Source organism: Thiosocius teredinicola (genome assembly GCF_002009425.1).
GTDB classification, from domain to species: domain Bacteria; phylum Pseudomonadota; class Gammaproteobacteria; order Chromatiales; family Chromatiaceae; genus Thiosocius; species Thiosocius teredinicola.
The window spans coordinates 3,640,681-3,756,023 of the sequence record NZ_CP019936.1 but is presented as its reverse complement, the minus strand read 5'-3'; the positions used below and the strand labels follow the sequence as shown (position 1 = coordinate 3,756,023).

At 60.6% G+C, this 115,343-nt stretch carries 110 protein-coding genes, 3 tRNA genes and 1 pseudogene (1 of these 114 running past the window's edge); 79 read left to right on the top strand and 35 right to left on the bottom strand.

Annotated elements, in window-relative coordinates; genetic code table 11:
* Positions 1-804 carry the 5' portion of a type III PLP-dependent enzyme gene (locus B1781_RS17805; protein ID WP_174575415.1) on the bottom strand. It extends 360 nt beyond the left edge of the window, so the window shows 804 of its 1,164 coding nt (coding positions 1-804); it begins with the start codon at positions 802-804; the stop codon falls past the left edge of the window.
* A gap of 359 nt (positions 805-1,163) precedes the next feature.
* On the opposite strand from B1781_RS17805, the gene B1781_RS17800 reads away from it, so the two are divergent.
* The 6 genes from B1781_RS17800 to B1781_RS17775 all read left to right on the top strand — a co-directional run bounded on the left by B1781_RS17800 (position 1,164) and on the right by B1781_RS17775 (position 9,729).
* The gene (locus B1781_RS17800) at positions 1,164-1,541 is read left to right on the top strand and encodes a hypothetical protein (RefSeq protein ID WP_078120947.1); all 378 of its coding nucleotides are present in this window, start codon (positions 1,164-1,166) and stop codon (positions 1,539-1,541) included.
* 291 nt (positions 1,542-1,832) lie between these two features.
* On the top strand, positions 1,833-2,474 hold the full coding sequence (gene imuA / locus B1781_RS17795; RefSeq protein WP_078120946.1) for a translesion DNA synthesis-associated protein ImuA: 642 nt from the start codon (positions 1,833-1,835) through the stop codon (positions 2,472-2,474).
* Positions 2,475-2,529: 55 nt separating this feature from the next.
* Positions 2,530-3,966 carry a Y-family DNA polymerase gene (locus B1781_RS17790; RefSeq protein ID WP_078120945.1) on the top strand — a complete coding sequence of 479 codons (1,437 nt, stop codon included), beginning with the start codon at positions 2,530-2,532 and terminating at the stop codon, positions 3,964-3,966.
* 3 nt (positions 3,967-3,969) lie between these two features.
* Positions 3,970-7,050, top strand: a complete 3,081-nt coding sequence (locus tag B1781_RS17785) for an error-prone DNA polymerase (protein WP_125932157.1) — start codon at positions 3,970-3,972, stop codon at positions 7,048-7,050.
* Positions 7,051-7,178: 128 nt separating this feature from the next.
* Entirely contained in the window at positions 7,179-8,378 is a 1,200-nt protein-coding gene (locus tag B1781_RS17780; protein ID WP_078120944.1) for an FIST signal transduction protein, read from the top strand.
* A complete protein-coding gene (locus B1781_RS17775) occupies positions 8,368-9,729 on the top strand; it encodes a sensor histidine kinase (RefSeq protein WP_078120943.1) in 1,362 nt (453 codons plus the stop codon). Before B1781_RS17780 ends, B1781_RS17775 begins: the two co-directional genes overlap by 11 nt.
* Before the next feature lie 39 nt (positions 9,730-9,768).
* On the opposite strand, the gene B1781_RS17770 is transcribed toward B1781_RS17775, so the two are convergent.
* Positions 9,769-10,245: a DsrE family protein gene (locus B1781_RS17770; RefSeq protein ID WP_078120942.1), complete on the bottom strand. Its 477-nt coding sequence runs from the start codon at positions 10,243-10,245 to the stop codon at positions 9,769-9,771.
* Between the two features lie 185 nt (positions 10,246-10,430).
* Here B1781_RS17770 and B1781_RS17765 point away from each other — a divergent pair, with 185 nt between their 5' ends.
* Positions 10,431-11,351, top strand: a complete 921-nt coding sequence (locus B1781_RS17765; RefSeq protein WP_125932156.1) for a DUF6279 family lipoprotein — start codon at positions 10,431-10,433, stop codon at positions 11,349-11,351.
* A 27-nt stretch (positions 11,352-11,378) separates the two neighbouring features.
* Here B1781_RS17765 and B1781_RS17760 read toward each other — a convergent pair whose 3' ends face one another.
* From B1781_RS17760 to B1781_RS17745, 4 genes are all read right to left on the bottom strand, one after another.
* Positions 11,379-11,915 carry a TerB family tellurite resistance protein gene (locus tag B1781_RS17760; RefSeq protein ID WP_078120940.1) on the bottom strand — a complete coding sequence of 179 codons (537 nt, stop codon included), beginning with the start codon at positions 11,913-11,915 and terminating at the stop codon, positions 11,379-11,381.
* Positions 11,916-12,069: 154 nt separating this feature from the next.
* Entirely contained in the window at positions 12,070-12,711 is a 642-nt protein-coding gene (locus B1781_RS17755) for a lysophospholipid acyltransferase family protein (protein WP_078120939.1), read from the bottom strand.
* A gap of 5 nt (positions 12,712-12,716) precedes the next feature.
* Positions 12,717-13,652: a phosphatidate cytidylyltransferase gene (locus B1781_RS17750; RefSeq protein ID WP_078120938.1), complete on the bottom strand. Its 936-nt coding sequence runs from the start codon at positions 13,650-13,652 to the stop codon at positions 12,717-12,719.
* Positions 13,649-14,269, bottom strand: coding sequence for a CDP-alcohol phosphatidyltransferase family protein (locus B1781_RS17745; RefSeq protein ID WP_078120937.1), 621 nt, complete (start codon positions 14,267-14,269; stop codon positions 13,649-13,651). Before B1781_RS17745 ends, B1781_RS17750 begins: the two co-directional genes overlap by 4 nt.
* 343 nt (positions 14,270-14,612) lie before the next feature.
* Between B1781_RS17745 and B1781_RS17740 the strand changes: the two genes are divergently transcribed.
* The 7 genes from B1781_RS17740 (at position 14,613) to B1781_RS17710 (ending at position 24,100) form a co-directional block, all read left to right on the top strand.
* The gene (locus B1781_RS17740; protein ID WP_408646377.1) at positions 14,613-15,464 is read left to right on the top strand and encodes a formylglycine-generating enzyme family protein; all 852 of its coding nucleotides are present in this window, start codon (positions 14,613-14,615) and stop codon (positions 15,462-15,464) included.
* Positions 15,465-16,427: 963 nt separating this feature from the next.
* Entirely contained in the window at positions 16,428-17,786 is a 1,359-nt protein-coding gene (locus B1781_RS17735; protein WP_078122119.1) for a deoxyguanosinetriphosphate triphosphohydrolase, read from the top strand.
* Between the two features lie 46 nt (positions 17,787-17,832).
* Positions 17,833-18,510, top strand: coding sequence for an SOS response-associated peptidase (locus tag B1781_RS17730; protein ID WP_078120935.1), 678 nt, complete (start codon positions 17,833-17,835; stop codon positions 18,508-18,510).
* The gene (gene mazG / locus B1781_RS17725; protein ID WP_078120934.1) at positions 18,510-19,316 is read left to right on the top strand and encodes a nucleoside triphosphate pyrophosphohydrolase; all 807 of its coding nucleotides are present in this window, start codon (positions 18,510-18,512) and stop codon (positions 19,314-19,316) included. The genes B1781_RS17730 and mazG overlap by 1 nt, the downstream gene beginning before the upstream one ends.
* Before the next feature lie 49 nt (positions 19,317-19,365).
* Positions 19,366-20,922, top strand: a complete 1,557-nt coding sequence (locus B1781_RS17720) for a M48 family metalloprotease (RefSeq protein ID WP_334223770.1) — start codon at positions 19,366-19,368, stop codon at positions 20,920-20,922.
* 22 nt (positions 20,923-20,944) lie between these two features.
* On the top strand, positions 20,945-21,814 hold the full coding sequence (locus tag B1781_RS17715; RefSeq protein ID WP_078120933.1) for a DUF4743 domain-containing protein: 870 nt from the start codon (positions 20,945-20,947) through the stop codon (positions 21,812-21,814).
* A 216-nt stretch (positions 21,815-22,030) separates the two neighbouring features.
* Positions 22,031-24,100, top strand: a complete 2,070-nt coding sequence (locus B1781_RS17710; RefSeq protein WP_334223769.1) for a carboxy terminal-processing peptidase — start codon at positions 22,031-22,033, stop codon at positions 24,098-24,100.
* Positions 24,101-24,172: 72 nt separating this feature from the next.
* On the opposite strand, the gene pbpG is transcribed toward B1781_RS17710, so the two are convergent.
* Entirely contained in the window at positions 24,173-25,099 is a 927-nt protein-coding gene (gene pbpG, locus B1781_RS17705; protein WP_078120931.1) for a D-alanyl-D-alanine endopeptidase, read from the bottom strand.
* Positions 25,100-25,205: 106 nt separating this feature from the next.
* Here pbpG and gshA point away from each other — a divergent pair, with 106 nt between their 5' ends.
* The gene (gshA, locus tag B1781_RS17700) at positions 25,206-26,780 is read left to right on the top strand and encodes a glutamate--cysteine ligase (protein WP_078120930.1); all 1,575 of its coding nucleotides are present in this window, start codon (positions 25,206-25,208) and stop codon (positions 26,778-26,780) included.
* 8 nt (positions 26,781-26,788) lie between these two features.
* Here the strand turns inward: gshA and B1781_RS17695 are convergent, their stop codons facing one another.
* On the bottom strand, positions 26,789-27,643 hold the full coding sequence (locus B1781_RS17695) for an SDR family oxidoreductase (protein ID WP_078120929.1): 855 nt from the start codon (positions 27,641-27,643) through the stop codon (positions 26,789-26,791).
* A gap of 379 nt (positions 27,644-28,022) precedes the next feature.
* Between B1781_RS17695 and pomA the strand changes: the two genes are divergently transcribed.
* The 7 genes from pomA (at position 28,023) to nudB (ending at position 33,536) form a co-directional block, all read left to right on the top strand.
* Positions 28,023-28,778 (top strand): flagellar motor protein PomA, encoded by a 756-nt coding sequence (gene pomA / locus B1781_RS17690; protein ID WP_078120928.1) that lies wholly within the window; start codon positions 28,023-28,025, stop codon positions 28,776-28,778.
* An 11-nt stretch (positions 28,779-28,789) separates the two neighbouring features.
* A complete protein-coding gene (locus B1781_RS17685; protein WP_078120927.1) occupies positions 28,790-29,767 on the top strand; it encodes a MotB family protein in 978 nt (325 codons plus the stop codon).
* Positions 29,760-30,371: a PilZ domain-containing protein gene (locus B1781_RS17680; RefSeq protein WP_164513446.1), complete on the top strand. Its 612-nt coding sequence runs from the start codon at positions 29,760-29,762 to the stop codon at positions 30,369-30,371. The genes B1781_RS17685 and B1781_RS17680 overlap by 8 nt, the downstream gene beginning before the upstream one ends.
* A complete protein-coding gene (locus B1781_RS17675; protein WP_078120925.1) occupies positions 30,368-30,652 on the top strand; it encodes a hypothetical protein in 285 nt (94 codons plus the stop codon). Before B1781_RS17680 ends, B1781_RS17675 begins: the two co-directional genes overlap by 4 nt.
* A 180-nt stretch (positions 30,653-30,832) precedes the next feature.
* Positions 30,833-31,105, top strand: coding sequence for an FmdB family zinc ribbon protein (locus tag B1781_RS17670; RefSeq protein WP_078120924.1), 273 nt, complete (start codon positions 30,833-30,835; stop codon positions 31,103-31,105).
* 80 nt (positions 31,106-31,185) lie between these two features.
* Positions 31,186-32,979: an aspartate--tRNA ligase gene (gene aspS / locus B1781_RS17665; protein WP_078120923.1), complete on the top strand. Its 1,794-nt coding sequence runs from the start codon at positions 31,186-31,188 to the stop codon at positions 32,977-32,979.
* 95 nt (positions 32,980-33,074) lie between these two features.
* On the top strand, positions 33,075-33,536 hold the full coding sequence (nudB, locus tag B1781_RS17660; RefSeq protein WP_078120922.1) for a dihydroneopterin triphosphate diphosphatase: 462 nt from the start codon (positions 33,075-33,077) through the stop codon (positions 33,534-33,536).
* Positions 33,537-33,576: 40 nt separating this feature from the next.
* Here the strand turns inward: nudB and B1781_RS17655 are convergent, their stop codons facing one another.
* Positions 33,577-34,899, bottom strand: coding sequence for a reverse transcriptase family protein (locus B1781_RS17655; RefSeq protein ID WP_078120921.1), 1,323 nt, complete (start codon positions 34,897-34,899; stop codon positions 33,577-33,579).
* Positions 34,900-35,276: 377 nt separating this feature from the next.
* On the opposite strand from B1781_RS17655, the gene B1781_RS17650 reads away from it, so the two are divergent.
* On the top strand, positions 35,277-36,101 hold the full coding sequence (locus tag B1781_RS17650; protein WP_125932154.1) for a spondin domain-containing protein: 825 nt from the start codon (positions 35,277-35,279) through the stop codon (positions 36,099-36,101).
* Positions 36,102-36,149: 48 nt separating this feature from the next.
* On the opposite strand, the gene B1781_RS23640 is transcribed toward B1781_RS17650, so the two are convergent.
* Both B1781_RS23640 and B1781_RS17640 read right to left on the bottom strand, forming a co-directional pair.
* Complete coding sequence (locus B1781_RS23640; RefSeq protein ID WP_078120919.1) at positions 36,150-36,833, bottom strand: gamma-butyrobetaine hydroxylase-like domain-containing protein; 684 nt, start codon at positions 36,831-36,833, stop codon at positions 36,150-36,152.
* Between the two features lie 123 nt (positions 36,834-36,956).
* Positions 36,957-38,351 (bottom strand): HDOD domain-containing protein, encoded by a 1,395-nt coding sequence (locus B1781_RS17640; protein WP_078120918.1) that lies wholly within the window; start codon positions 38,349-38,351, stop codon positions 36,957-36,959.
* Between the two features lie 146 nt (positions 38,352-38,497).
* On the opposite strand from B1781_RS17640, the gene B1781_RS17635 reads away from it, so the two are divergent.
* The 27 genes from B1781_RS17635 to B1781_RS17505 all read left to right on the top strand — a co-directional run bounded on the left by B1781_RS17635 (position 38,498) and on the right by B1781_RS17505 (position 60,114).
* A complete protein-coding gene (locus B1781_RS17635; protein ID WP_078120917.1) occupies positions 38,498-39,247 on the top strand; it encodes a YebC/PmpR family DNA-binding transcriptional regulator in 750 nt (249 codons plus the stop codon).
* A gap of 6 nt (positions 39,248-39,253) precedes the next feature.
* Positions 39,254-39,748 carry a crossover junction endodeoxyribonuclease RuvC gene (ruvC, locus tag B1781_RS17630; RefSeq protein WP_078120916.1) on the top strand — a complete coding sequence of 165 codons (495 nt, stop codon included), beginning with the start codon at positions 39,254-39,256 and terminating at the stop codon, positions 39,746-39,748.
* Positions 39,745-40,350: a Holliday junction branch migration protein RuvA gene (gene ruvA / locus B1781_RS17625; RefSeq protein WP_078120915.1), complete on the top strand. Its 606-nt coding sequence runs from the start codon at positions 39,745-39,747 to the stop codon at positions 40,348-40,350. The genes ruvC and ruvA overlap by 4 nt, the downstream gene beginning before the upstream one ends.
* Positions 40,351-40,470: 120 nt before the next feature.
* Positions 40,471-41,382: an aldo/keto reductase gene (locus B1781_RS17620; RefSeq protein WP_078120914.1), complete on the top strand. Its 912-nt coding sequence runs from the start codon at positions 40,471-40,473 to the stop codon at positions 41,380-41,382.
* The gene (locus tag B1781_RS17615; RefSeq protein ID WP_078120913.1) at positions 41,382-42,056 is read left to right on the top strand and encodes a DUF6064 family protein; all 675 of its coding nucleotides are present in this window, start codon (positions 41,382-41,384) and stop codon (positions 42,054-42,056) included. The genes B1781_RS17620 and B1781_RS17615 overlap by 1 nt, the downstream gene beginning before the upstream one ends.
* A gap of 132 nt (positions 42,057-42,188) precedes the next feature.
* Positions 42,189-42,611 carry a hypothetical protein gene (locus tag B1781_RS17610; RefSeq protein WP_078120912.1) on the top strand — a complete coding sequence of 141 codons (423 nt, stop codon included), beginning with the start codon at positions 42,189-42,191 and terminating at the stop codon, positions 42,609-42,611.
* A 127-nt stretch (positions 42,612-42,738) separates the two neighbouring features.
* Positions 42,739-43,785 carry a Holliday junction branch migration DNA helicase RuvB gene (ruvB, locus tag B1781_RS17605; protein WP_078120911.1) on the top strand — a complete coding sequence of 349 codons (1,047 nt, stop codon included), beginning with the start codon at positions 42,739-42,741 and terminating at the stop codon, positions 43,783-43,785.
* Between the two features lie 170 nt (positions 43,786-43,955).
* Entirely contained in the window at positions 43,956-44,357 is a 402-nt protein-coding gene (gene ybgC / locus B1781_RS17600; RefSeq protein WP_334223768.1) for a tol-pal system-associated acyl-CoA thioesterase, read from the top strand.
* A complete protein-coding gene (gene tolQ / locus B1781_RS17595; protein WP_078120909.1) occupies positions 44,347-45,039 on the top strand; it encodes a protein TolQ in 693 nt (230 codons plus the stop codon). Before ybgC ends, tolQ begins: the two co-directional genes overlap by 11 nt.
* A 33-nt stretch (positions 45,040-45,072) precedes the next feature.
* Positions 45,073-45,483 carry a protein TolR gene (tolR, locus tag B1781_RS17590; RefSeq protein WP_334223767.1) on the top strand — a complete coding sequence of 137 codons (411 nt, stop codon included), beginning with the start codon at positions 45,073-45,075 and terminating at the stop codon, positions 45,481-45,483.
* An 8-nt stretch (positions 45,484-45,491) separates the two neighbouring features.
* A complete protein-coding gene (gene tolA, locus B1781_RS17585) occupies positions 45,492-46,520 on the top strand; it encodes a cell envelope integrity protein TolA (RefSeq protein WP_164513445.1) in 1,029 nt (342 codons plus the stop codon).
* A gap of 12 nt (positions 46,521-46,532) precedes the next feature.
* Positions 46,533-47,846, top strand: a complete 1,314-nt coding sequence (gene tolB / locus B1781_RS17580) for a Tol-Pal system beta propeller repeat protein TolB (protein ID WP_078120906.1) — start codon at positions 46,533-46,535, stop codon at positions 47,844-47,846.
* Between the two features lie 2 nt (positions 47,847-47,848).
* A complete protein-coding gene (pal, locus tag B1781_RS17575) occupies positions 47,849-48,358 on the top strand; it encodes a peptidoglycan-associated lipoprotein Pal (protein ID WP_078120905.1) in 510 nt (169 codons plus the stop codon).
* A 26-nt stretch (positions 48,359-48,384) separates the two neighbouring features.
* Complete coding sequence (gene ybgF, locus B1781_RS17570; RefSeq protein WP_078120904.1) at positions 48,385-49,164, top strand: tol-pal system protein YbgF; 780 nt, start codon at positions 48,385-48,387, stop codon at positions 49,162-49,164.
* Positions 49,165-49,191: 27 nt separating this feature from the next.
* The gene (gene queE / locus B1781_RS17565; protein WP_078120903.1) at positions 49,192-49,833 is read left to right on the top strand and encodes a 7-carboxy-7-deazaguanine synthase QueE; all 642 of its coding nucleotides are present in this window, start codon (positions 49,192-49,194) and stop codon (positions 49,831-49,833) included.
* The gene (queC, locus tag B1781_RS17560) at positions 49,830-50,513 is read left to right on the top strand and encodes a 7-cyano-7-deazaguanine synthase QueC (RefSeq protein WP_078120902.1); all 684 of its coding nucleotides are present in this window, start codon (positions 49,830-49,832) and stop codon (positions 50,511-50,513) included. The genes queE and queC overlap by 4 nt, the downstream gene beginning before the upstream one ends.
* 139 nt (positions 50,514-50,652) lie before the next feature.
* Entirely contained in the window at positions 50,653-51,918 is a 1,266-nt protein-coding gene (locus tag B1781_RS17555; RefSeq protein ID WP_078120901.1) for a YeeE/YedE family protein, read from the top strand.
* Positions 51,919-52,005: 87 nt separating this feature from the next.
* Positions 52,006-52,081, top strand: a tRNA-Lys gene (locus B1781_RS17550).
* Between the two features lie 948 nt (positions 52,082-53,029).
* On the top strand, positions 53,030-53,932 hold the full coding sequence (locus B1781_RS17545) for a helix-turn-helix transcriptional regulator (RefSeq protein WP_125932153.1): 903 nt from the start codon (positions 53,030-53,032) through the stop codon (positions 53,930-53,932).
* Between the two features lie 139 nt (positions 53,933-54,071).
* The gene (locus tag B1781_RS17540; RefSeq protein ID WP_078120899.1) at positions 54,072-54,491 is read left to right on the top strand and encodes a hypothetical protein; all 420 of its coding nucleotides are present in this window, start codon (positions 54,072-54,074) and stop codon (positions 54,489-54,491) included.
* A gap of 427 nt (positions 54,492-54,918) precedes the next feature.
* Positions 54,919-55,254, top strand: coding sequence for a hypothetical protein (locus B1781_RS17535; protein WP_125932152.1), 336 nt, complete (start codon positions 54,919-54,921; stop codon positions 55,252-55,254).
* Positions 55,255-55,351: 97 nt separating this feature from the next.
* Positions 55,352-55,756, top strand: a complete 405-nt coding sequence (locus B1781_RS17530; protein WP_078120897.1) for a hypothetical protein — start codon at positions 55,352-55,354, stop codon at positions 55,754-55,756.
* Between the two features lie 284 nt (positions 55,757-56,040).
* Positions 56,041-57,276: an EAL and HDOD domain-containing protein gene (locus B1781_RS17525; RefSeq protein ID WP_078120896.1), complete on the top strand. Its 1,236-nt coding sequence runs from the start codon at positions 56,041-56,043 to the stop codon at positions 57,274-57,276.
* A gap of 49 nt (positions 57,277-57,325) precedes the next feature.
* Positions 57,326-57,901 (top strand): hypothetical protein, encoded by a 576-nt coding sequence (locus B1781_RS17520; RefSeq protein ID WP_078120895.1) that lies wholly within the window; start codon positions 57,326-57,328, stop codon positions 57,899-57,901.
* 127 nt (positions 57,902-58,028) lie between these two features.
* Positions 58,029-58,484 (top strand): hypothetical protein, encoded by a 456-nt coding sequence (locus B1781_RS17515; protein ID WP_078120894.1) that lies wholly within the window; start codon positions 58,029-58,031, stop codon positions 58,482-58,484.
* A 356-nt stretch (positions 58,485-58,840) separates the two neighbouring features.
* Positions 58,841-59,161, top strand: coding sequence for a hypothetical protein (locus B1781_RS17510; RefSeq protein WP_078120893.1), 321 nt, complete (start codon positions 58,841-58,843; stop codon positions 59,159-59,161).
* Positions 59,162-59,259: 98 nt separating this feature from the next.
* Positions 59,260-60,114, top strand: a complete 855-nt coding sequence (locus B1781_RS17505; protein WP_164513444.1) for an alpha/beta hydrolase — start codon at positions 59,260-59,262, stop codon at positions 60,112-60,114.
* Between the two features lie 70 nt (positions 60,115-60,184).
* Here B1781_RS17505 and B1781_RS17500 read toward each other — a convergent pair whose 3' ends face one another.
* The gene (locus tag B1781_RS17500) at positions 60,185-60,844 is read right to left on the bottom strand and encodes a hypothetical protein (protein ID WP_078120891.1); all 660 of its coding nucleotides are present in this window, start codon (positions 60,842-60,844) and stop codon (positions 60,185-60,187) included.
* A 364-nt stretch (positions 60,845-61,208) separates the two neighbouring features.
* On the opposite strand from B1781_RS17500, the gene B1781_RS17495 reads away from it, so the two are divergent.
* The 5 genes from B1781_RS17495 to B1781_RS17475 all read left to right on the top strand — a co-directional run bounded on the left by B1781_RS17495 (position 61,209) and on the right by B1781_RS17475 (position 63,975).
* Positions 61,209-61,661: a glutaredoxin domain-containing protein gene (locus B1781_RS17495; RefSeq protein WP_078120890.1), complete on the top strand. Its 453-nt coding sequence runs from the start codon at positions 61,209-61,211 to the stop codon at positions 61,659-61,661.
* Between the two features lie 79 nt (positions 61,662-61,740).
* Entirely contained in the window at positions 61,741-62,316 is a 576-nt protein-coding gene (locus tag B1781_RS17490) for a hypothetical protein (RefSeq protein WP_078120889.1), read from the top strand.
* Positions 62,317-62,508: 192 nt separating this feature from the next.
* Positions 62,509-63,036: a peptidoglycan recognition protein family protein gene (locus tag B1781_RS17485; RefSeq protein WP_164513443.1), complete on the top strand. Its 528-nt coding sequence runs from the start codon at positions 62,509-62,511 to the stop codon at positions 63,034-63,036.
* A gap of 80 nt (positions 63,037-63,116) precedes the next feature.
* Complete coding sequence (locus B1781_RS17480; protein WP_078120887.1) at positions 63,117-63,545, top strand: hypothetical protein; 429 nt, start codon at positions 63,117-63,119, stop codon at positions 63,543-63,545.
* A 19-nt stretch (positions 63,546-63,564) separates the two neighbouring features.
* Positions 63,565-63,975, top strand: a complete 411-nt coding sequence (locus tag B1781_RS17475; protein ID WP_078120886.1) for a gamma-glutamylcyclotransferase family protein — start codon at positions 63,565-63,567, stop codon at positions 63,973-63,975.
* A gap of 54 nt (positions 63,976-64,029) precedes the next feature.
* Here the strand turns inward: B1781_RS17475 and B1781_RS17470 are convergent, their stop codons facing one another.
* From B1781_RS17470 to B1781_RS23485, 4 genes are all read right to left on the bottom strand, one after another.
* Positions 64,030-64,407, bottom strand: a complete 378-nt coding sequence (locus B1781_RS17470) for a hypothetical protein (protein WP_078120885.1) — start codon at positions 64,405-64,407, stop codon at positions 64,030-64,032.
* A gap of 104 nt (positions 64,408-64,511) precedes the next feature.
* Positions 64,512-65,279 carry an amidohydrolase family protein gene (locus tag B1781_RS17465; protein ID WP_078120884.1) on the bottom strand — a complete coding sequence of 256 codons (768 nt, stop codon included), beginning with the start codon at positions 65,277-65,279 and terminating at the stop codon, positions 64,512-64,514.
* 201 nt (positions 65,280-65,480) lie between these two features.
* Positions 65,481-65,999, bottom strand: a complete 519-nt coding sequence (locus tag B1781_RS23490) for a Rossmann-fold NAD(P)-binding domain-containing protein (RefSeq protein WP_334223766.1) — start codon at positions 65,997-65,999, stop codon at positions 65,481-65,483.
* 18 nt (positions 66,000-66,017) lie between these two features.
* Positions 66,018-66,440, bottom strand: a complete 423-nt coding sequence (locus B1781_RS23485; protein ID WP_334223765.1) for an SDR family oxidoreductase — start codon at positions 66,438-66,440, stop codon at positions 66,018-66,020.
* A gap of 453 nt (positions 66,441-66,893) precedes the next feature.
* On the opposite strand from B1781_RS23485, the gene B1781_RS17455 reads away from it, so the two are divergent.
* Complete coding sequence (locus B1781_RS17455) at positions 66,894-67,523, top strand: carbonic anhydrase (RefSeq protein WP_078120883.1); 630 nt, start codon at positions 66,894-66,896, stop codon at positions 67,521-67,523.
* A 13-nt stretch (positions 67,524-67,536) separates the two neighbouring features.
* On the opposite strand, the gene B1781_RS17450 is transcribed toward B1781_RS17455, so the two are convergent.
* The 5 genes and pseudogenes from B1781_RS17450 to B1781_RS17430 form a co-directional block, all read right to left on the bottom strand.
* Complete coding sequence (locus tag B1781_RS17450; RefSeq protein WP_078120882.1) at positions 67,537-69,501, bottom strand: alpha-amylase family glycosyl hydrolase; 1,965 nt, start codon at positions 69,499-69,501, stop codon at positions 67,537-67,539.
* 17 nt (positions 69,502-69,518) lie between these two features.
* Positions 69,519-70,379, bottom strand: coding sequence for a carbohydrate kinase family protein (locus tag B1781_RS17445; protein WP_078120881.1), 861 nt, complete (start codon positions 70,377-70,379; stop codon positions 69,519-69,521).
* Positions 70,376-71,239 (bottom strand): HAD-IIB family hydrolase, encoded by an 864-nt coding sequence (locus B1781_RS17440; RefSeq protein WP_078120880.1) that lies wholly within the window; start codon positions 71,237-71,239, stop codon positions 70,376-70,378. Before B1781_RS17440 ends, B1781_RS17445 begins: the two co-directional genes overlap by 4 nt.
* Positions 71,236-73,387: pseudogene (locus tag B1781_RS23635) on the bottom strand (HAD-IIB family hydrolase). Before B1781_RS23635 ends, B1781_RS17440 begins: the two are co-directional and overlap by 4 nt.
* A gap of 273 nt (positions 73,388-73,660) precedes the next feature.
* Positions 73,661-74,662, bottom strand: a complete 1,002-nt coding sequence (locus tag B1781_RS17430) for a WD40 repeat domain-containing protein (RefSeq protein ID WP_164513442.1) — start codon at positions 74,660-74,662, stop codon at positions 73,661-73,663.
* A gap of 128 nt (positions 74,663-74,790) precedes the next feature.
* Between B1781_RS17430 and B1781_RS17425 the strand changes: the two genes are divergently transcribed.
* The 7 genes from B1781_RS17425 to B1781_RS17395 all read left to right on the top strand — a co-directional run bounded on the left by B1781_RS17425 (position 74,791) and on the right by B1781_RS17395 (position 84,028).
* The gene (locus tag B1781_RS17425) at positions 74,791-75,228 is read left to right on the top strand and encodes a hypothetical protein (RefSeq protein WP_078120878.1); all 438 of its coding nucleotides are present in this window, start codon (positions 74,791-74,793) and stop codon (positions 75,226-75,228) included.
* A gap of 227 nt (positions 75,229-75,455) precedes the next feature.
* Positions 75,456-78,362: a sulfite dehydrogenase subunit SoeA gene (soeA, locus tag B1781_RS17420; protein WP_078120877.1), complete on the top strand. Its 2,907-nt coding sequence runs from the start codon at positions 75,456-75,458 to the stop codon at positions 78,360-78,362.
* Positions 78,363-78,380: 18 nt separating this feature from the next.
* Positions 78,381-79,103, top strand: a complete 723-nt coding sequence (gene soeB / locus B1781_RS17415; RefSeq protein WP_078120876.1) for a sulfite dehydrogenase subunit SoeB — start codon at positions 78,381-78,383, stop codon at positions 79,101-79,103.
* A 33-nt stretch (positions 79,104-79,136) separates the two neighbouring features.
* Positions 79,137-80,117, top strand: a complete 981-nt coding sequence (locus tag B1781_RS17410; RefSeq protein ID WP_078120875.1) for a dimethyl sulfoxide reductase anchor subunit family protein — start codon at positions 79,137-79,139, stop codon at positions 80,115-80,117.
* Between the two features lie 128 nt (positions 80,118-80,245).
* Positions 80,246-81,238 carry a TIGR00341 family protein gene (locus B1781_RS17405; protein ID WP_078120874.1) on the top strand — a complete coding sequence of 331 codons (993 nt, stop codon included), beginning with the start codon at positions 80,246-80,248 and terminating at the stop codon, positions 81,236-81,238.
* Between the two features lie 118 nt (positions 81,239-81,356).
* Complete coding sequence (trhP, locus tag B1781_RS17400; RefSeq protein WP_078120873.1) at positions 81,357-82,655, top strand: prephenate-dependent tRNA uridine(34) hydroxylase TrhP; 1,299 nt, start codon at positions 81,357-81,359, stop codon at positions 82,653-82,655.
* Positions 82,656-82,741: 86 nt separating this feature from the next.
* Positions 82,742-84,028 carry an OmpP1/FadL family transporter gene (locus B1781_RS17395; protein WP_078120872.1) on the top strand — a complete coding sequence of 429 codons (1,287 nt, stop codon included), beginning with the start codon at positions 82,742-82,744 and terminating at the stop codon, positions 84,026-84,028.
* Positions 84,029-84,147: 119 nt separating this feature from the next.
* Here the strand turns inward: B1781_RS17395 and B1781_RS17390 are convergent, their stop codons facing one another.
* The 3 genes from B1781_RS17390 to B1781_RS17380 all read right to left on the bottom strand — a co-directional run bounded on the left by B1781_RS17390 (position 84,148) and on the right by B1781_RS17380 (position 86,270).
* Positions 84,148-85,182, bottom strand: coding sequence for a DUF3549 family protein (locus B1781_RS17390; RefSeq protein ID WP_164513441.1), 1,035 nt, complete (start codon positions 85,180-85,182; stop codon positions 84,148-84,150).
* Between the two features lie 32 nt (positions 85,183-85,214).
* Entirely contained in the window at positions 85,215-85,658 is a 444-nt protein-coding gene (locus B1781_RS17385) for a YcgN family cysteine cluster protein (RefSeq protein WP_078120870.1), read from the bottom strand.
* A 276-nt stretch (positions 85,659-85,934) separates the two neighbouring features.
* Positions 85,935-86,270 (bottom strand): YqcC family protein, encoded by a 336-nt coding sequence (locus B1781_RS17380; RefSeq protein WP_078120869.1) that lies wholly within the window; start codon positions 86,268-86,270, stop codon positions 85,935-85,937.
* A gap of 112 nt (positions 86,271-86,382) precedes the next feature.
* On the opposite strand from B1781_RS17380, the gene xerD reads away from it, so the two are divergent.
* The 4 genes from xerD (at position 86,383) to B1781_RS17360 (ending at position 89,452) form a co-directional block, all read left to right on the top strand.
* Positions 86,383-87,306 carry a site-specific tyrosine recombinase XerD gene (xerD, locus tag B1781_RS17375; protein WP_334223760.1) on the top strand — a complete coding sequence of 308 codons (924 nt, stop codon included), beginning with the start codon at positions 86,383-86,385 and terminating at the stop codon, positions 87,304-87,306.
* 104 nt (positions 87,307-87,410) lie between these two features.
* Entirely contained in the window at positions 87,411-87,893 is a 483-nt protein-coding gene (locus B1781_RS17370) for a YajQ family cyclic di-GMP-binding protein (protein ID WP_078120868.1), read from the top strand.
* Between the two features lie 2 nt (positions 87,894-87,895).
* Positions 87,896-88,633, top strand: a complete 738-nt coding sequence (locus B1781_RS17365; protein ID WP_078120867.1) for a DsbC family protein — start codon at positions 87,896-87,898, stop codon at positions 88,631-88,633.
* A gap of 57 nt (positions 88,634-88,690) precedes the next feature.
* Positions 88,691-89,452 (top strand): Stp1/IreP family PP2C-type Ser/Thr phosphatase, encoded by a 762-nt coding sequence (locus B1781_RS17360; RefSeq protein ID WP_078120866.1) that lies wholly within the window; start codon positions 88,691-88,693, stop codon positions 89,450-89,452.
* A gap of 6 nt (positions 89,453-89,458) precedes the next feature.
* Here B1781_RS17360 and fdxA read toward each other — a convergent pair whose 3' ends face one another.
* Positions 89,459-89,782, bottom strand: a complete 324-nt coding sequence (gene fdxA / locus B1781_RS17355) for a ferredoxin FdxA (RefSeq protein WP_078120865.1) — start codon at positions 89,780-89,782, stop codon at positions 89,459-89,461.
* Between the two features lie 29 nt (positions 89,783-89,811).
* Complete coding sequence (mutS, locus tag B1781_RS17350) at positions 89,812-92,367, bottom strand: DNA mismatch repair protein MutS (RefSeq protein WP_078120864.1); 2,556 nt, start codon at positions 92,365-92,367, stop codon at positions 89,812-89,814.
* A 201-nt stretch (positions 92,368-92,568) separates the two neighbouring features.
* Between mutS and B1781_RS17345 the strand changes: the two genes are divergently transcribed.
* Positions 92,569-92,955, top strand: a complete 387-nt coding sequence (locus B1781_RS17345; protein WP_334223759.1) for a hypothetical protein — start codon at positions 92,569-92,571, stop codon at positions 92,953-92,955.
* A 286-nt stretch (positions 92,956-93,241) separates the two neighbouring features.
* On the top strand, positions 93,242-95,854 hold the full coding sequence (locus B1781_RS17340; protein ID WP_078120863.1) for a glycosyltransferase: 2,613 nt from the start codon (positions 93,242-93,244) through the stop codon (positions 95,852-95,854).
* A gap of 78 nt (positions 95,855-95,932) precedes the next feature.
* Here B1781_RS17340 and B1781_RS17335 read toward each other — a convergent pair whose 3' ends face one another.
* Positions 95,933-96,214 carry a cupin domain-containing protein gene (locus B1781_RS17335; protein WP_078122116.1) on the bottom strand — a complete coding sequence of 94 codons (282 nt, stop codon included), beginning with the start codon at positions 96,212-96,214 and terminating at the stop codon, positions 95,933-95,935.
* Between the two features lie 81 nt (positions 96,215-96,295).
* Here B1781_RS17335 and B1781_RS17330 point away from each other — a divergent pair, with 81 nt between their 5' ends.
* From B1781_RS17330 to B1781_RS17290, 9 genes are all read left to right on the top strand, one after another.
* Complete coding sequence (locus B1781_RS17330) at positions 96,296-96,772, top strand: CinA family protein (protein WP_078120862.1); 477 nt, start codon at positions 96,296-96,298, stop codon at positions 96,770-96,772.
* Positions 96,769-97,290 carry an RNA 2',3'-cyclic phosphodiesterase gene (thpR, locus tag B1781_RS17325; protein ID WP_078120861.1) on the top strand — a complete coding sequence of 174 codons (522 nt, stop codon included), beginning with the start codon at positions 96,769-96,771 and terminating at the stop codon, positions 97,288-97,290. The genes B1781_RS17330 and thpR overlap by 4 nt, the downstream gene beginning before the upstream one ends.
* A 90-nt stretch (positions 97,291-97,380) precedes the next feature.
* Positions 97,381-98,424, top strand: a complete 1,044-nt coding sequence (recA, locus tag B1781_RS17320) for a recombinase RecA (protein WP_078120860.1) — start codon at positions 97,381-97,383, stop codon at positions 98,422-98,424.
* Positions 98,421-98,891 carry a regulatory protein RecX gene (locus B1781_RS17315; RefSeq protein WP_078120859.1) on the top strand — a complete coding sequence of 157 codons (471 nt, stop codon included), beginning with the start codon at positions 98,421-98,423 and terminating at the stop codon, positions 98,889-98,891. The genes recA and B1781_RS17315 overlap by 4 nt, the downstream gene beginning before the upstream one ends.
* Positions 98,892-99,084: 193 nt before the next feature.
* Entirely contained in the window at positions 99,085-101,712 is a 2,628-nt protein-coding gene (alaS, locus tag B1781_RS17310) for an alanine--tRNA ligase (protein ID WP_078120858.1), read from the top strand.
* 89 nt (positions 101,713-101,801) lie between these two features.
* Positions 101,802-103,031, top strand: a complete 1,230-nt coding sequence (locus B1781_RS17305) for an aspartate kinase (RefSeq protein ID WP_078120857.1) — start codon at positions 101,802-101,804, stop codon at positions 103,029-103,031.
* Between the two features lie 155 nt (positions 103,032-103,186).
* Positions 103,187-103,369 carry a carbon storage regulator CsrA gene (gene csrA, locus B1781_RS17300; protein WP_078120856.1) on the top strand — a complete coding sequence of 61 codons (183 nt, stop codon included), beginning with the start codon at positions 103,187-103,189 and terminating at the stop codon, positions 103,367-103,369.
* A gap of 428 nt (positions 103,370-103,797) precedes the next feature.
* Positions 103,798-103,890: transfer RNA gene (locus B1781_RS17295), tRNA-Ser, on the top strand.
* A gap of 63 nt (positions 103,891-103,953) precedes the next feature.
* Positions 103,954-104,030 (top strand) — tRNA-Arg (locus tag B1781_RS17290).
* A 369-nt stretch (positions 104,031-104,399) separates the two neighbouring features.
* Here the strand turns inward: B1781_RS17290 and B1781_RS17285 are convergent.
* The 6 genes from B1781_RS17285 to B1781_RS17260 form a co-directional block, all read right to left on the bottom strand.
* Positions 104,400-105,794 carry an MBL fold metallo-hydrolase RNA specificity domain-containing protein gene (locus B1781_RS17285; RefSeq protein ID WP_078120855.1) on the bottom strand — a complete coding sequence of 465 codons (1,395 nt, stop codon included), beginning with the start codon at positions 105,792-105,794 and terminating at the stop codon, positions 104,400-104,402.
* 133 nt (positions 105,795-105,927) lie between these two features.
* Positions 105,928-106,413, bottom strand: coding sequence for a DUF192 domain-containing protein (locus tag B1781_RS17280; RefSeq protein ID WP_125932150.1), 486 nt, complete (start codon positions 106,411-106,413; stop codon positions 105,928-105,930).
* A 274-nt stretch (positions 106,414-106,687) separates the two neighbouring features.
* Complete coding sequence (locus tag B1781_RS17275) at positions 106,688-108,085, bottom strand: ankyrin repeat domain-containing protein (RefSeq protein ID WP_078120853.1); 1,398 nt, start codon at positions 108,083-108,085, stop codon at positions 106,688-106,690.
* A gap of 44 nt (positions 108,086-108,129) precedes the next feature.
* Complete coding sequence (locus tag B1781_RS17270) at positions 108,130-108,579, bottom strand: hypothetical protein (RefSeq protein WP_078120852.1); 450 nt, start codon at positions 108,577-108,579, stop codon at positions 108,130-108,132.
* A 138-nt stretch (positions 108,580-108,717) separates the two neighbouring features.
* Positions 108,718-110,946: a hypothetical protein gene (locus B1781_RS17265; RefSeq protein ID WP_078120851.1), complete on the bottom strand. Its 2,229-nt coding sequence runs from the start codon at positions 110,944-110,946 to the stop codon at positions 108,718-108,720.
* Positions 110,947-111,167: 221 nt separating this feature from the next.
* Entirely contained in the window at positions 111,168-111,935 is a 768-nt protein-coding gene (locus tag B1781_RS17260) for a hypothetical protein (protein ID WP_078120850.1), read from the bottom strand.
* 1,211 nt (positions 111,936-113,146) lie between these two features.
* Between B1781_RS17260 and B1781_RS17255 the strand changes: the two genes are divergently transcribed.
* On the top strand, positions 113,147-113,914 hold the full coding sequence (locus tag B1781_RS17255) for an alpha/beta hydrolase (protein WP_078120849.1): 768 nt from the start codon (positions 113,147-113,149) through the stop codon (positions 113,912-113,914).
* Between the two features lie 36 nt (positions 113,915-113,950).
* Here B1781_RS17255 and B1781_RS17250 read toward each other — a convergent pair whose 3' ends face one another.
* Positions 113,951-114,412, bottom strand: a complete 462-nt coding sequence (locus tag B1781_RS17250; protein ID WP_078120848.1) for a hypothetical protein — start codon at positions 114,410-114,412, stop codon at positions 113,951-113,953.
* A gap of 10 nt (positions 114,413-114,422) precedes the next feature.
* Positions 114,423-115,295 (bottom strand): sulfurtransferase, encoded by an 873-nt coding sequence (locus tag B1781_RS17245; protein ID WP_078120847.1) that lies wholly within the window; start codon positions 115,293-115,295, stop codon positions 114,423-114,425.
* Positions 115,296-115,343: the final 48 nt, after the last annotated feature.

Sequence of the window (115,343 nt, the reverse complement as noted above, 5' to 3'; positions counted from 1 at the left end):
CGATCGGCCCGGCTCGAGGATGATGCGGGGCATGTCGTCGCCGAAATCTTCCTGCAGGTAGCGTGTGATTTCTTCGGCATAAGTCGCCAGGTCGTTGGTCTTGGTGATGTAGTTGGCTGGAAAGCCGCCGCCCATGTTGATCATTTTGAGTTCGATGCCGTCTTCATCGCGCAGGCGTTCGAAGATCAGGCGCACCTTGCCGATCGCGGCATCCCAGGCGCCGATGTCGCGTTGCTGCGAGCCGACATGGAACGACACGCCGTATGGCTCGAGGCCGAGATCGCGCGCCATGATCAGCAGATCCATTGCCATGTCGGTCTGACAGCCGAACTTGCGCGACAGCGGCCAATCGGCGGTCTGAGTGCCTTCGGTAAGTATGCGGACGTAGACGCGTGACCCGGGCGCTGCCTTGGCGATGTGGCGCAGATCGCTTTCGGCATCGGTGGCGAACATGCGCACGCCGCGATCGTAGAAGTAGCGGATGTCGCGGCTCTTCTTGATCGTGTTGCCGTAGCTGATGCGTTCCGGCGCAACGCCGAGCGACAGGACCTTGTCGAGTTCGTAGATCGATGCGATATCGAAGTTCGAGCCCTTGTCGCGCAGCAGTGTCAGCACTTCGGGTGCGGGGTTGGCCTTGACCGCGTAGTAGACGTCGGCATAGGGGAAGGCGCCGACCAGTTCTTCGTACTGCTGGCTGATGGTCTGGGTGTCGACGACCAAAAAGGGTGTTTCCTTGGTGTCGGCGAAGGCCTTCAGGCGGTCGAAGGTGGCTGAAGTGTAGTAATCGGAGATGACGGGGATCACTGGTCTGTGGTTTCTCTGCGGGATGGAAATTGCCCCGGATATTAGGCCGGGAATGACCAACTGCATAGGATACGCGAAAATTTTTTGCGGCTGCGCGACGCGCTGGCGCACATTTTCCGAAGGCGCCGCTGGTCTTTTGTTGCAATGCTTCCGAGGATGGCGGATAGAATCCGGTAAGCGGGGGACCGTTTTTCCTATGACCTACTGCGCAGTACCGGGGAAAGCAGGTGTCGGGTCGGGCGATGTGATGGGGCTCAAATCGCCTTTTTGGGCGTGATCGTGCTGTGGGGGAGAATATGAGAAGGCTTCAAATTGCGCTTCTGCCTTTAACGTTCGGTTGTCTTTGTTCGCTGGCTGCGTTGGCGGAAGAAACGGAAAAGGGTCTGCCGTTCGATGTGCGGTCGATCCAGATCGACGTCATGGGCGGTTATTCCGGGGATACCGTCAAGGAAGAGAATGCAGCGGCGGATGAATCGGAGGAAAGCTGCAAGGATTTTCAGCTGACTGAAGGTGAGGTCTCGCAGTTCTTCGACAATGCCAGGCGCGCCTCACCCAGCGAGTATCTGCATGATCTGAAAGCATCGAACTGCTATGTCACCGGGAGCCTGGTGGCGAAAGATGGTTCGGAAGGCACCTGGAAAATCGATCGTTCGAAACGAGGGTTCGTCATGCTGGCCGGCGGCGAACCGGGCTTTTACGTCTGCGAAGGGTGTAAGGGTCAGAGTTTCTATGATTGATTCGGTGTCGTGCGGCAGCGGCATCTGTCGGTAGGCACGCCCTTTTCCTGATCCAGCGGCGGGCGTTGAGGTTCGCGTGCTGTCGGCAAACGCAGCTTGCCAGACTGGTCGATAATACTTTCTGTATCAAATGCTTGTGGCTGATTAGCAGCCGCTTGTCGGTATTCTGTCCAGCTTTTTCTCTGTTCCCAGCGCTCGTCTAGGCGTTGTCTTTGTTCTATATTTGTTCTCCATCTTCCGTATGAGTGGTGATGCCCGGGGTTAGTCGGGCAGGGCAGGGTGTGCGCTGCGATGCAGGTTGTGAATCTCGATGAACTGAAACGCGACGGGCGCCTGTGGCAGGGGCGGCGCAACACGCTGGCTGCCGATCATGTGCTGCCGAGCGGCTGGGCGGTGCTCGATGAGCTGCTCGGTGGCGGTTGGCCGCGTGCTGCGCTGATCGAGATCCTGAGCGACGGGCACCAGGGGTTGCCGTTGCTGTTGCCCCTGCTGGCCGACCGGCGGGTCGCGGCACGTTGGCTGGTGTGGATTGCGCCGCCGTATGTGCCGTATGCACCGGCACTGGCGGCACGCGGCATCCGCGTCGAACAGTTGTTGCTGGTCGAGGATGTGTCGGCCGAGCAGAGTCTGTGGGCCGGCGAGCAGGCACTCAAGTCCGGGGCCTGTGGTGCGGTGCTGTTGTGGCCGGGCCAGTTGCAGACGGCCCAGCTGCGTCGCCTGCAACTGGCTGCCGAGCAGGGCGATTGCCCGGGCATTCTGTTTCGTTCGCCGCGTGCGGCCTCACAGGGCTCGCCGGCGGCGTTGCGTCTGCGGGTACGGCCGGCACCGCTCGGCCTGGAGGTCGAGGTGCTCAAGCGACGCGGTGCCTGGGGCAATGCGCGTTGCGTGGTGCCGTTGCGCGCGTATGTGGGAGGCGGCGATGTGTTGCGCTGAGCGGCGTGATGGTCTCGTCGCCCCGTCCCGCAACGGTCTGGCATGAGGTGCCGACGTGTTGTGGCTGGCGCTCTATTTTCCGCAACTGCCGCTCGAGGTGTTCGTGCGCGGTCGCCAGCAGGCCGGTGCACTGGTGGTCGTCGAACAACAGGGCGGGCGCGAGCAGGTCAGTCGCTGTAACGCTGCCGCGCAGGCCTATGGCATTCGTCCGGGCCTGATGCTGCCGGCGGCGCTGGCTTTGTGTGCCGGGCTGTCGGTACAAGCGCGTGAACGCGCGCGTGAACAACAGGCGCTGCACGAGTTGGCCTTGTGGGCTTATCAATTCAGTGCGCGTATCAGTTTCGAGCCGTCGTTGTTGTTGCTCGAGGTCGGTGCCAGCCTGCGCCTGTTCGGTGGTCTGTCTGCCTTGATGGCGCCACTGCTGCGTGAGCTGGGGCAAATGGGTTACACGGCGCAGTATGCCGTGGCGCCGACGCCGACCGCGGCCGCTTTGCTGGCGCGTAACCGTCCTGTGACCGAGGTGTTGGATCGGCAGCAAATAGACGCTGCCGTGCACGATCTGCCGCTGGCCTGTCTGACCCGTGACCAACAGGTGCGCGACCTGATCCGGCATATCGGCCTGGGCAGCATCGGCGATGCCCTCGATCTGCCGCGCCCGGAGCTGACGCGGCGTACCACGCCAGCCCTGTCGATGCTGTTGGACCGCCTGCTCGGCAGAATGCCGGACCCGCGCGAGGCCTGGCAGCCACCGCAGCACTTTGCGCAGACGATCGAACTGCTCGGCGAGATCACACATACCACCGCCCTGGTGTTTCCGGCGCGGCGTTTGATGGTGTCGCTGTGCGGTTTTCTGCGCGGTCATGGTGGGGGTGCGCAGCGTCTGCAATGGCACCTGACGCACCGCGACCTGCCGGCGACCCATTTCGGTCTGGGTATGCTCGATCCGAGCCGCGATCCCGACCATATGCTCGAACTGTTCCGCGAACGCATCGAGCGTCTGCAACTGCCGGCACCGGTCATCGAGATCCGCTTGGCGGTCAGTGATTGGCAGGCCTTCGAAGAACGCAGCCTGACGCTGTTCGACGGTCAGGCCGATGTCGACCATGCCTTGCTCGAACGTCTGCGCAATCGTCTGGGTGAACAGCGTGTGCGTGGGCTGCGTTGCCTGGCCGATCATCGGCCCGAGCGCGCCTGGTGTCTGTGCGAGCCGGGCGAACTGCCCGATGTATCCGATCATTCGGCCGTTGCGCGGGCATCGCATCCGCCCTGGCTGTTGCCGCAACCGCGCCCGTTGCGTGAGCGGCAGGGCGTGCCGCAATACGGCGGTGAACTGCGCCTGGAACAATTGCCCGAGCGTATCGAGACCGGCTGGTGGGATGGCTACGACATCACACGCGATTATTTCATTGCGCACAGCCGGGCCGGTGAGCGCCTGTGGGTGTTTCGTGATCGGCGCGGTGGCGGTTGGTATCTGCACGGCCTGTTCATCTGAACCATGCATTACGCCGAACTGCACTGCCTGAGCAATTACAGCTTTCTGCAGGCTGCCTCGCAGCCTGAGGAACTGGTCGAGCGTGCGCATGCGCTGGGCTATCGCGCCTTGGCGATTACCGATGAGTGCTCGGTATCGGGTGTGGTGCGTGCGCACCAGCAGGCCAAGCAGCTCGGCCTGCAGCTGATCATCGGCACCGAGATCCGTTTAAGTGACGGGCCGACGATGGTGTTGCTGGCGACCAACCGAGCCGGTTATGCGCAGCTATGCCGGCTGATTACACATGGGCGGCGGCATGCCGGTAAAGGCAGCTATGTGTTGCAGCGTGCCGATCTCGAACAAGGCCTGTCGGATTGTCTCGCCCTGTTGCCGTTCGAGCACGCACTGACGGATGAGGCTTTTGCCTGGTTTGCTAAAAACTTCGAGGGGCGTGCTTGGCTGGCCGTCGAGTTGTTGCGCGATGGGCAGGACGATAGTCGCCTGCAACGCAGTGCCGACATCGCGGCACGCTATCAATTACCGCGCCTGGCCAGTGGCGGTGTGCGTATGCATGTACGCGGTCGGCGCGCCTTGCACGATGTGATCACGGCCATTCGTTTGAACACGCCGGTGGCGGCGTTGGGTTATGCACGCTTGTCGAACGGTGAACGCCACCTGCGCTCGATCGATGATCTCGCTGATTTATACCCAGCCGCCCTGTTGCAAGAGACATTGCGTGTCGTCGAGCGTTGTCGCTTCTCACTCGACGAGGTGCGTTATCAATACCCGGATGACGTCACGCCGACAGGTATCACACCACGCGCCTATCTGCGCCAACTGACCGAAGAGGGCGTGCAACGACGCTGGCCGGACGGCTGTTCATCAGCGGTGCGTAAACAGATCGAATACGAACTGGCATTGATCGCCGAGCTGGAATACGAACCGTACTTTCTGACGGTATGGGACATCGTGCGCTATGCGCGCGAGCAGCAGATTCTGTGTCAGGGGCGCGGTTCGGCAGCCAACTCGGCGGTGTGTTACTGCCTGGGTGTCACCGAGGTCGATCCGGCGCGCATGAACCTATTGTTCGAGCGCTTCATCTCGCGTGAGCGCAACGAGCCGCCGGATATCGATGTCGACTTCGAACACCAGCGTCGCGAAGAGGTGATCCAGTACATCTACAACAAATACGGTCGTGATCGCGCCGCGCTGGCCGCGACCGTGATCACCTATCGCACACGCAGTGCGGTGCGTGATGTCGGCAAGGCCTTGGGCCTGGGCACCGAACAGGTCGAGGCCTTGATCGCGAGTGTTGCTGCGTGGCGTCGGCATGCTGAGATCAAGCCGGAGCATCTGGCCGAGGCCGGTTTCGATCCGGCCAACCCGGTGTTGCAGCGCCTGCTCGTGCTGGTGAATACCCTGCGTGGTTTTCCGCGTCATCTGTCGCAGCATGTCGGTGGTTTCGTGATCGCTGCCGGCCGGCTCGATGAATTGGTACCGATTGAGAATGCCTCGATGGCCGAGCGCACCGTCATCCAATGGGAGAAGGACGATCTCGAGGCGCTCGGTCTGTTGAAGGTGGATGTGCTGGCGCTTGGTATGTTGTCGGCAATCCGGCGTGCGTTCGATCTGATCAATCGGTATCGAGGTAGTGTCGGCGAGCTCTTGTGCCTGGACAGCGTGCCGGCCGAAGACCCGAAGGTATACGCGATGATTCAACAGGCCGACACGATCGGCGTGTTCCAGATCGAGTCGCGTGCGCAGATGTCGATGCTGCCGCGTTTGAAGCCGAAGAACTATTACGATCTGGTGATCGAGGTCGCGATCGTGCGCCCGGGTCCGATCCAGGGCGACATGGTGCATCCCTATCTGCGGCGGCGGCAGAAACTCGAGGCGGTCGACTATCCGTCGGAGGAGGTGCGCTCGGTGCTCGAACGCACGCTCGGTGTGCCGATCTTTCAGGAGCAGGTGATCAAGCTGGCGATGGTCGCGGCCGGATTCACGCCGGGCGAGGCCGACCAGCTGCGGCGCGCGATGGCGGCATGGAAGCGGCGCGGTGGTCTCGAGCCGTATCAGAAAAAGTTGATGAGCGGCATGCAGGCACGCGGTTATCGACGTGAGTTTGCCGAACGGGTCTATCGCCAGATACTCGGTTTCGGTGATTACGGTTTTCCCGAATCGCACGCCGCCAGCTTTGCCTTGCTGGTGTATGTCTCGGCTTGGCTGAAGTGTTATCACCCGGCGGCCTTCTGTGCCTCGCTGATCAACAGCCAGCCGATGGGTTTTTATGCGCCGGCACAACTGGTGCGCGATGCGCGCGAGCATGGCGTCGAGGTGTTGCCGGTCGATGTCATGCGCAGCGATCGGGATTGCAGCCTGGAAAGGCCGGATGATGGTTATGGGCCGGCGTTGCGCCTGGGATTGTGCCTGGTGCGCGGGCTGTCGCAGGCAGGTGCCGAGCGTATCGAGGCGGTACGGCGTGAACAGGCGTTTGTCGACATTCAGGACCTGACCCGGCGCGCCGGCCTGAACCGTGCCGACCTGAAAGCACTGGCCGCAGCGGATGCCTTGCAAGGACTGACGGGGCATCGTCACCTGGCGGCCTGGGAGGTGGCCGGCATCGAAAATGCGCAGGCACTCGACGGGTTGGAGCGTTTTCGCGAAACCAAACCGCGACTGCGCAAACCGAATGCCGGGCAGGCGGTGCTGGCCGACTACGCACAGATGGGGCTGACACTGCGAGAGCATCCCTTGGCATTGATTCGCCCGCATCTGCGCGCACGCGGCCTGTTGTCGTCGGCCGAGGTTGCACAGCGTGCCCCGGGCGAGATCGTGCGCGCCGCCGGCCTGGTGCTGATCCGCCAGCGTCCGGGTAATGGCCGGGCGATTTTCGTCACGCTCGAAGATGAATGCGGCGGCATGAATTTGCTGATTTGGGCCGATCTGGCCGAGCGTCAACGCAAGGTGCTGCTGGGTTCGCAACTGCTTGGCGTGGTTGCCGAAATACAACGCGCCGACGGTGTGCAGCACCTGATGTGTCGACACCTTGAGAATCACAGCGATCTGCTTGGCGGATTGCCGGTGGTGTCACGCGATTTTCACTGAACGGTGCACGCAACGCCTGCTAACTTGATTTATATCAGCAGAACGAAACGGCACATGGGCTGCGGCGCTAAAGAAAACGCCCCTCAAGCCGCGATCAACAAGATACGGATTCTAAGGACAACCGTGATATGCGAATCGCTACCAGTTATAGCACTGCAGCGGATGAGCAGACGGCCGTTACGGAACTGACGGACGCTATTGAAGGCGCATCCCCCGATCTACTGATTGCATATGCATCGGTAGGTTATTCCGCTGAACAGATCCTGCCGCTGCTGCAGAACAGATATCCCGATACGCCGATGCTCGGCGGCACCTCCTGCCAGGGCGTGATGAGCGCACAGGGATTTCATTCGCGCGCTGGATCAGGGGTCGGCATGTTCGCTGTTTTCGATCCGAACGGCGCCTATGGTGCTGCGGCAGAGCCCAGCGGTGACGATGCACGTGCGGCGGCAAAGGCGGCGACCGAGCGCGCGCTCGAGGTGGCTGGTCGTGCCGGTGAAATGCCGACACTGATCTGGCTATCGGCCGCACCCGGCAGAGAGGAAGCGATACTCGCCGGCATCGCCGACGTCGTCGGACCGAATGTGCCGGTGGCCGGAGGCAGTACCGCTGACAACGACGTGTCGGGCAAGTGGCACCAGTTCTGCGACTGGCACAGTTTTACCGATGCCGTATCCGTGGCCGTGTTATTTCCCAGCACCTCGGTAGCCTGGTCGTTCCACAGCGGTTATCAACCCACGGAGCACAAAGGCCGGGTGACGCGCGCCGAAAACCGGACCATTCGCGAAATCGATGGCCAGCCGGCTGCCGATGTCTATGAAGCCTGGACGGCCGGCGCGCTGCAGGGGCATACGCGTGAACCCTGCAGCGTATTGTCCGGTACCTCGCTGTTTCCGCTGGGCAGACCGATAGGCGCCAATGAAGGTGTAGATTATTTCCGCTTGTCACATCCCGAGGCCGTGACCGAAAGCGGTGGGCTGCGTCTGTTCACCGACGTCGCCGAAGGTGACGAGATCGTCTTGATGACCGGCGACCGCGAGTCATTGTTGACCCGCGCCGGACGCGTTGCCGTGTCGGCGGCGCGCTCGGTCGATATGCAGACCGATGACATCGCCGGTGCGTTGGTGATCTATTGCGCTGGTTGCATGTTGACGGTACAGGACCAGATGCATCGTGTGCCTGCGGAAATATCGGCGGCCTTGGGTAGCGCGCCGTTTCTCGGTGCCTTCACCTTCGGCGAACAGGGCTGCATCAGCGAGGGGCGAAACTACCACGGCAATCTGATGATCTCAGTCGTGTTGTTCGGCAAGGTGCAGCATGAGTGGTAGCAGCGACAGCGCTGAGCTGTTGCGCGAGGCGCTGATCGATCTCGAACGCCTGCGTGATCGCGAGGCTCGTCTGCGCCAGACCAACGAGATGTTGCTACAGGGATTACACAGCCTCAGTTTCGCCGAAACGCCCAAGGCGATGTTCGATGAGCTCTCGACACTGATGCGTGAATCGATGGGTTGTCGCGACGTCTTTGTCCTGCGGATCGCTGAAGACGGCGTGATCGACGTGCCGTTTGCCAGCAATGCGCTGTTTGAAAACAGTCGCTGGTACCACGGAAACCTGTTTGATCGGGTTGTGAGCGGCGAGACCGTGGCCAGCTTCGATGTCTCGCAGATCTCAGAATGGCAGGTTCAGCCGGAAGGGGTTCACAAGATCGTCACCTCGGCGCTGCATGGGCCGCTGACCTACGGTGGACGGTCGGGGCTGCTGATCGCGACGAGCCCGGAGCGCGGGCATTTCTCGCGCAGCCACACGCAGATCATGCGACGCATGCTGCTGTTGATCGAACAGGCGCTGGTGCATATCGAGATTCACGAGTCGCAGCAGCGCGAACAGGCGTTGTTGATCGACCGCGAACAGCTCAAGGAAATGGTCGACGAACGCACCGCCGAGTTGGCCCATGCCATGCAGCTCGCGGTCGAGGCCAACGAATCCAAAAGTCAGCTGGTGGCGAGCATGGCGCACGAGCTACGCACGCCGTTGCACGCGATCATCGCCTTCTCCGACATGGCGCTGAGTCCGGATCACTCTACCGACCAGCAAAAGATGCTGCGTTATTTCAACCGCATCCAGAGCGCAGGAACGACACTGCTGAACCTGGTCGACGAACTGCTCGATCTTTCCAAGATGGAGTCGGGCAAACTCGAGTTTTCGTTTCAGCCGGCCGAGATGAGCGGCCTGGTGAATGCGGTGATCGGCGAATTCGAGTCCATGGCGCATGCGCGAAGCGTAAAGCTGTTCGCGGCGGTGGATCCGGTGGTGGGTGTGGTCGATGCCGATCGCATCAAGCAGGTTGTGCGCAACCTGATCAGCAATGCACTGAAGTTCTCGCCGTCCGGCTCAACGATGCATATCACCTTGACCGGCAATCAGTCGCAGTTGTTGTTATGCGTTGACGACCAGGGAGAAGGTATTGCCGATGCGGATAAGGAACGCATCTTCGACGACTTCGTGCAGACCGCAAACGGTGCGGCCAAAGTCGGCGGCAGCGGCCTTGGGCTGGCGATCTGCCGCGAGATCGTGCGCGCGCATCATGGCAGGATCTGGGTCGAGAACGCCTCCGGCGGCGGCGCCAGTTTTCGTGTCAGCCTCCCCGTAGGGGCGGGGCTGGCGCGCCACATCGCTTGATCGGCGGGGCCGCGCGTTCCGCCAACTTTCCCGGCAACTTCACCAACTGAAGTAGCTGAACCCCTGCTCCTGTAGCAGCATGATGTCTTCGACCCCGATCGGTACGACCTTGGCATATTCGACTAGGTTCTCTTCGGTCCAGCCGAGGGTGTCCATCGTATTTTTGCAGGCATGAAACGCGACGCCATAGGCTGCCAGCGACGATGCGCGCTCACGCGCTTCTTCGTCGACCGGGCGTTCCGGCGGATCGCCGAGCAGATGAATCCCGGGCCCGAAGCAGGCGACGATAATCTGCACATTGTCGCCGTGTTTACGAATCAACTCGCCCACCGAGAACATGATGTGCGACAGGTAATCGTTGTCGGCCTTGTTGCACTGATAGACGATCTGATGCTCGGATTTGTCTTCGAAGTGTGTGTCGGTGTGGTGCGCCTGTGCTTGCTTGAGCGCAAACAAGCCGCCCGCGGCGCTCATCCATTGAATCACGCGGCGTCGCGCTGTGTTGACTGATGGCATTGCTGTCCTCTGTCTGCGGTTACCAGGGGCTGCGACCTGCGCGCCCCTTGTTGTTGTGGTGGTTATTCATTAGACAGCGGATTCGTGGTTCTATTCCACTCGGGGAGCAACGGACGCGGTTCGGGACGAAACTTCGTCGCGTGTTCGCAGTCTAGAGCGGGAAGCCAGTAGGAATACCAGTCTCTGTGAAAAGGTTATTCGACATTCGCCAGGTGAGCGGCATCGTCCGTGCGGTCGTGCTGATGGCGCTCGCCACCGCATTGGTCGCCTGTAGCCGCACCGAAATGCTGTACGAGAACGCCGATTGGCTGATACTGCGGTGGACCGGCGAGCTGGTCGACGCCAGCGACGAACAGCGCGAGGCGTGGCGCGAACCGTTTGCCGGGGTGATGTCGGATCACCGTCGCCAGCTGCTTTCGCCGGTCGTCGAGTGGCTGAATTCCGCCGAGGTCCAGGTCGCCGGGCATGCGACCGCCAGCGACATTCAGTGCCTGATGGACAGCGCCGACCAGCTCTATCGACGTCACGCGGCGCTTGCCGTGCCGCTCGGCATGCAGGTCGTCGGCGAACTGTCCGCCGATCAGGTCGCTCACCTCGAAGACGAGTTGCGCGACCGCGATGAAGACTACCGTGACGACTATCTACAGGAAGATCCTGAGGAACGTCACGCAGACAGGGTCGAACGGTATGTTGAACGGTTGGAGCGCTGGAGTGGCGATCTGACCGCATCGCAGGTCGGCATGGTGGACGATGCCGTCAAACAGATGCCGGATATTGCGCAGGACTGGTTCGCGTACCGGCAGCAACAGCAGCAGACGCTTGTGCGCCTGTTGAAGCAAGGTGCATCCGAGGAAAGGCTACGTGACCACCTGCATGCCTGGTGGGTTGAGCGTGCGGATCAGTCGCCCAAGCTGCTACGCAGCAGCGACGAGTTTCGCCGGCAGTGGAGCAGTCTGACCGCCGATCTGTTCAACAGCATGGACGACGATCAGCGAACGACCCTGATCGGCAATCTGCGTGAGGTGCGCAACGACCTCGCACGGTTTGTCGATCAAAGCCAACCGACCGTGATGCTGGCCGACCTCGGTTCAAAGAACTGCCCGTGATGCCTGGCCATTGCCGGGCTTGAAAGCTCACCAAGTGGCTGCGGGCTGATTGCTCGAAACCTGAAGGCTTTTGCGTACGTCGGCCAGCAGTTCTACGGCGTTCGGATGGCGATCTTCTTCTTTGCCGGCCGCTGCGCTGATCAAGGCCATGGCCGAGTCGATCTGTTCCGGGGTGAACTTGTCGACGCTGGGCGCCAGAAACTTGCGTACATTGCTGCGAACCTCGGTGCCGTCACCGAGCAGGTGAGCGCTTGAGATCAAAAGGCCCGCGGCGTCCTTTTTCGACAGGCTGAAATCGTTCTCGAACTTGTCGAGCAGCAGGCTCTTGTCTTCTTTCGAGATGTCGCCATCGGCCTTGGCGGCGGCCACCATCAGGATGGCGGTCGCATCCATCGGGCTGGCGATCTTGAACACCGGGTTACCGTTGTATTGCTTCTTCCACTTGCGGCGACGGTGCCACAGAAACGGATTCAGGCCGCCCAGATCGAAGCCGGCTTCGGCGAGGCGGTTGAGCAGAATGAGAATGGTGACAGTTGTCCCTAAGATACCAAGCAGAATATGCATGTCCCGGTCCCTGGATTGTTATGTTGCTATGGCTAGTCGGCGGCTAGCATTTTTGCCGATTATGCCCGGCCTAGCGGCGGCTTGCCTACATTCCTGAGGCGTTTGGTGAAACTCGTTCCTTTACTTTGCCAAGCGACGAAGGTGGCGGCTTTCGTCATTCCCACTGCCGAAAGTTACCCTCGGCGACCAGTTCCTGCATGGTGACGCCAAGGGTTTCCATGAACCCGTTGCGGTCACCGCTCCATTGCAGATGCCGGCCGATGAACACATCGCAAAAGAACGGCACCAGGATGGCTTCACCCTTGGGTAGTGCCATGCCCAGACCGTGCAGGTAGACCGGCACGATGGGTACATCAGGACGGCGCTTGGCCAGATGCGCGACGCCGGTCTTGAATTTCCCCAGGCGCTCAGGCTCGCCGCGGCTGCCTTCCGGAAACAGGATCAGTATTTCGCCGCGGTCCAGCGCATCGACCATGTCGGACAGCGGATCTTTGTGACCTGCCTTGACCTGTCGTTGTAGTGGGATGATGCCGATGATGTTGAGGGCGAACCAGCGCGTGAACGGCTTGGTCATGAAGTAATCCATGGCCGCTACCGGACGGATCTTCGGCAGTAGCCGCAGCGGAAACAACGACATCAGCACCAGCGTATCGAGGTGGCTGTTGTGGTTTGCAACGACAACTGCCGGCCCCGCATTCGGCATCAGCTCGCGCCGTCGAACATGCAGGCCCAACACGATCAGCACCAACGGTCGAACGATCAGCGCGAAGAACAGGAACCGCAGCGGATGTGCCATGTCGTTCAGTAGTGCAGGTAGTAGACCAGGTGGAAGAACAACGGCGCGGTAAAGGTCAGGCTGTCGATGCGGTCCATGATGCCGCCATGCCCCGGTATCAGGCTGCCGCTGTCCTTGACGCCGATATCGCGTTTGACCGCTGAGATCACCACGTCGCCGATAAATCCGGCCAGCCCAATGAGTAGGCCGGTGGCGGCGGCAGTCCAGCCGTGTAACGGTGTGAGATAAGGGCCGATCAGCCAGGCCAGCAGCGTTGTCGTCAGCACACCGCCGGCGAGTCCTTCGACAGTCTTCTTCGGACTCACCTTGGGCACAACTTTGTGCTTGCCGAACAGTTTGCCCCAGGTGTACTGCGCGACATCGTTGAACTGGGTCAGGAAGATCAGGAACAGCATCAGGCCCGCCCCGCCGGCGACCGGGTTGCGTTCTTCCGGCAGGGCGAGCAGATAGGCGGCGTGACTGATGCTGAACACGGTCGTCATCAACGCCCAGTGCAGCGTGCCGGCTGCCTTGAGAAAGCCCTCGGTCTGCCCGGCCAGCACCATGCGCGCCGGGATCAACAGAAACAGGTACACTGGGATAAAGATGATGAACATGCCGTACCAGCCGATCCACACCCAATAGAACTGGAGCGGAATCGCCAGAAAACCCCAGAAGATCACGCGACGATCGGCCCGTCGCGTCGACATCATCGACAGGAATTCCTTGAACGCGAGGAACGAGACGAATCCCAGCAGCACGATCGAGAACGCCGGGTTGAACGCGATAGCCAGCGTGAAGATGCCGACCATGATCCACCAGGATTTGATACGCGCGGCAAGTTCGCTGTAGTCCTTGTCCGAGCGCAGTTGCAGCAGCCAGGTCAGTGCGCTGGCGAACGCCAGCAGGGCGAAGATGCCGCCCAAGGCGATGCCGACCGGCCCGATCTCGAAATCGTTCATGCCTCTTGCGCTCCGTCACTCTCGCGCAGCGCCTGTCGAGCGCGGTTGAGCAGCGTCATCACCGACAGCGCCACCATGAGCCACAGCAAGCCGGTGCTCCAGGCGCCGGGCGTCACACCGAGGCCCAGCAACAGGCACAGAAAGCCGAACGCGAACGCGCGGTCGCTCTTGCCGAACGGACCGTCGTAACGGCGGCTTGCGCCGATCTGGATGGCGACCACGCCAACCATCTCGACCATGATGGCAATGACGGCGATCAGCACGACAGGCAGCGCGTCGACGCCGGGCACCAGGGCGAGCGGTAGGTACAGCGCGCTGTCGGATACCACGTCGCCGATTTCGTTCAGCACCGCCCCGAGCCGGCTCTGCATCTGGTGTTCGCGCGCCAGCATGCCGTCGATGGCGTTTAACGCCATACGTACGAACAACCACAGCGGCATCAGCAACAGCAACCATTGCGTCGCCGGAAATGCAGCGATAGCTACGCCAAGCATGATCGACAGCACCATCGCCGCGAGCGTCACCATGTTGGCGGTGATGCCGTTATTTACGAGCGATTGATTCAGTGGGCGCAACAGTGCCTGAAAGCGAGGTTTCAGGTCATAAATACTCGGCATGGCGTATCCCTACGGCAGGCATCAAATGGAAGGCGTTAGCTGACGCGATTTACAACGCGACGTCTTTTTCGCAACGGGCAGACGCGCGATGCCGCGTCATTCGCCCTGTCTGTTGTTCGGCCGCGCCGCGTGATTATGCCTAAAAGACGCCGCTTTGAAATCTCGGTATCTCCGACGAGGCTGTCGAAGCGGATTGTGACCGGGTATGAATCACCGGGAGCCGTCTATCGTCAACGCCTGGAGTCGGGCAGTGGCATATCGCATAATCGCGCTCCGTCGTCAGTCATCCGATGTCAGTCCCGTGTCTTCTGCAGTATCTTCTTCCTCCGTTTCGCTTCCTTTCATTCCCGACCTCAGCGCAGAACAGCGCGTGGCGTTGCAGGCCAAGGCGGCACAGATTGCCGGCGTTCAGCCGTCGTTCGCCGACGTGTTGGGGGCGACAGGGCAGGGGCCGGAAATGCAGGTGATACCGGCAGGTGTCTTCGAAATGGGCTCGCATCACAGCGAGTTCGGTCACCGGCTCGAGGAAGGACCGGCCCACTACCAGCAGGTTGCCCATCACTTCGCCATCGGGCGTTATCCGGTCACGGCAGACGAATTTGCGCTGTTCGAGCGTGACAGTGGATGGCGTTGGCGTTCCGATCTCATCCGAACCGCAGGCCGACATCCGGTGATCAACATCCGCCATGGCGAGGCCGAGGATTATTGCCGCTGGCTCAGCGATCGCAGCGGCCACCGCTACCGGCTGCCGAGCGAGGCGGAGTGGGAATACGCCTGCCGCGCAGGCTCCCTCACGCCGTTTGCATTCGGCGAATCGGTTAGCTGCAAGGACGTGCATTTCAAGGCGACCTTCCCATACGACGAAGCACGCAAGAAGAAGCGTTGGTACCTGCCCAAGTGCGTGCCGGTCGCGCATACCCTGCCTGTCGGCAGTTACCGGCCGAACGCCTGGGGACTGTACGACATGCACGGCAACGTCTGGGAGTTCACCGCCGACAACTGGACCGAGTCACACGTGAACCTGCCGCGACGCCATCCGGCGCCGAAGGCCCGCCGCAATGATTGGATCACGGTACGTGGGGGCTCCTGGTTCGATGCGGCAGTGTATGCGCGTAGTGCCGCCAGACGCATGCGTCTGCGCGATGAACTCGATGTCAATCTCGGATTCCGCGTGGTGCGCGATCTGCCGCAGTGAAGCGGTGCCGGGTCAAGGTTTGGCGCCTACGCATACCGCCGTGCCGGCACAGGCGGCTGCAATGGCCCGTGCAGGTGTTCGCGGGCCGCATCAGCGTTTATCTCGGTTTGTGTCAGGTCAGCGACGCATCGCCCCGGCGGGTTGAAGTTACCCACGTTCATCGGTCTGCAGAGGGTCTGCGAATGGGGGCACTTGCCGCCCGCTCCGTGGGCACATCATTGAGTGCAAGTGGGCGGTCAACCGTCATTATTTAAAAACACGCGACATCACCCGAGGCCGAAGCCGGCGATTCAAACGACTGAATTTTCAAGAGATTTGGTGGGTTACAGCGACATAATGGGCGCACTGTCTTAACCTGCGTTATGGGGTAAAACAGGTGCAAAAACGTGTTTTTTGGGGTGAAAAACGTGAAAAATGGTGCGTCGCGCCAAAAAAACCTTTGGCGGGTTGGGCACGCACAAACCCCTCTCGCGCCAAAACGCGATGAAGCAGGTTCGTCCGAATCTAAATATAGAAGCAGCGCTCAATAACGCAAGTGCGCTGGTCCATTAACCAGATCGCAGCGCGCTTGGCAGGCCGGGAGCCACGTTGGCGGTGGGTCGGTCCGTTCACTCCGGTCGTCGGGCAGGCTACCGAAGGTCGGGCGAACCAGCGGCGGCCGCCTGCGGCTCGTGTACGTCATCCCGGTGACCTCGCCGTCGTTCGAGTCGCCCGGTAGCCCTGCGAAGCCGACAAGCACGGCTTCGGTGCAAACCCGACTACGCAAACGTCGCCGCCTCGTTGTGCTAAGCGAAGCTCAAGCCATATCGATGCAGGATCCTGCCCGCCCCGGTCGGAGGCCGACCAATTGCTGGGCAAACCGACATGCTTTGCACGGCTGGTGGTGGTCAGTCTTTCATCGCCGATGGTAGAGTTCTGCGCCATGAAATGGCTTTCGTGTATCGCGTTGGATTTCCGTTGAGCATGCAGTGGCAGCATTTGCTCTCACGCGCCCGGCTGGGCTCGAGTGAACCCCCCAAAGCGTCATTTGCGCGCACCGATTTTCAACGTGATTTCGACCGCGTGGTGTTCTCCTCGGCGTTTCGCCGCATGCAGGACAAGACGCAGGTCTTCCCATTGTCGAAAGTCGACTATGTGCGCACCCGTCTCACGCACAGTCTTGAGGCCTCGAGCATCGGTCGCTCATTGGGCACATTGGTCGGCGAACAGGTGATTGCACGCCATGGCCTCGATCAGTTCGAGGCAGCCGATTTCGGCGGCATCATCGCGGCCGCCTGCCTGGCGCACGATATCGGTAATCCACCGTTCGGCCATTCCGGTGAAGACGCCATTCGTAACTGGGCGCAGACCGCACCCTATGGCGCGCGCCGTGTGGCGATGCTCAGCGGCAGCGAGCGCGAAGACTTCCTGTCGTTCGAGGGCAATGCACAGGGCTTTCGCATCATCACCCGGCTGCAGAACCCGGATAACCCCGGCGGGTTGCAACTGACTTGCGCGACGCTGGCTGCGTTCACCAAGTACCCGCGCGAATCCTTTCTCGGCGGCAGTCGCTTCGATGGCGTCAGCGCCAAGAAGCAGGGCTTCACAGCCGCCGATCGTGCCGCCTTCGAGACCGTCGCCGAGGCTGTCGGCCTGATCGCGCGCGACACTCATCATGCGATGTGGTGCCGGCACCCACTGGCATTCCTGGTCGAGGCGGCCGATGACATCAGCTATCGCGTGATCGACATCGAAGACGGCTACCGGCTTGGTCATTTCAGCTACCAGGAAGTGCTCGATCTGTTTTGGCCGCTGATCAGTGACCCCGACCGTCAACGTCCGCGCCTCGAGCACATCAAGGATGCGAAAAACCGCGTCGAGTTTTTGCGCGCCAAGGTCATCAACGAGATCATCAACCAGGTGGTGACCTGTTTTCTCGATAACGAAGCTGAGATCCTGGCAGGGCGCTTCGATATCCCACTGCTCGAAGAGTTGCCCCTGCGCTCGTCTCTCGACGCGCTGATCGATTCGGCCCGACAGCGCATCTATTGCGCACCCGAGGTGGTCAGCATTCAGGCCGCGGGCTTCCAGGTGGTCAGTGACCTGCTGGAACGCTTCGCCGAGGTCGTCGACGACGTGGCCGAACACGGCGAGCGCGCATCGTCGCGCAGTCGCATGTTGATTCGCCTGGTCCCGGAGCAGTTCATCGGGCCCGACAATGTACCGGCCGAAGATCCCTACCAGCGTCTATTGCTGCTCACCGACTTCGTCTCCGGCATGACCGATTCGTATGCGGTCAGCCTGTACAAAAAGGTTACCGGTATCTCGCTGCCGGGTGGTTGAAGCCGGTGCAACTCCAAGCAACAGGCGCGACACCTGGGGGTGAGTGATGTGTGGCCGATACTTCCTGCATTCGACGGCCGACAAGCTCACGGCGCTGTTCGGCGAAATGCCGATGCCGTTGCTGTCTCCGCGCTACAACATCGCACCGACACAACCCATCCCGATCATCCGCCAGGATGCGCAGGGCCGACGCGAAATGGTGTTGGTACGATGGGGGCTGATTCCGAGTTGGTCGAAGGGACCGGACAGCCGCTACAGCATGATCAACGCACGCCTGGAAACCGTCACCGAGAAACCTGCATACCGCAACGCCTTCCGTTATCGTCGCTGCTTGATTCCTGCCGATGGCTTTTATGAGTGGCATACGAGCGGCGGCGCCAAGCAGCCCTACGTATTGCGCGCAGCAGATAAACAGCCGCTGGCGCTGGCCGGCCTGTGGGAGCATTGGCAGGACGCCAATGGCAACGAGATCGATTCATGCAGCATCCTGGTGAAAGCCGCAAACCAGCAGGTCAGTCGTATCCATGACCGCATGCCGGTGATCGTATCGCCGAAGTCGTTCGATCTGTGGCTGGACATACACAAGCAGAAACCGCAACCGATCGAAACGTTGCTGGCCGCTCAACAGGCGCCGGACCTGGCGATCTATCCGGTTGGCCGGGCGGTGAACAGCCCGAAGAACGATTCCTCCGACCTGCTCGAACCCGTGGAGCCAACAGACTGATGGCGTCGATCGACCGCTTGCTCGAGATCATGGCGCGCCTGCGCGACCCGCAGAACGGATGCCCCTGGGACCAGCGTCAGACCTACGCGACCATCGTGCCCTATACCCTCGAAGAGGCCTACGAGGTGGCCGACGCGATCGAACGCGGCGCCATGGATGAACTGCGCGATGAGTTGGGTGATCTGTTGTTCCAGGTGGTTTTCTACAGCCGCATCGCCGAAGAAGAACAGCGCTTTGATTTTTCAGACGTGGTGCACGGAATCTGCGACAAGATGGTACGGCGTCATCCCCATGTGTTCGACGACGCATCGTATGATGACGAGCAGCAATTGCACGCGGCCTGGGAAAAGAAAAAGGCCGAGGAACGCGCCGGGCGCAGTGACAGCGCAAAGCACAGCCAGATGGACGGCATCGCGCGCGCACTGCCGGCGTTGGTGCGTGCAGAGAAGCTGCAGAAGCGCGCGGCGCGTGTTGGTTTTGACTGGCCGAGCGCACAGGGCGCATACGACAAGATCCGTGAAGAGTTGGACGAGGTCAGCGAAGAGATGCAGGCGGGTGACGATGAATGCCTGCAGGACGAACTCGGCGACCTGATGTTTGCGATGGTCAATCTCGTCCGGCTGGCGGGTATGGATGCGGAGCAGACGCTGCGCGCGGCCAACGACAAGTTCGAACGTCGTTTCCGTGCGATGGAAACGACCTTGCATGACAGCGGTCACGCAGACCTCGGCAAGCTCGATCTGCAGGCGCTCGATGCCGCCTGGGAAGCGGTCAAGCGAAATGAAAAGACGGAACCTCAACGATAGAAAACGGGTCCTCACAGGCGTGCGGACCGATGGAAGTAAGGAGAGCGTTATGCTGACGAGCAAACGACTTATGGCGGTGGTGTTGATCGCTGCGAGCGGCCTGTTTGGCGGTTGTGCCGTCAACCCGGTGACCGGTAAGAACGAGATCGCCTTCGTTCCCGAATCGCAGGAGCTGGCGATCGGGCAGAAAAATTACGGCCCCTACCGTCAGGCCCAAGGTGGCGACTATGTCGTCGAACCGGAATTGAGCCAGTACGTGAAGTCGGTTGGTGGTCGCCTGGCTAAGGTCAGCGATCGCAAGCTGCCCTACGAGTTCAGCATCCTGAACGATTCCACGCCCAATGCCTGGGCGCTGCCGGGCGGCAAGATCTCAATCAACCGCGGCCTGTTGGTCGAGCTCGACAACGAGGCGGAGCTCGCTGCCGTCCTCGCCCACGAGATTGTGCACGCCGCGGCCCGTCATAGTGCGCAGGCGATGGAGCGGGGCGTATTTCTGCAGGGCGCCCTGGTGGCGGCCGGTGTCGCGCTCGGTGGCACGGACTATCGCGACGTCGGCATGGCGGCCGCCGGTGTCGGCGCGCAGCTGACCAATCAGAAGTTCAGCCGCGGGGACGAAAGCGAGGCCGATGCCTACGGTATGCAGTACATGGTGCGCGCGGGCTACGATCCGGCAGCTGCGGTGCGCTTGCAGGAAACTTTCGTGCGGCTGGCCGAAGGCAAGGAAGCGGACTGGCTGAGCGGGCTGTTCGCCAGTCACCCGCCATCGCGCGAACGTGTCGCGGCCAACCGCGAAATGGTCGCGAAGTTGGGTAACCCGGGGGGAGACGTCGGGCAGGCGCGCTACCAGAACGCGATCGCGCGCTTGAAGCGCACCAAGCCCGCGTACGAGGCCTACGATGAGGCACGCACGGCGTTCAAAGACGGCAAACTCGACACGGCCATGGCGAAGGTTGATCGGGCGATCAGCATCGAACCCAAAGAGGCGGCTTTCTACGGCCTGCGCGGTGAGATCCAGGCGGCCAAGAACGGCGACAAGAGTGCGCTGAAAGATCTCGACAAGGCAGTAGCCTTGAACCCCGACTACTTTCGACCGTTGCTGGTGCGGGGTTATATGCGCCAGGAAGCGGGCGATACCGGCGGTGCCGAACGCGACCTGAAACGTAGCCTGTCGTTGTTGCCGACGGCTGAGGGTTACTACAGCCTGGGCAACGTGGCCGCCAGGCAGGGCAAGGAGTCGCAGGCGATCGGCTATTTCCAGAAGGCTGCCACGTCGTCATCAAACGTGGGCAAGGCCGCAACCAAGCGCCTTGCACAGCTCGATCTGAACAAGAACCCGGCGCGCTACGTGGCAACCGCGATGGGCCTGAGCAAGGACGGTTACCTGGTGGTCAAGATCGCCAACGAAGCGGGCGTCGCCGTGCGCAACGTGCGGGTGGTTGTCGGACCGAAGTCGATCAACGGTGTGCGCAAACAGATCGAGTTTGGTATCGATCGGGTGCTCGACGCCGGCAAGGCGGTGCAGGTCAAAACCGATCTGGGACCGATGAGTGTATCCAAGGCGCGCGGTTACGGTGCGGTTGTCAGCAACGCGGAGCTGGCTCGCTAGCGCAAACGATCAGGAAGTCCGGATGAGTTTTTTCCGTCACATAACTGCCTGCAATTCACCGATCGACGAGGTCTTTCTGCCCTGGCGAATCGATGAGCAGGTCGTCGGTCTGGTGAGGCCTGCGTTCATCGAACACCTGCGCCGTTTCCCCGATGTGTTCGAATTCGGCGACGCGCAGTTTCGCCTGGCGCCCGACCTCGACGGTTTCGAGGCGCGCAGCGAGGCGCTGAACGAAGTCGCACGTGCGTTGTCTGACGCGGAGGTGATCTCACCTTATATGGGCGAGCCCTATGCAGTGACACCGGGCGGGCGCGAGTCGGCCGTGTGCGTGGTCGATCGGGCGGCCGCAGCCTACTTTGGCGTGCACTCTTTCGGTCAACACCTTAATGGTTACGTCAAACGTGCCGATGGCATCTACATGTGGCTCGGTAGGCGGGCCCGCGATCGACTGCTGTTTCCCGGGTACCTCGACAACATGGTGGCCGGCGGACTGCCGCATTCCTTGAGCCTGGAAGAAAACCTGGTCAAAGAATGCGCCGAAGAGGCCAACGTACCCGAAGAACTGGCTAGGAATGCTGTTCCTGTGGGTGCGGTGTCGTACAACAGGGTTGCCGAACGTGGACTACGGCGCGATGTTTTGTACTGCTACGACCTGGCGTTGAGCGACGATTTCGAGCCGCGCAATACCGATGGCGAGGTTGAGGAGTTCATGTTGCTGCCGCTCGACGAGGTCGCCCGCATCGTGCTTGAAACCGAGGAAATGAAGCTGAACTGCAACCTGGTGGTGATCGATTTCCTGATCCGGCATGGCTGGCTGCCGCCGCATCATCCGGAGTACCTCGATTTGGTCACCGGTCTGCGGCAGCCGATGCACCGCCAGGGCGAACAGTAATCCGCAAATTGCCGATATAGACCCTAAACCGGGGAAAACCCGCTGTTTACGGGGCTTTAAACCGCGGTATCGTGCCCTTATTTTCAAAGGCGCTAAACTGCCTGAAGACTTGCTGCAAAGGCCAATGTGCGGCAAGGTGGATTTTCGCGACGGCCCGAGGCCGTAGGTTGTGCGCGGCCGTGCCCGCGACGAGGTGACTGTATGAAGCTGCGAGTTTTGACTCTTTTGCCTGTGGCCTTCTGCCTGGTGACGGGCGGTGCATTGGCCAAGCCGACGACGGTGTCGATCGACGAACTGCGTGCTGACGAGCAGCAACGCCAGACCGCCCTGATCATCACCCAGGTCATGGAAAAGTTTCACTACCGCAAACCGCGCCTCGACAACGACATGTCATCCGCGGTTTTTGATCGTTACCTCGAATCGCTGGACGCCAACCGCAGTTTCTTCAGTGCCGCCGACATCGCGGAGTTCGAGGCCTATCGCGACAAGCTGGATGACAGCCTGCGTACCGGCAAACTCGAGCCGGCGTTTCAGATCTTCCGCCGTTTCCGCGAGCTGGTCGAATATCGCATCGGCTTCGCCACAGATTTGCTCGAGAGCAACGAGTTCAATTTCAATCGCGACGAGCAGTACCAGTTCGACCGCTCCAAGGCCGAGTGGATGCCCGACGGGGCTGCGCTCGACGATCTGTGGCGCAAGCGGGTGAAGAACGACATCCTGTCTCTGCGCCTGTCCGGCAAGGACGAGAAAGAGATTAACAAGACCCTTGGCAAGCGCTACGAAGGGATCGCCCGTCGGGTCAGCCAGATGGCCGCGGAGGACGTATTCCAGGCGTTCGTCAATGCGTTCACGCTGAGCGTCGAACCACACACCAGTTATATGTCGCCGCGCCTGTCGGAGAATTTCGATATCGGCATGCGCCTGTCGCTGCAAGGTATCGGCGCAGTGCTAAGCAACGATAACGAGTTCACCGAGATTCAAAGCACGGTACCGGGCGGCCCGGCCGAAAAGAGCGGTGAACTCAAGAGCGGCGACCGCATCGTCGGTGTTGCGCAGGGCGACGGCGGCGAGATGGAAGATGTCATCGGCTGGCGCCTGCAGGACGTCGTCGATCTGATCCGCGGCCCCAAAGACAGCATCGTGCGCCTCAGCATCCTGCCGAAGAGTCAGGGTATCGGCGGGCGGACGCGCGAGGTCACGCTGACCCGCGACGAGATCAAGCTCGAAGACAAGGCAGCCAAGAGCGAGGTGATCGAGGTTGAAGGCGTGCGCCTCGGCGTGGTCGAGATCCCGGCCTTCTACCGTGACTTCGGCGCGCAAGCGGCCGGGGTGGAAAATTTCCGCAGCACCACGCGCGACGTGCGCGCGCTGCTCGACAAGCTGCAATCCGATCGGGTCGACGGCATCATCATCGACCTGCGTCGCAATGGCGGCGGCTCCTTGTCCGAGGCCACCGAACTGACCGGATTGTTCATTGAGAAGGGGCCGGTCGTTCAGGTCAAGGATTCGTCAGGCAACGTCGAGATCGAGCGCGACCCCGATCCGGAGCAGGTGTATGCCGGCCCGTTGGCGGTGCTGGTCGACCGCAACAGCGCATCGGCCTCTGAGATCTTTGCCGGTGCAATCCAGGACTACAACCGCGGCCTGATCCTCGGTGAACCGACTTTTGGCAAGGGCACCGTGCAGACCCTGGTCGATCTCGGCCGTTTCCTGCGTTCGCGTGACGACATCGGGCGCCTTCGCCTGACCATGGCGCAGTTCTTCCGCGTACAGGGCGGCAGCACGCAGCACCGCGGCGTGATGCCCGACATCGTCTATCCGACCGCCAAAGGTGCGGCCGAGCACGGCGAACGTGCGCTCGACAATGCCTTGCCCTGGGCATCGATTCAGCCGGCGGAACACCAGTTGCTCGGTGTGCAGTCGGTAACCGAACTGCGCGAGGCGTCGGCGCGTCGGATCGCCAAGAACCCCGGTTTCCGTTTCCTGATCGAGGAAGAGGAAGACCTGATCGACCTGGAAAAGCGCAACACCGTGTCGCTGCGTGAATCGGTACGTCGCGCCGAGTGGGATGAACGCGAACAGGTGCGTTTGGACCGTCGCAACCGGCTGCGCGAGTTCCGCGGTCTGCCGGCGCTCGATAATCTAGACGACGCCGATGAAGAGCGTTTCGTATCCGAAGAAGAAAAGGACGAGGAAGGTATCCGACGCATCATGTTGGAAGAGTCCGCCAATATCCTGGCAGATCAGATTCGTTCGACGCGTCCGCGCACCGCATTGGTCAACTGACACCGAACGCAAACGGCCGACTGTCGTCGGCCGTCATCACTTCGCTATTGTTCAGGCTGCGGGCTGAGTGTGTCAGCTATTCGCCGCGTCACCGTGCGGCGTGCTGTTGGCGCTCTTGTGAATCGAGCGGTCGACACCTTTCTCGATCCATTTACGCACCCGATTGGCATCGCCGAACGGCGTCAGCTTGCCGAAGGAGTTCAGCAGCACCAGCACGGTCGGTGTGCCGTTGAACTCGGTATGCATCACCAGGCATCGACCGGCCTCGTTGATGTAACCCGTCTTGGTAATCTGGATATCCCACTTGCCGCTGCGCAACAGGCGGTTGGTGTTCAGGTAGCGCAGCGAGCCGCGACCCTGCTGCGGGCTGACGTACATCTCGGGGCGCGTGGTCGCTTGGCGGATGCCTTCGTATTGCATCGCAGCGAACACCATCTGCGCAAGATCCTGGGCCGATGCCATGTTTCCCGCGTCCAGTCCGGCCGGGTCGACGAACTGCGATTGGCTCATGCCCAGTTCAGTGGCCTTCGCGTTCATCGCCTTGATGAAAGCCCCCAGACCGCCGGGGTAGGTTCGACCCAACGCGGCCGCCGCACGATTCTCCGACGACATCAGCGCCAGCGTGAGCAACTGGTGGCGTGTCAGGCGAGATCCGACCCGCAGGCGCGAGCCGGTCATCTTGCGCATGTCGCGATCGGCATCGGTGATCTCGATCATCTCGTCGCCGGGTAGCTTGGCGTCAAGAATGACCATGGCAGTCATCAGCTTGGTCACCGATGCAATCGGCATCGCGCGATTCGCCTCGCGCTCATACAGCGTGTTGCCGAAGCGGTCCACCACCAAGGCTGCTTTCGAACGCAGATCGAGTTTGGTGGTTTCGAGTTGCTCCCACAGGCGTAGTGCGCGGCTGCCGTTGGGGCTCTCGGCCCAGACGGATGCCGTCGACAATGCAAGTAGGGAACTCAGTGCGGATGCGAGTACAAGCTTACGCGTTTGCATGGCTCTTAATCATGGCTCAGGTTACCTTTGTTCGCAAACCCGGCAGCGATGAAATTGTGCACCGGGTTATAATCGCGCGCCTTCCCTGCCTCTTCGGGAGACACTGTTGCTCAACTCTGTTCGTAACCGGCTGACGCAGCTTGCCGGTGAAGCCGATATTCAACTACTGCGCGATGGCCGCTTCGGGCTCGAAAAAGAGAGTCTGCGCGTTGCCACGACGGGCGGCATCGCATTGACACCGCACCCGAAGGCGCTTGGATCGGCTCTTACTCATCCAGATATAACGACCGATTACTCCGAAGCTTTGATGGAGTTCATCACGCCGCCGATGACCGACGTGCAATCGGCGCTCGACTATCTGGCTGATCTGCAGGCCTACGTCTACCGTCATCTGGATGACGAGATCCTGTGGGCGACGAGCATGCCGTGCGTTCTGGCGGGTGACGAGAATATCCCGATCGCGCACTACGGTACCTCCAGCGCGGGCCGTATGAAACACCTGTACCGGGTTGGTCTGGGTCACCGCTATGGGCGGGTGATGCAGGTGATTGCCGGGGTGCACTTCAACTGGTCTTTCGCCGAGGCGCTATGGCCGGCGCTGCACAAGATCGAAGGGGGCGAGGGCAGCCTGCGGGCGTTTCGCGATGCGCGTTACATGGGGCAGATCCGTAACCTGCAGCGCTACGGCTGGCTGATTCCGTACCTGTTCGGTGCGTCGCCGGCGGTGTGCAAGTCGTTCTTTCTCGGCCAGGCGACCAACCTGCCGTCGTTCGATGAGACGACCTACTATGCGCCCCATGCCACGTCGCTGCGCATGGGCGACATCGGCTACCAGAACAGCCGTGAAGAGGGTCTTGGTATCAAGGCCTGCTACAACGACGTGCACTCGTACGCCGAGAGTCTGCTGCGCGCGACGATGCAGCCGGCCGAGGCCTGGGAGGCGCTCGGGGTGAAGGTCGGGGACGACTACCGGCAGCTCAACGCCAACATCCTGCAGATCGAAAACGAGTACTACAGCACCGTGCGGCCCAAGCAGGTGCTTGAGGGCTTCGAAAAGCCGAGCCTGGCGCTGAAGAAACGCGGTATCCGCTACATCGAGCTGCGTTCGTTGGACGTCAATGCCTATCATCCGCTCGGCCTGGACGAGACTCAGGGACGCTTCCTCGAGGTGTTCCTGATGTACTGCCTGCTGGCCGACAGCCCGTTGGTCAGCGTCGGCGAGAAGCGCGAGATCGACCGTAATCTGCTCGATGTCGCGCACCGCGGACGCGAACCGCGACTCACCTTGTACCACCGCGACGTTCGTCTGCCGATGCGCGGTTGGGCGCTGGAGATCCTCGAGTCGATGCTGCCGGTGTGCGAAGCGCTCGATGACATCGAAGGTGGGGCCTGGTTCGAAGACGCGGTGGATATGCAGATTGCGAAGGTCCGCGATCCGCGCCTGACGCCGTCGGCCACGATGCTCGACGAGATGCGCGACAAGGGCGAGAGCTTCTACCAATTCGCCCATCGGCTGTCGTTCCAACATCAGCGCTATTTCCTGCAGCACGCGCTGTCGCCGGAGCGGATCAAAGAACTCGATGCCGCGACCGAGAAGTCGCTCGCCGAACAGGCGGCGTTCGAAGCCCAGCCCCAAGTCGACTTCGACCGTTTCCTCGCCGACTACTTCGCGCAGACCTGAACGCGTATTCAGCGTGCCCCGCCGCCCGACGCCTTGCGTAGTATCCAGTCCATCTGCCGGGTGCCGAGGAAGCGCCGCAGCACGTTGAACAACACCGTGGGTGTGGTTACCGGGTAACGCGCGCGGGGTCTATCGCTTTCCAGCGCGTGGATCACTTTCTCCAGCACGGCCTCCGGCGGCAGGGTGAAACGGCTGGTATCGCCTTTATGCGCGAGACGCGCCTCCATTGCCCGGTAGTTGTCGCGGTGGGCACTGTTTTCAGCGTCGATGTTCGCCTTGTAGTGGCGGAATGCGTTCTCGCGGAAGCGGCTGCTGATCGGCCCCGGTTCGATCAGGCTCACATGGATGCCGCTGTCGTGCAGCTCCAGGCGCAGCGTGTCGCTCAGCCCTTCGAGCGCGAACTTCGAACAGTTGTAGGCGCCGCGATAGGCCATCGCAACCAGCCCCAGCACCGAGCTGTTGTGAATGATGCGACCTTCGCCGTGGCGACGCATGCTCGGCAAGATCAGGCGCGTCAGCTCATGCGTGCCCAACAGGTTGGTGCGCAGCTGGGCTTCGAGGACCTCCCAGGTCAAATCTTCCACCGCCCCGGGTTGGCCGTAGGCGCCATTGTTGAACAGGCCGTAAAGGCGGCCTTCGGTCGTGGCGAGCACCTGTTCGGCGGCGGTGCGAACGGATTCGGGACGGTCCAGGTGCAGCTCGATTGCCTCCAGGCCGGCCTCGCGCAACGCCTCGATGTCTTCCGGTTTGCGGGCGCTGGCGATCACCCGATGGCCACGTGCGTTAAGACCCAACGCCACGCAGCGGCCAATGCCGCTGGAGCAGCCTGTCACCAAGATCGATCGCTTCTGAATTTCGCTCATAAGAACCAAGGGCCTGTTAACACGACTTGGATGCACCGCGCCGATGGCCGATTTTTCGTCTGGCAAGGCGCGTTGAGCGAAGTTTAGCCGGGCTAAATAAGCGAAACGCAACACTGGCAGAGGGAAAATCGGTCCGGCCCGACGGGTTAAGCCTGAAAGCCAGCGATTCGGCGTTGCTCGTCGTTCATTTAGCCCGCCAAACCTCTCTCCTCGCGCCTGGTCTCGCCGCCTTTCAGGCTTAACGCGGCGCATCCAAGTCGTGCTAACAGGCCCTGGCGTAGAACTAAAGTTTTCGCCGCCACATCCGCTACGCAGCACATGAACTCGCGCCGCCGGCAGGGACGGTGTCGCCGGAGTTCGTTCTCTAGGAGGTTAATCGGTGGATATCGCTACGCTCGTCGGCCTGCTCGGCGGCTTCGGCATTATTATCGGCGCAATCGCCACTGGCGGCGATGTGATGTTGTTCGTCAACGTCCCGTCCATTCTCATTGTTGTCGGCGGCACCTTCATGGTGACCCTGATGCAGGTCTCGCTGGCCGACTTTCTCGGCTCGTTCGCCATCGGCCTGAAAGCATTCCTGTACAAGGTAGACGACCCCAAGAAACTGATCGAAGAAGCGGTCGGCCTGGCCGACGTCGCGCGCAAGAACGGCTTGCTGGCACTCGAAGGCCAGGAGATCTCCAACGAATTCATGCAAAAAGGCATCGGATTGTGCGTCGACGGCCACGATCCGGCGCTGGTGCAGAAGATGCTGACCAAGGACATCGACCTGACCATTCAGCGCCACGAGGTCGGTCAGCGCATGTTCAAGAACATGGCGGTGATGGCACCGGCGATGGGCATGATCGGTACCCTGGTCGGCCTGGTGCAGATGCTGGCGAACATGTCCGATCCCGCGGCGATCGGTCCGGCAATGGCGGTGGCCCTGCTGACCACGCTGTACGGCGCCGTCATCGCGAACGCCTTTGCCCAGCCAATGGCCGACAAGCTCGGCCGCGCCAGCGAGTTGGAGCAGACCAACAAATCCCTGATCCTCGAAACCATCGCCGGCATCCAGGAGGGCATGAACCCGAAGGTGCTGGAGCAACTGCTCGGCACGTATCTACCACCGAAGAAGCGCGTCGAAGGCGAGTGAGGTCGCATTAGATGGCAGACGATTGCCCGAAATGCGAAGAAGGCCTGCCGCCATGGATGGGCACCTTCGCCGACCTGATGTCGCTGTTGATGTGCTTCTTCGTGCTGCTGCTGTCGTTCGCCACGATCGATGCCGTGCGCTTCAAAAAAATGGCTGAATCGATGCGCGATGCGTTCGGCGTGCAGCGCGAGATTCCCGCTGCGGAGATCGTCAAGGGCGTCAGCGTGATCAAGATGGAATGGAGTCCGACGGTTTCCGAGCAGGCGGTGATCACCGAGATCCGCCAGGAGACCAGCGAGGTCGAAGAAAAGCATCTGAAGATGCACGACGCCGAAAAGGACAAGCCCGACGAGGGCGAGAACGAGCAGCAGGAAAAACAGCAGGACATCAGAGATCAGCAGCAGCTGAGCGCCGAACAACAGCAAGACATCGACGAGCAGTTGGCGATGCAGGCGGCGCAGGAACAGATGGAGAAAGACCTGGCCGAGCAGTTTGCCGAACTCCAGGACTCGCTCGATCCCGAGGTAGAAGCCGGCCTGGTCACCCTCGAGAAGAAGGAAGGCACGATCATTATCCGCATCCAGGAGAAAGGCTCGTTCGGTTCCGGCAGCGCCAGTCTGGATCCGGACTTTCACAAGGTGATGGACCGCATCAGCAAGGTGCTGGCGCCCAAGCCCGGCAAGATCATGGTGGCCGGTCATACCGACAATATCCCGATTCGAACCGGGCGTTTCCGCTCCAACTGGGAGCTGTCCTCGGCGCGCGCGGTTACCGTGCTGCATTCGTTGCTGCGCAACAAAGACATCGCCGAGAACCGGGTGGTGGTGCAAGGCTTTGCCGACACCCACCCGCTGGTGGCGAACGATTCGCCGCAGAACCGCGCGAAGAACCGCCGGGTCGAGCTGATCCTGTCGCGTGCGGTCGGCGAAAATTTCGATGACATTCAGGAACTGGGTCCGCAAGGCCCCGAGAGTGGCGAAAATGAGTGACGAACCGACGCAGGCAACGGCCAACGAGGAAAGACGCAGCTATTTTCGTATCGACGACACGGTACGCATGAGTCTGCGGCGCGTACCGCCGGAAGAACTGGCGGCACGTCTGGATCGACTCGATCACGACCTGGCGGGGTCGTTCACAGTGATGTCGAGCCTGACCGCGATCACTGCGCAGATGACCGCCAGCCTGCGGCGGATCGAAAACCGCGACGCCGATCTGGCCGCCTACTTGCGGGCGATCGACCAGAAGATCGAGGTCATCGGGCGCGCCTTCATCGCCCAAGAGCCGGAACTGGCGGCTGAAGCGGCCACCGCCGTCAACCTGAGCGCCGGTGGTATGAGCGCGGTGGTCGACGAGATCTACGAACCGGGCACCGAACTGGAGATCCGTCTGCTGCTGTTTCCGTCTTTCACCGGCCTGATGATCTACGGCACGGTCGTAGAGTGCAGCCCCGTGGAAGAGGGCGAAGGTGGTAAGTATCTGGTCCGCATGGAATTTTCCCATATCCGAGAACAGGATCGCGAGTTGCTGATCCGGCATTTGCTGCGTTGTCAGAGCCGTCAGCTGCGTGATCGCAACGAAGACGAAGAGCTATGAGCCTGCAAAAACCCGATGCCGATGAACTCGCCGAGGCCCTGTGCGCCGCCGATGCCATGCGTGCACAGAATGACGACCCGCACCACGTGGCCATTGCGCTGCACTACCTGAACGATCGCTGCCAGGACCTCGAGTCGCTATTGACGGTGGTCGACCGCTACCTGCGTTTCGGTCTGCCGGAGCACGAATTGTCTGAGATGCGCCTGTTGGTGGATCGTTTGCGCGAAGGCGGTTCGTCTCGCCGCCGGCACTCCAGCGTCGACGACTCGCTGCCCATTTGAGTGAAGCGCGCGCGGCCCCGGCTTGAAATCGAAGCCGATGCCCCAAACTCTGAAAAAGTGTCGGTGATACAGCGGGATATCGCCCCGTCAGGTGGCCCTTTCGGTGGCTGTTGCAGCTTCTCCCGGTAAATCCCGCTGTGATAATATTTCCGCAATACGCACTTTTTGGGGATTGTGATAATGCCTTTCTACGAGTATCGCTGCGGCAGTTGCGGCCATGAGTTCGAGGCCATGCAGAAGATGAGCGATGCCGCGCTCACCGATTGCCCGGAATGCGCCAAGCCCGAGCTGGTAAAACTGATCTCGGCAGCCGGTTTCCGCCTCAAGGGCGGCGGCTGGTACGAAACCGATTTCAAGAGCGGCGCGAAGAAGAACGTCGCTGAATCGAAGGGCAGTGGCGAGAAGTCCGGCGGTCACGCCTGCGGCACCGGTAGCTGCCCGGCCTGCAACTGATTTACGAATAACCTTACAATAGCTTGATCAAAGGCGCCCCGAGATGGGGCGCCTTGTCTTTTGAATTCGGGAAATATGCCATGCGCAGCCATTACTGCGGTGAAGTGAACACTGCACATATCGACCAGACCGTGGAATTCAGCGGCTGGGTGAACCGTCGCCGCGACCACGGTGGTGTCATCTTTATCGATCTGCGTGACCGCAGCGGCTTGGTGCAGGTGGTATACGACCCCGATCTGCCGGATGTATTCGCTATCGCCGAGCAGGTGCGCAACGAATTCGTCGTGCGTGTGAAGGGCCGCGTCCGCGCCCGCCCCGAGGGCACGGTCAACCCCGATCTGCCGACCGGCGAGGTCGAAGTCCTGGGTCTCGAACTCGAGATCCTGAACCGTGCCGAAACCCCGCCGTTCCAGCTCGATGACGATGACACCTCCGAAGAGCTGCGCCTGCGCTATCGCTATGTCGATCTGCGCCGCCCGGTGATGCAGGAACGCATCATGCTGCGTGCACAGACCACGCGTGCCTTGCGCCGTTATCTCGACGACCAGGGCTTCCTCGATATCGAAACGCCGATGCTGACCCGCGCCACGCCGGAAGGCGCACGCGATTACCTGGTGCCGAGCCGTGTACATGCCGGCAAGTTCTTTGCGTTGCCGCAGTCGCCGCAGCTGTTCAAACAGCTGCTGATGATGTCGGGCATGGATCGTTACTACCAGATCGTGCGCTGCTTCCGTGATGAAGACCTGCGCGCCGACCGCCAGCCCGAGTTCACCCAGCTCGACCTCGAGATGTCGTTCATGAGCGAAGACGAGATCATGAACCTGATGGAGGGCATGATCCGCAACCTGTTCGACAGCGTGCTTGGCGTACAACTGCCTGATCCCTTCCCGCGCATGAGCTACGAAGAATCGATGTGCCGCTTCGGATCCGACCGTCCCGATCTGCGTTGCCCGCTGGAGCTGATCGACATCGCCGACCTGATGGACGGTGTCGAGTTCAAGGTGTTCGCCGGGCCGGCCAAAGATCCGAAGGGTCGTGTGGTCGCAATGCGCGTACCCAACGGCAGCACCTTGAGCCGCAAGGACATCGACGAGTACACCAAGTTCGTCGGCATCTACGGTGCGAAGGGCTTGGCCTATGTGAAAGTCAACGACGTCGCGCAGGGACGTGAAGGGCTGCAGTCGCCGATCCTCAAGTTCCTGACCGATGCGGCGATCGACGGCATCATGCAGCGCACCGGCGCGCAGAACGGCGACCTGATCTTCTTCGGTGCCGACAAACAGACGATCGTCAACGAGGCGATCGGTGCCTTGCGCGTCAAGGTGGGCAACGATCTGAACCTGATGGAAGGCGAATGGAAGCCGTTGTGGGTCGTCGACTTCCCGATGTTCGAATGGGACGAAGGGGAGGGCCGCTGGCAGGCCTTGCACCACCCGTTCACGGCACCCAAAGCCGACCAGCTCGATCAGCTGCAATCGGCACCGGGCGAATGCTTGTCGCGCGCCTACGACATGGTGCTCAACGGCACCGAGGTCGGTGGCGGCTCGATCCGTATCCACCAGCAGGAAGTCCAGGAGAAGGTCTTGCACCTGCTGGGTATCGAAGAACAGGAAGCGCAAGAGAAATTCGGCTTTCTGCTCAACGCGCTGAAGTTCGGTTGTCCGCCGCACGGTGGTCTGGCCTTCGGTCTCGACCGCCTGGTCATGCTGATGTGTGGTGCCTCTTCGATTCGCGATGTCATGGCGTTTCCGAAAACCCAGAGCGCGAGCTGCCTGCTGACCCAGGCGCCTTCAGAGGTGTCGCAAGGTCAGTTGCGCGAGTTGCATCTGCGCGTGCGTACGCCGCAGGCGGCGGAGAAGAAGGCCGAAGCCTGATGGCAGGCGGGAATGCGGCACGCGCGATGCTCGGTGTGCCGCAAGCCTGTTTCAGCGGCGCTCACCGGATGCGGTAGCGCCTGCCAGCCAGCCCAATGAGCAACAACACGTATAAGCGTCCTGAATCGGTTCTGATTCTCGTCTGTACGCGCGACGGTGACGTGTTGTTGATGGAGCGCACGCGGCCGCGCGGTTTCTGGCAGTCGGTGACCGGGTCGTTGAACTGGGATGAGACTGCAGCGGCGGCCGCACGTCGTGAGCTGCGTGAAGAAACCGGGCTGAAGGCAGGCCAGCGGTTGATCGATCTGCATCGTGGTGAACGCTTTCCGATCGTGCCGCCGTGGCGGGCGCGCTACGCACCCGATGCCCGCGTCAATCGCGAGCATTGGTTCCTTGTCGAGCTGGCATCGCGTCGCATGATTCGTCTCGACCCCAAAGAACACCGCCAGTATCGCTGGCTGCCGGCCGACAAGGCGGCGCAACTCGCGTCATCCTGGACCAACCAGAAGCTGATCAAGGCGTGGGCCGGCAGGCGCGGCAGCCGACGCCTTCGCTGATCAGCTCGTCTATCGTTCTTCGCCGGAGTTGGCCGACCGATCATTCCGGCCATTCGATCCGGTCCCAGAGTTTCTGCAGGCGCTGCGCCTTGTCAGGGTTCAACCAGCGAACATAGCCAATGCGACCGGCCAGATGCGACCTGAAATCAGAATGCGCATCGCGGTTTTGGCTTGCCGGGCCGAAACGTATGCAATTGTTCAGGATCGCTTTCAAGCGATCGAAGTCACGCCGGTCGATATTGGGTTTCTGATTGACCACGACGCCGGCTATCCGCTGACGTTGCGACTCGCGCATCAATCGCGTCTTGCGGTGATTGATGCGAAATCCTTCTTCCAGCGCGATCGCAGCGATCAGTCGTTCGAGGAATGGGGACAGGTGAGCGAGCTCAAGGCCACCGGAGATCGCGAGATCGTCGGCGTAGCGTGAGTAGTTGAGACCGTGACGCTCAGCCAGCCGTTGCAGCCGGTGATCGAAACGCCATGCGCACAGGTTGGCCAAGGCCGGTGACGTCGGCGCGCCTTGCGGCAGGTGTTTGAATTTGAGCAGCTGTCGTTGATGCCAGGAGGGTGCGTGTTGTTCGAACGCCGCCAGATTAGGCGAGGTGGCGTGGGTGCAGATGCCCTGCAAAACCCTGGCGACAGGATGCGGATAGCCCAAACAACGAAACAGCGCGCCGACGCGCAATACCGGCACCGAGTGAAAGAAGTCCTTGAGGTCCAGGTGGAGCACATTCGGCTGGCCGGTGTGCAGTTGCGCAAAGCTGCGGCAGGAACGACGGCGGCAAAAGCCGTGCGCACTCGGGTGGGGCGGCACGCGGTCGAGCAGCTCCTTGAGTATCTGGCGCTGGATCGTTTTGAGTCGCACCTTGGGTATCTCGATCAGGCGCCGCTCTCCGGACGGCTTGGCGATCCAGCGATAGCGGTAGTGGTGCAGCTTCGCATTGCGCTGCGTGGCCTGCCGCCCGTGCAGGTCGGCAAACCAATCCAACTCGTGGCGATGCAGGCCCAGCCAGGTGCAGACGTCTTTGCTGGTTTCCAGCTGCGGCAAGGGAAACGTCTTCAGGCCGTCGGGTGGCGGTGCCATGACCGGTGCATCGAGCAGAATGCTCGGGCTGCCCGTGCTCTCGATCTTGTCCCAGCTGACATGGAAGAGATCGTCGGACTCGAAGAAAGCCGCCAGTTCGTTGCTCGACGGAGGCTGGCGTCGATCGAAATGAAACAGCAGGCGCGCGGCGATGGTTGCCGGGTCCGGCGAGCCGCCGTCGAGCGCGCGGTCGAGGCGGTCGATCAACGCGTCTTTGGTCCATGCGCCGGTGCCGATGGATATCGCCAGTCGCCGCGCTTTGTTGCTGAATCGAGACACCTGGCTTCCTTTGCGGTGTGAGGTTGTGGCCGGCCTCCGACCAGGCTCGTGATGCCGGTACACGCCTTGCGCGCAGCGCAGGGGCGTACCGGCGACGTAATGCACAGATGTTGTCGATCACCCCGGGGTTACCCCGGAGCATCCCAGCGCAACATTGGTTGGCCGAGAGAATCTCGGAGAACCGGCCACGTCGTGCATGGTCGGAAGCACGCGAGGCGAAGTCAACCGCATGAACTTTTCATTTCAGTTGCAATAACCGTTTCGTTCGCAAGGTCCTTCTGTGGACGCCCCGTTCCGAGTGCACCGGGCTGGTCGTCGTTTTTTGGCGCTCGCCGACCATGGCGGCACGGGCCATCAGCAACCCAGAGGAGACTTTCATGAAATCCAAGACCTTGCGAAGCAGGGGGCTTCGCGTTGGCGCGGTGGCAGGATTGGCGTTGACCGCGCTCGCCGGCGGCGCCGCGACGGCCGCACCGATCAATTTCAAGATAACCGTGGAAAACCTGTCACCGGACGGCGGCACGTTGATCACCCCGTTATGGTTCGGCGTGCATGACGGCAGCTTCGACCTGTACGACAGCGGTGTCGCCGCCTCGGCCGAGCTGGAACGTCTGGCCGAAGACGGCAACCCGGGGCCGTTGAGCGCGGCATTCGCCTCGACCACCGGCGGACTGATCGACGGCGTCGTGTTCGGGCCGGGTGTCGGGCCGGGTTCACCGCCGATCTTCGGTCCGGGCGGCTCGGCCAGCGCGACTTTCAGCTACGACTTCGGCACATCGCCCACGGCGTTTTTCAGCTATGCCTCGATGGTCATCCCAAGTAACGACGCCTTTATCGCCAACGGCAACCCGCTGGCCTTGCCGCTGTTCGATGCGGTCGGCGGCTTTCAGGGCCTCGACATCATCGTGCTCGGTAGCCAGGTGCTGGATGCCGGCACCGAGGTGAACGACGAGATCCCGGAGAATGTCGCCGCGCTGGCTCAGGCGGCACCGGATACCGGCGTGACCGAAAACGGCGTTGTCGGGCTGCATCCCGGGTTTCTCACCGACGGGAATATTCTGGCGGCGATACCGAACGGTGACTTCACCCAGGCCGGCTACCAGGTGGCGCGTATCCGGGTCGAGCAGATTCCGGTACCGGGCCCCTGGTGGTTGTTTGGTGCGGGCTTGACCGCGCTCGGTGTGCGGCGTCTGACTGCCTGATGTGTGCAGGGCTCGCGCGGCATTCGCCACGTGGGCTCTGCATCTCGATCACCAGTCGTCGTTCGAACGTTTAGGTTGTTGCGGCGCGGGTGGTGGATTGGGCGAGTTGGGCACGATCGCGATCTCGTCACCCGGGTCGAGCTTGGTGAAGGGTTCGGCAAACTGCTTGTTGACGGTGATCCGCACGTACTCCGGGTTGAACAGGTAGCCGCGGTCGCCTTTGACGCGCTGCAACCAGCCCAACAACTGTTCGACCGTCTCGACCGTGTCCGGCGGCTTCACCTCTTCGGCCTCTTTGCCCATCTTGTTGGCCAGGTAGGCGAAGTACATCAGCTTGACCTTGCGTTCGGCGTCGGAGGCGCCGGCCAGGCGTTGGCCGCTGCGGTCGTAGCCTGCAGCCGCCAGCTTGTCGAGATAGGCCTGCCAGTTGGCCTCCTGGTTCACGCCCAGTTCGTACAGCGTTTCCCAGGAATAGATGCCGGTATCGTGGCCGTCGTCGAACGCGATACGGATGGCGTAGCTGCCTTGCGGCTCGATGCTGTCGATATTGACGTTCTCTTTGCCGAACTCGGGCGTGCCGCGTGTTCTGACCTCGGCCGAATGCGAATTCACGCGCAGGTACTCGCAAGGTAGCGAGAAGGTCTTGCCGTCGGAGAAAGCAATGTTCAGCAGCCGCGATTTGCGGTGCAGATTGATCTCGGTAGGTACCGGTCCTTTGCTGTTTTCGGTCACGCCTGGTCTCTCGTCGCTGCGGCGATCGAGCGAAGCGCCTTACGCGATTCAGTCGATCGGATATCGAGGCGCGGATGGTTGCACGGCGTCAGCAGTCGATCAACTGTGCAAGCTGCGCGGAATTCAGGCGGCGCCCTTGTCGACAGTGCGGCTGCCGGACGTCAGCGCAGCGGTGGCCTCGTTGGCCAGGGCGCAAAATTGTTTGAATCCCTGTTCGCTGAGGTTGTCACCGTCGCCGTACAGCAGGCCGAGCGGCCGGTTGTTGACGAACAACGAGACCATGTAGGCGCCGCTCGGGCCGAGCAGCTTGCGTAACGCGGTCGGCAAATACGGCAGCAGCTTCTTGGCGTTGCTGCGGTTCAGCCAGACGCTTTGCGGTTTGGCCATGAGCATGCTGAACAGCGTCTTCTCGCCGAGATCCAGGTCGAGCTTGCGCAGGCCGTCAGCCGGATCACCGCCCAAGGCCAGGCGGGTGCGCAGGCGGCTACGGTCGCGGTTGAGCATGGCGAACATCACGCGACCGGCACCCGCATCCTGACGAATTTTTCGCATCACTGCCGCCAGCGTGCTTTGCAGATCGTTGCCCGGTGCGGCTTGCTCGGTCTTGCGCGCCTTGTTCTTACGGCGTTCGAAGAAATCGAGCGCATCGGCCTCATCCAGCGGACATTCGCCCGGCAGCATGGCCAGGTTGAAGGCAGGTAGCGGATAGCCGACGTGGTGCAGCGACTGTGCGGCATCGGCGATGGATCGGTGCAGCCAGGCGGTGGCCTTGTCGGCGTCGAGACGCAGGAACTCGGCCAGGGGCTCGGCCACATCGTCCAGGGGGCCTCCGCCCCATCCGACCATGCTTGCCTGCGCGAGCCGGTCGGCCAGGCGGACCAGCTTGGGGCGGTTGTTGATGCCGTCGGCGGTTCCCAGGGAATCGCGGGCCAGCGAGGGAAACGCCCAGCGCTCGGCAAGGAAGGTGTTGATCGTAGCCGGTGGCTCACCCAGTTCGGCACCGAGCGCAATCTCGATCGGCACGCCGTCCTGCACCGCGTTGGTGGCGCGTTTGGCCGATACCGGGTCGGTTGCCCACAGCGCCATCATCGCGGGCTGCTGCAGCAGCGCGGCGGTGAGGATATCGCCGCTAACCTCGGTACGTGTGGCGTTGCACAGGTCGGCGGCGAGCACCGCGGCGTGCGCCGCTTGGCTGTAGGCGTTCTCGCGACCAATGGTGCGCGGCGTGCGCTGGGTTTCGATGCTGGCGATCGGCAGCGATTCGATCAGGCTGCGAAAGGCGTCCTGGCCCATCAGCGAAACCGCATGGGCAGGGTCGGCGACCCGCTCGAAGGCGCCGGGGCGCACCTTTTCGAGACGACGAAACACCGCAGTAGCTGCCGCCGGGTCGTTCAACAGCACCGGTTGCAGTTGCGGATTGCGTGTCGTGTCGGTGTCCAGCAGCTCACGCAGCGCCCGCCCGGTTTCAGGCATGATCGGCAGCGTGGCGTCGGCGAGGCGATTGCGGTCGGCTTTCATTCGCAGGCGGATTGCGGAAACTCCTTGGTTGACGGCCGAAACCCCTCGAACTTGAACGCTGCCGCGCGTGTCCGGCGGTGCTAAAATCCGGCGATTCGCGCCGCGAGGCGCTTCAATTCAGCAGTTTGGGATGACGAGGTAGGGGCATGGCAGGTCACAGTAAGTGGGCCAACATCAAGCACAAGAAGGCGGCCAACGACAAAAAACGCGGAAAACTCTGGTCGAAGCTCATTCGTGAGGTCACGGTGGCAGCCAAAGAGGGTGGTGGCGATATCAACGCCAACCCGCGTCTACGCTTGGCAGTCGACAAGGCGCGCGGCGCCAACATGCCCAACGACACGGTCGAGCGCGCGATCAAGCGCGGTGCGGGCGGCGAAGACGATACCAACTATGACGAGATCCGCTACGAAGGTTACGGCCCGGGCGGCATCGCCATCATCGTCGATTGCATGACCGACAATCGCAATCGCACCGCCTCTGAGGTGCGTCACGCGTTCACTAAGCACGGCGGCAACCTGGGCACCGATGGCTCGGTCGCCTACATGTTCAACAAGAAGGGCATCATCAGCTACGGCCCCGGCGCCGACGAAGACGCCATCATGGAGGCCGCGCTCGAGGCCGGCGCCGAGGACGTGGTCGGCAACGATGATGACTCGGTCGATGTCTACACCCTGCCGGAAACCTTCTCGGACGTGCTCGAGGCGATGCGTAACGCGAACTTCGAACCGGATAACGCCGAAGTCACGTTCGAGGCCGACACCAGCGCACCGGTCGACAAAGACGGCGCCGAGACGTTGTTGCGCCTGGTCGATTTCCTCGAAGACCTCGACGACGTACAGGACGTGTACCACAACGCCGACATCGCGCCCGAGATTCTCGACGAGCTGGAAGGCTGATCGCGGGTGACGCGTGTACTCGGCATCGACCCCGGCTCGCGGGTGACCGGTTTCGGACTGATTGAAACCGACGGGGTGCGCAGCCGTCATCTGCATTCTGGCTGTATCCGTACCGCGGCGGGTGAGTTTCCGGCGCGCCTGGGCGAGATCTTCAACGGCATCCGTGACGTGCTGTCCGAATGGCAACCGCAGGAGGTCGCCATCGAGCAGGTGTTCGTATCGCGCAATGCCAGCTCGGCGCTCAAGTTAGGCCAGGCGCGGGGTGCGGCGATCAGCGCGATCGTCACCCACGGTCTGCCGGTATTTGAATACACGCCGGCGGCCGTCAAACAGGGGCTGGTCGGCAATGGCCGCGCCGAGAAGGAGCAGGTGCAGCACATGGTGCGCGTGATACTCAGCATGCAGACGTCGATGTCGCTCGACGAATCCGACGCCTTGGCGATCGCGCTGTGCCATGCGCACAGCAACGCCACCCGTCGCATTATCGAGGGCGCACAATGATCGGGCGTCTGCGCGGACGCATCCTCGCCAAGCAGCCGCCGTCGCTGCTGCTCGACGTCAACGGCGTCGGCTACGAGATCGAGGCGCCGATGTCGACCTTCTATGTGTTGCCGGCCGGCAACGAAGAGGTCGTGCTGCATACCCATCTCTCCGTACGCGAAGACGCGCATGTGTTGTACGGCTTTGCGCGCGAGGCCGACCGCACCCTGTTCCGTGCCTTGCTCAAGGTCAGCGGTGTCGGCGGCAAGATGGCCCTCGGTGTGCTGTCGGGGATGACCGCCGAGGAGTTCAACCAGGCGGTGCAGGCAGGCGATATCGCTGCGCTGACGCGCCTGCCGGGGGTCGGCAAGAAGACCGCCGAACGCTTGGTGGTCGAGATGCGCGACAAGCTCGACAAACTCGGCATCGGTATGAGTTCGCAACCCGGTGCGGTGGTGGCCGCCGAGACTGCACCCACCGGCGCCGATCAGGATGCGGTCAGCGCCCTGATCGCGTTGGGCTATAAGCCGCCGGAGGCCAGCCGCATGGTCAGCAAGGTCTTTGAAGACGGCATGGATACCGAAGAGATCATCCGTGCCGCGTTGAAGGGCAGCGTCAAGTAGCGATCTTGCCCCGCCGCGGGGAACCGCATCGCTGCGGAACAGGCTGCGGCATCGGCCTGTCGGAACCTTGGTAAGAGATGAATTGGCTACGCCGGTTCGACATCGCGATAGGGGAAACCGATGCATAGACGCCGTTTCTTAGCGACCCTCGGTGCAAGCTTGGCCGCGCTTGGCCTGCCGCGACTGGCGGTGGCTCGCCCGCAGGGCATCCTGACCAAGGCCATTCCCACTACCGGCGAAGCCATTCCGGCCATCGGCATGGGCACCTGGATCACGTTCAACGTCGGTGGCGACCCGCAGGCACGCGCGCAACGGGTCGACGTGCTGCGTACCTTCTTCGAACTGGGCGGCGGCATGGTCGACTCGTCGCCGATGTACGGTTCGGCCGAGGCGGTGGTCGGTCACTGCCTGGAGGCGCTCGGCACGCCGCAGGAGCTGTTCAGCGCAACCAAGGTGTGGACCTCGTCCGGCGAGGATGGGCCGGACGAGATCGAGACATCGCGCGCGCTGTGGGGCGTCGACCGGTTCGATCTGCTGCAGGTACACAACCTGCTGGCCTGGGAAGACCACCTGCAGACGCTGCTGGAGATGAAGGCACAAGGCAGGTTGCGCTATGTCGGTGTGACGACATCGCACGGCCGACGCCACGGCGACATCGAACAGGTGATGCGTACCCAGCCGATCGATTTCGTGCAGGCGACCTACAACATCGCCGACCGCGAGGTCGAACAGCGCATCCTGCCGCTGGCCGCCGAGCGCGGCATTGCGTTCATCGCCAACCGGCCGTTTCGACGCGGCGACCTGATCGACCATGTGAAGCGTCACCCGCTGCCGCCATGGGCAGCCGAGATCGATTGCGACAATTGGGCGGCCTTCCTGCTCAAGTTCATCGTGTCGCATCCGGCCGTGACCTGCGCGATCCCGGCGACCAGTCGGGTCGATCACATGCGCGAGAACATGGACGCGCTGCGCGGACGTGTGCCCGATACAGCGATGCGCGAGCGCATGATCGATTACGTGCGCAGCCTTTGATGGGGAACTGGTCCGACTACGCGCTTTCCGACTTTCTGATGTTCGCGCCGGATACCTACTTCCGGCTGTACGAACGCATCAATGCCGACGGGTGGCCGTTTGCGCTCGTCGCAACGGTCGGGCTGCTGATCGCGATCGGTCTTGCAGCACGTCAGTCGGGTAGGGCTGCAAGCGCAATACACTGGGCGCTGGCGGTCGTGTGGGCCTTTGTCGCCTGGGCGTTTTTCTATCGGCTGTACGCGCCGATCAATCTCGCCGCGCAATGGTTTGCCGCGGGCTATTTGGTCGAAGCCTTGGCGCTGGTGATTGCCGGATGGACGGCGACGGTCCAGGCGAGTCTACGGGTCAACCCGTGGGCGCTTGCCCTGCTGGCGTACGCACTGATCGTGCATCCACTGACCGCTGCGGCACTTGGCAGAGATTGGGCGGGCGTCGAACTGTTCGGCCTGGCGCCTGACCCGACGGCCCTGGCGACGTTGGCCGTGCTGCTGATGTGCACGGGCAAAGCCGTCGCTGTGGCGCGTGTCATTCCGCTGCTATGGTGTGTGATAAGCGGGCTGACCTATGCGGCGATGGATCTGCCCTACGCATGGGTAACGCCGGCGATCGCATTGCTGGCAACGGTCGGCGCCTGGTGGTCGCGACGTCGTCGGCTGGAAGGGTTCACGCAATAACGTTGGCTTCAATCTTGCCGCGGTGTCGATGGCCGCGTCAGGGGAGGCCCTAGCGGCCGGAGTAACGCATCGACTTGGTGCAATAAAAAAATTTCGCGCGCGAGTTGGGCGCCGGATTCGGGAGACTATGTCGTGAAATTGAAGAAGCTGTTGAAGAAAACGCACAAGGTACAAATCGTCAACGAACCGATCGATGTCGGCGTCGTTTCCAAGCCGGTGCTGATGACCCTGTTCGAGGCGCGTGAGATCTCGCCGCACGGCAAGGCGATGGGGCCGCTCGGTGGCATCGATCTCACCGGTTACGGCGAATACCGATTGACCCTGCGCTTCGTCGGCGAGCCGGGCACACCGTTTTCGCTGCAGGAACTGTTTGGGCCGGCCGGCTCGGTCGATCAACTCAAGTTCGAACTCGGCGGCGGTCAGATCGGTCCCGAGGGTGTGCTCAACTATCGGGCGCGCTTCGACATTTTCGGGCCGCGCAATCTGTTCGTGCAGATCACCAACGACGGCGAATCGGCGTTCAGTGTCGATGGCAGCCTGTACGCGGTGCGTTGATACCGCTCGGGCCTCAAGCCGCTGATTTGCATGGATTGACGCGGCTTGACGGACCCGCCGGCGATTCCCCTCGTACCGGCGGCGCGGTTCCGCCATAATCGGTGGAACTTCGCCACACGCCTGCCAAATGCAAGACGCCGATCGCCTCATCAGTGCTGAATCCGCGGCCGACGATGCCGCTATCGACCGCGCCATACGCCCCAAGACACTGGCCGAATACGTCGGTCAGCCTGCGGTGCGCGAGCAGATGGAGATCTTCATCCCGGCGGCGCGAGATCGTGGCGAGGCGCTCGATCACGTACTGATCTTCGGCCCGCCAGGGCTCGGCAAGACCACGCTGTCGCACATCATCGCCAACGAGATGGGCGTGAATCTGCGCCAGACCTCCGGCCCGGTGCTCGAGCGCCCCGGCGATCTGGCCGCCCTGTTGACCAACCTCGAACCGCACGATGTGCTGTTCGTCGACGAGATCCATCGCCTGAGCCCGGTTGTCGAAGAGGTGCTGTACCCGGCGATGGAGGACTACCAACTGGATATCGTGATCGGCGAGGGCCCTGCGGCGCGCTCGATCAAGGTCGATCTGCCGCCGTTCACCCTGGTGGGTGCGACCACACGCGCCGGCCTGCTGACGTCGCCGCTACGCGACCGCTTCGGCATCGTGCAGCGCCTCGAGTTCTACTCGGATGCCGAACTCGGCCGCATCGTCGGTCGCTCGGCCGGCATTCTCGGCGTCGATATCACGCCCGAAGGCGCCGCCGAGATCGCGCGCCGTTCACGCGGCACACCGCGTATCGCGAACCGTCTGCTGAGGCGTGTGCGTGACTATGCACAGGTGAAATCGCGCGGCCAGGTCACCGCCGAGGTGGCCGACGCGGCACTCAAGATGCTCAAAGTCGATGCCAACGGCTTCGATCAGATGGACCGCCGCCTGCTCAAGGCGGTGATCGAGAAGTTCGACGGCGGACCGGTTGGCCTCGACAACCTCGCGGCGGCGATCGGTGAAGAGCGCGGCACGATCGAAGACGTGCTCGAACCTTACCTGATACAGCAGGGCTTTTTGATGCGTACACCGCGCGGGCGCATGGCGACGCGCGCGTCGTTCATCCACTTCGGTCTGCAGCCGCCGAAAGCCAGCGATGCGCCGGATCTGTTCGCTGACCTGGCCGACGACTGAATTTCGCACACTGAACTTATTCATTGTGCTTCAGCCTAATAGCGGCAATCGGATAGAATCCGCGCGAACTTTCGCAGGTCGCCGGTGCGATGGATAGCGGTGAATGGCATGTCGAGGCACGCGGTGCCGATCATGCGAACTGCGGTTAACAGCAGGGCAGTGCATTGAGCGTGTTTAAATGGCCCGTTCGGGTCTACTACGAAGATACCGATGCCGGTGGCGTGGTGTATTACGCCAATTACCTGCGATTCCTCGAGCGCGCGCGTACAGAATGGCTGCGCGATCAAGGGTTTGAGCAAAATGCCCTGATCCGTGACTCCGGGATCGTGTTCGCGGTTCGTCATGTCGAAATCGATTATCTTCTGCCGGCGCGTTTTGACGACGAATTGGTCGTCGAAGCCCGAATCGATTCGGTCAGCAAAGTCAGTATGACCTTCGCTCAGCGCATCGTGCGCGAGCCCGACACCGTGTTGAGCGAGGCCTCGGTGAAGGTCGTGTGCCTGGACAAAGAACGATTCCGCCCGGTGCCGATACCGGAACCTATCCGCGAGAAAATTAAGAATGCACAGTAGTGATCTTTCGTTCGTCAGCCTGATACTCAACGCCAGCTTCGTCGTCCAGCTGGTGATGGCGTTGCTGGTGCTGGCGTCCATCCTGTCGTGGACGATCATCTTCGATCGCTCGCGCAACGTGAAAAAGGCGCAACGCGAAGTCGAGGACTTCGAAAACCGCTTCTGGTCGGGCGGCGATCTTGGCGATCTGTATCGCTCGGTCGATCGCGACCGCGATTCATTACGTGGCGCCAGTGCGATCTTTCATGCCGGTTTTCGCGAATTCGCGCGGCTGCGTGAAAACCAGAGCGTCGAGCCCATGGCGATGGTCGAAGGCGCGCGCCGTGCGATGCGCGTGGCGCTCAGTCGCGAGATGGATACCCTGGAAACGCATCTGTCGTTTCTTGCCACGGTCGGCTCGACCAGCCCCTACGTCGGTTTGTTTGGTACCGTCTGGGGCATCATGAACGCGTTCCACGCGCTTGGTAACGTCAAACAGGCCACGTTGAACCTGGTTGCGCCCGGTATCGCCGAGGCGCTGATAGCGACCGCGATGGGCCTATTTGCCGCAATCCCTGCGGTCGTCGCTTACAACCGCTTTGCCAACAACGTGCAGCGCCTGGAGAATCGCTACGACGATTTCGTCGAGGAGTTCTCCAACATCTTGCAACGCCAGGCACATACCAATACGCGGCGTCGCTAAGCCATGGCCCACCGACAGAAAACCCGACGCCCAATGGCCGAGATCAACGTCGTTCCGTATATCGACGTGATGTTGGTGCTGCTCGTGATCTTCATGATCACCGCGCCGCTGCTGACCCAGGGCGTGAAGGTGGATCTCGTCGAGGCCGACGCCAAGCCGATCGAAGACGATGCCAAACGTCCGCTGTTGGTCACCGTGGATGTCAACGGTGTGTTCCATCTTACCTATGATGATGACCGCACCCAGGAACTCGATGAAGACGAGTTGCTGACCAAGAGTGCGTCGATCATCAAGAACAACCCGGGTATTCCGGTGCTGGTCAAAGGCGACCGCAACGTCAAATACGATCGTGTCGTACAGGCGATGGTGGTGCTGCAGAGCGCCGGTGCGCCGAGCGTCGGTCTGATCACGCAGCCGCCGGAAGCGGAACTCGAGGGGCGCTAGGGGGCGACGTGTTGTTTACCGTCCTTAAACGTAATCCTTTGGCGCTGGCGCTGGCCGTGCTGCTGCACGTGGCCTTGGCGGTGTTCCTGATTCTCGAGGTCAACTGGCGCGACGAGGTCAAGCCGATCGGTGCCGATGTCGAGGTGGTGCAGGCCACGCTGGTAGGCGATCCGCCACCGATCGAGACGCCGAAGAAGGTTGAGCAGGCCAAGCAGCCCGACAAGGCCGCCGAAGAGAAAAAGCGCGAACAGGCCGAGCTGGAAAAACGCCGCGCCGAAGAGAAGCGCAAGCTCGCGCAGATCGAACAACAGCGCAAGCAACGCGAACAGGACGAGGCGAAGAAGGCGGCAGAAGCCAAGAAACAGGCCGAGGCGGAAAAAGCCCGCCAGGCCAAGATCAAGCGCGAGCAGGAAGAGCTCAAGAAGCAACAGGAAGTCGAGAAGCAACGCCTGGTCGCGCTGGAGAAGAAGCGTAAGGCCGAGGAAGAGGCGCGCAAGAAGGCAGAGGCTGAAGCCAAGGCGAAAGCCGAAGCGGAGGCCAAGGCAGAAGCAGAGGCCAAAGCCAAGGCTGAGGCAGAAGCGAAGGCCAAGGCCGAGAAAGAGCGCCAGGAACGTCTGGCGCGCGAGAAGGCCGAGCGCGAGAAAGCCGAGCAGGCGCGTGTTGCCCGTGAACAGGCCGAGGCCAAGGCACGCGCCGATCGCGCGATCCGTGAGGCCGAGCTGGCGGCGCAGTTTGCCGCAGAGCGCGATGCATCGGAGAAGGCGCGCGTGGTCGGCCTGATCCAGGAGAAGGTTGAGCGCAACTGGTTGCGCCCGCCGGGTACCAGCGAGATGGGGTTGCGTTGTACGGTGCGTGTGCGCCTGGGCGGCACCGGCTCGGTATTGTTGGTTAGCGTCGTGCGTTCGAGCGGCAACAACGCCTTCGATCGGTCGGTTGAGCAGGCGGTGCGCAAGGCCGATCCGCTGCCGATGCCCAAATCGCAGACGCTGCTGGCGCAGTTCCGCGAAATCGAATTTATCTTTGATCCTAAAAACTGAGCGGTTATCGCTATGAAGAGATTGTTTTTGTTGGTCGTCCTGATGGTTGTTGGTGTGCAGGCTCACGCCTCGCCGTTGACCATCGAGATCACCAAAGGCGGCGAAGGTGCACTGCCGATTGCCGTTGTGCCGTTTGCCTGGCGCGGTGACGCCGGCAACCTGCCCAAACACGAGGTCGGGTCAATTATCTCGGCGGACCTCGGTCGGAGCGGACGCTTCAAGCCGCTGCCGGAGAACGAGATGCTGTCGCGGCCGTCGCGCGGCGACGAAGTCGACTTTCGCGACTGGCGTGCGGTCAACGTCGAGTACCTGGTGATCGGTGAAGCCACACCGAACGGCCCCGGTGGTTACATGGTGAAGTTCTACCTGTACGACGTGGTACGCGGCGAACAGCTCACCGGTTACAGCATTCCGACGACGGCACGTGATCTGCGCGCCACCGCGCACCATATCGCCGACATCATCTACGAAACGCTGACCGGCGAACCGGGCGCATTCGCCACCCGCGTTGCCTATGTCACGTCGACCCGCGGCGCCAACGGCAAGGACCGTGTCGAGCTGCGCGTCGCCGACTCGGATGGTTACGGCCCGCAGCCGATCGTGGCGTCGAACGAGCCCATCATGTCGCCGTCCTGGTCGCCCGATGGCCGCAAGATCGCCTATGTCTCGTTCGAAAACACCCAGCCTTCGATCTGGATTCAGGAGGTGTTTACCGGCAAGCGCGAGAAGCTCACCTCGTACAAGGGCATCAACGGCGCGCCGGCGTTCTCGCCCGATGGCCGCTACCTGGCGATGACGCTGTCGAAAGACGGCAACCCGGAAATCTACGTGATGGATATCGCCCGCCGCAGCCTGCGCCGCGTCACGCGGCATGGTGCGATCGACACCGAGCCGTCGTGGTCGCCGGATGGGCAATCGATCGTGTTTACCTCGGATCGTGGCGGCAAGCCGCAGATCTACCGCGTGCCGGTCAACGGCGGTCAGGCGAGCCGCGTCACCTACGAGGGCAACTACAATGCACGTGCCTCGTACGCGCCCGACGGCAAGTCGCTGACGATGGTCACCCAGGCGAACGGCTCGTACCAGATCGCACTTTTGGACCTCGAATCGCGCGATTTTCGCGTTATGAGCACTGGTCGACTTGATGAAACGCCAAGTTTCGCTCCCAATGGCGCCATGATAATTTATGCAACGCGGGTGGGAGGCAAAGGTGTTCTCGCAGCTGTATCGACGGATGGTCGAGTGCAGCAGCGTCTACGACTACAAGAAGGCGACGTGCGCGAACCGGCCTGGTCACCCTATCAACAAACCGAGAGGAATCGTTAAAAATGAAATCCAAGAGTTCGGCCTGGTTGGCCATCGCCGCATCGGCGCTGTTGTTCGCAGGCTGTTCCAGTACGGGTACAAAAGATGGCGAAGGAGCGTCAGTAGAAGATCATGGTGCCGCAACTTCAGGCGCCAGCCAGGGTGGTGCGTGGTCAGGTAATCCGTTAGACAATCCGGACAGCCTGCTCTACACCAAAACCATTTACTTCGACTACGACCAAAGCTCGATCCGCAGCGAGTTCATCGACGTGCTGCGTGCCCATGCTGCCTATCTGAACGCCAACCCTTCGGTCGGCGTTACCGTTGAAGGTCATGCCGACGAGCGTGGTTCGCGTGAGTACAACATCGCCCTGGGCGAGCGTCGTGCCAATGCCGTGAAAGACTTCCTGCAGGCGGAAGGCGTGAGTGGCTCGCAGCTGAACACTGTCAGCTACGGCGAAGAGCGTCCGGTGTCGATGGGCAACGACGAAACGTCGTGGGCTGAAAACCGCCGCGCTGTACTCGCCTACTAAGAACCGACCAAGTACAATAACCGCCTATGCGTACCATAAGCGGTTTACTTATCGGACTGATCGGCTTGCTGCCGGCGGCAACGCTGGCAGCAAGCCTTTCTACTTCTCAGCGTCTGGAGCTGCTCGAGCGCCGGGTCGATCGGATTACCGAGCTGACCCTGAAGCTCGATGCGATGGAGCGCGAGAATCGTCAATTACGCGGCGACATCGAAAACCTGCAGTACGAGCTGCAACAGCTTGAGCGCAAGCAGCGCGATCTGTATCTCGATATCGACCAGCGCCTGAGTGGTGGCCAAGGCGGTAACCAGGGCGGCGCCATGGGGCCCGGCACACCGCCAACAAATCCGACCGCGCCACCGCCGCAGACAGGCGGCAACTACGCTGCGCCACAGACGCCGTCATCTCCTTCCAATGCCGACCCGAGTGCCATCCAGGCGGAATACCAGGCGGCCTATGCCTTGCTGAGCCCGCAGCAGAAGCGCTATCGCGAGGCGGCACAGGCGTTCACCACCTTCCTGCAACGCTATCCGAACGATGATCTCGCACCCAACGCGCAGTATTGGCTGGGCGAGGCGCACTATGTGTCGCAGAACAACAGAGAGGCGTTGGCCGCATTCGAGCAGGTGGTGCAGCGTTACCCGACCAGCAACAAGGTGCCGGGTGCCTTGTTCAAGATGGGGCGCCTGCAGCAGGTGCTGGGTCGCCGCTCGGATGCCATCGAGAGCTACCGTCGCGTAGTGCGTGACCACCCGAACTCGTCAGCGGCCGGTCTCGCACAGGATCAGCTCAAAAAACTCGGCGGCTGAGTGCTGCCCAGCCGGGCAGCTCGAACCATGCCGAAACTCCGCATCACCGAAATCTTCTATTCCCTGCAGGGAGAGAGCGCCAGTGTCGGCTGGCCGACCGTGTTCGTGCGCCTCACCGGTTGCCCGCTGCGTTGCGGCTACTGCGATACCACGTATGCCTTCAAGGGCGGCGAGTGGCGCGAGTTCGACGAGATACTCGATCAGGTGGCGAGCTATGGTGCGCGCCATGTCACGGTGACCGGCGGTGAGCCGCTGGCCCAGGCGGATTGTCCGGCGCTGCTCAGCGCGCTGTGTGACGCCGGCTACGAGGTGTCGCTGGAAACCAGCGGGGCTTTGGATATCTCGGGCGTGGATCCGCGCGTCAGCCGCGTGATGGACCTCAAGACCCCCAGCTCGGGCGAGCTCGAACGTAACCTGTACAGCAATATCGATCACCTGACCGTGCACGACCAGGTGAAGTTCGTGATCGCCGACGAGGCCGACTACGAATGGAGCAAAGCACAGGTCGAACAATGGCCGCTGACCGGGCGCTGCGATGTGCTGTTCTCGCCGGTGGCCGGCACGCTGCCGCCGACCCAACTGGCCGACTGGATATTGCGTGATCGACTCGCGGTAAGATTCCAGCTGCAACTGCACAAGCTGCTGTGGGGCAACGAACCGGGAAGATGAGCGAATCTGCGCAAAAGGCTGTGATATTGCTGTCGGGCGGGCTGGACTCCGCGACGGTGCTGGCAATGGCCCGCAACAAGGGATACGCCTGTCATGCGCTGAGCCTGGACTACGGCCAGCGCCACCATGCCGAGTTGGCCGCGGCCAAGCGCGTAGCGGCCGCACTGGGTGCGGCCGAGCACAAGATTCTGCCGCTGTCGCTCGATGCGATCGGTGGCTCGGCCCTCACCGACAAATCGATCGACGTGCCGCAGGCAGGCGGCGAGGGCATCCCCGTCACCTACGTGCCGGCGCGCAACACGGTGTTTCTCGCCCTGGCGCTGGGCTGGGCCGAGGTGCTCGGCTCGACCGACCTGTTCGTCGGGGTGAACGCCGTCGACTATTCCGGCTACCCGGATTGCCGGCCGGCCTTCATCAACGCCTTTGAACAGCTCGCCAACCTGGCGACCAAGGCCGGTGTCGAGGGTCAGCACTTCAAGGTGCATGCGCCGCTGATCGAGCTGAGCAAGGCCGACATCATTCAGGTCGGCACTCGCCTCGGGGTCGACTACAGCCTGACGGTGTCGTGCTACCAGGCCGATGAAGACGGTACGGCCTGCGGCGTGTGCGATTCCTGTCGCCTGCGGGCAGAGGGATTCGAGGCCGCCGGCGTGCCGGATCCGACCCGCTACCGCGCCTGAATTCAATAGCCCGACTTTGAATAAGGTATTGATTCGACGACGGTGGGCTACCCACTATTGACGCAATTCGGTAATCTCTCGCGCGAAATTCAATAATGACCGGCCTCAGGCTGGCGAACGAAATTCTGGAGAGGACGAAATGCAGTTCGAGAGCTTCATCCAGGCCGAGTCGGCCATGTTGTGGGGGGCCTTCGCGATCGCCCTGATCATGGGTGCCGTGGTCAACAAAACCAATTTCTGCACCATGGGTGCCGTGTCCGACCTCGTGAACATGGGCGACACCGGCCGCATGCGGTCGTGGCTGTTCGCCATCGCCGTCGCGATGCTCGGCGTGGCCGCGCTCGAATACATGGGCCTGGTCGACGTGACGGGAACCTTCCCTCCGTACCGTGCCGGCAACCTGATCTGGGCCGAGAACATCCTGGGCGGGCTGATGTTCGGCATCGGCATGACGCTGGCCAGTGGTTGCGGCAACAAAACGCTGATCCGCATCGGCGGCGGCAACATCAAGTCGATCATCGTATTCGCGATCATCGCCGTGATTGCCTACTTCATGATCAGCCCGTTCCCGGGCTCGGACCAAACCCTGATGAGCCTGTTGTTCTACGACTGGATCCGCCCACTGTCGGCCAATCTCGGCCAGTCGCAGGACCTCGGCTACTTGGTAGCGGGTGAGGACGGGGCGAAGACGGGGCGCCTTGTCATTGGTTTGGTGCTCGGCCTGGCGCTGATGGCGTTCGCATTCAAATCCGTCGATTTTCGCGGCAGCTTCGACAACATGCTCGGCGGCTTCGTCGTCGGTCTGGCCGTGCTCGGCGCCTGGTACCTCACCAGCAATATCCTGGTCGAGTCGTTCGATGGCCCGGTCTCGCTGTCCAACTACTACGCGCAGTGGGACATGCTGGCAGACTCGAACGAAGGCAAACCGGCCCAGGGCCGTCCGCTGGCGTCGCAGTCGTACACCTTCATCAATCCGATGGGGCAGACGCTGGGCTACCTGGCCGGCGGTTTCGAACGCAAGCTGCTGAACTTCGGTGTGATGGCGGTGCTCGGCGTGATCGCCGGCTCGTTGTTGTGGGCGCTGCTCTCGCGCAGCTTCCGCATCGAGTGGTTCAGCTCGTTGAAAGACGCCGTTACCCACGTGATCGGCGCCGTGCTGATGGGCTTCGGCGGCACCCTGGCCATGGGCTGCACCGTAGGGCAGGCGATCACCGGCGTCTCGACGCTGGCACTTGGCTCGATCCTGACCTTCGGCGCGATCTTCATCGGCAGCGCCCTGACCATGAAGGTGCAGTACTACAAGATGGTCTACGAAGACGAGGCCAGCTTCGGTAAGGCGCTGCTCACCGGCCTGGTCGACCTCAAGCTGCTGCCGGAGCGATTCCGACGCCTCGAGGCTGTCTGACAACGGTCACAAAGAGGGTTGAGCAGGGCGCGTTGTCCTGTATAATGCGCCCTCTTTCTGGCGCCCTGTCAGAAACTTACCGAATGCGGGTCGTTAGCTCAGTCGGTAGAGCAGTTGACTTTTAATCAATTGGTCGCAGGTTCGAATCCTGCACGACCCACCATATGCATGAAGCCCACGAGTGATCGTGGGCTTTTTTGTGTCTGGCGTGCCGGTAGCGGTCAGGTTCGCGCACCGTAGACCAGCAAACGCCCCGCAGTTCACGATGCGCGTACCAGATGATAATTGTCCCGTATCCGATTCGCTGGAGTGCTTCCTTGCGTCGGCTCCGTCGGTTGGATTTGTCCGGCAAGGTGACCACAGACGATAACTGATGACCGGGTGTGACAGGTTAGCTGCAAAGTGTTTTAGCACCCGCAGAAAGAGCGGCCGAGCTGCATTCGGTCGGTTTGCGATTGAGTCGTGCAGTGTATGGCGACATGTGCATTTGGCTGCAGAAAGTTGCCGACGGCGGTTGTTCACATTCCACCGGTGGAATACCGATCAAACGACGAGATTGCGACAATGCATGGCGCGACTGAACTTGTCCTTTCTCAAGCTGAGATACTGCATATTGTGATCGCTAAAACCGTACTACACGATGCGCCAAGGCTGGTCATTCCTGTGTTGGGCGTCATAGCAACAGAGGATGCGTGGTGAAACCTGCTAGTTGTGCTGTCTGTGGTGCTGCTTCTGAAGGCGAAGCGGGTGGCGGTGGCCATTGGGTCGAGTTCGCAGGCTTCGTTACCGACGGGCGAGACGCGCTATCGCATCCGAGGAGGCTCGAATATTTCTGTGCACGGCACTTGTCTGCTGCCAAGCGGAAGAAGCATCTTGATGCTCAGATTGCTATCGAAAGGCGCTGCCGAGAATTTGTTGTCTGACGGCGTGCTCTGCCGGCTACGACAGATTAATCGTAACCTCATAGGTGAAACCGAAGCAATTGCCTGAACATCGTCAGGCCAGCGTCGATTTCAGATACAGTTGTACGCATTGTTGAAGTTGTCGACTCCAGTCTTTAAAGATGTCCCTGATCCTCAAACGCCTCGCCCGACCCGAAGACGCACGTACTTTGGTCGAGCTGATGCCATCCTTCCGCTACAGCTATGGCAACGGAATTGATGCTGATATGCTCACTGATCTGATGTCGGGCTTGTTCCATGAGAAAGCAATCAGCGGTGTGATTCTGCTCAATAGCGATGCCGGTGATGGTTCATCTATGCCGACCAGGCCCATTGGCAACGACCAAGTTGTGTCATTCGCCGTAACCGGGTTCATCTCGTTGGAGTTGGCGCAGACAATCGTCGAGTGCCAGGTTTGCACGCCGCTTGTTGAATGGCTGTACGCCCGTGAGCTGGCAAACGATCCCGTCTTTCTTCGCCCCGATGAGCAGGCGAGGTGCAACCACGGCGATGGCATGGCGCTGGTGTTTCTGCACTTCTTCGCACCACCCGGTGATCCGACCGACCCGATGGTGCAGAAAGGTGTCGCCGAGATGCAGCAGTGCTTTCGTTTGCAGCACGGAGGGTTCAATTGTCGTTTGGCGCTGCATCCCCTGGGGGAGGGCGACGATGACATGGGCCGCAAGTCGCTGTTGGGGATGGGATTCGACCCGTTGGGCGACGGCAGGCAGCTGATGTGGCTGGATCTGGCCAAGCTCGCGGAGATGCCGTTTCATCCTTTCGTCTGTCTGTTGCGCACTGATGAACCCAGGCTGGGTTTGTCCCTCGGCGAGAAGCGTTTGCTGACGCTGGCGCTGTGGGGCTATGCCGATCATGCGATTGCCGACGCGTTATGCATCGCCGTTGAAACTGTGCGCAAGCGTTGGCGCAATATCTTTCTGAAGATCGAAGAACATCCCGAGGTGCTTCTGTTCAACGATGCCCAATCGACAGCAGAGGCGACCCGTGGTCGAGAAAAGCGCTCTGTCGTATTACGTTACTTGGATTCCCACCTGTCTGAAATCCGGCCTTAGTGCCTTCTTGTTTACCAAAAAAGGGTACTGGCTGACGCAACCGGACGATTGCTACTTTGCCGCTACCGCGTTGGGCGGCAGTTGCATGGTGCCGTGCACGCCCAGCGTGTTTCGCTAGTCAACAAGAAGGACAATAAGGATGAAGAAGTTGAAGCAGGCACTGTTGGTGTCGGTGCTTGGTTTGGGTATGCATAACGTCGCGATGTCGTCAGATGCCGCGGTTGGTCTGGGATTGAGTTATGTGTTCGGTGAAGGCGCTGCGTTGGGGTTGAAGGTATTCAGCGACGACGAACCATACGAGGTAGTCGGATCTATCGGTGTGGAGTATCTGTTCACATCGAAAGCGTTTCGACCGACGATTGGTGCGGCTTACCTCGGCGACAACCATTACGTAGAGGCGTCGCTGGGTTGGAACTTCGGTCGCAGTGCGGTCGATTACGCCTTGGGTGCGGGTTGGGCCGACACCGACGACGATGGCTCGAACAATCGCTCGACCCCGGCGACTTCGTCAGGGCCTACCGATGCGCCGTCTGGTCCTACCGACGCGCTGACGCGATAGATCAACACACTCAGGCGGATCAGGCCGGTGGCCGCGGCAGGCTGCCGGTCCGGTTGGCTTAGCGTGTTCAACGGCCACTTCCGTCATTGCGCATCACCTCGGCACGCTCAGCGTCGGCTTGATCTTCTGACGATTTTGGTTTCGTGCACGCTATCGGGGGTGGCCTGACTTGCTTTGTTGCGCACACTGCGGGACGCCGCCGCGTCTCACAGCCACGATCGCAAACGATGCAGACCTAGTCGACCACGCAAGTGCGCATTTGCGCCGGACCGTGCTGGCGGAAATCAAACCACATTGGCGGTAATCGGCCGCGTTCAATACCTTCGTTGACGCAAAGACGGGCATCCTGAGCCATGGCGCGATTCGTGCTGTTCCGTTATGCCGGCAGTGGGCCGGACGTTGGAACTCGAATTCGGGAAGCGCAGCAGTGACTACAGCATTGGCAATCAAACAAGAACGCACAGAGCCAGATCGCGGACGGCACGACGAAGCGGCGGATCGCTCGCTCATCCGGTCGCTGGACGCCAGCAAGGCTCTAAGACTATTGCTCGACGAGGCCGGCGTGCGGGCGTACCACGTACAGCCCAACTCCAAGGGCACAGCGTGGGATATCGTGTCGGTAGACCGTGTACCCGGCGGCGGTTGGCGATCATTGAACAGCTCGGTGACTGCCCGTAACTTGATCCACGCGGCGCAACACGCGACCGCCCGCCGCACGTTACTGGTTCGATTGGCCAACGAGCTGAGCCTGCGTCAGGCCTGACTGCGGTGCGGCCCTTGTTGGCCGCAACAGCCGTCTCAAATCCCGTCGTCCGCGCCCCGCGTGCTATCTTCTGGGCCTCGAGCCGCGGAGGTACAGGATGAGCGTGATCTACGTCGTCGCCAAGGAGGCCGGCGAGTTCGGTCAGTTGGCCAATCATGGCGCCATGCTGTTGCTGCACCTGGGTGCCATATCGGCCATCGGCGAAGAGTTCGGTCTTAAGCGTCTGGATGAGTGCGTCTATCTGCCGGACGATCAATTGTTTGATTTCCTGCGCGATGCGGGTGCGACCGACGAACAGATTGCCGCAGCCAATCCGCCGCTCTGGATCGAGGCGCAACAGGGTGTGGTGCTGATGGGTGACTACGTCGACAGGGTGCGCAGTTATCATTCCCTCAGCGAGCAGACTCGCACAGCCGTGCTGGCCGAACTTGAGGAATTCAAAAAGGTGTTCGAGGCGCTCGCGCAGACCGGCGACCATTGGCACTTTGAGTACGACATCTAGTCGTTCTTGACGTCCGGCCAGCCGCCACCCAGCCGCTTGCGACCCTGGGAAGCTTGCCCGATACCCCATTGTCGGTACGTCAATTCCTGTCCATTTCTGCCGCTATATTCCCAAGGTCGGCGCTGAGTTTCGCCGCCCGCTGCGTCGGTCCGCCAGGCGGAAATTGCGGTATTTGGCGCTTTTTTGCCTTCCACCGGCCCGATCGCGAGACTTAACCGATCGTTTTGTCGAAGCGCCTATTACCACCGGCAACTCTCCTATCTACAATCAGGACAAAGTCTTTCATGGACGCCCCAGCAGCCGACGCCGTGTCACAACCGACCGCCGAGCACAAACTGATGATCGCCCGCCAGCCGATCTACAACGGCCAGATGGGGGTGTATGGCTACGAGTTGCTGTTTCGCCCGCCGGCGGGTTCGACGGTGCCCGTTCAATCCACCCAGGCGACCGCGCAGGTGCTGACTGCCTCCGTGCTGGGTACGGGGTTGCATGAGTTGGTCTATGACCGAATGGCGGTCATCAATGTTACCCGGGCCTTTCTCAATGTGATGCCGCAGATCCAGCTGCCGGCCGAGCAGATCGTGCTCGACCTGCCCGACAACCTGGTTGCAGACGATACCCTGATATCCGATCTCAACCAGCTCAAAGAGCTGGGTTACACCTTGTCGATCGGCGGCCTGCAGTCGATCAAAGACAAGCGAATGATGGAGACCGCCGACCATCTGCGCGTCGATGTGAAACAGATCGACCCGACTCAGCTCGAACGTTTCACCAAGTTCGTACAGCGCTACAAACATCTTGCGCTACGCGCGCTGAAGATCGAGACGCTCGAAGATTACGACCGCTATCGGCGCGAAGGCTACGACTATTTTCAGGGCTATTTTCTCGGTAGCCCGCGCGCTCACCATGTTCGTGAGCTGAGCGTAAGCAAGCTGACCGTGATGGAATTGCTCGCGGCGGTACACAACCCCGATACGACGGTCGCCGAGCTCGAAGAGAAGATCGTGCGCGATGTATCGCTGAGCGTGCGCCTGTTGAAACTGGTCAACTCACCGTTCTTTGCGTTGCGCAGCGAGGTCGATTCAGTCAAGCGTGCGGTGGTACTGCTTGGGCGCGATGAAATACGCAAATTGGTGTCACTGCTGGCGTTGAGCGGCTCGGGCGATCAGCCCATGGCGATGATCGAGATCGCCTTGATGCGCGCCAAGGTTTGCGAGCTGCTGGCGACACATCTGCAAATCCTGCCCGACGGCTATTTCACCGTCGGTATGTTCTCTGCGCTGGATATCCTGATGGACCAGCCCATTCGGAAGGTGATCGGCAACCTGCCTTTGGCCGAGCCTGTCAAGGCGGCAATTCTGCAGCGCGAGGGTCAGATGGGCGAGGCGCTTACCTGTGCAGTTGCCATGGAGCAGGTGCACTGGCCCGAGATGAAGTTCGGCAATCTGACGGAAGACGATCTGCAAACCGTATATCGAGAGGCCCTGCATTGGACCTACGGTGTGACCGGGCAGATGTAACAACCCCGGCTGGCGGCGTTGGCCGACCCCATCCCGAAGGAACTGCAGCATGGAACAACTCACGGACGATCAGATCGACGCTCGCCTGATCGAACTCTCGCAGTCGCTGGGCTACAGAAAGGAAACGATCGCTTGGATCTGGGGCGCGTGCCACCGCCTGGAGCAGCAACAGCACGACAATCATCCCGACTCGCCGCGCATCGAACTCTCTGCCTACGATATCTGCCGGGCGGTGGTCGCTGAAGCCAACGAAACGCCGGGCGGGTCGGTCAAAGAGATTCTGATCCTGACCGGAATCGACCGAAGCGAAGATGTTGGCCGGATCATCGATGGGCTGGTCGAAAAAGAGCTGATGACGGCGGGCGAACAGGATTCGACACTCGACTTCGACGACGTTTTCGATTCGGCGGACATTGGTTCGTTCTTGACGCAGGCAGGCATCAAACAAAAACACATCAAACTGTGGCCGACCTATGTGATGCTCATGTGGGGTCTCTACATCGTGGGTGTTGCGCTCGTGGCGGGTAGCTACACCGGCAGGGTGACGCCTGAGGTCGGATGGTTGGGTTGGGCGCTTGGTATGATCGGGTTCGCCATGCAGTTTGTCCGACGGCGACCTGCATGATCCGGCAAGCGGTCGTGCGAGCGCATTCAAGGCAAGCGCCGTCGTGTTTTCTCGCGTTGCGGGCAACCAAAAGCCGATTCACCAGATCCACATCGATGACAGGTAGCAATACTAAGGAAAATTGACGTTGGATCCCTGCCGTCCGCCGAAGGCCGATCTTGACTACCATGCCGTCGAAACGCGTTCGGTGTGGTGGAAAGTCTACTTCCTCGTCATCCTGGTGCTGACTGCCGTGACATCGTTCTGGGAACTCGTCGAGTGGAATCTGGCTTGGTACGACTACGTAGGCACGGCCACGATGTTGATTGCCTTGCTGGGTGTCTTTGGATTTGCTTTCTGCAAGCGCATTGCGAGTCCCCGATTCTGGCGTGCCTACTTTTACGTGCTGCTGCTCACGGATATCGTCCTTACCTACGTGGGGTTCGTTGACGGTTCGAGCGAATCCATACCCCTTGATGCTGTTTTCTTTGATGCTGTCAGTGTTGCACTGCTGCTCTACCTGCCCATCTACTTTGCCTTGTACATGTACGGCAGTCAGTCGCGCATTCCATGGACAGAATCGGGTGCAACGCTAGACCAATAGCGCGTTCACATCCAACCGGGAAGTTTGCCTACAAGTCAGCGCGCATTTCCCCACCTTGCCGACAACCACGCCTTGTCTAGCCTGTAAGGGGTGCATCATGAGACCACGGAAGGGCCGCCGGTGCCGTTTGTACAGGTTGTCGGCGTCGCATAGGGAGTGCATCAGTCGCTGCAGACATAGCAGCGTTGCTTGCTGAACACGGAAGTTGGTTTGTCATTCGGTATTGAGGCTCGCAAGGCGGGCGTCGATCCGTCGTCTCTTCCTTTGTCTCTCACGTTGCACCAGTGCAATGCCCACGTGTTCCCTCTGGTGAGCATTGCCGGTCCAACTCAAGAGGGATGAAAGGGAGATTCAAAATGCGTAATTCTGCACTTCAGGGATGGGCGTTCATTGCGACGGTGGCCTTGATGCATTCGATCGGCGCGGCGCAGGCTGCCGATTATGCTGACTACCAACAAGCGGCCGAGATTCCTCCGGATCTCAGGCAGACGGTGTCTGTTCTTCCGAGAGATGTCAGTCGGTCGCTCAAGATTCATAAGATTCCCACGTCTGAACCTGTACCGCTGATCGTAGGTACCTATTGGTCGTGTCATATCAATCAGTACGACTTCGAAATCTGTCGTATCAAAATTGTGGTCTGCAACGACGATCAGACTTCCTGTGTTGAAGTAGACTGAGGCGCAGGGCACCCGATAGGGCGGGTGCCCGTTTCCGCCGCGCTGCGGTCTTTCGAGCCCGGTCTTGCGGTATGTCGTCATACGCTGGTTCTGTTGGGATGAAGAACTTCCTGATTGTTATCGCATCACTCTTTTTGTTGGCTGCCGCGGGTGTGCTGTGGGTGGGTAGCGTGTTGTCGGCACCACAGCAACGCGCCGTGGGGAGCCCGCCACGTTCCAGCGGAACCGATGTCGTCGCGATAGCCCGTCCCAGCGGTGGACTGGTCAATGGCTGGTTCATGGGTGGCAGTGAAGCCCGAGGCGGCGTGTTGTTGCTTCACAGCCTGCGATCGGACCGTCGAGAGATGATCGAACGCGCAGCGTTTCTCAACAGGACCGGCTATGCCGTGCTGATGATCGACCTCCAGGCTCATGGCGAAACCGAAGGACACCAGATTACATTCGGTTACCTCGAATCCGAGGATGCGCGTGCGGCGCTGGGTTTTCTGCGCAAGAAGGTCGATGGTCGACCTGTCGGTGTGATCGGTGTATCTCTCGGCGGTGCGGCGGCGCTGCTCGGAGATGCGCCGCTCGATGCCGATGCTTTGGTTCTCGAGGCCGTTTACAGCACCTTCGAACAGGCTGTCGAGAACCGCCTGGTTGTCCGCCTTGGAGACCCCGGCAGATTGATGACGTCGCTGCTGGTATGGCAGGTGGAACCCAGGTTGGGCGTATCCGAGCAGTCGTTGTCACCGCTTGCTGCTATTCGCCGGGTCAAAGCACCGGTGATGTTGATCGCCGGCGATCAAGACCAGCATACGCGCCTGGAAGATACCCAGTCGCTCTTTGCTCAAGCGCCGCAGCCGAAGCAGCTATGGATTGTTGACGGCGCTTCGCACCAGGACCTGCACCGTTTTGCGGGAAAGGAGTATGAAGCGCGTGTGCTGGAGTTCCTGAATGCGAATCTACGTTGAGCAGGTCATTCTGAACTGCCCGGCAATGTGGGTCGCCGGGCAGTTGCCTAAGGGTCACCGACGGTGGATGTCAGCTGAACCTGCGTCGGGCGGCGAACAGCGTTGCTGCGATAAGCAGCCAGGTAGGTGGTAGCGGGACTTCACCAGCGGATGCCGCCGGATCGGCAAAAAAGCCGTTGATGGTGAATGTCGTCCCCGCGCCAAAAAAGCCAACGGGAAAGTCGCCCGTCAAACTGATTGCGTCGTCAGTCAGCATGCCTTCGAGCGACGACAGTGGCCCGTTGGTGAATCCTGTGCAAAGTGAACGCGGGTCACTTGGGAACCAGCAGGGGTGGTCGCTGCCTTCCAGCGTTTGATTCGAAAGGCGGGTCGGGATCGACAGATCGATGCCGACCGTTTCGTCGATACCAAAGATATTAACGTTCTCAAACTTGATCCATGTCTCCGGCGGATATTCATAGATCGTCGTCAACAACTCCCCATTGCTCGACACCAGGTTGTAGACCTCGCCCCAGATGTAGGTTTCGAACACGACGTCAAATTCGCCACGCAGCCGGGTCGTCAATGTTTGGTTAGGGATAAAGCTCTCGCCTCCGGCGCTTATCACCGTAGCAAAGCTTGAGTTCGAATCGATGGTGACGTGACGGGTTTCGGTGATGACCGATGCATATACGGGGGCAACGAGTGCAACGAAGAGAATGGCAAACACAGTCCATTTATATTGTTTCATTTGTCCTATAAGTCCTTGCAACTACTTCCAACAGCTATAACAACGTACTTGCGAGATCTGCGCCTCGCCTTGGCCGTGTCGATGCCTCCACAAATCATGCCAATACCCATGGGCGAAACGAAAATGAACGCTCAGTCAAAAGCTTAATCGGTAAGGAATTTGATTCTAATTGTAAATTTGTAAATGTTTCTGACGCTTGTTGGAGGCCTATGGAGCATGCTTGATTGCTGTGAAGCATCTTCCTAAGAAAGGTCCTTTGTGCTTTCACTGCACGGTGCGTCGGACGTTGATGCATCGAGTGGCGCGATCAACGAAACGCTTTTGCGCCATAATCGCTTGAAGGTTTCAGGGATGTTGATGAATTATGAAAAAGTGTTTGGGCGCCGTTGTGCCGCTGTCACTCATCGGTTTGCTGGTGACAAGCGCTGCGCCGGCAGATATCTATCGGTGGACTGACGCCAACGGCAAAGTGCATTTCACCGACAAACCGCCTGTCGATCAGCAGACTGAAAAGGTCGAAGTGCGGGTGAACACCTATGAGAGTGTCAGCTACGACACCTCGATATTCGACACCGGCAAGAAAGTGGTGCTGTACTCGGCGAGTTGGTGCGGTTACTGCAAAAAGGCCAAACAGTATTTCCGTTCGAACAACATTGCTTTCACGGAATACGATATCGAAAAGAGCGCCAAAGCCAAACGCGAATACGATCGACTGGGAGCGCGCGGCGTGCCGGTGATCTTGGTTGGCAAGCAGCGGATGAATGGTTTCTCAGAGAAGGGATTTGAGCGTCTCTACGCGCGGGCCGGGGTTCAATAGCTCAGCGTTTGAACCCGGGCATGTGACTTGCGCTGATACAATTCGAGACACAAAAAAGCGCGGCAATGGGAAGCCGGACATGAAGCGGAACAGAAATGTGTGGTTCTACATGGCGACAAGGGCGGTATTGCTCTGCCTGATGTTGCCGTGGGTTTCAGGTTGTATCACCTTGTATCCCTGCGTTGCTGTCGAGAACCCGGATGAGCGGAAGCTCACAGCGACTGTTTTGCACAAACGTCAGATCGATGGAGAGCTGACGGTCAACCTGCCTGAGAGTCGCGAAGTACGCGAAGACCCTTTCACGAATCCTACGTTCAATCGCGGGATCGCCCAAAGTATCGAGTTTCATGGTGGGTACGCATTGGGCTATCTGTACCGGCAGGCGGCATTGCTTCAAATACCCACCGCGGAACTCGGGGACAATTGTAGCGATCGCCGTCCGCAGGTTGAGGATGGGTTTGAGTATCTCGTGAAAGGCAGCGACGACGGCTTGTACCGTGTACCTAGCGCGTACGCGGGGTTCGAAGTCGATCAGTGCGTGTTCTTATTTCTGGTTCCGGCTGACGACGGTTTTGCCGGGCGCATCGCGAGTGGGGCGGACTGCAGTTCGGTAGATCTCGGGCAGGCAGCGGCGAATCCGCAGACCAGCGAGTGAGTTTGGCGGAACAGTCGCAACTGTGTACCAGTCATCGGCCGGCCTTGCGCGATCTCTGTATTTTTATGCTTTGTAAGCGCCGGCCAGAGGTGGCCTGGGGTCACAAGCGGCAGGGGGTTCTCTGCAAGCCGTAGTATCTGGGAACCGCTGCGAAACCGAACCAGGATCGACGATATGCCGGGGGCGGAGTCCATGAATCGCCGAAAATTCCTAACGACATCGTTGGTCTCAGTCGCCGCGCTGGGCAGTGCGGGCTGGTACTGGGGTGAGCGCTGGAAATACATCGTGGTGCACCACAGTGCCGGCGGCTTCGGCAACATCGCATTTCTGCAGCAGGTGCATAGAGAGCGCCAGGTGCGCGATCCGGTTGATGCGATTCCCTACCATTATGTTATCGGCAACGGAAACGGCATGGCGATGGGTGAGGTCGCGTCCGATTGGCGACAGGAGTACGGTATCTGGGGCGCCCACGTGTCGGGCAGAAACTCGGACCGCAACATGCGCGGCATCGGTATCTGCCTGATCGGCAACTTTGAGCAGCATGCGGTTCCGCAAAAGCAGTACGATGCCTTGGTGGGTTTGACCAAAGCGCTCATGAAGCGTTACAGGATTGCAGCGGACCATGTGGACGGCCATGGACACGTCGACGGCGAGCAGACGAAGTGTCCCGGTAAACACTTTCCAATGGAGCGCTTCCGCAAGGAGATTGCACAAGCGTAGCGCGGTTGTTCTTGGGTGAAGCGCATAGGCAAAACTCCACGTTCATATTCTGTTGCGGCGGCAACATCTGGAGATACAGGATGAAAAAATGGATCTTGGTGATGGCGGCTTTCCTGGCTACGGCCTCGGTCGGGGCGGAAGAGCTACCTGACGAGTTTCTGCGGGACTATGTGTTGGGCACCTATCACCTGATAGGCAAAGGTGTGGGATCCGAGGAGAGCTACTACGGCCAGGCCGTTTTCGAGGTGGCCGGCGACGGGATGCGCGTTACTCGCGAGGTCGGCGGCAAGTCGGTCGTCGGTAGCGGGGCAATTGAGAAGGCGACTGGCGATAAGATTAAAGTGGTGCGAATCCGCTTTGAACAGGAAGGCTTTCGGTTTGAAGAAACCTGCGTTATCGGCACTGATCTCGACAACTACGCAACGTTGACATGCCACGTCTATCCGTCGGGCACAGAACAGCTTGATCCAGGGTTGGAAGCCTATATCGCAAAACACAAGGCCAACTGATTCTGCTGTCCGGCCTGTTATGGACAACTCACTGAATCGACTGCACCGCGTATTCTTCTACGGCTTGTACATGGATCCCGATATCTTGCGTGATAAAGGTGTCGAACCCCGCAACCCGGAGAAGGCTCGTGTAGCTGGCTATCGCTTGCGTGTCGGCAAAATGGCCACGCTGTTGCGTGACGATGATGCGAGTGCGTATGGGATGGTCTACCGGCTAACGTATCCTGAAATCGAGAGCCTGTATTGGGGAGCCGGTCTGGATGCCTACATCGCCGAGGCAGTGCTGGTGGAGACCTTGGACGGTGCAGTGAGTCCAGCCTTGTGCTGCAACCTGCGCATGCCACCGGCAGACGATGAGGACAATCCGGACTATCTGCACCGCCTGATCAGCGTCATGCAGAAACTGGGACTGCCGAACCCAACGGGCTGATTCAGTTCGGCCACGGGTGAATCTGGCGAACGGTTATCACGCTGCTGCAAGGCGCTAGCTGTTGTTACCGAAGTCAGCCAGCCAGACGATAACGAGCCGCCATGTTACCGCAATGACGCCGATGCTCGTGGCGAAGAACACCAACGCAATCAACCAATACCATGCACGGTGCAGTGCCCTGAGCAGGCGGTGAAACAGTCTGCTTGATGAGTCCGCCTTGGGAGGCACCCGATGAAAGGCGGTGATCAATGCGTAGGTACTCAATGCCCAGCATAGACCGACGATACTCGGGATCAGGTAGCGATCGCCTTCGGCAGAGGCCGAGGTAACCAGGGTATAGACGAACAGGGCGACGCAACCAACGCCGACGACCACGGCGGGCCAGCGTAGAAAGCGGATTGTGCGGGCGACCTTCTGAAGTTTGTCGATCATAGAGCAAAGGCTGTCGTTCCATCGGACCGTGCCATTCTATTGAAAACGGCCAATGAACCCCATCGCCAGGAAGCGGCGAGCCCGGCATTCATCAGAAAGCGAGCCTATGTGAGACTCGCCGGTCGATACAGCGCCAACGCGTTAGCAACCAGAATCTTGTTTGCGGCCGTTTCGTCGAACGTCTCCATGATCAAGTTCAGGTCATCATCCTGGTAGGCGCGCGGTGCGCGTGTCGACGGTAGGTCGGTGCCGAACATCAGGCATTCGGGGTTCGCGGCGTACAGTTGCCGCAGCGCGCTTGCCACGTCGAAATCGACTCTGCCGAAACCTGTCGCTTTGACCTTTGCGCCTTGCTCAGCGAGCCTTAACAGATGCGGTAGTCCGTCGCTGGAAAGTCCCAGGTGGTCGATACTGATCGCCGGCAGTTTGCCGATCGTTGGCAGCATATCGACCAGGTCGTGTGCGTCGACATACAGCTCGGTATGCCAACCTGCGAGTTCGAATACCCTGCGGGAAAGGCTGTCCAGATGGGTGATGTCTTCTGAGCCGCCCCGTTTCAGGTTGAAGCGCACTGCCCGAACCCCAGCGGCGTGCAGCTCGACAATGTCGTCGTCGGCAATCGATGCGGGCACTTGGGTGACGCCGACGTAGCCGCGGCCGAGCCTCTTCAATGCGTGCAGCAGGTAACTCTGATCGAAGCCTTGAAATGACCCCGACACTACGGCGCCACCGACGACATGGCTCGCAGCCATCCGCGTGATGTAGTCGTGACAGGTGAAAGGCTGTGGCAGAAAGCCGTTGTTCTCGGTTAGAGGAAAGCCCGGTTCGATGATATGCAGATGGGCATCGAACAATGTCGGTGTGGGCGGCATCAGGCCGGCATGGTAAGTGGCAGAGACATGCCACCAAGACTACCCCGGCGGTGGAGCAGGGGGAACCCGTTCTTGCTGCGTGCGTGTCAGCCGTTCAGGTTGCGCGCTTTCACCGGGTCGCTCTCCGCACTCGGGTTCGACGAACGCCGTGTAGACGCGCGATGGTAGTTCGCGCAGCGCGTGAAATGAGTCGATGCAAGGTTATGCCGCACGCTCATGCAGTCCGGCATCGAGTTTCCGATTTTTCAGCAGGTAAGTGAGTTCATGTGCACCGAACGCCTTTGGTGTGATGCCAAGACTGATCAGATCATCGGTTGGGCAGGTGTTTCCTTCGAGCAGCATCTGCAGCTGGTCGTGGGTGATCGGGAAAGATTCGAAGCGGTCGAGCAGACGCGCGGCTGTCGACACGCCGAATGCCGGGACAGGCAGCTTGTGTTTGCTCTTGCCCACAACGTCGGCGATGGTCGACAGTATTTCTCGCCAAGTAACCTCGGCGGCACCGCCGAGGCATAGTTTCTTGCCGTACGTTGCAGGATCGCGCAGAGCGCGCGCAAATGCCTGGGCGACGTCGTCGATGTGCACCGGCGTCAGTCTGATCGGGTCTGCGTCACCGGGTAGCATGCCGGTGTAGAACAGCGGGGCGGGGATCGGCGGTTCGATGATGTCCTGCAACAACTGCGTGGCGAACTCCATCCGGCCGCGCGGGTCGCCGAAGATCACGGAGGGGCTGAATACCGTTCAGTCCAGCCGGGTCTTCATCAGGTACTGTTCGGCCCGGTACTTCGTCATTTGATACGGCGTGCCGTCCGCCTTTGCGCCATTGGCGCCCATCAGTATGAAGCGGTTCACGCCGGTCCAGCGCGCCGCGTCGATAACACGGATTGCCGCCTTCTCGTGAAGCTGGTCGAACGTGATACCGCGCTTGGGGAACTCGCGCAGAATGCCGATGTTATAGATCACCGCATCGGCGCCATCGAGCATCTGCAACATGGCAGCGTTGTCGCTGATGTCTCCGGAAACCAATTGGCAACGCTCTGGGTGGCGCATTTTGTGTTCGCTGCCAGGGCGTACCATGACAATGGGTTTCACGCCGGCACTGACAAGTGCATCGACCAGGTAGCCACCGACAAATCCCGTTCCACCAAAAATCGCTACTCGCATGTTAGCTCCCGACTATCGGTCGTCTCCGCCCACGGCGTAGCTGTCTGCAATCGACGTGTGGGCATGGACGGTCACCAGTTCATCATTGTTATCCGAGTCTAGAAGACGGTCCGGGATAAAAACAGGTCAAAAATTGGACGGTTTGGCCGAAAGTGCGCATAAATCAGGACATGAGACCTGAAAATCTGGACAATATTGCGTCTAGGAGGTCGGCGCAGCCTGAACGCCTGAACACGGACTAGACGAGGCGCCCTCGCACTCCGTGGCCTGCTGCTGCCTCGCGGCTTTGCGCTTTTCGCCTGTCTGTATTGACCAAGACAATTGACGATACGCCTCTAAATCCGTCAAGGTTGCGCCACACTTTCAGAGGGTGGACAGGGCTTTGCAGAGGGTAGTACGGCGTAAGCATTTGTTAGCAGTCACAGGCGATGCCAGCGGCAAGGCGGTCGACCGATGATTCCACCACTGGAGGCCCTGCAACGGCTGCGCGAGGGCAATCAGCGATTCGCTTCCGGTGATCGCAGTCTCGACAATCTGCAGATGCTCACGCGTCGTGATGCTTTGTTGGCAGGTCAGACACCGTTTGCCGTAATCATCGGCTGTTCCGATTCGCGTGTGCCGGTCGAGATCATTTTCGACCAGGGTCTGGGTGATCTCTTCGTTATCCGCGTGGCGGGCAATGTCGTGGCGCCTTCGCAGATCGGTAGTGTCGAATTCGCGGCCGAGAAATTCGGTACCCGCCTGGTCGTCGTCATGGGCCACACGCGCTGCGGCGCCGTTCAGGCGACGCTCGAAGAGCTGCAGCGACCGACCGAGTCGCAATCGCGCAATCTGCGCTCGATCGTCGACCGCATTCGCCCTTCAGTCGAGGGGCTGCTGGCGACCGAATTGCGCAACAACAAGCAGGAGCTGACCGAGCAGGCGGTGCGGGCAAACGTGCGCGTCGCAGCCAACAACCTGCGTCATGGCTCCGAGATCCTCGAATCGCTGATCGATCACGATGAACTGCTGGTGGTGGGCGCCGAGTACTCGCTTGAGACCGGTATCGTCGACTTCTTCGACGGTATGCCCGATTCCGGCTAAGCAGGCAGTCGCTTCAGTACGCCGTTCGGTCGGTCAGCCAGTAGAAACGATAGGCCGGAACCACCAACTGATCGTTGAACTGCTGAGGCGACTCGCCCGAGTAGAGGTCGCGTAGCTGTCCGAACGCGAAATGCCCCCGGTTGGCCAGGTCGCTGAGCGTCAACGACTGCGGGAAGCTGTCGAAGTTTGCCACCACGAGCACGTTATCGTTCTGCATGAACGGGTTGTTGCGGATGAACACGAACAGGTGCGGGTTCTCCGATTCGATCAGCGTGCGGTTGTTGTAGTCGGCAAAGGCCGGTGTGCTCTTGCGCACCGCGATCATCTTCTTCAGGCCATCGTAGATGCGTTGTTCGACCGTGCCGTGCTGCTGACGCAGCTCGGCCTTGCTCCAGTCGATCTTCGGGCGATGCATCCAGCGGTTGTCGTGCGCCTTGTTCTCGTCCTGCAGGAAGGTGCAGTCGTTCAACGTGCCGATCTCGTCGCCGTAATACAGCAATGGGATGCCGCCGAACGACATGATCATGCTGTGCAACAGCAGAATCTGGTTGACGCTCTGGTCGACGGCTTCGTGGTCGTTGCTCTCCAACGCCGCTTCCAGACCCACGAGTGAGGCCAGTGCGCCCGAGATGCGGGCGTCGCCGGTCTTTTCGTTACGCCCGAACGGCTGGCCGCGCGCCGGCGAGGTATCGTAGGCGCCGGTGAAATAGTCGACCAGAAAGCGGCGGTGCGAGTAGGGGTCGTAACCGACCTTGGCGATGTCGGCGTCGTCGAAGCCCAAACCGATGTCGTCGTGGCATCGCACATAGTTCAGCCAGGTGGCGCGGTCGAGCTTGTTCGGCAGGCTCAGAATGCTCTGGTTGAGCAGTTTGGCGTTCTTGGTCGCAACCGCTTCCCACAGCAGCGCCATGTAGGTCGCGTTGTAGGCGATCTCGCATTCCTTGGCGATGACGGCGTCTTCACCGAAGTATTTGATGATCTCGACCGGTGCGACGATCGCCTCGGCGATGAACAACACGCCCGGTGCCGTCACCTGGCTACAGTCCTTCATCAGTTGCAGGATCAGGTGCGCCTCGCGTTCGTTCTGGCTGGTGGTGCCGATCTTCTTCCACAAAAAGGCAACGGCATCGAGGCGCACGATATCCGCGCCCTGGTTCGCCCAGAACAGGATGATGTCGAGCATCTCGATGAATACCGCGGGATTGCTGTAGTTCAGATCCCACTGGTATGAATTGAAGACCGTCATCACCCACTTGTTCATCGTCTCGTCGAAGGTGAAATTGCCGGGTGAGGTTTCCGGAAACACCTCGGGCATGGTCTCTTCGAACATATCCGGAATGTCGCGGTTGTCGAAGACGTAGTAGTAGTCCTGAAACTTCTTCTCGCCCTCGCGCGCCTTCTGCGCCCAGGCATGCTCGTCGGAGGTATGGTTCACGACGACATCGAGGGTCAACAGGATGTTGCGTCGGCGCATGTCCTTGGCGAGATCACGCAGCTCTTCGAGCGTGCCCACTCGCTCGTCGATATCGCGAAAATTGCTCACCGCGTAACCGCCGTCACTCGCACCGGCCGGGCATTCGAGCATCGGCATCAAATGCATCATGTTGACGCCGAGTTCTTGGATGTAGGGCAGGTGCGACTGCACGCCCTTGAGGTTGCCGGCGAAACCGTCGGTGTACAGCGCCATGCCGACCCACTGCTGGTTGAGGAACCATTCGTGGTCGTTTTCGCGTTCGACATCCAGTCGTTTGAGGTCGGTGTTGCGTTTGGTGTACTGCACGGCCATGACCTCGACCAGGCGCAGCATCTGCTGTTTGAAATCATCACGCTGGCCATAGAGGTGATGGAACAGCGAATAGATTGCATAGAAGTTGGCACCGAGCCGCGTATAGAAGTGCCGCAGATCGCGTTTGCGAATGTCCGGTTTCAGCTCATCGAGGATATCGTTGAGAAGAGAATGCGAGACCTGTTCGTACATAACTGCTTCTTGTTGTCTTAGAGGTTCCAGTCTTTGATGAGCGGTGCATAGAACGCCGGGTCATCGACCGTGGCGCCCCGGTTGCCGACGATCCTGGACGCGAACGTTTGAGCGCGTTTGAGGGTATCGGTCAGATGCCATCCGCGCACCAGTCCCAGGATCATCACCGAGGCGAAGGCATCGCCGGCGCCGACCGTGTCAACGACATGGTCGGCGCGTTCGGGCTCAACGGTAAAGCTCTCGCCTGCGGCGGTCAGCACCTCGGCGCCTTTCGCGCCATGCGTGACGAGCAGTCCGCGCAATCCCTGCTGATCGAGGAAATCGCTCGCCGACGTGCCGGGTGCCAGTTCGTCGAGCTCGTCGCCGTTGAGCTTCACCCAGTCGGCGCGGCCGACCAGCGACAGCACTTTCTCGCGTTGCCACCACGGCGGGCGCAGGTTGACGTCGAGAAACACGGTGCCCGGGTGTTCATCGGTGATGTGCTTGAGTGCGCGCATCGACGCCGGCTCACGCAACGCCAGGCTGCCGTGATACAGCCAGCGACAGCCTTTTGCCATCTCCGGTTTCTCGATCGCATCGTAGGCGCAGGGGTTGACGATGTCATAACTCGGTTCGCCGCCGATCAGCGACACATCCACCTTGCCGGTCGGCAGGGTTGCATCCGTCTGTAAGCCGCTCGTGTCCATGCCCCAGCGCTGCATCGCGCTACGCACCGACTCACCCTCTGCATCGTCACCCACGCGACTGATGAACAGCGGTGCACAGCCGAAGGCCTGCAGATGCCACGCGACATTGAATGGGGCGCCGCCCAGTACGCTGTTGCCGTCGGGGAAATGGTCGAACAATACCTCACCGAAAATGCACAGCTTCTGTTTCACGCAGACGGCTCCTCGTCGAACGCCATCCACGCGACGGCCTCGGGGTGATAGTGCGCAATGCCTTCGAGCATACCGGCACTGTAGTTTCCGTTCATGCCTTGAAAGCCGCCTTCAGCGATGTACAAGCGGTCCGACGTGCCACCATCTTCGGCCAGCTGTCGTGCCAGTTGTCGCACATCGGCCTGGCTGTTCGCGACGAGCACCGACGGAATGGCGCTCGCCAGCACTTCGATGTCGTTGCCGCTGTCGCCGCAAAACACGGTGTTGTCTTGGCTGAAGTCGTGCATGCACATCAAGGCCTCGATCGCGTGATATTTCGAGGCGCGTTGCGGTAGTACATCGAGCAGGCCGATGCCGTCGGGTTCGTCGACGCTCCAGATCAGGCGCGCTTTCACATCACTGGCCTTCAGGCGGGCATCGATCATGGCGGATAGCGTATTGCGGTCGCTGTGCAAAGGTACGTAATAGCTTAGCTTGTAATCGTTCTGCTTGGCGGATTCCTGCAGTCGTAGCGCGGGAAGCCCGCTTAGCAGCGATTTGATGTCCATGCGGGTGCGTCCGCCCCAATCCTGGGCAATCTGTTGTTCCCAAGTGGTCTGTCGCACCCATTCCTTCTCTGGGCCGACGTGATAGATTGTCGTGCCGACGTCGCCGACCACGAAGTCGGGCACGGGCAGCAGGTAGTTGCCGATCGCCTGCTCGACGAGTGCGCGATGCCGACCGGTGACGTATGCGATCGTGACCTCGGGCCGCTGCGCCAGCATTGCGAAGTGCTTGCGTGCGCCCGCCGATTCGGACTGTGGCCCATTGGGTATCAATGTTCGGTCCAAATCGGTGCAGATCAGCAGGCGCCCGGTCATGAGTCGTGCGGTATCTCGCAGGTATTGAAGAAATCGTAATGATCGATGGCTTCAAGGATGCCGCCCGCATGCGGACGCGCAGCGAAATAGATACTCTCCTGGTCGACCAACTGCGACAGTTCCTCGTGATGCCGGTTGGCGACCACGACCGCCAGCGTGTTGCCGCGCATCATGTCTTCGTCGGCGCCCGAGCCGCCGGCGGCGAGGATCTGCTCCATGGGTATGTCGAGACGCTGAGATACATAACGCAACGCCTGGCCTTTCGACGCGCGCCGCCGGCACGATGTCGAGGAACTGACCGAACGAGCAGAACACGTTCGCGGTGAGTTCTTCTGCCGGATCAGCGCGGATGATCTCGTCGACCGGATGGCGCGTTTGTGGGATCGTAGTAGAACGACAGCTTCCACGCCGTCTGTTCGTTCTTCGGCTGGCGTTTCAAACCAGGCAACTCGCTAATCATGCGCCAGATCGGTTTCGGGTCCCAGTGGTGATCGATGTGGTCGGCCCAGTAGTCGTCGACCGTCAGTGCCTGGCCGTAGTGAATGCGCGTGCCCAGGCTGCTGATCAACACATCGGGTGTCGGGATGCCTTGCTTCTTCATCAGCGCCAACGCGGCATCGATGCGGCGCCCGGTCGCGATGCCGAAGGTGACGCACTTGCGATTTTCGCGCAACGCCTCGACCAGCAACTTCAACGTCGCCGGGTTCGCCGATCAGGTTCTGATCGAGATCGGGTGAAGATCGCACGGTCGCGATAGCGCAGCGCGCGCGGCGGTTTTTCTTCGCGCGGCAGCGGCTGATACTTGGTCGCAGGGCGGCGAGTTGCGCCATGTAGTTCTGCGCATGTGCCTGCCACGAATAATGCTTGCGTACACCCTCGATACGTTGCGCGATGCCACCGACCATTGCTGCTCATTGCGCAGTAGCTTGAGCAGTTTGCGGGTGATGGCCTCCTTGTCCAACGGGTCGATCAGTTCACCGTTGTGACAATTGGCAATGATATCGACCGGGCCGCCGTTTTCGGTGGCGACAATCGGCAGTCCGCTGGCGGCTGCTTCCAGCAGCGTCAATCCAAAGGGTTCGGTCAGCGCGGGGTTGATGAAGATACCTTTGCCTGCCGCGACCATGCGGTAGATCTGCGGGACCTCGTCGGCACGGTGGCTCTTGGGCAGCGCGACGCGCCCGTACAGGTCATAGGAATCGATCAACAACAGGATGTTTGTCAGCACGCCCTGGGCGCCGGTATCCATGTCGCGGATATCGTCGCGGTTGCCGGCGACGATCAACAGGTTTGCTGCCTGCTGCAGCGCTGACGATTCGCCGAAGGCCTCGATCAGCGTCAGGATGTTCTTGCGTTCGTCAGGGCGCGACAATGCCAGTACCAGCGGCTTGTCGGGATTGCGCAGAAAACGGTCGACCTGTTTGCGGAAGGCGATGTCTTCTTTGCTATCGGGTGGATGAAACTGCTTGAGATCGGTTCCCGGCGGTACCACCGCCATGCGGTCTGCATCGTAGTAGTTGTACAGACCGTACTGTTCTTCGATCTCGTTGTGCGTGCTGGTGATCACCAGGTCGGCGTTGGCCAGAATCTCTTCTTCGGCATCGATGCGCCGGCCGATGTTGTAGGTGCGCTCGATCGCTTCGCGCGTCAGGCCGCGGGCGAGCAGGCGTTTGCGCTTGTCGCGTCCAAGCGAGTGGCCGGTATGCACCAGCGCGTGGCGAACAGGTGCGCCAGGCGTACGCCGACGTAGCCGGCATCGGCGTAGTGACTGTGAACGATATCGGGGTGCGCGGTCTTCCTCGTTCAGCCAGTTCACCAGGTTGTCCATGAAGCTGTCGAGATGATCCCAGAGCTGCTCTTTCGGGATGTATTGATCGGACCGGCTTCGATCCGCACGATGCGTGCCTTGTCGGTGAGTCGTTCGATGGGCTGCGCATAGTCGTCGCTGATGTGTTTGTCGACGACGCGGCGAGTGATCAGATCGACTTGGTCGACCTCATCGCGTTCGGCGAGTGCGCGCGCCAGGTCGACGACGTATTTGGTTTGCCCACCGGTGTCGGCGTCGCGCCCGAGCTCCAGATTGTTGCTGCGGATCAACCCGTGGATGCTGATCAGTAGGATGTACTTGCCGGGTTTGTCGTTGCTCATAGCGCCCCGATCACCGTGTTTGGCAGTGACAACATGATGGTGTTTACGTCCTTTGCCAATGGATTCATGTCTATTGTCGGGAAAGCGGCACACGATGCCAAGCGGGGTAGCCGCCTTTAGCCGACATATTGCACCGGCATTAAGTCACAGGTCTGGTAGTTGACCGTTATACGCGGGCTTTCAGCAGAAGTTGGCGCTTCTGCATCAAGGGTTGTACCTGTGATCGACGCGGTGGCTATGCGGACGGGGTTGCAGGCGTGCTGAGTGGTTTGTTCAATGCGCGGCGCCGGCAGGCGGCAGCTGCCAGATCCGTACGCTGGCGTCATCACTGCTGGTCGTTAGATAGCGACCGTCGGGCGACGGTGAGACGGAGGTTCCGCACAGGTCGTGTTGTTGCAGCCTTTCCAGGGTGCGACCGCTGCCCGCTTCGAGTATCAACACGGCGCTGTCGGTCTGGCGGCTGATGCTGGCGAGTCGCCCATCGTTGAGGTAGGCGAGATCGTTGATGATCCCCTGGTGTTCGGTGGCGATGGTATCCAGATGACCGTCGCTCAAATGCCAACGGAACAGTCGAAACCAACCGGCGCCGAGCAGGTTTGAACCGTCGTCGCTGAACAGCAGGGTGCGTGCGTCGCTGGGTGGGGCATCGAGCCGTAGGGGAGGGGTGTCGACACGCCACGCGAAGACCGCGCCGTCACCACCCGATGATGCGAGTCTTTCGCCATCGCTGGCCAAGGCACGGACATAGTCGCCGTGCAGGTTCGTCCAGGCGGCGACGGACTCACCGTCGGGATTCCACGCACGCACGCTGCCGTCTTTGTGTCCGCTGATGAACAGCGACTGATCGGGTGTCGCGGTGAGCGCGGTGATCGGGCTGAGGGTTTGCCACTCACTCAGCAGCCTTCCGGTCGCCGACCAGATCGCGATCCGCCCGTCGTATCCGCTGCTGAGCAGGCGTTGCGTTTGACCGGGTTGTGCCCTTAAAAAGATCAGTCCGGTCACGTTGCCTTTGTGTGCGTTCCAGCCGGCGTAGCGCTGACCACTCTCTAGACGCCACAGGCGGATGCGGCCGGCCCAACCGCCGGAGGCCACGAGTGTCGAGTCCGGACTGGTCGCCAACACGCTGCCGCCGCCGTGTGCGTCGGAGATGATCAGGTCGGCGGGACGCTCCGGCTTGGATTGGCAGCCGAGTAGAGACAAGCTCAGCGCGAGCCACACGCCGGCGATCGCCAGCCGCGAACTGCACGCATACTTTGTCGTGTGGAATGTCGTCATGAGCACCATCACCGAACCGATCAACCTGATCGGGCAAGCTTGCAGCGTTTGGCGGCGCATTGAAAGGCCGTTAAAGGTTGATGCCGTCAGACCGATCTCTGTTAGGGGAAACCGCGGGGAGTCTTCGAGTGTTGCGTATCGTTGTGGTGTTGGGATTCATCCTTTTCTGGGGTTCGCCGGTAATGGCCGGCGGCGCGGCGTGCGTGATGGCCAAGTATCAGGGTGAAACACTCGATTACGCCCTGGTCTACGGCAAGTCGCACCCGGTCGAAGCGCAAGAACAGGCTGAGGCCGAGCTGCGCGACAAGGGATACGGCGACTACCTCAAGCACCTCGACGTGATTCGCGCGCAGAACCTGTCCAATCTTGAGCACGCCTTCGTCATCGTCATCCGCAGTGAGTTCACCGATTTCCGCGATCGCCAGCGTTCGGCGATGGGCTGCGGTTTCAGTGCCTCCTCTTATAAAGAGGCCGAATGGGACGCGCTGCGTGATCTACAGTCTTACTTCTGGGGATGGAAACCCGACCAGCACGGCTACCAATTGGTGCGCAAGTTCCGCTACTGAGCGCCGGCCGCGACTGAATTCTAAAAACACAAAAAACTGACGGGTATGTGCCGGACGTCGCTGCAGGCGTTGCGGCACAAGGGTATTCGCATGTCTGCGAGTCGCTGCGCGGAGCATCGAGACGCCCCGATCGGCTGCGCGGTTTGATATTAGGCATAGCGAATATTAGAATGTTAGATTGTTTTCATAAAAGCGCCTTAATAGGTCATAAATCAAAAGGTTAGGGCATGTTGGATCCCGTTTTGAGTGTCGAATCCGAGGTAGGTAATCGCGAGGTCAAAAACACGACCTGCTATATGTGCGCCTGCCGTTGTGGGATACGTGTCACCCTGCGCGATGGCGAGGTGCGACACATCGAAGGTAACCCCGAACACCCGTTGAACAAGGGTGTGATCTGCGCCAAGGGTGCCTCGGGCATCATGAAGCAGTACTCGCCGGCGCGTATCACCAAGCCGTTGATGCGCAAACCGAACGGCAAGCGTGGCGAATCCGATTTCGAAGAGATCTCGTGGGACCGCGCGTTCCAGATCATGGAAGAGCGCCTCGTCAAGCTGCGCGCCGAAGATCCGAAGAAGTTCGCCCTGTTCACCGGACGCGACCAGATGCAGGCGCTGACCGGCATGTTCGCCAAGCAGTTCGGTACGCCGAACTACGCAGCGCACGGCGGCTTCTGCTCGGTCAACATGGCGGCCGGCCTGATCTACACGATTGGTGGTTCGTTCTGGGAGTTCGGCGGCCCCGACCTGGATCGCGCCAAGCTGTTCGTGATGATCGGTACCGCCGAAGATCACCACTCCAATCCGTTGAAGATGGCGATCTCCAAGTTCAAACGTCGCGGCGGTCGCTTTATCTCGATCAACCCGGTGCGTACCGGTTATTCGGCGATCGCCGACGAGTGGGTGCCGATCAAGCCGGGCACCGACGGTGCGCTGATGCTGGCGATCACCCACGAGATCATCTCTCAGGGCCTGTATGACCGCGAGTTCCTGGTCGATTACACCAACGCCGCCGAGTTGGTGAACCTGGATACCGCTGCGGATGACTACGGTATGTTCATTCGCACCAACCGTCCGGTCGAGGAGGGTTGTTTCGATGCGCAGAACAAACTGTGGTGGGACCGTAAGACCAACGGTCCGGTCGATGTGCGTTGCGAAAGCTGCGACCCGTTCTTGCTGGGCAGCTACGAAGTCGACGGCAAGCCGGTCAAGACGGCCTTCCAGATGCTCAAAGAGCGCGTCGCCGAATACACGCCGGAATGGGCCGCCGGTATCACCGGTATCCCGGCCGAGACCATTCGCCGACTCGCCCACGAGATGGGCGTCACCGCGCGTGACCAGAAGATCGAACTGCCGATCCAGTGGACCGATGTATGGGGCCGCGAGCACAGCTCGGTAGTCGGCAACCCGGTTGCGTTCCACTCGATGCGCGGTCTGGCCGCACACTCGAACGGTTTCCAGACGATCCGCGCACTCGGTGTGCTGATGACCATCCTCGGTACCATCGATCGTCCCGGTGGTTTCCGCCACAAGGCGCCGTTCCCGCGTCCGATCCCGCCTTGCCCCAAGCCGCCGAAAGGTCCGGAGGGTGTGCAGCCGAACACGCCGCTCGACGGCATGCCGCTCGGTTGGCCGGCCGATCCGAACGACCTGTTCGTCGACGACCAGGGCAACCCGGTGCGTATCGACAAGGCGTTCTCCTGGGAATACCCGCTGTCGGTGCACGGCCTGATGCACAACGTGATCACCAACGCGTGGCGCGGCGACCCCTACAAGATCGACACCCTGCTGTTGTTCATGGCGAACATGGCATGGAATTCGTCGATGAACACCGACAAAACCCGCGAGATGCTGGTCGACAAGGACGAGAACGGCGAATACAAGATTCCGTTCATCATCGTCTGCGATGCCTTCCAGTCGGAGACGGTGGCGTTTGCCGACCTCGTGTTGCCCGACACCACCTACCTCGAACGTCACGATGCCCTGTCGATGCTCGATCGCCCGATCTCCGAATTCGACGGTCCGTGCGATTCGGTGCGTGTGCCGGTCGTACCGCCGAAAGGCGAGTGCAAGCCGTTCCAGGAAGTGCTGATCGAGATGGGTTCGCGCCTCGGTCTGCCGGCCTTCGTCAACGACGATGGCTCGCGCAAGTTCCGCGACTACCCGGACTTTGTCGTCAACTACGAGACCTCGCCGGGCTCCGGTATCGGCTTCCTGTCGGGCTGGCGCGGTAAAGGTGGCGAGAAGTTCCTCAAAGGCGAACCGAACCCGCGCCAGTGGGAGATGTACGCCAAGAACAACTGCGTGTTCCATTACGAGTTGCCCAAGTCGTACCAGTACATGCGTAACTGGAACAAGGGTTACCTCGAATGGGCACGTGCCCACGGTATGACGCGTTACGCCGAGCCGATCAACGTGCACATCTATTCCGAGGTGCTGCAGAAGTTCCGTCTTGCCGCACAAGGCAAGCGTCCGGGCAAGCAGCCGCCGAAGCACCTGGCCAAGCGCGTCGAAACCTATTTCGATCCGCTGCCGTTCTATCACGAGACGCTCGAGTCCGAACTGGTCGACACCCACGAGTACCCGTTGAATGCGCTGACCCAGCGTCCGATGGCGATGTACCACTCGTGGGACAGCCAGAACGCCTGGCTGCGTCAGATCCACACCTACAACTATCTGTTCATGAGCCCCAAGCTGGGTGCAGCCAAAGGCTTCGAGGACGGTGACTGGGTGTGGGTCGAGTCGCCGCACGGCAAGGTACGTTGCATGGCGCGTTTCTCAGAGTCGGTCGAGCCGGGCACGGTCTGGACCTGGAATGCCATCGGCAAGGCCGCAGGAGCCTGGGGTCTGACCCCGAAGGCGAACGAATCGCAGAAAGGCTTCCTGCTGAACCACGTGATCTCGGAAGAACTGCCGCCGTGCGAAGCGGGGCCGCACTTGTCGAACTCCGACCCGGTCACCGGCCAGGCGGCCTGGTTCGACGTGCGCGTCAAAGTCTACAAGGCCGAAGAGGGCGAACCGGCTGTCAGTTTCCCGCAGTTCGACGCGCAGCGTCGCGTGCCGGGGCAGGATCGCAAGCGCGGCAAGTGGCAGGCCTATTTTGCCGGGGTGTTCCGCCGCAAGACGGGCATCGAGTAAGGGGAAGGTAGTAATAAAATGACCCAACTAGCATTAGTTATCGATCTGAACGTCTGCGTGGGTTGCCACGCCTGCGTGATGTCCTGCAAAGAATGGAATACCTCCGGCTGGGCCGGCACGATGGTCGACCAGCGTCCATACGACGCCGATCCCACCGGTACTTTCTTCAACCGCGTACAGATGTTCGAGGTTGGTGAGTATCCCAACACCGAAACCGTGCACTTCCCAAAGAGTTGCCTGCATTGCGAAGAGCCGCCTTGCGTACCGGTTTGCCCGACGGGGGCATCGTACAAGCGAGAAGACAACGGTGTAGTGCTGGTCGACTACGACAAGTGCATCGGTTGTAAGTATTGCTCGTGGGCGTGCCCCTACGGCGTGCGCGAGATCGACGAGCAGCAGAAGGTGATGAAGAAGTGCACCTTGTGCATCGACCGCATCACCGATCAGTCGTTGCCCGAGAAAGAGCGTCGCCCGGCGTGCGTGTTGTCGTGCCCGACCAGTGCACGTCTGTTCGGCGATGTGCACGATCCGGATTCCGAGGTCTCGATGGCGATCCGTGAGAACGGCGGCTACCAGCTGATGCCCGAGTGGGGTACGCAACCGGCGAATCACTACCTGCCGCGGCGCAAGACCCGCATCCAGATCTTCGACGACGAACTGGAGCGCGCGGACAACCCGCTGAAGAAAGAAGCCCCGCTGCCGGCGGCAGAAGGCGAAACCCTGGACGACGTCGCGTTCTAAGTCGCGCCGCCTTGTGGAAACTGGAGAATTCAGATGCATCCGGCATTTTCGGTAATCTTTCTAACCACCTTGATCGGCGCGGGCCAGGGCCTGTTCATGGCGCTGGTCACCGGTCAGTTCTATTCGATGTTGAACCTGTTGGCACCGCAGGACAGCGTGTCGTTCTACGCGACCGGCAGCCTGTTGTCGCTGGCGTTGCTCGTGCTCGGGTTGTTCGCCTCGTTCTTCCACCTCGGGCACCCCGAGCGTGCGTGGCGCGCGGCGAGCAAGTGGCGTACCTCGTGGCTGTCGCGTGAAGTCATCGCGCTGCCGGCGTTCATGGGCCTGGTCGCGCTCTACGGCATCAGCCACTACTTCGGCTGGACCCAGCCTTGGATCGTGATCAAAGGCCAACTGCCGGTTGACGCGACACTGGTGCTGGGCGTGCTTGGCGTGTTGATGGCGGTTATCTTGTTCGTCTGCACCGCGATGATCTATGCGAGCCTGCGCTTCCTGCAGGAATGGCACACGCCGCTGACCGTCGCCAACTTCATCCTGTTCGGTCTGGCGTCGGGCTTCACCTTGGCGGCTGCGTTCTCGGCGTGGACTGGCGTTGGCCTGGTCGTGTTTTACGGCACCTGGGCGGTCATCTTCACGATCTTGGCGGCAATCACACGCGGTTTTTCGATGTACCGCAATTCGCGCATCAAGCATAAGTCGACGCTGCGCAGCGCCATCGGTATACGTCACACCACGATCCGCCAGAAGTCGATGGGTTTCATGGGCGGCTCGTTCAATACGCGCGAGTTCTTCCACGGCGCCAGCGGCGGCACGCTGACCATGGTCAAGCTGTTCTTTGCGGTAATGGTGTTCATGGTGCCGGTCGTGCTGCTGGCGATGGCCAACCTGATGGAATCGGCCTACCTGCCGTTGTTGGCCTTCGCCGCGCAGTATGTCGGCCTGATGGCCGAGCGTTGGTATTTCTTCGCCGAGGCCAAGCATCCGCAGAACCTCTATTACCAATCGGTCGCCTGACCGATGCTGAAAAAAGGCGGTCTTCGGACCGCCTTTTTTCCGTCGCCATGACAGGGCGCGACCTATTCCCATCCGCCTGACGTTACAATCCCCCGAGCCGAGCAGTTGACGACACGGGAAGGGGACGAATGCGTCTGATCGAGATCATTGCCGACGAAGGCAACACAGCGACCCTCGCCGGTATCGCCGACCAACACGAGATCACCGACTACTGGTGGGGTGCGCCCGCGGACGACGGTCGACGTTCGTTCCGCATGTTGGTCAGCGACGATATCCGCCAGACGGTGATCGATGCGGTGCAGAACATTCTCGGTGCCGCCGAGAACGCCCGCATCGTGGTGTTGTCGGTTGACGCCGTGCTGCCGCACGATCCCGACGCGACACCCAGCGCCGCGGCGACCCGCGAAGAACTCTACAACCAGATCAGCAAGGGCGGTCGCATCGACGGCAACTTTCTGCTGCTGACCGTGCTGTCGACCGTGGTCGCGGCCATCGGCCTGATCGAAGACAACGTGGCCGTCGTGATCGGCGCCATGGTGATAGCGCCATTGCTCGGCCCTATCATTGCGCTGTCGTTCGGTTCGACGCTCGGCGACAGCAAGCTGACGGCTCAGGCGCTCAAGGCTGCCGCGGTCGGACTCGGCGTCGCATTCGGTCTGTCGGTATTGATCGGCTTTGCCTGGCCGGTGGATATCGCGCGCGGTGAGATGCTGATGGCCAGCACCGAGATCGTCGCCCGCACCAACGTCGGTCTCGACGGCGCGGTGCTGGCTTTGGCCGCCGGTGCGGCGGCGGTGCTGTCATTGACCACGGGCTTGTCGTCGGCGCTGGTCGGGGTGATGGTTGCGGTCGCTCTGCTGCCGCCGGCCGCGACCATGGGACTGCTGGTCGGTGCCGGTTTCTTTCAACTTGCCGCCGGTGCCACAATGCTGCTCGCGGTCAACGTCATCTGCGTGATCGTCGCGGCCAAGCTGGTGTTTCTCGCCAAGGGCGTCCGCCCGCGAACCTGGTACGAGCAGCAGAAGGCGCGCCAGTCGACGGCGGTCTCGATCGCGTTCTGGATTGCCTTGCTGATCATGGTGCTGATCACCGTGTATTCGCGTCACGGCCCGATCGGCTAGGCCGGCGCCGGCATCGCCGGGCTTTTCCCTGTTTGTTGTGAGCTTTGGTGTGCAACCGCAGCGCAGCGGCCGAATCTGAGACATAATCACCGGCCTGTCGTCGATCGATACGCACCCGATGAAAACACCCGAATTGTTGGCCCCCGCCGGAACCCTGCGCAACATGCGCTACGCATTCGCCTATGGGGCCGATGCGGTGTATGCGGGTATGCCGAGGTACAGCCTGCGGGTGCGCAACAACGATTTTCTCGAAGACAACCTGCGCACCGGCATCGACGAGGCGCACCGGCAGGGTCGCCAGTTCTTCGTCGCAACCAACGTCATGCCGCACGGCGCCAAGCTGAAGACCTTTCTTGCCGACATCGAGCCGGTCGTCGAGATGGGGCCGGACGCACTGATCATGGCAGACCCGGGTCTGATCATGCTTGTGCGCGAACGCTGGCCAGATATGCCCGTTCATCTCTCTGTACAAGCCAACACAGTGAATTCGGCCGGCGTGAAGTTCTGGCAATCGGTCGGCCTGTCACGCGTCATCCTGTCGCGCGAGTTATCGTTGGACGAGGTGGCGGAGATTCGCCAGGCCTGCCCGGACATGGAAATCGAGGTGTTCGTGCACGGTGCCTTGTGCATCGCCTATTCGGGGCGCTGTCTGCTATCCGGCTACTTCAATCATCGTGACGCCAACCAGGGCACCTGTACCAATTCGTGCCGCTGGGATTACAAGATCGCCCGCGAAGATCTCGATGCGGTTGCCGAGATCCCGGTCAGCGAGATCAAACGCCATCCGAAGGCCGACGAGGTGTATTACCTCGAGGAGCGCGAACGCCCGGGTGAGTTCATGCCGATCTTCGAAGACGAACACGGCACCTACATCATGAACTCGCGCGATCTGCGTGCCGTCGAGCATGTGCATCGGCTGGCCGAGATCGGTGTCGATTGTCTGAAGATCGAAGGGCGGACCAAGTCGCACTACTACACGGCGCGTACAACACAGGTATACCGGCGTGCGATCGACGATGCGGTTGCGGGTCGACCGTTTGATCCGACGTTGTTGCATGAGCTGGAACATCTCGCCAATCGTGGATATACCGACGGCTTCTTCCAGCGCCACGAATCCCATGAATTGCAGAGCTACCGCCAGGGGGCATCGAGCAGTACGCGCTCGCAGTTCGTGGCCGAGATTTCGTCGACCGACGTTGAAAGCGGCCTGACCCGTCTGGAGGTGAAGAACAAGTTCCGAGTCGGCGACGAGATGGAACTGGTGTCGCCCAGCGGCAATCGCCGGTTCCGTTTGGAACGATTGTTTGATAAAGATGGGAAACCGCTCGAAGAAGCGCCCGGCGGTGGCTGGCAGGTGCAGGCCCCGCTACCGGCAGAGGTCAACGAGATGGCCTTGTTGACCCGCCTGATGAAATAACAGCAAAAATACCGAACACAACAAAAAATGCGCGCACGGCAAGTCGTCGATGCGCGAATCGTAACGGTTTATTAGGAGGAGACACTTTGAACCACAGGACAACTGTGCAACGCTTGCTGTGCGCGGCGTTGCTTTCCGCAACTACCTGCGTACACGCTACCAACGGCTATTCACCGACGGGGTTTGGTACGACCAACAAGGGTCTTGCCGGCGCCGGTGTAGCCTTGCCTCAAGACGCGATGGCCGGCGCGACCAACCCCGCCGGCATGGTGCTGGTCGGCGACCGCATCGACCTCGGATTTGCACTGTTCAATCCCAACCGCGGGTTCACCGCCGACGACAATGCCGCGTCGCCGCCGCCACCGCCGAGCGTGCCGCCGGGCAGCTACGAGAGCGAAAGCGACCTGTTCCTGATTCCGCATTTCGGTTGGAACAAGCGGCTCGACGATGTCAGCAGCATCGGCATCCTGGTCGGCGCCAACGGTGGCATGAATACCGACTACGAAGAAGATATCTGGCGCAATTTCAACAATCCGGCCGGCACCGCCACGTCATCGACCGGCGTCAACTTCGCACAGTTGTTCTTGGGTGTGCCGTATGCCCGCAAGCTGAACGAGCGTCACTCCATCGGCATCATGCCGATCGTCGCCGCACAGCGCTTTCGCGCCAAGGGGCTCGAGCCCTTCCAGGGGCTGTCGATCGACCCGACGAATGTGACCAACAACGGTTATGACTATTCCTGGGGATACGGCGTTCGTGTCGGCTGGCTGGGACAGTTCACCGACCGCCTGTCGATCGGTGCCTCGGCGCAGTCGCGTCTGTACATGACCGAGTTCGACGACTATTCGGGGCTGTTTGCCGAAGAGGGCGATTTCGATGTGCCGCCGACTGTTACGGTGGGTCTCAGCTATAAGGTGAGGCCGGATGTGATCGTCGTCGCCGACTGGCAGCGCATCTTTTACAACACGGTCAAGTCGCTGGGTAATCCCAACGATACGCCGATTACGCCAACGACCCTGCTGGGTTCCGACGACGGTCTGGGCTTCGGTTGGAACAATGTCGATATCATCAAAGTGGGTGTGCAATGGGCGTACAGCCCGAAGCTGACCCTGCGTGCTGGCATCAGCCATGCCGACCAGATGTTCGATAACGGCGAAGCCTTGTTCAACGTACTTGCGCCGGCCACCATCCGTACTCACGCCAGCCTGGGTATGACCTACCAGATCGATCGTTCAAGCGCCGTATCGGTGGCCTACACGCGTGCCTTCAAGGAAAAGATCGACGGACAAAACCCGAACTTCACCGGGCCGCAGACAGGTAGTGTCGAGATGGACCAGCATGAACTCGAAGTAAGCTGGGCCTGGTTGTTCTGACGCAGCACTCTCTTCGCTACGCACCCATCGCACAGGGCCCGGTGTTCGTGTGCGATGGGTATGCGGCCGAGCCCAAAGCACGGGGCTCGCGGGACGGGTTGGTCTAACGCATCGGCCGATCAGGTGGTTTGCGTTTGCCCGGTCAGGTTGCCGAATGCTTCGCGCACGCGGTGTGACAGGCTCGGGTCGCGGAATTGCTCGCGCACCGTTCCGGCCAGCGTGGGCAGGCTCAGCAGGTCGCTGACGCATTGGTTGAAGGCGGCCTGACCATGCTCATTGTCTACCAGTCGTTCGAGGTAGTCGCGCAGATAGGTCTTGTCGCCGAGCAGTTCCCAGGCGCGGCCAGAGACAGCTGCCAACAGTTCGATATCCGTATTGGCCGGGTCGCCGAGAACGCCCCCGAGCATTTGCCGCACCTCGGCGTGCGCCAGGCCGCCGGCCAATCCGCGGATCAGCGCTGCGATCAATGCCGGGTCACGTGGCTCATCTTGCATGGCTCGCTGCAGGCGTGCGAGCAGGGCGGCGCTCAAAGTCTCGCTGAGGCACTGACTCTCGAGGTTGTGGCACAAGGCGACCAGCGGTTCCGGCGGCAGATGGGGCAGTGCCTCGCTCAGCGGTGAATCGGCATGTCGGCAGGCGACATCGGCAATGCCCTGATAGCCAACGAAACCCCATTGATCCCACCCGGGTTCACCGCGGAAGTAGGCCAATGCGTGTTCGTAGAAGCGCGACGGCGGCAGGCCGAGGTCCCGGCTCAAACAGGCATGGAACAGCGCCATGCGATCATCACGCGGCGTAAAGGCATAGGGGTTGTCTTGCAGGAAACCCTGGGCGTCGGCTCCCGCCGACTGCGCCTTGGCAGACTCAAGCAGCCGATTGAGCAGGTAGTCGCGTTCGGCCTGCACGAGCAGGCCCTGTTCGTCGAGAGACAGCCGCAGAAACCAGATAACCGGTTCGCTTGCCTGCCCTGCAGCGTTCTGGACTAGGGCGAACCAGGCTTTGCGTTGCATCGGCTGTGGGTAAGGTTGCGTCGCCTGTTCAAAGGCCAGGAATTGTTCGCGCGCCAGCGGTCCGACCCGCCTGCCCAGATCGTAGACGTGCACGTCGGCGCCGGATTGTTCGAGCAGTTCCAATAGAGTCAGCGAGTCGGCCACGGTGGCGGTTCCTGGGGTAGTTCGGTTTTGGCCTAATCGATCCAATCGACAAGATGGTTTTCCAGCGCGTCGGCATCGTCTTCGCACACGGTTCGATGACACACCCGTTGTCCGGCGCGCACCACACTGTCCGGGGTGCCGGTGATCAACGGGTGCCATCGCGGCAGGTCTTTGCCCTCGGCGAGCAAGCGGTAGGCACAGGTGCGCGGCAGCCAATACGGGTCGTGCAGAATCTCGGGGGTGATCGTGATGCAGTCAGGTACGCGAATCGAGCGACGTGGATAGTCTGTGCATCGGGCGGTTTCGGTATTCAGCAGGCGACAGTGCACGTTGGTGTAGTAGATCTCTCGCGTGTCCTCATCCTCGAGTCGGTACAGGCAGCATTTCGCGCACCCGTCGCAGAGAGATTCCCATTCCTTATGGTTCATTTCGGCGAGTTTTTTTTCTTTCCAGAATGGCAGATCAGGGCTTGACATTTCGATTGAACGCTCGATTCGCGCTGTTAATAAGTGACTGATTATGCACAGGTGCTCCGGTGCTCTGAATTCGGGTGTAATTTGCTGAATATTTGCCAAGTGTTACATTAGAATGACATTATAACTAAATGAATTTAAAAGAAAAATAAGCAATTGGTCAATTTTTGGTCAATCTGATGACCACTACGACAGGATGCGGCCTGCACGCCATTCTCTTCATGTTCTTCACAGAGTTTTCCACAGGCAATGTGGAAAAATAAAGTCGTATCTCGTCGGTTAATTCGAGCGGGTGCTGCCGGTCCCCAGCAGGCTGTCGATCTGACTCACGATGGCGATGATGCGGTCACTGCCAACGGCGTCGGCGGCACGATAGACCTCTTCCGCCATCGGCCTGATCGCGCAGTCGCACGGCAGTGGCAGTTGGCGCATCAAAAGCTCGTGCATGCGCGGCAGGAATAACCACTGCAGCCATTGATCGAAACTCAGCGTGTCGACGGCGAATGGCTGTCGGCTCTGCAGCGCGGCGGCATCCGGCGGCTCACTCTCCCAACGATGTTGCGCCTGAAGCTCGGTCTCCAATTGCGTCAATAGCGTTCTCAGTTCGTCGCGCATCCGCGCCCCCATTCCGCGCACCACGCGTTATCCTTGCACCGCCGTCGCCGCATGTCACCCAAGCTGGGGCAAGCGAGGCGGCGCCCATCACAATGGCGGACACCGGGGCAAAGTGGCTTCTTCTCACGACCGAAAACTCAGCGACGCCGATGCCCGGATCATCGAGCGCTTCAGCGACGCCTTGTGGATGGAACGCGGATTGTCGGCCAATACCTTGAATTCTTACCAATCGGATCTTCGCCATTTCGCCATGTGGCTCGACGAGCAGGCGGCGACGGCGATGTTACAGGCCAAGCGCGACCAACTGCTCGGCTACCTGGCAGCCGGCGTCGATGCCGGCGTGCGGCCGCGTACCAGCGCGCGCCGCCTGTCTGCGCTGCGCCAGTTTTTTCATTGGGCCGTGCGCGAGCAGTTGATCGGTGGCGATCCGACGGCGCAGATCGAGGCGCCCAGGCTGGGGCGGCCGTTACCCAAGTCGTTGAGCGAGACGGAAGTGGAGGCATTGCTCGAGGCGCCGGAACTGGAAACGGCCGAAGGGCTGCGTGACCGCACGATGCTCGAGGTGTTGTATGCGACCGGGCTGCGCGTTTCCGAACTGGTCGGTCTGCGCCCCGACCAGCTCAGCCTGACGCAGGGGCTGGTGCGCGTGATCGGCAAGGGCGGCAAAGAACGCCTGGTACCGCTCGGCGACGAGGCGGTGAGCTGGATTGAGCGATTCATCAAAGGTGCGCGCGTCGAGCTGTTGAACGGCCGGCCGTGCAACGCCCTGTTTCCGACCCGGCGCGGCGACGGCATGACCCGCCAGGCCTTCTGGTATCGCATCAAGAAACACGCCCTGACCGCGGGCATCCGCCAAACCCTGTCGCCCCACACGCTGCGCCACGCCTTTGCCACGCACCTGGTCAACCACGGCGCCGATCTGCGCGTTGTGCAACTGTTGTTGGGCCACAGTTCCTTGTCGACGACACAGATTTACACCCACGTGGCCCGCGAGCGCCTGCAGGCGCTGCACGCCGAGCACCATCCGCGCGGTTAGCGGCATGCCGTCGATTTCCTTCGATGTCGGCCGGCCTGGCAAGCCCGCCCAACAGTGGCGGCGCCTTGTGGTAGCCTTGCGGCTGTTTTTTACGGAGCCCCGATATGCCTTCATTTGACGCCGTCTCGGAAGTCGATCTGCAAGAGGTCCGTAATGCCACGGACCAGGCCAACCGCGAGGTGGGCACCCGTTTCGATTTCAAGGGCAGCGATGCCCAGTACAGCCTGGACGGCGACAGCGTCACCTTGAACGCACAGAGCGAATTCCAACTCGAGCAGATGATGGACATTTTGCAGCTCAAACTGGTCAAACGCTCGGTGGACATCGGCTGCCTGGATATCGGCAAGGTCGAAACCGCAAATAATCGTGCCCGCCAGTCGGGCACGATAAGGCAGGGTATCGATACCGATACCGCGCGCAAGATCGTCAAGGACATCAAGGCTGCAAAGCTGAAGGTGCAGGCGCAGATACAGGGCGAGCAGGTACGGGTGACCGGCAAGAAGCGAGACGACCTCCAGGAGGTGATCGCGTTGCTGAAAAAGGGTGAGTACGGCCTGCCGCTGCAATTCACGAATTTTCGAGACTGACTATGATCAAGAGAGTTACTGCCGTTGTTATCGCCGTGTTTTTCAGTGCGGTGGCGCAGGCCGCAGTGGATGCGGCAACCCAGGAAAAGATTCGCAATTCACTGAAGGTGCTGTTGCCCGGACTGGTGCCGGACGAAATCAGGGAAACGCCCCTGGACAACATCTACGAGTTGACCTTCGGTGCGCGACTGGCCTACATCACGGGCGATGGACGTTACCTGATGCAGGGCAAGATCATCGACATCGAACAGCGTGTCGAGATCACCGAGAAGCGGTTGACCGAACTGAAAAAGGCGGCGTTGAGCAATATCAGCGAGGATCAGATGATCATCTACGGGCCGGAGGACGCCAAACACACCGTCACCGTGTTCACCGATATCGACTGCGGCTTCTGCCGCAGGCTGCATTCGGAGATGGCCAGCTACAACGACGCCGGCATCCGTATCCGCTACCTTTTCTACCCACGGGCGGGGATCGGCAGCGACTCTTACAACAAGGCGGTTTCGGTGTGGTGCGCCGATGACCGCAAAGCGGCGATGAATGCCGCGAAGGCCGGTCAGGAGATCGAGGCCAAAACCTGCGACAATCCGGTCAGCACGCATCACGCCCTGGGGCAGTCGATGCGTATTCAGGGAACGCCTGCTTTGATGTTGGAAAGCGGCGAGTTGGTGCCGGGTTACGTCCCGGCGGATAAACTGCGTCGTGCGCTCGACGAGAGCGGCACACAGGCCGGCAGCTGACCAAGGCTGCGAGAGGTCTGTTCGACGCACTTGCTGTCATGAGGTGCACGCCCGCATATGGCGGTTCATGCGATTGAATTGGCCTGTCGCAGTGACAAGGGACTGGTGAGGAAACGCAACCAGGATAGTTTTCGCGTCGATTCCGATCTGGGCGTTATGGTGCTGGCCGACGGTATGGGCGGACATCGCGCCGGCGAAGTCGCCAGCCGCATCGCGGTGCGCACGGCGATCGAAGACCTGTTGCCGATACAGCGCGAAGACAGTGCCGACGGCATGGAGACCTTGCTGCGCGTAGGGCAGGCTCTGGAGCATGCCAACCATGCCGTGCTCGATGCCTGCGACGAGCGACCCGAGTTCGAAGGCATGGGTACCACCATGGTGGCCGCCGTGTTTCGCGACCACCGCATCTACTATGCCCACATCGGCGATTCACGCCTCTACCGGGTGCGCCTCGGGCGCATGCGCCGTCTCACCCGGGATCATTCGCTGATCCAGCGCATGATCGACGATGGGGTGTTCATGAACCGTCGCGAGGCGCGCGAGGCGGGCGTCAAAGACAACGTGCTGACCAGGAGCCTGGGCATGCAGCGCCAGGCGGATGTCGACGTCCGCGATGCCCTGGTCGAGCCTGGCGACACCTACCTTGTGTGCAGCGACGGCCTGCACGGCATGATTTCCGACAACACCATGGCGCGGATACTGCGCGACCCCAACGGGAATCTCGATGAGCAGGCGCAGGCGTTGCTCGATGCAGCGCTGGAGGCCGGCGGTAACGACAACGTCAGCGTGCTCCTGGCGCGGCCGAGCATCACCCGCTGATCGCAGTCAGCGTTCGAGCAACTCGCGTTTGCCGGTCTTGCCGTCCCAGTCTTCGGCGTCCGGCGGTGGGTCTTTGCGTTGCGTGATCACCGGCCAGTTTGCGCACAGGTCGGCATTCAACGCGATGAAGTCCTGCTGGTCAGCCGGCACGTCGTCTTCGGCAAAAATCGCGTTTGCCGGACACTCCGGTTCACACAGTGCACAATCGATGCACTCGTCGGGATCGATCGCCAGAAAGTTCGGCCCTTCGTGGAAACAATCGACCGGGCACACCTCCACGCAATCCGTGTATTTGCACTTGATGCAGTTTTCACCGACAACGTAGGTCATAGACGTATCTCGTGTAGTTGATTGCCTGCCTATTCAGGATCGTGCATCGCACGCAATTCGTAAAGGGCATCGAGCGCTTCGCGCGGCGTCAGTTGATCCGGATCGAGTTCCGCAAGGCGTCGGCGTAGCGCATCGTCGCTCGGTGCGTCATCCGCTTCGGCTGCAGGCTGCTGAAACAGCGATAACTGATTGGATTCCGCCTGTGCGTGGCGCTGCGCGGCATTTTCCAGTTCACGCAGACGCTTGCGCGCCAGCTCAATGACCTTGCGCGGCACACCGGCCAGCGCAGCGACTTGCAGGCCGTAGCTTTGGTTGGCCGGGCCATCGCGCACCGTATGCAGGAAGACAATGCCGTCGCCGTGTTCGACCGCATCGAGATGCACATTGACGATGCCCGGGTATTCGTCAGGCAGCGTTGTCAATTCAAAGTAGTGTGTCGCGAACAGGGTAAAGGCTCGGATACGCGTAGCCAGTTCCACAGCGCACGCCCACGCCAGCGACAGGCCGTCGAAGGTGCTGGTGCCGCGGCCGATTTCGTCCATAAGCACCAACGACTGGTCGGTTGCGTTGTGCAGGATGTTGGCCGTTTCCTGCATCTCGACCATGAAGGTCGAGCGGCCGCCGGCCAGATCGTCGGAGGCGCCGATGCGCGAAAAGATACGGTCAAACGGCCCGAGCTCAGCTGCGGCCGCCGGCACATAGCACCCGGCATAGGCCATCAATACGGTCAGTGCCGATTGCCGCATGAAGGTTGATTTACCGCCCATGTTCGGTCCGGTGATGATCAGGATGTTGCGCCGCTCGTCCATCACCAGGTCGTTGGCCACGAAGGCGTTCTCGCTGACCTGTTCGACGACCGGGTGGCGACCGGCCTGCACATTCAACCCGGGGGCATCGCGGAATGTCGGGCGAGCCAGGTCCAGGCGTTGTGCGCGTTCACCGAAACACGCCAACACATCGAGCTCGGCGATGTGTGCCGCGCTGTGCTGAAGTTCCGCCAGCGGCGTGGCCAATGTGGTCAGCAGTTCTTCGTAGAGCAACTTCTCGCGTTGCAGGGCCCGCTCGCGCGCGGATAGCACCTTGTCTTCGAAGGCCTTGAGTTCCGGCGTGATGAAACGCTCAGTGCCCTTGAGGGTCTGGCGGCGGATGTAGTCATCCGGCACGGCGTCTGACTTGCTGCGTCCGATCTCGATGTAATAACCATGCACCCGGTTGTAACTGACCTTCAGCGTCTCGATACCGGTGCGTGCGCGTTCGCGTTGTTCGAGGTCGACCAGAAACTGATCGGCGTTCTGCGACAGATCGCGCAGCTCGTCGAGCTCCTGGTCGTAGCCGCGCGCGAGTACGCCGCCGTCGCGCAATACCACAGGTGGGTTTTCGATAATCGCGCGTTGCAGCAGGCTGAAAGTATCCGGGTGTTCGCCGATCTGCTGCGCAAGGTGATGAATGCCGGCTTCGTCGATGTGTTGCAGTAGCTGTTGCAACGTGGGCAGAGTGCCGAGACTATCGCGCAGCACGGCCAGGTCGCGCGGGCGTGCACTGCGCAGCGCAACACGCGCCAGGATGCGTTCGATATCGCCGATGCTGCGCAACAGCTCCTGCAACTCGTCGACCTGGCGGTGGTCGAGCAGGCCGGCAATGGTCGCATGCCGCTTGCGTACTGCTGATTGATTGCGCAGCGGGCGGTTGATCCAGCGGCGCAACAGTCTGCCGCCCATCGGCGTGGCCGTGGTGTCGAGCAAGCCGGCCAGGCTGTGCTGGCGCTTACCCGATGCGGCATCGACCAGTTCCAGGTTACGCCGGGTCGCCGCATCGATAATGATGGCGTCGTCGTGATTGTCGACCTGCAGACGCGTGATATGCGGCAGCGCACTGCGTTGGGTATCGTCCACATACTGCAGCAGTGCGCCTGCGGCGCTGATCGCCAGCGTCAGTTCTTGGCAACCGAAGCCGCTGAGATCCTTGGTGCCGAACTGCTGGTTGAGAAGTCTGACGGCGGTGTCGTGATCGAAGTGCCAGGGTGGACGGCGCGTGATCCCGCTCTCGCGTGTCCAGGCGCTCGGCTGAGACTGATCTTCGGACAACAGCAGCTCGGCCGGACGCAGGCGTTCGAGTTCGCCCGCCAACGCCTCTTCGGTGGCGAGTTCCTGCACATGAAACCGCCCGCCGGTCAGGTCGAGCCAAGCCAGGCCATAACGTCCGTCAGCGATCACCAGCGCGGCGAGCAGGTTGTCGCTGCGTTCGTCCATCAATGCTTCGTCGCTGACCGTGCCTGGGGTGACGATGCGCACCACCTGGCGCTCGACCGGTCCCTTGCTGGTCGCCGGGTCGCCGATCTGTTCGCAGATCGCCACCGATTCGCCGTGCCTGACCAACTTGGCGAGGTAACTCTCGGCCGCATGAAACGGCACACCGGCCATCGGGATCGGCTCACCGGCCGACTTGCCGCGGTGGGTCAGGGTGATGTCGAGCAGTCGCGCGGCACGGCGGGCATCGTCATAGAACAGTTCGTAGAAATCGCCCATCCGGTAGAACACCAGGCGATTGGGGTGCTCTGCCTTGATACCCAGATACTGGCGCATCATGGGTGTATGGCTGGATACTTGTTTTTCCACGTGGCTGGTACGAGATTTCAGAAACTTTGGGCTAGCTGCGAGCGAGCGTGAGGATCACGCAGGTGCGTAGCGTAACCGATTCCGCGGCCGTTTCGTTACCCGGGCGGCGATGGGTTAGGGTCGGTGTGACGCTGTCAGACAATTTGGCGAGGCAGGGTAGCCGGGAAGCATATGAACGAACACAAGCGACAGCTCAAAGAGCAATTGGCAGACATCGAACACCAACGCTGGGCACATTGGCAGAGGTATTGCCACAGCAAGATGCAAACACAGAGCTCGCCGCTTGGCGTCGTGCTGCCGTTCGACCTCTACGAGCATTGGGAGCGCCAGATCAACACGCCGTACGCCGAATTGTCGGATATCGAACGCCAGTCCGACCGCGAGCAGGTCGATCGCTACTGGCCGCTGATCGAGGGCTTGATCGAGCAGGTTGTCGACGACTTTATGCAGGCGTTGGACGGACATACTTTGCCGCAGGAGGTGGCGCATAAGCTGGCAGCACTCAACCGCAGATGGCGGCAGCCAGACAGCAGCGATCCTGCGCCGTCGCAAGGCTAGGTATGCAGCGGTGAGTCCCTCACCAATTCGATGCTTGACATACCGCAAAACCGCCCGAAGCATCCGGCGTCACTTGAGGTAATTCGGCTAACTGTATGTAACTGCGACGCTTGTGGGTGACGCCATGCGTTGGAAGGGAAAACTGCATTGATGTTGACTTAAATCATGTCAAGCCGCTTACTTTTCGCATGGCTGTGAAATGGTTCCGGCGAGCCATCGAATGTTCTGTACGGCAAGCTGTTGAAGCGGTTAAATATGCGGTCTCATTGCAGTCGAGAATTCGTCGATGAACCGTGCCAGCCTGCTGATCACCCTCCTGATGGGCATCCTGACAGTGGTGTTGTGGGGCATAGTCAACCGCCCCGATATTGAGCCGCCGTGGCCAGCCAAAGTTGAAGGCTTCTCTTTCTCGCCCATGCGCGGCGAGCAAAGCCCGATCCGACGCGAATACCCCGACATCGCCAGCATCGATGAAGATCTGGCGTTGTTGGCCGGCGATGCGCATGCCGTGCGCACCTACACCGTTGAGTCGACCATGGCCGAGGTGCCCCGGCTCGCCGGCGTGCATGGTCTGAACGTCGCGCTCGGAGCCTGGATCTCCAATAACGAAAAACGCAATGAAGAAGAAATCAAGCAGCTGATCAAGGTGTTCCGCGAGAACCACAAGCAGGTGGTTCGCGTGTTCGTCGGTAACGAGGTGGTGTTCCGTACCGAGCAGACGGTCGACGAGATGATTCAACACATCCGTCGCATCAAGAAATCGGTCTGGGCCCCGGTAAGCACCGCCGAGCCGCCTCACATCTGGCAGCAGAATCCCGAGCTCGCCCAGGAAGTCGACTTCATTGCAGTCCATCTGCTGCCCTATTGGGAAAAGGATATTCCGATCGAGGGGGCGGTGGACTATGTGCTCGAGAACTATCACAAGCTGCAGGAGCAGTTTCCCGACAAGGAGATCGTAATCTCCGAGGTGGGCTGGCCGAGCAACGGTCGCACGCTCGGTGTGGCAGTGCCGAGCCATGCCAACCAAGCGAAGTTCCTGCGACGCTTCCTGGCCGAGGCGGAACGCGAAAATATCACCTATTACATCATGGAGGCCTTCGATCAGCCGTGGAAGCGCGAGATAGAGGGCGAGGCGGGCAGCCATTGGGGGATCTACAACGTCGACCGCGAGCCGAAGTTCGCGTTCACCGCGCCGGTCGTGCCGGTGCCGAACTGGACCAATCTCGCGGCCATCAGTATCGGCCTGTCGATCCTGGTGCTGGCGCTGCTGTTCCGCGACAGTGGGGGGCTTTCGCCCGGCGGGCGCGGCTTCCTGGCATTGATTGTCTACGCCATCACTACGTTCGTCGTGTGGTTGCTGTACGACTTCACCCAGCAGTACCTGACGCCATTGATGCTGGGTGTCGGCATCATGCTGTTCGTCGCCGTGATCGGGGTTATTGTCGTGTTGTTGGCCGAGGCGCACGAGTGGGCCGAGGCCTTGTGGCTGAAACGTTGGCGGCGCTCGCCCGAGCCGCTGGTGGTGTCGGATGCCGAGCTGCCGAAGGTGTCGGTGCATGTGCCGGCCTACAACGAACCGCCGGACATGCTGATCGAAACGCTGGACGCGCTGGCCGCGCTCAACTACCCGGACTACGAGGTGTTGGTTATCGACAACAACACCAAGGATCCGGCGGTGTGGGAGCCGGTCAAGGCGCATTGCGAAAAACTCGGTGAGCGTTTCCGTTTCTTCCACGTCGCGCCGCTGGCCGGTTTCAAGGCTGGTGCGCTGAACTTCGCGATGCGCGAGACGGCGCCCGATGCCGAGGTGATCGCCGTTATCGACAGCGACTACTTGGTCGAAGAGAACTGGCTGCGCGAGCTGGTGCCGATGTTTTCCGACCCGAAGATGGCCATCGTGCAGGCCCCGCAGGACTACCGCGACGGCCACGAGAACGCGTTCAAGGCGATGTGCCAGGCCGAGTACCAGGGGTTCTTCCACATCGGCATGGTCACGCGCAATGAACGCAACGCCATCATCCAGCACGGCACCATGACCATGGTTCGCCGCAAGGTGCTCGAAGAGGTCGACGGCTGGGCTGAGTGGTGCATTACCGAAGATGCCGAGCTGGGTCTGCGCATCTTCGAGCGCGGTTACGCCGCCACCTATATTCCGCACAGCTATGGCAAGGGCCTGATGCCCGACACCTTCCTCGACTTCAAGAAACAGCGTTTCCGTTGGGCCTACGGTGCGGTCTTGATCATGCGCGATCACCTGTCGTCGTTGCTGGGGTTGAGCAAGACCAAGCTGACCGCCGGGCAGCGCTACCACTTCATCGCAGGGTGGTTGCCGTGGTTGGCCGATGGCTTCAACCTGGCCTTTAACCTGGCGGCAATCGGCTGGACGGTCGGCATGATCGTGGCGCCCGAGCATTTCGCGCCGCCGCACGTGATCTTTGCGGTGATGCCGCTCGCGCTGTTTCTGTTCAAGGTGTCGAAGATGTTCTTCCTGTATCGACACCGCGTGCAGGCGGGTTTCCGTCAGAGTATCGCGGCCGGACTGGCCGGGCTCGCGTTGTCGCACACGATCGCGCGGGCGATGCTCACCGGGTTCATTACCCGCAAGATCGGCTTCTTCCGTACGCCGAAGAACGCGGATGCACATAGTCTGCTGCGTGCCCTGCTCGATGCGCGCGAAGAACTGATGTTTCTGACGGCGTTGTGGCTCGGTGCCTATGCGGCGCTGCAGCGTCCCGATGGCGATATGCTCGACGTCCGCATCTGGGCGCTGATGATGGTCGTGCAGAGCATCCCGTACGCCGCTGCCGCATTAATGTCGTTGATCAGCGCAGCGCCGAAGCTGCCCGGCTGGTTGGTCGGACGGATGCGCGCGCTGTCGCACCAGTCGTCTGCACAATAGCTGACCCAGGGATTGCCTGATACCGGCGCCGTACTACGGCGCCCGGTTGGCCATGGCGCCCCGGGTTACGCGCCTTGCTTACTGGAAGTCGTAGTGCTTCTCGACGTCTTCGGTGATCTCCCAGGTGCAGCTCATGCCCTGCGGAAAGGTGATCAGGTCGCCGCGCTTGAAGCTCTGCGGTTCGCCGCCTTCGGGCGTCACCGTGAACTTGCCGCGCAGGATGTAGCAGGTTTCCTGTTGCTGATAGGTCCACGGAAAGGTCGAGGCCTCTTTGCGCCAGATCGGCCAATCGTAGACGCCCAGCACTTCGAGTTTCATCGGCGAGGGATTGCGCTCGACTAAGATCTGATCGTTGCTCATCATGCATTCCTGTTCGTTTATGCTGTCATCGACAGCCCGTTATGGCGGGCAAGTTTACCCGAACGCAGCCAAGGGCATTGAATGGAACGGACCGCAACGATCAACAGCTTGGCCGAACGTCTGCTGCAACGCGGTTGGCAGATTGCGTGCGCCGAGTCATGTACCGGTGGCGGCATCGCCGCGGCGCTTACCGACGTGGCGGGTTCGAGTGCCTGGTTCGATCGCGGCTTCGTGACCTACAGCAACCAGGCCAAACAGGAGATGCTGGGGGTCGCCGCCGAAACGCTGGCTGCGTTCGGCGCGGTCAGTCGTGAAACGGTGATCGAGATGGCTGCCGGTGCTCTGCAGCGGAGTCATGCGCAACTCACGGTGGCCGTCAGTGGTATCGCCGGTCCGGGCGGCGGGACGCCGCAGAAGCCGGTCGGCACCGTATGGCTGGCGTGGGCGACCGCCGATGAGGTCGTCGCCGTGGATCATCTGTTTCCCGGTGACCGTGCGCAGGTGCGCGCCGCGACGATCGACGCGGCCCTTCAGGGATTGCTGGACAGGGTGACATGAGCGACCAGACACGTCGCCTGTTCTTCGCCCTGTGGCCGGACGATGCGACGCGCCTGGCGTTGTTTCACTGGCAGACCTATAACCTGCCCGCCGATGTGCGCTGGCAGCACCGGGCCGATCTGCATATGACGCTGCATTTTCTCGGTCAGGTCGAACCCGATCGGATCGACGAGCTGCTGGATCTGGGTGAATCCGTTGGCAAAACGCCGTTCGGCCTGTTGCTCGACGAGATCGGCTACTGGCCCAAGCCACAGGTGCTGTGGGCCGGGCCGACGTCGCCTCCGGCCGAGCTGCTGAACCTGCAGCTGGCCTTGGGTGAAGGCCTGCACGGGCTCGGTTTTGCAACCGACGAGCGACCTTTTCGCGCCCACGTCACGTTGGCGCGCCGGGTGCACGAGCGACCTGCGACTGAGCCGCTGGCGCCGCTGGCCTGGCCGGTCAGCCAGCTCGCCCTGGTCGAATCCCGGCCGGGCAGGGCGCCGATGTATCACCCGGTCGGCCAATGGGCGCTGCATTGAGTGTCGATTGAAAAAATCCACTAGAAAACAAAAAGAGAACGAACTACACTGTCGCCAACCACGTTGAATCTGCTACCGGGGGATTAGGGAATGGACGATAACCGCAAAAAGGCGTTGGCTGCCGCGCTCACTCAGATTGAGAAGCAGTTTGGTAAAGGCTCAGTCATGCGCATGGGCGATGCCAATGCCATACGCAATATCGAGGTCGTGTCGACCGGCTCATTGAGCCTCGACCTGGCGCTCGGCGTAGGCGGCGTACCCAAGGGGCGGGTGATCGAAATCTTCGGTCCGGAATCGTCGGGTAAAACGACCATGACCCTGCACATCGTCGCCGAGGCACAGAAAACCGGCGGCACCTGTGCGTTCGTCGACGCCGAGCACGCACTCGATCCCGTTTATGCCGAAAAGCTCGGCGTGGACATGGACGAACTGCTGGTCTCGCAGCCGGATACCGGTGAGCAGGCGCTGGAGATCACCGACATGCTGGTGCGTTCGGGCGCGGTCGATGTCGTCGTGGTCGACTCGGTGGCGGCGTTGACGCCGAAGGCCGAGATTGAAGGCGACATGGGCGACTCGCACGTCGGTCTGCAGGCGCGTCTGATGTCGCAGGCATTGCGTAAGCTCACCGGCAACATCAAGCGTTCGAACACGGTCGTTATCTTCATCAACCAGATCCGCATGAAGATCGGCGTGATGTTCGGTAACCCCGAGACCACCACCGGCGGTAATGCGCTCAAGTTCTACTCGTCGGTTCGTCTGGATATCCGCCGTACCGGCGCGATCAAGAAGGGCGACGAGGTGGTCGGTAACGAAACCCGCGTCAAGGTGGTCAAAAACAAGGTCGCGCCGCCGTTCCGTCAGGCGACGTTCGAGATCCTGTACGGCGAGGGCGTATCGCGCGAAGGCGAGATTATCGAGCTCGGCGTCGCCCAGGGTCTGATCGAGAAGTCGGGTGCTTGGTACAGCTACAACGGCGACCGCATCGGCCAGGGTAAAGAGAACGTGCGCAACTTCCTGAAAGAGAACCCGGATATCGCGCGCCATGTCGAGACCCAGATCCGTGCGGCGCTGATTCCGGAATCCGTGCCAGAGCCTGACGCCGCCGAAAAGCCGGCGGCCGAAGACGACGCATGAGCGATGTCGTCGAGCAGGACGATGCGACAGCCGTCGAGCTGACGGCTGTCAAACTGCTCGCCAGCCGTGAACACAGCCGCTACGAGTTGCGCCGCAAGCTGGTGGCGCGTCATCCTGACGGCGCGCTCGTCGATGCGGTTCTCGACGACCTGACCGGTCGCCGTCTGCTCGATGACGAACGGTTCGCCGAATCGTATGTCGCCCAGCGAACCCGCAAGGGTTACGGCCCGGTTCGGATTCGCGCCGAGCTTGCCGAGCGTGGTATCGAGGGGGCGCTGGCCGAATGTTGGCTCGAAGCAGCCGGTGATCGCTGGACGGAATTGCTGGCCGACGTGGCGCATCGTAAGTTCGGCGACGCACCGGCCGAGGATATGCGGGCGCTGAGCAAACGCGGCCGGTTTCTCGAACAACGTGGTTTTCCCGTCAGTCTGATCCGCCGCTACCTCGACGACGTCAAGGCGTTCTGATCCACCTCGAATCTGCAGGCTGAGCCGCTCCTCCTATCTGTTTCGTTCACTCCCTGTTTGCCCCGATCGGGTGCATGGCTTCCGTGTGGGAGCTAATTGACTGAAATCTCGTGGTTTTGACAGCAATCCTCGGGTGACTTTTTCGCCCAACCTGCATACCATTTCTGTTTCGCTATCCGATACCCACTCCTGTATGAAAACCAGCGCTGATATTCGCTCCGCATTCCTGAACTATTTCGCCGGCAAGGACCACGCCATCGTCGAGTCGAGTCCGCTGGTGCCCGGCAACGATCCGACCCTGCTGTTCACCAACGCCGGCATGGTCCAGTTCAAGGATGTGTTCCTGGGCAAGGAAAAGCGCAGCTATGTACGCGCGACCACGTCGCAGCGTTGTGTGCGTGCCGGCGGCAAGCACAATGATCTCGAAAACGTCGGCTACACCGCGCGTCATCACACCTTTTTCGAGATGCTCGGCAATTTCAGCTTCGGCGACTATTTCAAGCGCGAAGCCATCCAGTACGCCTGGGAGTTTCTGACCAGCGTCATGGGGCTGCCCGCCGAGAAACTCTGGGTCACGGTCTATCTCGACGATGACGAGGCTGCCTCGATCTGGCTCGATGAGATCGGCGTCGATCCATCGCGTTTCACCCGCATCGGCGACAAGCCGGGCGGCAAACCACATGAGAGCGACAATTTCTGGTCGATGGGCGATACCGGACCCTGCGGTCCCTGCTCGGAGATCTTCTACGACCACGGCCCCGAGGTGTGGGGCGGCCCGCCCGGCACCCCGGAGGAAGACGGCGACCGCTACATCGAGATCTGGAACCTGGTGTTCATGCAATTCAACCGTGACGCCGACGGTGAAATGACGCCACTGCCCAAACCCTCGGTGGATACCGGCATGGGTCTGGAACGTCTCGCGGCTGTCATGCAGCATGTGCACTCGAACTATGAAATCGATCTGTTCGAATCGCTGATCAAGGCGGCGGCCGAGGCGACCAACACGACCGACCTGTCATCGAAATCGCTGCGCGTTATCGCAGACCACATCCGCTCCTGCGCCTTCCTCGTGGTCGACGGCGTGACCCCGGGCAACGAAGGGCGCGGCTATGTGTTGCGTCGGATTGTTCGGCGCGCCATCCGCCACGGCTACCAGCTCGGACAGCAACAGCCGTTCTTCTATACCCTGGTCGAGGCGCTCGACAAAGAGATGGGCGATGCCTATCCCGAGCTGCGCCGTTCGAAAGAAGTGGTTGCGCGCGTGCTCAGGGTTGAGGAAGAGCGTTTTGCCGAAACGATCGAGCAGGGCATGCGCATCCTCGACGACGCGATCCAGGGAATGGACAGCAAGGTGATCCCGGGCGAGGTCGTGTTCAAGCTATACGACACCTACGGATTCCCAACCGATCTGACCGCCGACATTGCGCGCGAGCGTGGTATGGAGATCGACCAGGAGGGTTTCGACAGGGAGATGGCGGCGCAGCGTGACCGCGCGCGTGCGGCCAGCCAGTTCGGCGTGACCGAGGTCGCCGAGTTCGATGTTGAGGGTGAGACGGATTTTACCGGCTACGAACGCCTGCAGGACTCGGCGACGGTGATCGCCTTGTTCAAGGACGGCCAGTCCGCCGATCAGCTCGACGCCGGGCAGAACGGTATGGTCGTGCTCGATCGCACCCCTTTCTATGCAGAGTCCGGCGGCCAGGCTGGCGATGTCGGCTATCTGAAGGTCTCCGGTAGCGCCGAGTTCGCCGTTACCGATACCCGCAAGCACGCCGGCACCGTGTTTGCGCATATCGGCGAGCTCAAGAGTGGCGAATTGCACGTTGGCGACAGCGTGGTCGCCGAGGTCGATTGCGACCGACGCAGCGCCACCGCGCTAAATCACTCGGCAACGCATTTGCTGCATGCAGCACTGCGCAAGGTGCTCGGTGAGCATGTCGGTCAGAAAGGCTCGTTGGTCGAGGCCGATCGTCTGCGTTTCGACTTCTCGCACTATGAGCCGGTAACGCGTGAGCAGCTGATCGAGATCGAACGCTTGGTCAACCAGCAGATTCGTATGAACCACATGGTCGAGACGCGCATTATGGCGATCGACGACGCCAAGGCCTCGGGTGCCATGGCGCTGTTCGGCGAGAAGTACGACGAGCAGGTGCGCGTGTTGCGCATGGGGGATTTCTCGACCGAGCTGTGTGGTGGCACGCACGTCAAGGCGCTCGGTGACATCGGCCTGTTCAAGATCACGATGGAGACCGGCATCGCATCGGGCGTGCGGCGTATCGAGGCGGTCACCGGCGGGCGCGCTGTCGAATGGATCGAGGCGGACGAAGAGCGTCTGCTGCGCATCGGCGGCATGGTGAATGCGGGCAAAGATGAGCTCGAGGACAAGCTGGGCAAGCTGCTCGAGCGCAATAAAAAGCTCGAGAAAGAACTCGACCAACTCAAGTCCAAGCTGGCCTCGGCTGCCGGGTCGGACCTTGCATCGCAGGCGGTCGACGTCAATGGTGCGAAGGTGCTTGCCGCGAGCCTCGAAGGTGCGGATCCGAAGTCGTTGCGCGACACCCTTGATCAGCTCAAGAACAAGCTCGGCAGCGCCGTAGTCCTGCTGATCGCGGTGAACGGCGAAAAAGTCAACCTGATCGCCGGGGTCACCAAAGACCTGACCGACCGCTGCAAGGCGGGCGACCTGGTAAAGCTGGCCGCGGAAAAGGTGGGCGGCAAAGGCGGCGGTCGGCCGGACATGGCGCAGGCCGGTGGCTCCGACCCCAGTGGGGTGCCGGCAGCGCTCGAGGCCGCCCAGGCCTGGGCGGCCGAAAAGCTTTAAGTCAGGGCGAAAATGTTGTTAAATCGCGCGTTTTCGCGGGCCTTTCAGGCCCGCCGATCAACTACAACCCAACGGGATTTCAGAGCGTCATGACGCTGATCGTCCAGAAGTACGGTGGCACCTCGGTAGGCACGGTCGAACGTATCCAGAATGTTGCTGCGCGCGTGAAGAAACACCGCGATCGCGGCGAAGACGTGGTCGTCGTGGTGTCGGCAATGTCGGGTGAAACCAATCGATTGATCGGCCTGGCCGGCGAGATCAGCGGTACGCCGAGCGCACGCGAGATGGATGTGCTGGTGTCGACAGGCGAGCAGGTGACGATCGCCTTGCTGTGCTTGGCCCTGCATGAGATCGGTTGCGATGCGCGCTCGTACACCGGGGCCCAGGTCCACATCCTGACCGACAGTGCGCATTCGAAGGCGCGCATCATGGATATCGATCATGCCCGCGTGTGCGCCGACATCAAGGCCGGTCGCGTGGTCGTCGTTGCCGGGTTCCAGGGTGTCGACGAAAAAGGCGATATCACGACCCTGGGTCGTGGTGGATCGGACACCACCGCGGTTGCAATGGCAGCCGCGCTCAAGGCCGATGAGTGCCAGATTTTTACCGACGTCGATGGCGTGTACACGACCGACCCGCGCGTCGAGCCCAAGGCGCGCAAGCTCGATCGCATCACCTTCGAAGAGATGCTCGAAATGGCGAGCTTAGGGTCGAAGGTATTGCAGATTCGCTCGGTGGAATTCGCCGGCAAATACAACGTGCCCCTGCGGGTCCTTTCCAGTTTCGAGGAAGGCGGTGAGGGCACACTGATAACTTTGGAGGAAGACGGCGTGGAAGCAGCCAAAATCGCCGGGATCGCGTTCAACCGCGACGAAGCCAAGCTGACCATCCGCGGTGTGCCCGATCAACCCGGTGTTGCGTACAAGATTCTCGGCCCGATCGGCGAAGCCAATGTCGAGGTCGATATGATCGTGCAGAATATCGCGAATGACGGTACGACCGATTTCACCTTCACGGTAAACCGCACCGACTACGCCAAGGCGATGGGAATTCTGCAAAAGGAATCGGCCGAACTGGGCGCGCGTGAAGTGGTCGGCGACGACAAGATCGTCAAAATCTCGCTGGTCGGCGTCGGCATGCGCTCACATGCCGGCATCGCGAGCAAGATGTTCGAGGCCCTCTCCAAGGAAGGTATCAATATTCAGATGATTTCCACCTCCGAAATAAAAATTTCGGTAGTGGTCGACCAGAAATACCTCGAGTTGGGTGTGCGATCTCTGCACGAGGCATTTGATCTTGCTGAGGAATCTGTCACCTGAATCAACGTTTTGCCTTCTTCTGGCGCAAGGATGTTGCTAAACTTGCTGCGCCCCTGATCCATAACTACAAACGGGGCAAGGTTGGCAAACAAGCACTTTCAGCGCGGCCCAAGGATCATGGTGATCCCGCTGGTGAGTGGCAAAGGAGTGGATCCATGTTGATTCTGACGAGGAGGGTCGGTGAGACCCTTATGATTGGCGACGAGGTTACAGTCACGGTGCTGGGCGTGAAAGGTAACCAGGTACGGATCGGCGTCAATGCACCGCGCGACGTGTCGGTGCATCGCGAAGAGATTTACGACCGTATCAAACGCGAAAACGGACAAGCCGACGACTGATACGTCGGGTTTATAAAGTTTTAGTGCCTAACTGATTGCGGGCGTCTTGCCCGGTGCATGCTCCAGGGCCAGCAGCGATGTTGGTCCTGGAGCATCACCCGATTGACAATCTCGGGTTGTCGCGAGGTTGCAAGGTGTTGCTTTGCCCTTAAAATAGCGCGGCTTGCCGATGTCGGATTGACCCGGCGACGGGCCCGAAGGGGTGAGGGACGAAGTCCCGAATAATCGCGCTCCCCGACATGGTCCGCAGGACCATTGGAGCGCCGAGCACAGATTTGGAGAGATGGCCGAGTGGCTGACAAGACAGCCAACGGCTGTCGCAGAACGTCGCCTCTGGCGACGGCCCCGAAGGGCTGAGGGACAAAGTCCCGAATAATCGCGCTCCCTGACATGGTCCGCAGGACCATTGGAGCGCCGAGCACAGATTTGGAGAGATGGCCGAGTGGCTGAAGGCGCTCCCCTGCTAAGGGAGTATGGGGTTAATAGCTCCATCGAGGGTTCGAATCCCTCTCTCTCCGCCATATTCCGGGCGCGGACTGATTGACATTCGTGCTAAAAACACGCAATATCCGCGCCTCGAAATTGCGCATGTAGCTCAGCTGGATAGAGTACCTGGCTACGAACCAGGCGGTCGGAGGTTCGAATCCTTCCATGCGCGCCATACCTAAAAGGCTCAGCTCATCGCTGGGCCTTTTGCCTTTCTACGGGGTCCGAGATTCGAACCTCCGACATCAAAATGGTGTTCGACAAGCGCCGGCGGAGCGCAGAACGGCCGTAGGCCGATAATCCTTCCATGCGCGCCATACCTAAAAGGCTCAGCTCATCGCTGGGCCTTTTGCCTTTCTACGGGGTCCGAGATTCGAACCTCCGACATCAAAATGGTGTTCGACAAGCGCCGGCGGCGCGCAGAACGGCCGCAGGCCGGTAATCCTTCCATGCGCGCCATACCGAAAAGGCTCAGCTAATCGCCGGGCCTTTTGCTTTGCTGTGCAGCAATAACGGCATATCGACCGCGAATCAAAGCCGCCACTCAAACATGCAATTCATCATGGCGTTCTGGCATGACGACGTCCGCATTGTCGGGCAACGCCTCGGCAAAGCGCTGCATGGCTTCCGGTTCACCGTGTACCAGGAATGTCTTGTCGGGCTTGGGTGCTGATTGCCACCACGCCAGCAACTCGTCGCGGTCTGCATGCGCGGAAAATCCACCGATGGTGTGTATCTGCGCATTGACCGGCATCTCTTCGTGGAACACGCGCACCGTCTGTGCGCCGTCGATGATGCGTCGTGCCAAGGTACCGCGCGCTGCATAGCCGACGAAGATCACGCTGCTGTCGCGTCGCCACAGGTTGTGCTTGAGGTGATGCCGTACCCGTCCACCGGTACACATTCCCGACCCGGCGAGGATGACCGCGCCACCGTCGATCCGGTTCAATGCCATTGATTGCGACGTTTCACGCGTGAAATGTAGCCCCGGCAGGTCAAAGGGGTCACGACCCTCGCTGAACATCTCCTTCGCTTCGGCGTCATAGCACTCGGGATGGTGGCGAAAGATCTGGGTTGCCGAGATTGCCATCGGTGAGTCGAGAAACACCTGTATGTGTTTCGGTAGCTGTCCCCCTTCGACGCCTTCGCGCAGGCAAAACAGCAGTTCCTGGGCGCGCTCCAGGGCGAAGGTGGGAATGATGACGTTGCCGCCCCGGTCCAAGGTGTTGCGGATGGCGGCGTACAACTCATCGATCGATGGCTGCAGCGCCTTGTGATCGCGATCGCCGTAGGTTGTTTCCATGACGACAAAGTCTGCCGGTGGTCGCGGCGCCGGGTCGCGCAAAATGGGCCGGCCGCTGTAGCCGAGGTCGCCTGAGAACAATACCCGCCGCTGTGAACCTTTGCTGTCGAACTCCAGCAGGACGCTGGCCGAACCCAGGATGTGGCCCGCATCAATGAAAGTTGCACGAACGCCGTCAGCGAGCGGTATCGGATCGCCGTAGCTTGCGGTGCGTCCGAAATAGTCCAGGCTGTTGAGCGTGTCGAGTGTTGTGTACAGCGGCGCGACTTTCTTCTTGTTGCCACCGTGACGTGATGCCCGGCGGTTTTTGCGTTCCGCGTCCTCTTCCTGCAGGTGGGCTGCGTCGAGCATGACCAGCTTGGCGAGTTCGCGTGTGGCCGCGGTGGTGACGATTTCGCCGCGAAAACCGCGTTCGGTCAATAAAGGTATGCGGCCACAATGATCGAGGTGCGCGTGAGTAAGTAGCAGGTAGTCGATGGATGATGGGTCGAACCCCAGGGGCTCGTGATTATCTTCTTCGAGTTCGCGGCCACCTTGGTAGAGCCCGCAATCGACCAGAATCCGCTTGCCCGCACATTCGACCAGGTGGCAGGAGCCAGTGACGCCTTGATCGGCGCCGTGAAACGCCAATTTCATGTTTTGCCTCCCGTTCTACCGAAAGGATCGCGCACGCCCCAATACGAACAACACACGCGACACGCGGTGGCGTGCTTTGGGTGTACGGCTATCGTCTCACCGAGTGCAGGTAGCGACAAGCGAAATGCGAGAGTCAGTCGGTCGGCGCATGTTGAACAGGCAGTGTGAGTTCGGCGCCCGGCGAGATTGCATGTTCGGCAAACCAGCCTCGTGGAACTTCGAGCGCATACAGCGCAGGCCGATCTGACTCGTGGAAGGTGCGATCATCCAGCGCCTGCATACGACGTATGTTGATGAGCCGACCGTCCAGATCGAAGAACCCGATATCCAGGTCAACGGGTGTGTCGCGCATCCAGAACCTGAGTATGCCCGGTTCCGGGTACACGAACAGCATCCCGGTTCCTGAAGCCAGGTCGGTTCGATGTTTCAGGCCCTGTTCGCGTGCGGTGGCGCTACGTGCGATTTCGACCACGATCGGAACATCGTTGACCCGAACATTCGCTTTCGGCAATGGACTGTCGGTGGAATGAAACCAATACCTGGCACCCGTTGCCAGCAACATGGCCGCCACGACAAGGAACCAAGCAGCCCAGTGGCGTCGTGTGTTTCGTGGATTCATGGTTTTTCGATAGACATGCGCATGGCCGGGCTCGAGCGACGGTGCGCTTATCGGGCGGTGGTCGAACGAAGGCCAGTCTATCGCCAACGGGCGGTTGAGGCCAAAAATCACTGACGTGGTCGACCGATGAAAATACTATGCTGCCGGCCATGCGATAGAGCGAAGATCGAACGCTAGTTGGTGCCACATGGGGCGCGCTGAACGATAGGGTCGTCGGTTTACGCCAGGTTCCAGTGATGATTGCGCGAATGCCGGCGCGATAGCATTCGGCTCGTCAGCTTGGCGGTGCTGCAGTCAGTTGTTCAGCGATCGCCGCATGATTGCGTTTCTTTGCCCAGTCCAACGCACTGTTGCCATTGGCATCGAGTTTTGTAGGGTCTGCGCCGGTTTCCAACAAGGTGTTGACCACATCGGTATGGCCGGCGGCAGCAGCAATGATCAGTGGTGTGACGCCGTTGTCGCTGACTGAGTTCACGTCGGCGCCCAGCGCGATCAAACGTGCGGCAAGCGGGGCCCAGCCGCGATTGGCGGCCCAGAACAGCGCAGTGTTGCCTTTCTGATCGTGTTGATCGATCGGCGCACCACGCGAGATCAAGAGTTCCGCCGCGGCAAGCTGGTTGGTCCAGACTGCACCCATCAAGGGGGTGAATCCGCGCCGTCCATCCACGGCATCGACCTTGGCGCCTGCGTCGAGAAGCGACGTAATCAGATCAACCCGCCCCATGCCCGCGGCGATCATCAGCGGGGTAATGCCGTAGCGATCGGCACCGTTGACGTTTGCACCGTGTTTGAGGAGTGCCCCGAGGAAATCGGTATTGCCCTGCCGGACGGCATAGAACAACGGCTGCCAGCCCTTCTTGTCGACGGCGTTGGCATCGGCCTGATGTTCGAGTAGTTGCTTCGCAATCCCGAAGTGGTGTTCCGCCGCTGCGACCAATAGCGCGGTGGACTTGTCTCTGGCGACGCGGTTAACGTCTGCTCCCTGTTTCAGTAACAGCGTGACGCACTCCGTATCGCCTCGTGCGGCCGACAGCATCAGCGCATTGTATCCGGCCGCATCCGGGATCGCGTCCAGATCGGCGCCATGGGAGATCAGAAGCTCCAGCATTGCACTGTCGCCTCGCCCGGCGGCAAGCAGCAAGGGAGTGATACCGCTGTTATCTACTGCATCGGCATGCATGCCGCTTTTCAACAGCAGGCGTGCTGCGTTGATCCGGCCTCTCAATGTTGCCCAATGCAGCGCGTTCTTACCGGTTTTATCGGCGATACCGGCATTCGCATTGGCCTGAAGCAGGGCATCGACGACGCCATCGTGGCCGGCACCGATGGCGTAGATCAACGCGGTCTTGTTCTGCCGATCACGCGCATCGACCTTGGCCCCGGCGGCAAGCAGACGCTCGACGATATCAAGATGCCCGTTGGCGGATGCCTCCATCAACGCCGTGCGTTGACCGGTCGCCGAGAGTGGTGACGAATCATCCGTGGCGAGCAGTCGTTCCACCGTCGGCAAGTCTCCAGTGCGCGCAGCATCGCGCAACGCGCGCTGTGCAGCGTCCGCCGGTTCGATGTCGGCCATTGCCGCAGACAGCGAGACGATGAGCACAGTGGCAAGCACACCTTGGATGGCGGTATGCAGAGAGGTTGTCGAGGTTGCAAACGGGTTCAGTCGCATGGTGGTTGCTGGTTTGAGTCGATAGGGTGAGTGTGGGAAACGACCTATTGATCGCTGGACGGATTCGGTGGATATCCCGGCGGATTACCGTATTGCCGATGTCCCGGATAACCACTGCCGCCGCGGCCACGATAGCCGGGGTAGCCGTAGCCCTGCCGATGCCATGGCGTCATGTAGCCGTAGGGTGCCGGGTAGGGGCCTCCGAACTGCGGTTGCCAAGCCGGGTAGGGATAGCCTAGCCCCGGCGCGACCGTTGGTGGGGCCGGCATAGGTGGTGCGGCAGGGGGTGCTGTCTGATCTTGTGCTTGTACGTTGTCGCCGGCGTTGCGGCCGGGACCGCCGACATTGCGTCGGTAATCGTGACCCGAGCCAGGGCCTTTTCCGCCTGCCGCGGGCGACCCGCCGCCGGCCGGAGTCGATGTATCGGCTGCCAGGCACGGAGTCGCCAACAGCAGCGCTAGCAGCGCGGTCAGCATCGTGGTGTTCGTTTTCATGATGAGTACTTCGGTGTCTTGCTGGGGATGACTCTTAAAAGGGTAGGCGAGAGGCATCCCGCAGGGTGTGATGGTGTTCGAACGGCGGGAGAGGTCCGAGCCTCTCCCGCATTGTTTCACCGATGATCGGTGTCCCGATCAGTCACGCAACGGGTAGACCAGGGTCTGTCCGGTTGCCGTGTTGTTGGTCGGATTCGGATCGACCAGGTCGCCGGTTACCGTCACTTCGGCTGCCCAGGAGATGGACGTGCCGACCGTTGGCGCAGTCCACGTGAACGTAGCTGTGTCGCAGGCTCCCGGTGCCAGATCGGTGAAGCTCTGTGCGAAGTTCACCGGCTGGATGCCCGGTACCAGCGACGTGCCGGTCAAGGTGATGATGCCCGACGCATTGGTATCGTCGTCATCGTTACACGCGGTAACGAACAGGTCCTTGACCCGGCTGCTCGGCGTCTGACCCGACACCTTCAGCGGAACGGTCAGGTTGGCAAGCCGCATGTCGACTTCTTCGTCATCGACGGGCACTTCGCCTTCATACTCGACAATCAACTGCGCGTTGTAGACGAAGGTCGGTTTACGGTCGCCTTTGACATACACGGTGAGGTCGAAGTCTTCACTCATCGGCGAGCCGATGGAGGTGATCTGACGCTCTTCGCCGTTGTCGTCGATGACCGTACCCACGATCTCGATGAACGGGTTGTACAGCTCGGAGTCGATCCACCCCTTGCTGGTTGCCAGCGGAGACGGGCCACCTTCTTCCTCATCCCAGTCGAGCAAGTTGATCACGGTCGTGGTCGGCGCACCGACCTCGTACTTGATCAGCTCGCGAGAGAAGGGCGGCGGCGTGCAAGGCTCTTCCAGAGCGGCCGTGGTTGGAATCTCCAGGCCGGGCAGGTCCTGACCGAACTTGTTCGGCTTCAGGCGCCAGCGCGGGCCGGAGTACAGCGGCGCACCGGCGGGAACGTTGGTGCACTGGGCGGCATACGCAGGGTCTTCGACCGGACCGGGGCAACCACGATAATCGACGGTGATCACACCATTGGTATCCGTCGTAACCACCTCGTAGGACCACTCGAATGGTTCACGATCGATCGTCGTATACCAGGCGTTCGTCAGACCTTCGGAAAGGTCCTCGGAAAATGCAAAGGGCGGTTCCGACTCGTCGTCGCCGGGAGCCGCTGCGGGATCAAGCGCGAAAGGTCCATTCTTGAAGTAGGTGCCAATCCCGATAGAAGTCGGGTCGCCGGTACCCTCTTCGGTGTCGATCAGGTCACCGTCACCCTCGTAGCATTGCTTGGTCGAGCGCCACACCTCGTCAGGCGTACCCTGGTTTTCGATCGTATGGTCGGGCAGTACGCCGATCGCCGCTTCGTTTTCCAGGTCTTCCGGACGAAGCTGGTCGTTCGGGTTGTTGGTGATCGTGTGATTCACCACCAGCCATGCCTTGGTGACCTTGAAGTCGTTGGTGAGTGTGCCGTCCGCATTGCGTGCCTTCCACACTTCCGGCAATGCGAGGCGGGCATACATGCGCACGTCGTTGGGCCGCTTGATTAGGGCACCCCAGCGATACAGGGGCTTACCGTCATCTTTCAACGTCAGTGAATAGTCAGTGCTGACCGCAATGTCATCCAACACAGACGTGTTGTCGTTCGGGTCCATCTGGACGAATGGCTCAGCGTCGGTCAGGCGGGTGCCTGATTCGACACCACCGACCAGGATCTGCAGGTCATCATCCAAAGCGGTTGTCGAGCAATCCAGCGACAGGCTTCCGTCAGGCGTCGTTTGGCTCCCTTGCGTACCATCGGGCAAGGCGTAGAAATACGGGATCACCTCATGGCAGCTCAGCACGTGTTCCATGACCGTATAGTGTTCGGTAGAACATTTCACCGAGTTTCCGCCAAGACCCTGGCACCAGGTGCCCATCGGTGGTTTGACCTTGTAGCGATTGGTTGCCGCGTTCGATACGGCAATACCGGAGCCGTCCGGCAGGTCGCCAACCCAGCCTTCGCCGTAGTCGCCGTCCGCGGTCTTTTCCTGTGCGCCGACAAAATCGACGACATAGAAGCCGAATTCACTGTCGATCGGGAAGAGCTCCACGCCCGACTTGTCGACGAAAGGTTGTGCGGCAGTCGACGGACAGGCCGAGTCGATGCCGCAGATAATGGATTTGTCCTCGTAGGCACCCGAGGTGCCGTAGGTTCGTCCATCGAAGCCGCCGAGCACGTCGTCGACAGAGAACACGTGAAGCGGCGATTGATAGGCTTGTGCTGTGGCGGCGGATAGTCCGAGCGCCACGCTGATAGCCACGGCCAGCGTCGTTACCGCTGGCTTACGGCCCTTCGCCGTTGGCTTACGGTTCGCGAGTTTCATTGATCCCCCCACCGGATTTCATCCGGTTTGTTTCCCTTTGAATATTGCTTCGGTTATGTCTGGCAGAAGTTGCGAGAGGTGCCGGACCCGAGCTCCCGATCGTATGGCCATCGGGGCGATTGCCCTGGCCATACCCACTTTGATTGTCTGGCGTTGAAATTAATGGCCTTGGATGCTGTCACCTCCTCGTCTTCATTGAAGCGAACACCGGGCTTGTGCCATCAAGCGCGAATACTGAAAGCCCGACCGCCGCGCGCCATACCGATCAGACCTGCCATCAGCAGTGCGAGCGTTGCCGGCAGCGGTACGCCGTTGTCTGGATCGGAAATGGAGATGGCCTGGCCGAGTGCCGAAAGGTCGACGTACACGCCGTTGAATTCACCAGGCTGCAGCGTCAGCGTGTAGCTGCCGAAGTTGAATATCGAGTCTTGGCCGGTATCGAAGAGATCGAGTACCACATCGACGATGGAGCCGCCCGGCAGTCCGGCGCCGCCGAACACGGTGTCCATGAAGATGCCTGCGCTGGCGAATGCCGATTCGGTCACCATGTCGGTCAACGAGGCCATCACATCGGCGCCGTAGATGAACTCGAACACGACATCGACAGTTCCGCCGCTGGTATTGGTGTTCAGGGCGGCAACGGTGAGTCGATTGAAGGCATCTGCGCTGGAGATGGAAGCGCCGGGTACCAGTCCGGCACTGCCGATGACGCGGACATCCTGTATTGGATCGCTTACCGGGCCAACGGCCGGATCACTGGTCGCAGTCGCCGTGGCGCCGATGGTCGTTGACGTGTTGACGAGGTTGTCATCCGGTTCGACCGAGATGTCGAGGAAGACGCCGTCGTCAGCGGTAATGCTGGTAAATTGGAAGAACGCACCTGCATCGTAGCTCGCAATTGCCAGCACCGATGATGGAAAGAGCGCAGCGGCCGCTATCAGGCCGAACAGAACGCGAGTGGTCGGTGAACGTGGGATGGATTGACGCATATTTGAATCCCCTAGTTGATTCTTGTCTTGCTTGTCATTTCCTTGAGGCAATACAAAGCCCTTTCGTTAGGCCGAATGCCAGACAAAACTAAAGTTACGGAACGGTTGAGAGAGTCTTGTGTTACGTTTTATGCACGTTGATTGTTCCTCCTGAACGCAATACGAAACGGAGTACCCATCTGCTAGTGTGGAGTTGCCGATAGTCGGCGACGCCTATCCGACAACAATCGTTGCCGGCTGCCGTGGCGGTCTGTGGGTTTGCCGTTGTGCGCATAACCGAACTCAACAGTCGGAGCGGCCGGGTATGCTATACGTTCGCGCTTACGCGATAGAGAATGGCGTTTCGTGACTGGACTGGATCGGCACGAAGCGAACGCACGTATAGAAGCATTGTCTTTCCCCTGTATAGGCTGCAGGCCTTTCTCTGACGAGCCGAGTCATGTCCGGCTCTTGGGCGCTGTCAGTCAGTTGTTGGTCGTCTTCCTGACGTCTTTGTCTTCCAAATCTGTTACTCGGAAACCCGAGGCACGCAGATTGTTGCTTCTTGTTTTTTGTGCCTTTGCGAGATTCTCAAGATCTCTTGTTGATTGAACATTACACCCGTTAACTGCGTTCGATTTATAACTCCTGTTAAAGCCTATGAAGTTTTTTTGAACGTGTAACGTTGCCTATCGATGAGTTTTTTTTTAGACGTCTGTCGTCGCAGGATCAATGTCGCTAAGTGCGATACGACATAATGATTTGGCGCTCAAAATGCGCAGCCTTGAACCGGACCTAGACGCGATCTACTTCACGAAACAGATACGACAGAAAGAGGGTTGAGTATTCGGTCGCCGCGGTGCGCCGTTTGCTTGACCAAAGTCAACGTGCCGAGTGCGCAAGTCGCGACGCATCACGAGCGTTGCTTTCGAATGGGATTTTTTTCGTCCGCGCAGTTGTTTGGGTAGACAACAGCGAGTTGCAAACGCAGCGCATTCGAAGATGAGAATCAGTCCGTATGGCGGTGAGTCGGTTGCGCGCTACTCGCAGGGTGTCGGTGGGTTCGGTCAGGCGAAGTGCAATGTGCTTCGTTTCTCAATGCTGGCGGCCCGACCAAGGTGCATAGCAGGTGCTGCTTGATAAAATGCTCGAAAGTGCAATGAGGCGTGCGAAGACGGATGGCATCGGCTAAGCAAGATGAAACGCGGCGAACGAAATCGAGCGGGGTGGTGATGTTGATCTGGGTTATCAAGATCACGCTGTTGATCTATGCGGGTTTCGGGGTTTACCTGTATTTCGCCCAACGTTCGTTCATGTACTTCCCGACGCCGCAGCGGGAAGTTACTGAGGCGCAAAGCGAGCTGCTACACAGTGGCGGTGAGACGCTCAAACTCTGGGTGGTTTCACCGGGTAAGTCGCACGCAGTCATCTACCTGGGCGGCAATGCTGAAGATGTATCGGCCAATATCTATGATTTGCGCCATGCCTTGCCCGACCGGACGGTCTATCTGATGAACTACCGAGGCTATGCGGGTAGTACCGGTTCGCCGACACAGGAAGGTTTGTTCGAAGATGCGTTGAGCCTGTTCGACGCGATCGCTGGTCGGCACGAATCCGTCGCGGTTATCGGTCGCAGTCTTGGCAGCGGTGTGGCGACCTACCTGGCAAGCCGCAGGCCGGTGGCGAAGCTGATACTGGTCACGCCGTTCGACAGCAGTCTGGCTTTGGCACAGCGCTATTACCCGGTCTATCCGATGTCCTTGATGCTCAAGGACAAGTATCCCAGCGACTCATTTGCGCCCAAGGTGCAGGCCAATGCACTGCTGCTAGCTGGCGAACACGATAACTTGGTGCCGACCGCGCATACGCAAAGACTGCTGGATGCTTTTCCGCAGGGCCGGGCGTCTCTGACGCTGCTCCCCAATGCGGGACACAATGACATCTCTGGGTATAGCGACTACTGGCGTGCCATCTCTCAGTTTCTTGCTATGGGTTCGTGAACGGCCGTACGAACGAGAGAATGGGATGCGGCTGCGTTAGAGAGCGGGGCCGGCAATGCCAATGGCCGTGATCAGCATGCCGAGTGTTAGGTTGGTCAGCATCACCGGACGCATCTTCATCATGGTGGCTGCTGCCGTCTGCGTGTCACCGGTTTGCAAGGCGCGGCTCAGTTTCCGGTAGAGCCCGAAATAAAGATAGGCAAAGGCCAGCACCATCAGCCAACCGATGCCATGCATGAGCTTCAGATACAGTGCGTCGGTCGCGAAACCGGCGAAACGCGAGAACAGGTCGAGGTAACCGCTGACCAGCAGCAGCGCGATCATCAACCACACCCAGGGGAAGAAGTGCGCATACGTCGCCTGCCATAACTTGACTCGCTGAGGCGGCTCGAGTGCCTTGTTGGCGGCGGGCCGCAATGCCATGTACGCGAAGAAGATGCCACCGATCCAGGCGGTAGCCGCCATGCCATGAATCGCCTGGACCAGTGTCATCGTCATGTCGCAGTCCTCAGGCCGCTTCCCACGCCATCGCCGGATGACCGGTTTCGATCGGCAGTTCCGGGTCGCGCGACCATTCGTTCCACGAACCGAAATACAGGCGGACATCCTTGACGCCGGCCTCTCTCAAGGCAACGAAGGTATTGGATGCACGTGCGCCCTTGAAGCAGTAGATGTAGACGGTGGAGTCGGGGTTGATACCGACGGTGCCGCATTCGGCCTGCAGTTCTTCCTTGGTCTTGAATACCGGCACTTCTTCGCCGGGCTTCATCATGCGATACCACTCCAGCCAGACGGCACCTGGGATGCGACCCTTGCGCGGACAGAAGTCGACGCCATAGGGCGATGAACTCGTGCCGACCCATTCGTCGACATCGCGAACATCGAGTTTGACGATAGCGTCTTTTCCAAGTGACTCGAGCATATCGTCCTTGGTCAACATGACACTTGCACTGGCCTCATCAACCGGGAATGTCTTCGGTTCCGGCGTGGTCGCATCGGTCGTGGTAGGCAGAGACTCGGCAAGCCATGCTTGGTAGCCGCCGTGCAGAATCGTAGCCTTGGGATAGCCGAGGAATTGCAGCAGAAAGTAACCGCGGCACGACTGACCGAAGCCGGTGTTCATGCTGTCTTCATAGATCACGGCAACTTCTTCGCCCGACAGGCCGGCAGCGCCGAATGCCTCGGCGAACTTGCCGCGCAGTTCTTGCATGCCTTCTTTCGACGAGGTGGCCAGAAACGTGAAGATATCGTGGATATTGACGGCGCCAGGGATGTGTCCGGCGGCATAGGCGTCGGGCGAGCGGGTATCGATGATGACAGTCGGCAAGGACTCGGCCATCTGTTTCAACTGGGTCGGTGTGATAAGAACGTTCTCAGACATCGAGGTTTCTCCAGCCGAGGCCAACCAGGATCTGCGGCCTCGCGCTCA

Coding starts and splice junctions, on each gene's coding strand:
- pbpG (WP_078120931.1), bottom strand. CDS start 25,099: ATGCAAACGCGTAAGCTTGTACTCGCATCCGCACTGAGTTCCCTACTT.
- B1781_RS17745 (WP_078120937.1), bottom strand. CDS start 14,269: ATGCCGAGTATTTATGACCTGAAACCTCGCTTTCAGGCACTGTTGCGC.
- soeA (WP_078120877.1), top strand. CDS start 75,456: ATGTTGGATCCCGTTTTGAGTGTCGAATCCGAGGTAGGTAATCGCGAG.
- B1781_RS17695 (WP_078120929.1), bottom strand. CDS start 27,643: ATGAGCGAAATTCAGAAGCGATCGATCTTGGTGACAGGCTGCTCCAGC.
- B1781_RS17685 (WP_078120927.1), top strand. CDS start 28,790: ATGGCAGACGATTGCCCGAAATGCGAAGAAGGCCTGCCGCCATGGATG.
- B1781_RS17450 (WP_078120882.1), bottom strand. CDS start 69,501: ATGTACGAACAGGTCTCGCATTCTCTTCTCAACGATATCCTCGATGAG.
- B1781_RS17680 (WP_164513446.1), top strand. CDS start 29,760: ATGAGTGACGAACCGACGCAGGCAACGGCCAACGAGGAAAGACGCAGC.
- B1781_RS17730 (WP_078120935.1), top strand. CDS start 17,833: ATGTGTGGCCGATACTTCCTGCATTCGACGGCCGACAAGCTCACGGCG.
- B1781_RS17265 (WP_078120851.1), bottom strand. CDS start 110,946: ATGAAACTCGCGAACCGTAAGCCAACGGCGAAGGGCCGTAAGCCAGCG.
- pal (WP_078120905.1), top strand. CDS start 47,849: ATGAAATCCAAGAGTTCGGCCTGGTTGGCCATCGCCGCATCGGCGCTG.
- B1781_RS17360 (WP_078120866.1), top strand. CDS start 88,691: ATGGCGGTTCATGCGATTGAATTGGCCTGTCGCAGTGACAAGGGACTG.
- B1781_RS17470 (WP_078120885.1), bottom strand. CDS start 64,407: ATGATCGACAAACTTCAGAAGGTCGCCCGCACAATCCGCTTTCTACGC.
- soeB (WP_078120876.1), top strand. CDS start 78,381: ATGACCCAACTAGCATTAGTTATCGATCTGAACGTCTGCGTGGGTTGC.
- B1781_RS17770 (WP_078120942.1), bottom strand. CDS start 10,245: ATGCCATCAGTCAACACAGCGCGACGCCGCGTGATTCAATGGATGAGC.
- B1781_RS17540 (WP_078120899.1), top strand. CDS start 54,072: ATGAAGAAGTTGAAGCAGGCACTGTTGGTGTCGGTGCTTGGTTTGGGT.
- B1781_RS17280 (WP_125932150.1), bottom strand. CDS start 106,413: ATGAATCCACGAAACACACGACGCCACTGGGCTGCTTGGTTCCTTGTC.
- B1781_RS17650 (WP_125932154.1), top strand. CDS start 35,277: ATGAAATCCAAGACCTTGCGAAGCAGGGGGCTTCGCGTTGGCGCGGTG.
- B1781_RS17305 (WP_078120857.1), top strand. CDS start 101,802: ATGACGCTGATCGTCCAGAAGTACGGTGGCACCTCGGTAGGCACGGTC.
- B1781_RS17720 (WP_334223770.1), top strand. CDS start 19,366: ATGCTGACGAGCAAACGACTTATGGCGGTGGTGTTGATCGCTGCGAGC.
- B1781_RS17510 (WP_078120893.1), top strand. CDS start 58,841: ATGCGTAATTCTGCACTTCAGGGATGGGCGTTCATTGCGACGGTGGCC.
- B1781_RS17530 (WP_078120897.1), top strand. CDS start 55,352: ATGAGCGTGATCTACGTCGTCGCCAAGGAGGCCGGCGAGTTCGGTCAG.
- B1781_RS17270 (WP_078120852.1), bottom strand. CDS start 108,579: ATGAAAACGAACACCACGATGCTGACCGCGCTGCTAGCGCTGCTGTTG.
- B1781_RS17365 (WP_078120867.1), top strand. CDS start 87,896: ATGATCAAGAGAGTTACTGCCGTTGTTATCGCCGTGTTTTTCAGTGCG.
- B1781_RS17615 (WP_078120913.1), top strand. CDS start 41,382: ATGGGGAACTGGTCCGACTACGCGCTTTCCGACTTTCTGATGTTCGCG.
- tolR (WP_334223767.1), top strand. CDS start 45,073: ATGGCCGAGATCAACGTCGTTCCGTATATCGACGTGATGTTGGTGCTG.
- queE (WP_078120903.1), top strand. CDS start 49,192: ATGCCGAAACTCCGCATCACCGAAATCTTCTATTCCCTGCAGGGAGAG.
- B1781_RS23485 (WP_334223765.1), bottom strand. CDS start 66,440: ATGCGAGTAGCGATTTTTGGTGGAACGGGATTTGTCGGTGGCTACCTG.
- trhP (WP_078120873.1), top strand. CDS start 81,357: ATGAAAACACCCGAATTGTTGGCCCCCGCCGGAACCCTGCGCAACATG.
- B1781_RS17255 (WP_078120849.1), top strand. CDS start 113,147: ATGTTGATCTGGGTTATCAAGATCACGCTGTTGATCTATGCGGGTTTC.
- B1781_RS17785 (WP_125932157.1), top strand. CDS start 3,970: ATGCATTACGCCGAACTGCACTGCCTGAGCAATTACAGCTTTCTGCAG.
- B1781_RS17635 (WP_078120917.1), top strand. CDS start 38,498: ATGGCAGGTCACAGTAAGTGGGCCAACATCAAGCACAAGAAGGCGGCC.
- B1781_RS17620 (WP_078120914.1), top strand. CDS start 40,471: ATGCATAGACGCCGTTTCTTAGCGACCCTCGGTGCAAGCTTGGCCGCG.
- B1781_RS17410 (WP_078120875.1), top strand. CDS start 79,137: ATGCATCCGGCATTTTCGGTAATCTTTCTAACCACCTTGATCGGCGCG.
- B1781_RS17490 (WP_078120889.1), top strand. CDS start 61,741: ATGAAGCGGAACAGAAATGTGTGGTTCTACATGGCGACAAGGGCGGTA.
- B1781_RS17675 (WP_078120925.1), top strand. CDS start 30,368: ATGAGCCTGCAAAAACCCGATGCCGATGAACTCGCCGAGGCCCTGTGC.
- B1781_RS17340 (WP_078120863.1), top strand. CDS start 93,242: ATGAACCGTGCCAGCCTGCTGATCACCCTCCTGATGGGCATCCTGACA.
- B1781_RS17715 (WP_078120933.1), top strand. CDS start 20,945: ATGAGTTTTTTCCGTCACATAACTGCCTGCAATTCACCGATCGACGAG.
- alaS (WP_078120858.1), top strand. CDS start 99,085: ATGAAAACCAGCGCTGATATTCGCTCCGCATTCCTGAACTATTTCGCC.
- B1781_RS17285 (WP_078120855.1), bottom strand. CDS start 105,794: ATGAAATTGGCGTTTCACGGCGCCGATCAAGGCGTCACTGGCTCCTGC.
- B1781_RS17775 (WP_078120943.1), top strand. CDS start 8,368: ATGAGTGGTAGCAGCGACAGCGCTGAGCTGTTGCGCGAGGCGCTGATC.
- fdxA (WP_078120865.1), bottom strand. CDS start 89,782: ATGACCTACGTTGTCGGTGAAAACTGCATCAAGTGCAAATACACGGAT.
- B1781_RS17500 (WP_078120891.1), bottom strand. CDS start 60,844: ATGAAACAATATAAATGGACTGTGTTTGCCATTCTCTTCGTTGCACTC.
- recA (WP_078120860.1), top strand. CDS start 97,381: ATGGACGATAACCGCAAAAAGGCGTTGGCTGCCGCGCTCACTCAGATT.
- B1781_RS17465 (WP_078120884.1), bottom strand. CDS start 65,279: ATGCCGCCCACACCGACATTGTTCGATGCCCATCTGCATATCATCGAA.
- B1781_RS17275 (WP_078120853.1), bottom strand. CDS start 108,085: ATGCGACTGAACCCGTTTGCAACCTCGACAACCTCTCTGCATACCGCC.
- B1781_RS17345 (WP_334223759.1), top strand. CDS start 92,569: ATGAACGAACACAAGCGACAGCTCAAAGAGCAATTGGCAGACATCGAA.
- B1781_RS17780 (WP_078120944.1), top strand. CDS start 7,179: ATGCGAATCGCTACCAGTTATAGCACTGCAGCGGATGAGCAGACGGCC.
- csrA (WP_078120856.1), top strand. CDS start 103,187: ATGTTGATTCTGACGAGGAGGGTCGGTGAGACCCTTATGATTGGCGAC.
- B1781_RS17315 (WP_078120859.1), top strand. CDS start 98,421: ATGAGCGATGTCGTCGAGCAGGACGATGCGACAGCCGTCGAGCTGACG.
- B1781_RS17480 (WP_078120887.1), top strand. CDS start 63,117: ATGAAAAAATGGATCTTGGTGATGGCGGCTTTCCTGGCTACGGCCTCG.
- B1781_RS17475 (WP_078120886.1), top strand. CDS start 63,565: ATGGACAACTCACTGAATCGACTGCACCGCGTATTCTTCTACGGCTTG.
- B1781_RS17735 (WP_078122119.1), top strand. CDS start 16,428: ATGCAGTGGCAGCATTTGCTCTCACGCGCCCGGCTGGGCTCGAGTGAA.
- thpR (WP_078120861.1), top strand. CDS start 96,769: ATGAGCGACCAGACACGTCGCCTGTTCTTCGCCCTGTGGCCGGACGAT.
- aspS (WP_078120923.1), top strand. CDS start 31,186: ATGCGCAGCCATTACTGCGGTGAAGTGAACACTGCACATATCGACCAG.
- ruvA (WP_078120915.1), top strand. CDS start 39,745: ATGATCGGGCGTCTGCGCGGACGCATCCTCGCCAAGCAGCCGCCGTCG.
- mazG (WP_078120934.1), top strand. CDS start 18,510: ATGGCGTCGATCGACCGCTTGCTCGAGATCATGGCGCGCCTGCGCGAC.
- tolB (WP_078120906.1), top strand. CDS start 46,533: ATGAAGAGATTGTTTTTGTTGGTCGTCCTGATGGTTGTTGGTGTGCAG.
- tolQ (WP_078120909.1), top strand. CDS start 44,347: ATGCACAGTAGTGATCTTTCGTTCGTCAGCCTGATACTCAACGCCAGC.
- B1781_RS17750 (WP_078120938.1), bottom strand. CDS start 13,652: ATGAACGATTTCGAGATCGGGCCGGTCGGCATCGCCTTGGGCGGCATC.
- B1781_RS17755 (WP_078120939.1), bottom strand. CDS start 12,711: ATGGCACATCCGCTGCGGTTCCTGTTCTTCGCGCTGATCGTTCGACCG.
- B1781_RS17335 (WP_078122116.1), bottom strand. CDS start 96,214: ATGAGCAACGATCAGATCTTAGTCGAGCGCAATCCCTCGCCGATGAAA.
- B1781_RS17430 (WP_164513442.1), bottom strand. CDS start 74,662: ATGACGACATTCCACACGACAAAGTATGCGTGCAGTTCGCGGCTGGCG.
- B1781_RS17440 (WP_078120880.1), bottom strand. CDS start 71,239: ATGACCGGGCGCCTGCTGATCTGCACCGATTTGGACCGAACATTGATA.
- B1781_RS17330 (WP_078120862.1), top strand. CDS start 96,296: ATGGAACGGACCGCAACGATCAACAGCTTGGCCGAACGTCTGCTGCAA.
- B1781_RS17525 (WP_078120896.1), top strand. CDS start 56,041: ATGGACGCCCCAGCAGCCGACGCCGTGTCACAACCGACCGCCGAGCAC.
- ybgF (WP_078120904.1), top strand. CDS start 48,385: ATGCGTACCATAAGCGGTTTACTTATCGGACTGATCGGCTTGCTGCCG.
- ruvB (WP_078120911.1), top strand. CDS start 42,739: ATGCAAGACGCCGATCGCCTCATCAGTGCTGAATCCGCGGCCGACGAT.
- B1781_RS17385 (WP_078120870.1), bottom strand. CDS start 85,658: ATGTCAAGCCCTGATCTGCCATTCTGGAAAGAAAAAAAACTCGCCGAA.
- B1781_RS17455 (WP_078120883.1), top strand. CDS start 66,894: ATGATTCCACCACTGGAGGCCCTGCAACGGCTGCGCGAGGGCAATCAG.
- B1781_RS17245 (WP_078120847.1), bottom strand. CDS start 115,295: ATGTCTGAGAACGTTCTTATCACACCGACCCAGTTGAAACAGATGGCC.
- B1781_RS17760 (WP_078120940.1), bottom strand. CDS start 11,915: ATGCATATTCTGCTTGGTATCTTAGGGACAACTGTCACCATTCTCATT.
- B1781_RS17260 (WP_078120850.1), bottom strand. CDS start 111,935: ATGCGTCAATCCATCCCACGTTCACCGACCACTCGCGTTCTGTTCGGC.
- B1781_RS17405 (WP_078120874.1), top strand. CDS start 80,246: ATGCGTCTGATCGAGATCATTGCCGACGAAGGCAACACAGCGACCCTC.
- B1781_RS17380 (WP_078120869.1), bottom strand. CDS start 86,270: ATGCGCGACGAACTGAGAACGCTATTGACGCAATTGGAGACCGAGCTT.
- B1781_RS17640 (WP_078120918.1), bottom strand. CDS start 38,351: ATGAAAGCCGACCGCAATCGCCTCGCCGACGCCACGCTGCCGATCATG.
- B1781_RS17495 (WP_078120890.1), top strand. CDS start 61,209: ATGAAAAAGTGTTTGGGCGCCGTTGTGCCGCTGTCACTCATCGGTTTG.
- B1781_RS17250 (WP_078120848.1), bottom strand. CDS start 114,412: ATGACGATGACACTGGTCCAGGCGATTCATGGCATGGCGGCTACCGCC.
- queC (WP_078120902.1), top strand. CDS start 49,830: ATGAGCGAATCTGCGCAAAAGGCTGTGATATTGCTGTCGGGCGGGCTG.
- B1781_RS17670 (WP_078120924.1), top strand. CDS start 30,833: ATGCCTTTCTACGAGTATCGCTGCGGCAGTTGCGGCCATGAGTTCGAG.
- imuA (WP_078120946.1), top strand. CDS start 1,833: ATGCAGGTTGTGAATCTCGATGAACTGAAACGCGACGGGCGCCTGTGG.
- B1781_RS17520 (WP_078120895.1), top strand. CDS start 57,326: ATGGAACAACTCACGGACGATCAGATCGACGCTCGCCTGATCGAACTC.
- B1781_RS17485 (WP_164513443.1), top strand. CDS start 62,509: ATGAATCGCCGAAAATTCCTAACGACATCGTTGGTCTCAGTCGCCGCG.
- B1781_RS17555 (WP_078120901.1), top strand. CDS start 50,653: ATGCAGTTCGAGAGCTTCATCCAGGCCGAGTCGGCCATGTTGTGGGGG.
- nudB (WP_078120922.1), top strand. CDS start 33,075: ATGAGCAACAACACGTATAAGCGTCCTGAATCGGTTCTGATTCTCGTC.
- mutS (WP_078120864.1), bottom strand. CDS start 92,367: ATGATGCGCCAGTATCTGGGTATCAAGGCAGAGCACCCCAATCGCCTG.
- B1781_RS17505 (WP_164513444.1), top strand. CDS start 59,260: ATGAAGAACTTCCTGATTGTTATCGCATCACTCTTTTTGTTGGCTGCC.
- B1781_RS17370 (WP_078120868.1), top strand. CDS start 87,411: ATGCCTTCATTTGACGCCGTCTCGGAAGTCGATCTGCAAGAGGTCCGT.